This is a genomic window from Streptomyces sp. DT2A-34 (genome assembly GCF_030499515.1).
GTDB lineage: Bacteria > Actinomycetota > Actinomycetes > Streptomycetales > Streptomycetaceae > Streptomyces.
The window spans coordinates 3,034,846-3,150,188 of sequence record NZ_JASTWJ010000001.1 but is presented as its reverse complement, the minus strand read 5'-3'; the positions used below and the strand labels follow the sequence as shown (position 1 = coordinate 3,150,188).

88 protein-coding genes and 9 pseudogenes are annotated in these 115,343 nt (G+C 71.4%); 41 read left to right on the top strand and 56 right to left on the bottom strand.

The features are described from left to right. Positions 1-246 precede the first annotated feature (246 nt). The 4 genes from QQM39_RS13555 to QQM39_RS13540 all read left to right on the top strand — a co-directional run bounded on the left by QQM39_RS13555 (position 247) and on the right by QQM39_RS13540 (position 3,563). Positions 247-1,470 (top strand): NADP-dependent malic enzyme, encoded by a 1,224-nt coding sequence (locus QQM39_RS13555; protein WP_301996955.1) that lies wholly within the window; start codon positions 247-249, stop codon positions 1,468-1,470. Between the two features lie 249 nt (positions 1,471-1,719). Then, complete coding sequence (locus QQM39_RS13550) at positions 1,720-2,682, top strand: zinc-binding dehydrogenase (protein ID WP_301996954.1); 963 nt, start codon at positions 1,720-1,722, stop codon at positions 2,680-2,682. 108 nt (positions 2,683-2,790) lie between these two features. After that, a complete protein-coding gene (locus tag QQM39_RS13545; protein WP_003997975.1) occupies positions 2,791-3,000 on the top strand; it encodes an HTH domain-containing protein in 210 nt (69 codons plus the stop codon). Next, positions 3,000-3,563 carry a Clp protease N-terminal domain-containing protein gene (locus tag QQM39_RS13540; RefSeq protein ID WP_301996953.1) on the top strand — a complete coding sequence of 188 codons (564 nt, stop codon included), beginning with the start codon at positions 3,000-3,002 and terminating at the stop codon, positions 3,561-3,563. Before QQM39_RS13545 ends, QQM39_RS13540 begins: the two co-directional genes overlap by 1 nt. A 174-nt stretch (positions 3,564-3,737) precedes the next feature. Here QQM39_RS13540 and QQM39_RS13535 read toward each other — a convergent pair whose 3' ends face one another. Both QQM39_RS13535 and QQM39_RS13530 read right to left on the bottom strand, forming a co-directional pair. Further along, positions 3,738-4,787, bottom strand: a complete 1,050-nt coding sequence (locus tag QQM39_RS13535; RefSeq protein WP_301996952.1) for a PadR family transcriptional regulator — start codon at positions 4,785-4,787, stop codon at positions 3,738-3,740. Position 4,788: 1 nt separating this feature from the next. Further along, complete coding sequence (locus QQM39_RS13530) at positions 4,789-5,790, bottom strand: DUF4097 family beta strand repeat-containing protein (RefSeq protein WP_301996951.1); 1,002 nt, start codon at positions 5,788-5,790, stop codon at positions 4,789-4,791. A 171-nt stretch (positions 5,791-5,961) separates the two neighbouring features. Here QQM39_RS13530 and QQM39_RS13525 point away from each other — a divergent pair, with 171 nt between their 5' ends. Then, positions 5,962-6,807, top strand: coding sequence for a hypothetical protein (locus QQM39_RS13525; protein ID WP_301996950.1), 846 nt, complete (start codon positions 5,962-5,964; stop codon positions 6,805-6,807). A gap of 740 nt (positions 6,808-7,547) precedes the next feature. Here the strand turns inward: QQM39_RS13525 and QQM39_RS13520 are convergent. Further along, a complete protein-coding gene (locus tag QQM39_RS13520; RefSeq protein WP_003997970.1) occupies positions 7,548-7,730 on the bottom strand; it encodes a DUF6104 family protein in 183 nt (60 codons plus the stop codon). Positions 7,731-7,918: 188 nt separating this feature from the next. On the opposite strand from QQM39_RS13520, the gene QQM39_RS13515 reads away from it, so the two are divergent. The 5 genes from QQM39_RS13515 to QQM39_RS13495 all read left to right on the top strand — a co-directional run bounded on the left by QQM39_RS13515 (position 7,919) and on the right by QQM39_RS13495 (position 15,719). Then, positions 7,919-8,326, top strand: a complete 408-nt coding sequence (locus QQM39_RS13515; protein ID WP_301996949.1) for a CU044_2847 family protein — start codon at positions 7,919-7,921, stop codon at positions 8,324-8,326. A 2-nt stretch (positions 8,327-8,328) separates the two neighbouring features. Beyond that, positions 8,329-9,270, top strand: a complete 942-nt coding sequence (locus tag QQM39_RS13510; RefSeq protein ID WP_301996948.1) for a trypsin-like peptidase domain-containing protein — start codon at positions 8,329-8,331, stop codon at positions 9,268-9,270. Positions 9,271-9,344: 74 nt separating this feature from the next. Beyond that, positions 9,345-10,274 (top strand): hypothetical protein, encoded by a 930-nt coding sequence (locus tag QQM39_RS13505; protein ID WP_301996947.1) that lies wholly within the window; start codon positions 9,345-9,347, stop codon positions 10,272-10,274. A 28-nt stretch (positions 10,275-10,302) separates the two neighbouring features. Continuing rightward, the gene (locus tag QQM39_RS13500) at positions 10,303-11,334 is read left to right on the top strand and encodes a MoxR family ATPase (protein ID WP_301996946.1); all 1,032 of its coding nucleotides are present in this window, start codon (positions 10,303-10,305) and stop codon (positions 11,332-11,334) included. Continuing rightward, positions 11,334-15,719, top strand: a complete 4,386-nt coding sequence (locus QQM39_RS13495; protein ID WP_301996945.1) for an SAV_2336 N-terminal domain-related protein — start codon at positions 11,334-11,336, stop codon at positions 15,717-15,719. The genes QQM39_RS13500 and QQM39_RS13495 overlap by 1 nt, the downstream gene beginning before the upstream one ends. Before the next feature lie 82 nt (positions 15,720-15,801). On the opposite strand, the gene QQM39_RS13490 is transcribed toward QQM39_RS13495, so the two are convergent. The 4 genes from QQM39_RS13490 to QQM39_RS13475 all read right to left on the bottom strand — a co-directional run bounded on the left by QQM39_RS13490 (position 15,802) and on the right by QQM39_RS13475 (position 22,522). Continuing rightward, positions 15,802-19,590, bottom strand: coding sequence for a multifunctional oxoglutarate decarboxylase/oxoglutarate dehydrogenase thiamine pyrophosphate-binding subunit/dihydrolipoyllysine-residue succinyltransferase subunit (locus tag QQM39_RS13490; protein ID WP_301996944.1), 3,789 nt, complete (start codon positions 19,588-19,590; stop codon positions 15,802-15,804). Positions 19,591-19,871: 281 nt separating this feature from the next. Next, the gene (locus QQM39_RS13485) at positions 19,872-20,978 is read right to left on the bottom strand and encodes an ATP-binding protein (RefSeq protein ID WP_301996943.1); all 1,107 of its coding nucleotides are present in this window, start codon (positions 20,976-20,978) and stop codon (positions 19,872-19,874) included. Beyond that, entirely contained in the window at positions 20,975-21,712 is a 738-nt protein-coding gene (locus tag QQM39_RS13480) for a response regulator transcription factor (RefSeq protein WP_003997964.1), read from the bottom strand. The genes QQM39_RS13485 and QQM39_RS13480 overlap by 4 nt, the downstream gene beginning before the upstream one ends. 132 nt (positions 21,713-21,844) lie before the next feature. Next, positions 21,845-22,522, bottom strand: a complete 678-nt coding sequence (locus QQM39_RS13475; protein ID WP_301996942.1) for a spermidine synthase — start codon at positions 22,520-22,522, stop codon at positions 21,845-21,847. Positions 22,523-22,782: 260 nt separating this feature from the next. Between QQM39_RS13475 and QQM39_RS13470 the strand changes: the two are divergent. Continuing rightward, a pseudogene (locus QQM39_RS13470) lies at positions 22,783-23,463 on the top strand (rhomboid-like protein); the annotation flags it as partial. A gap of 78 nt (positions 23,464-23,541) precedes the next feature. On the opposite strand, the gene QQM39_RS13465 reads toward QQM39_RS13470, so the two are convergent. Continuing rightward, positions 23,542-24,294 carry a GNAT family N-acetyltransferase gene (locus QQM39_RS13465; RefSeq protein WP_302003575.1) on the bottom strand — a complete coding sequence of 251 codons (753 nt, stop codon included), beginning with the start codon at positions 24,292-24,294 and terminating at the stop codon, positions 23,542-23,544. A gap of 224 nt (positions 24,295-24,518) precedes the next feature. Between QQM39_RS13465 and lon the strand changes: the two genes are divergently transcribed. Beyond that, complete coding sequence (gene lon, locus QQM39_RS13460; protein WP_301996941.1) at positions 24,519-26,942, top strand: endopeptidase La; 2,424 nt, start codon at positions 24,519-24,521, stop codon at positions 26,940-26,942. 160 nt (positions 26,943-27,102) lie between these two features. Here lon and QQM39_RS13455 read toward each other — a convergent pair whose 3' ends face one another. Beyond that, on the bottom strand, positions 27,103-27,945 hold the full coding sequence (locus QQM39_RS13455) for a lysozyme (protein ID WP_301996940.1): 843 nt from the start codon (positions 27,943-27,945) through the stop codon (positions 27,103-27,105). 254 nt (positions 27,946-28,199) lie between these two features. On the opposite strand from QQM39_RS13455, the gene QQM39_RS13450 reads away from it, so the two are divergent. The 5 genes and pseudogenes from QQM39_RS13450 (at position 28,200) to QQM39_RS13440 (ending at position 33,019) form a co-directional block, all read left to right on the top strand. Continuing rightward, positions 28,200-28,712, top strand: a complete 513-nt coding sequence (locus tag QQM39_RS13450; protein ID WP_301996939.1) for a MarR family winged helix-turn-helix transcriptional regulator — start codon at positions 28,200-28,202, stop codon at positions 28,710-28,712. Between the two features lie 200 nt (positions 28,713-28,912). Further along, positions 28,913-29,161 (top strand): annotated as a pseudogene (locus QQM39_RS46175) (toll/interleukin-1 receptor domain-containing protein); the annotation flags it as partial. Between the two features lie 351 nt (positions 29,162-29,512). Then, positions 29,513-30,283: a CHAT domain-containing protein gene (locus QQM39_RS13445; protein ID WP_301996938.1), complete on the top strand. Its 771-nt coding sequence runs from the start codon at positions 29,513-29,515 to the stop codon at positions 30,281-30,283. Next, complete coding sequence (locus QQM39_RS46170) at positions 30,280-30,636, top strand: hypothetical protein (protein ID WP_367669689.1); 357 nt, start codon at positions 30,280-30,282, stop codon at positions 30,634-30,636. The genes QQM39_RS13445 and QQM39_RS46170 overlap by 4 nt, the downstream gene beginning before the upstream one ends. Next, positions 30,563-33,019, top strand: a complete 2,457-nt coding sequence (locus QQM39_RS13440) for a tetratricopeptide repeat protein (protein WP_301996937.1) — start codon at positions 30,563-30,565, stop codon at positions 33,017-33,019. Before QQM39_RS46170 ends, QQM39_RS13440 begins: the two co-directional genes overlap by 74 nt. Positions 33,020-33,024: 5 nt before the next feature. On the opposite strand, the gene QQM39_RS13435 is transcribed toward QQM39_RS13440, so the two are convergent. Further along, the gene (locus QQM39_RS13435) at positions 33,025-33,813 is read right to left on the bottom strand and encodes a protein phosphatase 2C domain-containing protein (protein ID WP_301996936.1); all 789 of its coding nucleotides are present in this window, start codon (positions 33,811-33,813) and stop codon (positions 33,025-33,027) included. Between the two features lie 366 nt (positions 33,814-34,179). On the opposite strand from QQM39_RS13435, the gene QQM39_RS13430 reads away from it, so the two are divergent. The 5 genes and pseudogenes from QQM39_RS13430 (at position 34,180) to QQM39_RS13410 (ending at position 39,918) form a co-directional block, all read left to right on the top strand. Next, complete coding sequence (locus QQM39_RS13430) at positions 34,180-37,080, top strand: nitrate- and nitrite sensing domain-containing protein (protein WP_301996935.1); 2,901 nt, start codon at positions 34,180-34,182, stop codon at positions 37,078-37,080. Continuing rightward, positions 37,077-37,580, top strand: coding sequence for a roadblock/LC7 domain-containing protein (locus QQM39_RS13425; protein WP_301996934.1), 504 nt, complete (start codon positions 37,077-37,079; stop codon positions 37,578-37,580). Before QQM39_RS13430 ends, QQM39_RS13425 begins: the two co-directional genes overlap by 4 nt. After that, entirely contained in the window at positions 37,577-38,005 is a 429-nt protein-coding gene (locus QQM39_RS13420; protein WP_301996932.1) for a DUF742 domain-containing protein, read from the top strand. The genes QQM39_RS13425 and QQM39_RS13420 overlap by 4 nt, the downstream gene beginning before the upstream one ends. Continuing rightward, positions 37,986-38,636 (top strand): ATP/GTP-binding protein, encoded by a 651-nt coding sequence (locus tag QQM39_RS13415; protein ID WP_301996931.1) that lies wholly within the window; start codon positions 37,986-37,988, stop codon positions 38,634-38,636. The genes QQM39_RS13420 and QQM39_RS13415 overlap by 20 nt, the downstream gene beginning before the upstream one ends. Positions 38,637-38,665: 29 nt before the next feature. Further along, a pseudogene (locus QQM39_RS13410) lies at positions 38,666-39,918 on the top strand (styrene monooxygenase/indole monooxygenase family protein). On the opposite strand, the gene QQM39_RS13405 reads toward QQM39_RS13410, so the two are convergent. From QQM39_RS13405 to QQM39_RS13390, 4 genes are all read right to left on the bottom strand, one after another. Next, a complete protein-coding gene (locus QQM39_RS13405) occupies positions 39,836-40,981 on the bottom strand; it encodes a C40 family peptidase (protein WP_301996930.1) in 1,146 nt (381 codons plus the stop codon). The pseudogene QQM39_RS13410 and the gene QQM39_RS13405 sit on opposite strands and share 83 nt — an antisense overlap. A gap of 102 nt (positions 40,982-41,083) precedes the next feature. Beyond that, positions 41,084-41,386: a hypothetical protein gene (locus QQM39_RS13400; RefSeq protein WP_301996929.1), complete on the bottom strand. Its 303-nt coding sequence runs from the start codon at positions 41,384-41,386 to the stop codon at positions 41,084-41,086. A gap of 38 nt (positions 41,387-41,424) precedes the next feature. Continuing rightward, entirely contained in the window at positions 41,425-42,069 is a 645-nt protein-coding gene (locus tag QQM39_RS13395; RefSeq protein ID WP_301996928.1) for a TetR/AcrR family transcriptional regulator, read from the bottom strand. A 245-nt stretch (positions 42,070-42,314) separates the two neighbouring features. Beyond that, complete coding sequence (locus tag QQM39_RS13390; RefSeq protein WP_301996927.1) at positions 42,315-43,253, bottom strand: diiron oxygenase; 939 nt, start codon at positions 43,251-43,253, stop codon at positions 42,315-42,317. Positions 43,254-43,378: 125 nt separating this feature from the next. On the opposite strand from QQM39_RS13390, the gene QQM39_RS13385 reads away from it, so the two are divergent. Next, on the top strand, positions 43,379-44,485 hold the full coding sequence (locus tag QQM39_RS13385) for a ferritin-like domain-containing protein (protein ID WP_301996926.1): 1,107 nt from the start codon (positions 43,379-43,381) through the stop codon (positions 44,483-44,485). Here QQM39_RS13385 and QQM39_RS13380 read toward each other — a convergent pair. After that, positions 44,482-45,000, bottom strand: coding sequence for a DUF3291 domain-containing protein (locus tag QQM39_RS13380; RefSeq protein ID WP_301996925.1), 519 nt, complete (start codon positions 44,998-45,000; stop codon positions 44,482-44,484). The two genes, QQM39_RS13385 and QQM39_RS13380, sit on opposite strands and share 4 nt — an antisense overlap. A gap of 168 nt (positions 45,001-45,168) precedes the next feature. Between QQM39_RS13380 and QQM39_RS13375 the strand changes: the two genes are divergently transcribed. Then, positions 45,169-47,136: a nitrate- and nitrite sensing domain-containing protein gene (locus QQM39_RS13375; RefSeq protein ID WP_301996924.1), complete on the top strand. Its 1,968-nt coding sequence runs from the start codon at positions 45,169-45,171 to the stop codon at positions 47,134-47,136. On the opposite strand, the gene QQM39_RS13370 is transcribed toward QQM39_RS13375, so the two are convergent. The 6 genes from QQM39_RS13370 to QQM39_RS13345 form a co-directional block, all read right to left on the bottom strand. Continuing rightward, entirely contained in the window at positions 47,113-48,588 is a 1,476-nt protein-coding gene (locus tag QQM39_RS13370; protein ID WP_301996923.1) for a penicillin-binding transpeptidase domain-containing protein, read from the bottom strand. The genes QQM39_RS13375 and QQM39_RS13370 overlap by 24 nt on opposite strands. Next, positions 48,585-50,012: an FtsW/RodA/SpoVE family cell cycle protein gene (locus QQM39_RS13365; RefSeq protein WP_301996922.1), complete on the bottom strand. Its 1,428-nt coding sequence runs from the start codon at positions 50,010-50,012 to the stop codon at positions 48,585-48,587. The genes QQM39_RS13370 and QQM39_RS13365 overlap by 4 nt, the downstream gene beginning before the upstream one ends. Before the next feature lie 43 nt (positions 50,013-50,055). After that, positions 50,056-50,559 (bottom strand): SH3 domain-containing protein, encoded by a 504-nt coding sequence (locus QQM39_RS13360; RefSeq protein ID WP_301996921.1) that lies wholly within the window; start codon positions 50,557-50,559, stop codon positions 50,056-50,058. A gap of 147 nt (positions 50,560-50,706) precedes the next feature. Continuing rightward, positions 50,707-51,942 (bottom strand): HAMP domain-containing sensor histidine kinase, encoded by a 1,236-nt coding sequence (locus QQM39_RS13355; RefSeq protein WP_301996920.1) that lies wholly within the window; start codon positions 51,940-51,942, stop codon positions 50,707-50,709. Next, positions 51,939-52,700 (bottom strand): hypothetical protein, encoded by a 762-nt coding sequence (locus QQM39_RS13350; RefSeq protein WP_301996919.1) that lies wholly within the window; start codon positions 52,698-52,700, stop codon positions 51,939-51,941. Before QQM39_RS13350 ends, QQM39_RS13355 begins: the two co-directional genes overlap by 4 nt. Positions 52,701-52,792: 92 nt before the next feature. Next, positions 52,793-53,299, bottom strand: a complete 507-nt coding sequence (locus tag QQM39_RS13345; RefSeq protein WP_301996918.1) for a dual specificity protein phosphatase family protein — start codon at positions 53,297-53,299, stop codon at positions 52,793-52,795. A 114-nt stretch (positions 53,300-53,413) separates the two neighbouring features. Here QQM39_RS13345 and QQM39_RS13340 point away from each other — a divergent pair, with 114 nt between their 5' ends. Next, the gene (locus QQM39_RS13340; RefSeq protein ID WP_301996917.1) at positions 53,414-54,223 is read left to right on the top strand and encodes a nuclease-related domain-containing protein; all 810 of its coding nucleotides are present in this window, start codon (positions 53,414-53,416) and stop codon (positions 54,221-54,223) included. A gap of 128 nt (positions 54,224-54,351) precedes the next feature. Here QQM39_RS13340 and ligD read toward each other — a convergent pair whose 3' ends face one another. After that, positions 54,352-55,239: a non-homologous end-joining DNA ligase gene (ligD, locus tag QQM39_RS13335; protein WP_301996916.1), complete on the bottom strand. Its 888-nt coding sequence runs from the start codon at positions 55,237-55,239 to the stop codon at positions 54,352-54,354. Positions 55,240-55,290: 51 nt separating this feature from the next. Between ligD and QQM39_RS13330 the strand changes: the two genes are divergently transcribed. Continuing rightward, on the top strand, positions 55,291-56,328 hold the full coding sequence (locus QQM39_RS13330) for a Ku protein (protein WP_301996915.1): 1,038 nt from the start codon (positions 55,291-55,293) through the stop codon (positions 56,326-56,328). 18 nt (positions 56,329-56,346) lie between these two features. Here the strand turns inward: QQM39_RS13330 and QQM39_RS13325 are convergent. From QQM39_RS13325 to QQM39_RS13280, 10 genes and pseudogenes are all read right to left on the bottom strand, one after another. Then, positions 56,347-57,594, bottom strand: a pseudogene (locus QQM39_RS13325) (beta-ketoacyl synthase); the annotation flags it as partial. Between the two features lie 104 nt (positions 57,595-57,698). Further along, a complete protein-coding gene (locus QQM39_RS13320; RefSeq protein WP_301996914.1) occupies positions 57,699-58,451 on the bottom strand; it encodes a thioesterase II family protein in 753 nt (250 codons plus the stop codon). Beyond that, the gene (locus QQM39_RS13315; RefSeq protein ID WP_301996913.1) at positions 58,448-60,517 is read right to left on the bottom strand and encodes a type I polyketide synthase; all 2,070 of its coding nucleotides are present in this window, start codon (positions 60,515-60,517) and stop codon (positions 58,448-58,450) included. The genes QQM39_RS13320 and QQM39_RS13315 overlap by 4 nt, the downstream gene beginning before the upstream one ends. Further along, the gene (locus QQM39_RS13310) at positions 60,514-63,873 is read right to left on the bottom strand and encodes an amino acid adenylation domain-containing protein (RefSeq protein WP_301996912.1); all 3,360 of its coding nucleotides are present in this window, start codon (positions 63,871-63,873) and stop codon (positions 60,514-60,516) included. Before QQM39_RS13310 ends, QQM39_RS13315 begins: the two co-directional genes overlap by 4 nt. Continuing rightward, positions 63,863-67,756 carry an amino acid adenylation domain-containing protein gene (locus QQM39_RS13305; protein ID WP_301996911.1) on the bottom strand — a complete coding sequence of 1,298 codons (3,894 nt, stop codon included), beginning with the start codon at positions 67,754-67,756 and terminating at the stop codon, positions 63,863-63,865. The genes QQM39_RS13310 and QQM39_RS13305 overlap by 11 nt, the downstream gene beginning before the upstream one ends. Continuing rightward, entirely contained in the window at positions 67,756-72,540 is a 4,785-nt protein-coding gene (locus QQM39_RS13300) for a non-ribosomal peptide synthetase (RefSeq protein WP_301996910.1), read from the bottom strand. The genes QQM39_RS13305 and QQM39_RS13300 overlap by 1 nt, the downstream gene beginning before the upstream one ends. Then, the gene (locus tag QQM39_RS13295) at positions 72,537-73,610 is read right to left on the bottom strand and encodes a MupA/Atu3671 family FMN-dependent luciferase-like monooxygenase (protein WP_301996909.1); all 1,074 of its coding nucleotides are present in this window, start codon (positions 73,608-73,610) and stop codon (positions 72,537-72,539) included. Before QQM39_RS13295 ends, QQM39_RS13300 begins: the two co-directional genes overlap by 4 nt. Continuing rightward, positions 73,601-77,128: an amino acid adenylation domain-containing protein gene (locus QQM39_RS13290; protein WP_302003574.1), complete on the bottom strand. Its 3,528-nt coding sequence runs from the start codon at positions 77,126-77,128 to the stop codon at positions 73,601-73,603. Before QQM39_RS13290 ends, QQM39_RS13295 begins: the two co-directional genes overlap by 10 nt. Before the next feature lie 28 nt (positions 77,129-77,156). After that, positions 77,157-77,363: an MbtH family protein gene (locus QQM39_RS13285; RefSeq protein ID WP_301996908.1), complete on the bottom strand. Its 207-nt coding sequence runs from the start codon at positions 77,361-77,363 to the stop codon at positions 77,157-77,159. A 2-nt stretch (positions 77,364-77,365) separates the two neighbouring features. After that, positions 77,366-78,931 (bottom strand): MFS transporter, encoded by a 1,566-nt coding sequence (locus QQM39_RS13280; protein WP_301996907.1) that lies wholly within the window; start codon positions 78,929-78,931, stop codon positions 77,366-77,368. A gap of 325 nt (positions 78,932-79,256) precedes the next feature. Here QQM39_RS13280 and QQM39_RS13275 point away from each other — a divergent pair, with 325 nt between their 5' ends. Then, on the top strand, positions 79,257-80,075 hold the full coding sequence (locus tag QQM39_RS13275; RefSeq protein ID WP_301996906.1) for an SAM-dependent methyltransferase: 819 nt from the start codon (positions 79,257-79,259) through the stop codon (positions 80,073-80,075). Between the two features lie 12 nt (positions 80,076-80,087). Here QQM39_RS13275 and QQM39_RS13270 read toward each other — a convergent pair whose 3' ends face one another. After that, positions 80,088-81,008, bottom strand: a complete 921-nt coding sequence (locus QQM39_RS13270) for a helix-turn-helix transcriptional regulator (RefSeq protein WP_301996905.1) — start codon at positions 81,006-81,008, stop codon at positions 80,088-80,090. 148 nt (positions 81,009-81,156) lie between these two features. Continuing rightward, positions 81,157-81,387, bottom strand: coding sequence for a DUF397 domain-containing protein (locus tag QQM39_RS13265; protein ID WP_301996904.1), 231 nt, complete (start codon positions 81,385-81,387; stop codon positions 81,157-81,159). A gap of 233 nt (positions 81,388-81,620) precedes the next feature. Between QQM39_RS13265 and QQM39_RS13260 the strand changes: the two genes are divergently transcribed. Continuing rightward, complete coding sequence (locus QQM39_RS13260; protein ID WP_301996903.1) at positions 81,621-82,148, top strand: ATP-binding protein; 528 nt, start codon at positions 81,621-81,623, stop codon at positions 82,146-82,148. A 169-nt stretch (positions 82,149-82,317) separates the two neighbouring features. After that, complete coding sequence (locus QQM39_RS13255) at positions 82,318-82,689, top strand: hypothetical protein (RefSeq protein ID WP_301996902.1); 372 nt, start codon at positions 82,318-82,320, stop codon at positions 82,687-82,689. 1,397 nt (positions 82,690-84,086) lie between these two features. Here QQM39_RS13255 and QQM39_RS13250 read toward each other — a convergent pair. Then, positions 84,087-84,387, bottom strand: a pseudogene (locus tag QQM39_RS13250) (transposase family protein); the annotation flags it as partial. Between the two features lie 276 nt (positions 84,388-84,663). Here QQM39_RS13250 and QQM39_RS13245 point away from each other — a divergent pair. Together QQM39_RS13245 and QQM39_RS13240 are read left to right on the top strand one after the other, a co-directional pair. After that, positions 84,664-87,387 carry an AAA family ATPase gene (locus QQM39_RS13245; RefSeq protein WP_301996901.1) on the top strand — a complete coding sequence of 908 codons (2,724 nt, stop codon included), beginning with the start codon at positions 84,664-84,666 and terminating at the stop codon, positions 87,385-87,387. Between the two features lie 60 nt (positions 87,388-87,447). Further along, a pseudogene (locus QQM39_RS13240) lies at positions 87,448-87,812 on the top strand (6-pyruvoyl tetrahydropterin synthase family protein). A gap of 777 nt (positions 87,813-88,589) precedes the next feature. On the opposite strand, the gene QQM39_RS46165 reads toward QQM39_RS13240, so the two are convergent. Both QQM39_RS46165 and QQM39_RS46160 read right to left on the bottom strand, forming a co-directional pair. Then, positions 88,590-89,366 (bottom strand): ATP-binding protein, encoded by a 777-nt coding sequence (locus tag QQM39_RS46165; protein ID WP_367668921.1) that lies wholly within the window; start codon positions 89,364-89,366, stop codon positions 88,590-88,592. A 22-nt stretch (positions 89,367-89,388) separates the two neighbouring features. Further along, positions 89,389-89,571 (bottom strand): hypothetical protein, encoded by a 183-nt coding sequence (locus tag QQM39_RS46160; protein ID WP_367668920.1) that lies wholly within the window; start codon positions 89,569-89,571, stop codon positions 89,389-89,391. Positions 89,572-89,922: 351 nt separating this feature from the next. On the opposite strand from QQM39_RS46160, the gene QQM39_RS13230 reads away from it, so the two are divergent. Both QQM39_RS13230 and QQM39_RS13225 read left to right on the top strand, forming a co-directional pair. Beyond that, positions 89,923-91,599, top strand: coding sequence for an SWIM zinc finger domain-containing protein (locus tag QQM39_RS13230; RefSeq protein ID WP_301996900.1), 1,677 nt, complete (start codon positions 89,923-89,925; stop codon positions 91,597-91,599). Positions 91,600-91,911: 312 nt separating this feature from the next. Further along, positions 91,912-92,253: pseudogene (locus QQM39_RS13225) on the top strand (site-specific integrase); the annotation flags it as partial. Between the two features lie 591 nt (positions 92,254-92,844). Here QQM39_RS13225 and QQM39_RS13220 read toward each other — a convergent pair. From QQM39_RS13220 to QQM39_RS13145, 16 genes and pseudogenes are all read right to left on the bottom strand, one after another. Further along, entirely contained in the window at positions 92,845-93,258 is a 414-nt protein-coding gene (locus QQM39_RS13220; RefSeq protein WP_301996899.1) for a hypothetical protein, read from the bottom strand. A 241-nt stretch (positions 93,259-93,499) separates the two neighbouring features. After that, positions 93,500-93,913 (bottom strand): PIN domain-containing protein, encoded by a 414-nt coding sequence (locus QQM39_RS13215; protein ID WP_301996898.1) that lies wholly within the window; start codon positions 93,911-93,913, stop codon positions 93,500-93,502. Continuing rightward, positions 93,910-94,173: a CopG family transcriptional regulator gene (locus tag QQM39_RS13210; RefSeq protein WP_301996897.1), complete on the bottom strand. Its 264-nt coding sequence runs from the start codon at positions 94,171-94,173 to the stop codon at positions 93,910-93,912. Before QQM39_RS13210 ends, QQM39_RS13215 begins: the two co-directional genes overlap by 4 nt. A 158-nt stretch (positions 94,174-94,331) precedes the next feature. Then, positions 94,332-95,855 (bottom strand): hypothetical protein, encoded by a 1,524-nt coding sequence (locus QQM39_RS13205; protein WP_301996896.1) that lies wholly within the window; start codon positions 95,853-95,855, stop codon positions 94,332-94,334. A gap of 273 nt (positions 95,856-96,128) precedes the next feature. After that, a complete protein-coding gene (locus QQM39_RS13200; RefSeq protein ID WP_301996895.1) occupies positions 96,129-96,956 on the bottom strand; it encodes a class I SAM-dependent methyltransferase in 828 nt (275 codons plus the stop codon). Positions 96,957-97,052: 96 nt separating this feature from the next. Continuing rightward, complete coding sequence (locus tag QQM39_RS13195) at positions 97,053-97,370, bottom strand: helix-turn-helix transcriptional regulator (RefSeq protein ID WP_301996894.1); 318 nt, start codon at positions 97,368-97,370, stop codon at positions 97,053-97,055. A 68-nt stretch (positions 97,371-97,438) separates the two neighbouring features. Then, positions 97,439-97,741 (bottom strand): hypothetical protein, encoded by a 303-nt coding sequence (locus QQM39_RS13190; RefSeq protein ID WP_301996893.1) that lies wholly within the window; start codon positions 97,739-97,741, stop codon positions 97,439-97,441. A 160-nt stretch (positions 97,742-97,901) separates the two neighbouring features. Further along, positions 97,902-98,105 (bottom strand): annotated as a pseudogene (locus QQM39_RS13185) (ArsR family transcriptional regulator); the annotation flags it as partial. Positions 98,106-98,478: 373 nt separating this feature from the next. Then, positions 98,479-98,994, bottom strand: a complete 516-nt coding sequence (locus tag QQM39_RS13180; protein ID WP_302003573.1) for a GNAT family N-acetyltransferase — start codon at positions 98,992-98,994, stop codon at positions 98,479-98,481. Positions 98,995-99,271: 277 nt separating this feature from the next. Beyond that, a complete protein-coding gene (locus tag QQM39_RS13175; protein WP_301996892.1) occupies positions 99,272-99,697 on the bottom strand; it encodes a metalloregulator ArsR/SmtB family transcription factor in 426 nt (141 codons plus the stop codon). After that, positions 99,684-100,082: a (2Fe-2S) ferredoxin domain-containing protein gene (locus QQM39_RS13170; RefSeq protein ID WP_302003572.1), complete on the bottom strand. Its 399-nt coding sequence runs from the start codon at positions 100,080-100,082 to the stop codon at positions 99,684-99,686. Before QQM39_RS13170 ends, QQM39_RS13175 begins: the two co-directional genes overlap by 14 nt. A 38-nt stretch (positions 100,083-100,120) precedes the next feature. After that, positions 100,121-101,161 carry a WD40 repeat domain-containing protein gene (locus tag QQM39_RS13165; protein WP_301996891.1) on the bottom strand — a complete coding sequence of 347 codons (1,041 nt, stop codon included), beginning with the start codon at positions 101,159-101,161 and terminating at the stop codon, positions 100,121-100,123. Next, the gene (locus tag QQM39_RS13160; protein WP_301996890.1) at positions 101,158-102,183 is read right to left on the bottom strand and encodes a GTP-binding protein; all 1,026 of its coding nucleotides are present in this window, start codon (positions 102,181-102,183) and stop codon (positions 101,158-101,160) included. The genes QQM39_RS13165 and QQM39_RS13160 overlap by 4 nt, the downstream gene beginning before the upstream one ends. A gap of 5 nt (positions 102,184-102,188) precedes the next feature. Then, the gene (locus QQM39_RS13155; protein WP_301996889.1) at positions 102,189-102,470 is read right to left on the bottom strand and encodes a hypothetical protein; all 282 of its coding nucleotides are present in this window, start codon (positions 102,468-102,470) and stop codon (positions 102,189-102,191) included. A gap of 14 nt (positions 102,471-102,484) precedes the next feature. Beyond that, the gene (locus QQM39_RS13150) at positions 102,485-102,883 is read right to left on the bottom strand and encodes a Fur family transcriptional regulator (RefSeq protein WP_301996888.1); all 399 of its coding nucleotides are present in this window, start codon (positions 102,881-102,883) and stop codon (positions 102,485-102,487) included. A gap of 273 nt (positions 102,884-103,156) precedes the next feature. Continuing rightward, entirely contained in the window at positions 103,157-104,302 is a 1,146-nt protein-coding gene (locus tag QQM39_RS13145; protein ID WP_301996887.1) for a cation-translocating P-type ATPase, read from the bottom strand. 18 nt (positions 104,303-104,320) lie between these two features. Between QQM39_RS13145 and QQM39_RS13140 the strand changes: the two are divergent. From QQM39_RS13140 to QQM39_RS13110, 7 genes and pseudogenes are all read left to right on the top strand, one after another. Continuing rightward, a pseudogene (locus tag QQM39_RS13140) lies at positions 104,321-104,473 on the top strand (metal ABC transporter permease); the annotation flags it as partial. A 306-nt stretch (positions 104,474-104,779) separates the two neighbouring features. Continuing rightward, complete coding sequence (locus QQM39_RS13135; protein ID WP_301996886.1) at positions 104,780-105,427, top strand: choice-of-anchor M domain-containing protein; 648 nt, start codon at positions 104,780-104,782, stop codon at positions 105,425-105,427. Further along, complete coding sequence (locus QQM39_RS13130) at positions 105,427-107,088, top strand: choice-of-anchor M domain-containing protein (protein ID WP_301996885.1); 1,662 nt, start codon at positions 105,427-105,429, stop codon at positions 107,086-107,088. The genes QQM39_RS13135 and QQM39_RS13130 overlap by 1 nt, the downstream gene beginning before the upstream one ends. A gap of 26 nt (positions 107,089-107,114) precedes the next feature. Further along, a complete protein-coding gene (locus QQM39_RS13125) occupies positions 107,115-108,710 on the top strand; it encodes an anchored repeat ABC transporter, substrate-binding protein (protein ID WP_301996884.1) in 1,596 nt (531 codons plus the stop codon). Positions 108,711-108,718: 8 nt separating this feature from the next. After that, positions 108,719-110,263, top strand: a complete 1,545-nt coding sequence (locus tag QQM39_RS13120) for a TIGR03773 family transporter-associated surface protein (protein ID WP_301996883.1) — start codon at positions 108,719-108,721, stop codon at positions 110,261-110,263. Next, complete coding sequence (locus tag QQM39_RS13115) at positions 110,256-111,005, top strand: anchored repeat-type ABC transporter ATP-binding subunit (protein ID WP_301996882.1); 750 nt, start codon at positions 110,256-110,258, stop codon at positions 111,003-111,005. The genes QQM39_RS13120 and QQM39_RS13115 overlap by 8 nt, the downstream gene beginning before the upstream one ends. After that, a complete protein-coding gene (locus QQM39_RS13110; RefSeq protein ID WP_301996881.1) occupies positions 111,002-111,883 on the top strand; it encodes an anchored repeat-type ABC transporter permease subunit in 882 nt (293 codons plus the stop codon). The genes QQM39_RS13115 and QQM39_RS13110 overlap by 4 nt, the downstream gene beginning before the upstream one ends. A gap of 49 nt (positions 111,884-111,932) precedes the next feature. Here the strand turns inward: QQM39_RS13110 and QQM39_RS13105 are convergent, their stop codons facing one another. Further along, positions 111,933-112,346 (bottom strand): hypothetical protein, encoded by a 414-nt coding sequence (locus QQM39_RS13105; protein ID WP_301996880.1) that lies wholly within the window; start codon positions 112,344-112,346, stop codon positions 111,933-111,935. After that, positions 112,343-113,149, bottom strand: a complete 807-nt coding sequence (locus QQM39_RS13100; RefSeq protein WP_301996879.1) for a class I SAM-dependent methyltransferase — start codon at positions 113,147-113,149, stop codon at positions 112,343-112,345. The genes QQM39_RS13105 and QQM39_RS13100 overlap by 4 nt, the downstream gene beginning before the upstream one ends. A 164-nt stretch (positions 113,150-113,313) precedes the next feature. Between QQM39_RS13100 and QQM39_RS13095 the strand changes: the two genes are divergently transcribed. Further along, the gene (locus tag QQM39_RS13095; RefSeq protein ID WP_301996878.1) at positions 113,314-113,706 is read left to right on the top strand and encodes an RHS repeat domain-containing protein; all 393 of its coding nucleotides are present in this window, start codon (positions 113,314-113,316) and stop codon (positions 113,704-113,706) included. Between the two features lie 411 nt (positions 113,707-114,117). Here QQM39_RS13095 and QQM39_RS13090 read toward each other — a convergent pair whose 3' ends face one another. After that, positions 114,118-114,405: a hypothetical protein gene (locus QQM39_RS13090; protein ID WP_301996876.1), complete on the bottom strand. Its 288-nt coding sequence runs from the start codon at positions 114,403-114,405 to the stop codon at positions 114,118-114,120. Positions 114,406-115,343: the final 938 nt, after the last annotated feature.

Genomic DNA, 115,343 nt, shown 5'->3' with positions numbered 1-115,343 from the left:
TCCGTGTCGTCGGTGAACGTGTTTCCCTTCACGTCATGTGACCTTGCACGTATTGGGCTCGTCGTCGATGCCGTCCGTCCGGTAAGAAGGTTCTTTACACCCCTCATCCGGGGCTCAGGGCGCGTGTGCGGCGCGCTCGTCGCGTATGACCCGTACGCATCAACAGATCGGGGCATGCGCGGTCCCGCCCACCCCTCACCAGGAGTGGCCACCCTCAACCAATGAAGATCTAAGGGGTAAGACAAAGTGGCAGCGGAGATCGTCAATCCTCGCAGCGACAGCAATACGGATCAGGACGGCGGGGCCGAGCCCCTCGATTCCTTCGATCCGGCGTTCGCGCTGCACCGCGGCGGCAAGATGGCTGTGCAGGCCACCGTGCCGGTCCGTGACAAGGACGACCTGTCCCTCGCATACACACCCGGCGTGGCGCGCGTGTGCACCGCGATCGCCGAGCAGCCGGAGCTCGTCCACGACTACACGTGGAAGTCGTCCGTCGTGGCCGTCGTCACCGACGGCACGGCCGTGCTCGGGCTCGGGGACATCGGCCCGGAGGCCTCCCTTCCGGTGATGGAAGGCAAGGCGATTCTGTTCAAGCAGTTCGGCGGCGTGGACGCGGTCCCGATCGCGCTCGACTGCACGGACGTGGACGAGATCGTCGAGACGGTGGTGCGCCTCGCCCCGTCGTTCGGCGGTGTCAATCTGGAGGACATCTCGGCACCGCGGTGCTTCGAGATCGAGCGAAAGCTCCAGGAGCGGGTCGACATCCCGGTCTTCCACGACGACCAGCACGGTACGGCGGTCGTGACGCTGGCGGCCCTGCGGAACGCCGCGCGGCTGAGCGGGCGGTCCATCGGGGACCTGCGGGCCGTCATCTCCGGCGCGGGCGCGGCCGGTGTCGCCATCGCCAAGATGCTGGTCGAGGCCGGCATCGGCGACGTGGCCGTCGCGGACCGCAAGGGCGTCGTCTCGGCCGACCGGGACGACCTGACGCCCGTCAAGCGGGAGCTCGCCGGGTTCACCAACAAGGCCGGCGTCACCGGGTCGCTGGAGGCGGCCCTGGAGGGTGCGGACGTCTTCATCGGCGTCTCCGGCGGTACGGTCGCGGAGGCTGCGGTCGCTTCCATGGCTGAGGGCGCCTTCGTCTTCGCCATGGCCAACCCGAACCCCGAGGTGCACCCCGAGGTCGCGCACAAGTACGCGGCGGTCGTGGCGACCGGGCGGTCCGACTTCCCGAACCAGATCAACAACGTCCTGGCGTTCCCGGGCATCTTCGCGGGCGCGCTGCAGGTGCGGGCCTCTCGGATCACCGAGGGGATGAAGATCGCGGCGGCGGAGGCCTTGGCGGGCGTGGTCGGGGACGACCTCGCCGCGGACTATGTCATCCCGTCGCCCTTCGACGAGCGGGTCGCTCCGGCGGTCACGGCGGCGGTCGCTGCCGCGGCGCGGGCCGAGGGTGTCGCCCGGCGCTGACGTGAGTGTCGGCTGATCGGCCCCGTCCGGTATGGGCGGGGCCGATTCTTTGCCTGCGGGTGGGCTGTTCGGGTGGTTCAGGGCCGGTTCGGTGGGATGTGCCGTGTGTTGCGGCGGCGGACCGTCCCGTGGACGGGGGCGCGGGTGGCGGCTGCCTGTCCAGTCCCACGCCGGGCGCCCTGGCAAGAGGGTGTGTGTCACAGGGCGCTGTGGTTCCGTCGGTCGGCGTGGGCACCTATCGTCAAGGTCATGTTCGCTGTCTACGCCGCCCGAATCGACCGCGACGAGCCGCTCTCGGGGCTGGAGTTGGGGGAGCGTCCGGCCCCCGAGGCCCGCCCCGGCTGGAGCACCGTCGACGTCAAGGCCGCCTCCCTCAACCATCACGACCTCTGGTCACTGCGGGGCGTGGGCCTCGCGGAGGACAAGTTGCCGATGATCCTCGGCTGTGACGCCGCCGGTGTCGACGAGGACGGCAACGAGGTCGTCCTGCACTCCGTGATCGGACAGAGCGGGCACGGGGTGGGGCCCAAGGAGCCCCGTTCCATTCTCACCGAGCGGTACCAGGGCACGTTCGCGGAGCAGGTCGCCGTGCCGACCTGGAACATCCTGCCCAAGCCCAAGGAGCTCTCCTTCGAGGAGGCCGCCTGTCTGCCGACCGCCTGGCTGACGGCCTATCGGATGCTGTTCACCAACGCGGGGGTGCGACCCGGGGACTCCGTGCTCGTACAGGGGGCCGGGGGCGGGGTCGCCACCGCTGCCATCGTGCTCGGGAAGGCCGCGGGGCTGCGCGTCTTCGCCACCAGTCGGGACGAGGCCAAGCGCAAGCGTGCCCTGGAGCTGGGGGCCGTGGAGGCCGTGGAGTCGGGGGCTCGGCTGCCGCAGCGGGTGGACGCCGTGATCGAGACGGTGGGTGCCGCCACCTGGTCGCACTCCGTGAAGTCGCTGAAGCCGGGCGGCACGCTGGTCATCTCCGGTGCCACCAGTGGTGACCGGCCCTCGCACGCGGAGCTCACGCGGATCTTCTTCCTGGAGCTGAAGGTGGTCGGGTCCACCATGGGGACCAAGGACGAGCTCGAGGATCTGCTCTCCTTCTGTGCCGCCACCGGTGTGCGGCCTGTCATCGACGAGGTGCTTCCCATGGACCGGGCCCGTGAGGGCTTCGCGCGGATGGAGTCCGGGGAGCAGTTCGGGAAGATCGTGCTCACCAACTGACGGTTCTCGCCACGGCGCTTGCGGCGGGTTCGGGGCTTTGCCCCGGGCCCGCCGTTCATTTGTCAACTGGGGTTGACGCGGGCCGGTATGTCAACTTACGTTGACATCATGACCGAAGCAACAGATCTCGCCGAGCGGGCGGGTGATCGCGATCCGCGGGTCGGACTGCGGGCCGTTGCCGCGTTGCGCCGGCTGCTGGAGCAGTTGGAGGCGGTGCAGGTGCGCAGCGCGCGCAATCAGGGGTGGTCGTGGCAGGAGATCGCCGCGGAACTCGGGGTCAGCAGGCAGGCCGTGCACAAGAAGTACGGGAGGCGTTGATGTTCGAGCGGTTCACGAAGGATGCCCGCGCGGTGGTGACGGGCGCGATCGAGCACGCCGAGACGGGTGGGGCGCAGACCGTCGATGCCGAGCACATGCTGCTTGCGGTGCTCGATCGGGAGGGGAGCCGGGCGTCGTTCGCGCTCGCCGCGCTCGGGGGCGGCCAGTGGCTGGAGTCCGTACGGCAGGCCTTGGGTGAGGCTCGGCGGCGGGGCGGGCTGTCGCAGGCCGAGGCCGAGGCGCTGGCCGGATTGGGGATCGATGTGGGGGAGATCGTCGCCCGGGTGGAGGAGGCGCACGGGGTCGGGGCGCTGGCCGGGGAGGTGCAGGGCAAGGGCTGGTGGTCGGGGCGACGGTCGTTCGGCCGGGGTGCCAAGGACGTGCTGGAGCGGGCGCTGCGTGTGGCCGTCGCCCGTCGGGATCGGCACATCGGCGATGAGCACATCCTGCTGGCTCTGACCAGCCGTCCTGGCGTGCCCGCCGAGGTCCTCGCCGATCACGGAGTGACGTATGAGTCCGTGACGAGGGTGCTGTACGGCGAGGGAGAGGCCAAGGCCGGCTGAGGAGCGGTACGCGAGGCGGGCGCCCGGCCTTCCGGGTTGGGTGCGCTGTCCGGAAGGCCGGGCGCGCCGCCTGTTGCGTCCGACACGACGACCGGTACGGCGGCCCCGGCCAAGAAGGCCTCGGCCCCCGGGCGGTGCGCTGAGTTGGTGGTCGCGCTGCCCGAGGGAGTGGGCTCAGTGCTTCGGCGTACGCAGTAGCGCTCCGATGTGTGCCGCCGCCGTCGACAAGTGGCGGCGGGCGTCGCGGAGTTGGTCCGCTGTCACGCCGTGGTCCCTCGCCGCGTCACGGATGTCGTCGCGGAAGCGGTCGAGCAGGCGGTCCAGGTCGCGGGCCGGGTCGGCGGTGGGGGGCTCATGGGCCCAGGTGGGTTCGTAGTCGGCGGGGAAGTCCTGAGGGGTGTCGGAGTAGTCGGGGTGCTGCTGCGCCGACTTGGGGGCGCCCGGGCGGCCGAAGCCGAAGTCCCGGCCGAACTCCTTCCCGAAGTCCTTGCCGAAGTCGCCGAACTCCTTGGCCAGTTCCGTCAGGCCCTCGCGTACGCCCGTCGGCCAGTCGCCGCGCGCGAAATGGTCCTGTACGTGCTCCTGGACCCGGCGGGCGATGCGCTGGACCTCCTCCTGGGCCTGGGCCCGGGCGCGGTCCTGTGCCTCCTTGGCCTGGCGTCGGGCACGCTGCGCCTCGTCGCGGGCGCGGCGGCTCTCGTCCTTGGCGCGCCGGGCCTGTTCCTTCCACTCCTGCTTGGCGCGGCGCATCTCCTCCTTGGCGGCGCGCCACGCCTCCTTGTCGGTGTAGTCCGAGAAGTCGCCGAAGGGGGTGTCCGCCTTGGCGCCGTTCCCCTGGCGGGCCTCGGACGCCGCCGCCCGCATCTCGCGCCGCAGGTCGCCCGCCGCGCCGCGGACGTCGGCCTGGATCTCGGCGGCGAGTTCGGCCACCGACTCCCTGATCTCCAGCTCCAGGTCGGCCAACTCGCCGCTGCGATCGGCCAGTTCGGCGCGGCCGGCGTCCGTGATGGCGTACACCTTGCGGCCGCCCTCGGTCGTGTGGGTGACCAGCCCCTCGGTCTCCAGCTTGGCCAGGCGGGGGTAGACGGTGCCGGCCGACGGTGCGTACAGCCCCTGGAAGCGCTCCTCAAGGAGGCGGATCACCTCGTAGCCGTGACGCGGGGCTTCGTCCAGCAGCTTCAGCAGATAGAGGCGGAGGCGGCCGTGGGCGAAGACGGGAGGCATGTCAGAGCACCTTCTTGTCGGTCGTGCCGTCGGCCGGGGCGGCGGTGGGGCCCTCGCCCTGGCCGGAGACGGAATTGTCCCCCGAGTCGTCCTGTGCGCTGTTCACCGGGTCGGTCGTCGAATCGGTGGCTGAGGTTGGTGAGGTGGGCGTGGCGGGCTCGGGCTCCTCCCAGGCCTCGGCCTCCCACGGCTCGTCCTCCTTGGGCGGGCGGCGCAGCAGGGCGATCGAGCCGGAGACCGTCGTCGCCCGGAGCTTGCCGGTGCCCTCGCCCAGTCGGCCGGTGATCTTGTGGGCGCCCCACTGGCCGTGGACCCGCAGGCCCTCGAAGGCGTTGGCGATCCTGCCGCTCGCGGTGTTGGCCTCGACGTCCGCGTCCGCCGGGGCCGGCAGGCGGATGGCGATCTCGCCCGAGACGCTGGTCAGCCGGACGTCGGTCGGGCCGTCCGGGTCGAGGTCGACGATCATGGAGCCGCTCACGGAGTCGGCCTTCACCGAGGAGCCGGAGCCCTCGACGACCGTGAGGTCACCGGAGACGGAGTTGAAGCGGAGGTCACCGGTGACGGCCTGGGCCTCCAGGTTCCCGCAGACCGTGTCGGCGCGGACCGGGCCGGACAGGGCGACGAGTGTCGTGTCGCCGGTGACGCCCTTGACGACCGACGGGCCGTGAATCCCGGAGACCACCGCCCCGGCGCCGACCACGCCCACCTCGACGCGCGTGTCGGCCGGGACCGCCAGGGAGACCACCGCGCTGCGGCGCCAGCCCTTGCGGTCGAGCCATTTGAGGAAGCCCTTCCAGGGGAGGTCCTCGTACGCCACCGTCAGCGTGCCGCCCTGCTGGGTCACCGCCAGGGGCGGGCCCTCGATCTCGGAGACCTCCAGGCGGGCGGAACCTTCGTCCGTCCCCACCACGTTCACCGTGCCGTTGACGATGCGCACGTGGAGCTCGCTCACCGGCTCGTCGAAGGTGAGCTTCCCGGGCTCTGTGACGGACCACTCGGACATGCTGCGGACCTCCTGGGCGACCGGACGCGGCCGCACGGGCCGGACCTGAACACGACACGCCATATCGCGTCTTCAGCAAAACACGATATATCGTGGGCGACGTAAGTCAAGGCACTCGTTCTGGTGATCACAAATAACGCAAGGGTGAACAAACTGGCCTAGCGTGTTGTCATGCCGACGGAAGAGTCCCGAGCCGCTCGCCAGGCCCGTCCCGCCCCGGGTGCCCTGCTGCTCTGCCGCGCGGAGCCGGAGTCCGTCGCCCCCGCCGCCCAGCTGCTGCGTGAGCGCATGCTGCTCGCGTCGGCCGGCGGGGAGTGGAGCGTGCTCGTCCCCGAGGGCAGGCCCTGGCTGGAGGGCGGCGAACCGGTCGACCGCGTCCTGACCGGCTGGGCCACCGCCCTCGCCGTCGGCGCCCCCTGGCCCGTCCTCGCCCTCTGGTGGGACGCCGACCGCACCGGATACACCCTCGCCTCCGGTTTCCGCCGCCCCGTCGGCTACGTCTGGCTCGCCAACGGCACCCCGGCCGGCGAGGGCGAGGCCATGCACACCTTCGCCGGCCGCCTCGGCCTCGATCCGGTGCTGGACGTGCAGGCCCTCGACGACCTCACGGGACCCGACCCCGCGGCCGACGCACGGGCACGCATGCGTGGCCTGCTCGCCGTCCTCACGCGCGCGGGCGTGTCCCTGCCCGCCGACCTCGCCCCCGGCGACAGCGCCGACCGCCTCCACGAGGCCGCCCGCGACCACCCGCACGTCCGCATCGAGGGCGCGGCGGGCTGGCGCCACGCCCTCCGCGCGGAACTCGACGCCGTCGAAGGCGGCCGCCTCGGCCCCCTGCTGCCCTGGACCGGCGGCCCCCAGTCCCACCGGCTCGCCCTGGCCCAGGTCGCGGCCGGTCTGCCCGTCACGGCCTGGGGGCTGCGGCGCCGCAGTGCGGGCTGGACCGTGGCGGGCGCGGTGCTGCTGGCCCACGGGGCGCTGGGGCTGGTGTACAACGCGGTGTGGCCGCTGGACTGAGGGTTCTGCGGCGGGGTCCGGCCGCCGACGGCCAGGGCCTTTGCTCCGGCCTGGGGCAGCCGTACGGCCTCTGCCTCGGCCGCCGACGGCCAGGGCCTTTGTTCCGGCCGGCGGCAGCTGTACTGCTTCTGCTCCGGCCGCCGACGGCCAGGGCCTTTGCTCCGGCCTGGGGCAGCCGTACGGCCTCTGCCTCGGCCGCCGACGGCCAGGGCCTTTGTTCCGGCCGGCGGCAGCTGTACTGCTTCTGCTCCGGCCGCCGACGGCCAGGGCCTTTGCTCCGGCCTGGGGCAGCCGTACGGCCTCTGCCTCGGCCGCCGACGGCCAGGGCCTTTGTTCCGGCCGGCGGCAGCTGTACTGCTTCTGCTCCGGCCGCCGACGGCCAGGGCCTCTGCTCCGGCCTGGGGCAGCCGTACGGCCTCTGCCTCGGCCGCCGACGGCCAGGGCCTTTGTTCCGGCCGGCGGCAGCTGTACTGCTTCTGCTCCGGCCGCCGACGGCCACGCCCTTTGCTCCGGCCTGCGGCAGCCGTACCGCCTCTGCCCCGCCGCTGGACCGACGGCCGCGCAGACTGCCGTACACCACGACCGACCGCCGCTCGGACGGCCGTACACCACGACCAACGGCCGCTCGGGCGGCCGTACAACGCGAAGGGCGCCCCGCATCAGGGCGCCCAGGGCAGGAGGTGTCCGCCAGGGGCGCCCTGGCGCGGGGCCCCCTCATGCCGAGAGGGTCGGCCGAACTCCTACACGTCGTCGTCCTCGTCGTCCAGCCGGGCCAGCCATGTCGCCAGCCGCTCCACCGGTACCTCGAAGTCCGGGTTCAGGTCGACGAACGTGCGCAGCTGCTCGGCCAGCCACTCGAAGGTGATCTCCTCCTCGCCGCGCCGCTTCTCCAGTTCTTCGATGCCTCGGTCGGTGAAGTACACGGATGCTCTCCTGGGGCTGGGCCTGGGGCCACGGGTCGTACGTCTCCAGGTTATGTGGCCCGGGACCCGGGTCGTACCACTGCGTTTCCGCACGCCACGCGCGCGTGGCGGGCACAATGTCCGCAGGCGTGAAGAAAGCGCCAACCGGTCAGGGGCACAGGGGAGTTGCCCCGGAGTGCGGGGGAGCCATGGAGCGGAGGATCCAGGAGATCGAGCTGCCCGGAGGGCAGACGGTGCTCGCCAGGGTCGGAATCCTCAGGGCCGACGACCTTCCCGGCGACGAGGAGGAGTTCGCCTACGACGACGTCGGCGCCCTCGATCAGCTCTCCGCCCGGGTGGAGCAGCTGAACGAGCTCGTCACGGGCGTCGGCGGTGCCGTCCTCGCGGCGGGCCGGGCCGCCGGGCCGGACGAGATCAGCGCCACGTTCGGCGTCGAACTCGCCGCCAAGCCCGGCAAGGCCGTGGCCCTCCTCGCGGACGGCGAGGCGAAGGCGGCGATCTCGGTGACGCTGACCTGGCACCTGGACGGACGCGGCACCCAGCGGACCGGGGACGGCACAGCGAGCGGAGAAGGCACCGGCGCCGGCGGAGCCTGACCGTGTCCGAACTGGAAGACCTGACACGCGGGGCCACCGTACGCCTGGGGCCGGCCGGTGATCCCGACGTGCTGTGGGGCAGCGGGTTCTTCGTCGCGCCCGGCTGGGTGCTCAGCTGCGCGCACGTGTTGCGCCTCGGCGAGGACGGCGAGCGGAAGGGGCCGTTACGGGTCTCGGGCGAGCACGGAGCGGTCCGCGCCCGGCCCGCCTACTGGCTGGGCTCCCGCGTCGACCCCGAGCAGGACCTCGTCCTGCTCCGGCTGCTGGACGACGTGCCGCACGCATGCGTGCGGCTCACCGACCGCTACGACCGGCCGCACGAGATCACCGCGTTCGGCTGGCGCGCACGGTCGGGCGGCCCCGAGACGTGGAGCGGCCGCTGCCTCGTGAGCGGCACCGACGGCGACTACGGCGTCACCCTGGGGCCGGAGAGCGAGATACCGCACGGCGCCTCCGGCGGCCCCGTCCTGGACCGGCTGCACGGGGTGGTCGCCGGAGTCGTCAAGGCCCGCCGCAGGGGCCGGGACGGCGGCCTCGCCGTCGCCGCCACCGCCCTGCGGGGCTTCGGCGAGGCGATCGCCCTGGACGGCGGGGACGAACTGGGCCCCGACCCGTACCACGCCCTCATCCGCGCCCACGACCAGTGGCACCACGACCGCCATCGGGACCACGCGACCCGCCGCACCTGCTGGGTCGCCGCGCAGGAGCGGCTGGCCGCGCCGCACGCGCGCGTGTGGCGGCCGTCGGACGGCGCCACCGCCTGCGCTCTGTTGGCGGATCTGCCGCTGCCCGAGGGGACGGACACCCTCCAACGGCTCATCAAGGTCGTCCTCGACATCGAGCCGCACTGGCGGGGGCGCCACCGCCGCGCGACTGGCGCGACGGCCACGGCTGGCTGTACGACCGCAGCGAGCGGGCCGACATCGCCTTCCTGCACTATCTGACCCTCGTCGCCCAGGGGTGCGCCCAGGACTGCCCGGCACCCGTCGCCGCCCTGGAGGACTGGCTGCGGGAACGGGTGGAGACGCTGCCGGACGGCGAGCGGGGGCTGCTCAAGGACAAGCTGTCGGGCGGCCGGACGCCGGCGCGCGCGGCGGCACCCCCGCCTCGGTCCCAGGGCGACGACGGGCGGAACCCGGTGGTGACCGTCGTACTGGAGCCCGACGCCTTCCACCCCGCCGACCGGTTCCACTGGCGGGTGTGGATCTGGCCCGGCGGATCCGGGACGACCAGTTCCCTGGCCGAGTCCGACGGCATGGAGGGCGTACCGCTGACCGCGCTGCAGAACGAGCTGAGAGCGCCCCTGGGCAAGGCGTTCCAGCTGCTCGACTCCCCCCACCGACGAGCCCGGCTCGAAGTCGCCCTGCCTGTCGAGCACTTCGACATGGACGTGGACTTCTGGCGGCCCCAGACCGCCGTCCGCAGCTACCGCCTGCACCCCGCCGAGCGTCCCTTCGGCGTGCACCGGCAGGTTGTGCTCCGGTACCTCGGCCACAGCCGCGGCCCGTCCGCGCAGGCCTGGCGGGAGCGCTGGCGGGCCCTCGACGAAGGCGGCCTGGAGGCCCTTCCGCTGAACCCGCCCGCGTACGCGCGCACCACCCTGGAGTCGGCCCCCGGCCCCGCCGTGCCCGTGCTGTGCCGGACCGCGGCCGAAAGCATCGAGGCCCTCCAGGAGGCGATCGACGCGGGCTACGGACTCGCCCTGTGGGCCCGCGGCGTCCAGCACACGTACGGCTGCGGGCAGCAATGTGTGGACCTGCGCGAACACACCGCCAAGCTGCTGCGCCGCACCGGCCGCGCCGTGGCGCTCCCCGAGGCGTTGCGCCGACTGCGCGAACGCATGGGCGAGTGCGACGAGGAAGCGGAGTGGGCCGAGCCGCTGGCCCTCCTCTACGACGATCCGCAGCGCCCCGTCCCACGCTGCGACGAGCCCCTGAACTCGCCCTGAACCGACGCGAACAGCCCGAGGAGGGCCCGTGACAACCCCCGACTGGTACGTCTTCACAGGCTCGGGCGAGCCCCACGCGGGCATCACCCGGCTGCCCGCCCCACCGCCCTGGCGTGACTTCGACGGCGGCCCGCCGCTGACCGACGTACCGCCCCTGGGCACCGAGTCCACCCGCCGCCTCGGCAGCCACGGCACCCGCGCCCCGGCCTGGCGCGCCGAGGAACTGGACCTGGTCAACGCCGCGTTGCACCTGCGCCGGCCGTTGCTCGTCACCGGCGACCCCGGCTCCGGCAAGTCCACCCTCGCGCACGCCCTCGCCCATGAACTCGGCCTCGGCCGCGTGCTCCACTGGCCCATCGTCAGCCGGACCACTCTGCGCGACGGTCTGTACAGCTACGACGCCATCGCCCGGCTCCAGGACATCCAGATGGCCAGGGAACTCGGCGAGCGGGCCGGCACGGACATCGGGGAGTACGTGCGCCTCGGGCCCCTGGGCACCGCCCTGCTTCCGTACGCGCGGCCGCGCGTGCTGCTCGTGGACGAGCTCGACAAGAGCGACATCGACCTGCCGAACGACCTGCTGAACGCGCTGGAGGAAGGCGAGTTCACCATCCCCGAGCTGCAGCGGATCGCCCGCGTGGAACCGACCGCCGAGGTGCTCACCGACGACGGCGGCCGAGCCGCGGTGACCGACGGCAAGGTACGCTGCCGCGCCTTCCCGGTGGTCGTGATGACGAGCAATCGCGAACGGGACTTCCCCGCCCCGCTGTTGCGTCGCTGCGTCCACCTCGATCTGCCCTCGCCGACGAACGACCGCGCGGGCGCCGACCGCCTGGCCGCCATGGTCAGCGCGCACTTCGGCGACGGGGACGCAGCGGAGTACGAGACGCTGATCCAGCACTTCCTGCAGAGCAGCCCCGGCTCCCTGCGCGCCGCCGACCAGCTTCTCAACGCCGTCTACCTGACCCAGCAGTCACTGCGCACCGCCCACCCGGACCGGCAGCGGCTGGCCGAACTGCTGATGCGCCCGCTCGACCACGGCGACCACGGAGCGCGCTGATGAGTGCCGGGGGCGCGATCGGCAGGCTGGCCGAACGGCTGCGCGCACTGGGCGCCGAGCCCTCCGCCCGCGAACTCGCGGAGGCCTTGTGGCTGGCCCGCCATGTGACCCCCGTCGAGCCGACGGCCCCGCCCGAGTCACCCCCGCGGCCCCACCCGGCCCCTGCGGACGACGAGCCCCCGCCCGCCCGGCGACCGACTCCGGAACAGCGGGATCCCGCCGGTTCCGAGTCCGACCGGGCCCGCCTGTATCCGGACCCCACGCCCTCCGGGCCGCGCGCCACGACGCCCCCGCTCGGCGACTCCTTCATCCGCGTGCGCGTCCCCGCGGCCACCGCCCTGCCCCGCTCCCTCCGGCTCCAGCGCGCCCTGCTGCCGCTCCAGCGCTACCACCCACCGGTCCGCGCCGTCGCCCACCGGCTGGACGAACAGGCCACCGCGGAACGCGCCGCGGAGACCGGCCTGCTGCTGCCCGTCCGCACGCCTGTCGTCCGCCGCCAGGCCCGGCTGCGGCTGCTGATGGACGCCTCGACGTCGACACCCGTCTGGGACAAGGCCCTCAGCGAGCTCAGCCAGATCTGCGCGGGCACCGGCGCCTTCCGCGAGGTGCTCGTCCACTACGTCCACGAAGGCCCCGACGGCGCCCTCCTCGTCGCCCCCTCGCGCCGCCGCGACCGTGCGCCGCGCCCCGCCGAGCAGCTGCGCGACCCGACCGGCCATCAGCTGACCCTCGTCCTCAGCGACTGCGCGGGGCCGCTCTGGCGCGACGGCCGCATGCAGCGACTCCTCCACGACTGGGCGCAGGCGGCGCCGGTCGCCGTCGTCCAGCCGTTGCCCCAGCGGATGTGGCAGCGCACCCACCTGCCCGCGCTCCCCGGAACCCTGCGCCGCCGTGAAGGCCTGGGCGCGCGCATGGACTTCACCCCCGCCCCCTCGCCGGCCGGCGCGCTGCCCGTGCCGGTGCTCGGCCTGACCGGCGCGGCGTTCGGCACCTGGGCGAGGCTGCTGTCCGGCAGCACGGGAGTGACCCTGTCGGCCGCCGCGGCCTGGGTCCGCGCGGACCACACCGCACCGGAGCGTGACCGGGCGGGGCGCCGTGAGCCGGCCGAGGAGCCGCTGACCGTCTTCCGCGCGACCGCTTCCCACCACGCCGTCGAGCTCGCCGTGCTCCTGTCCGCCGTACCGCTCACCATCCCGGTGATGCAGCTCGTCCAGCGTGCCATGCTGCCCGCGACCGGCCCGGCCGTGCTCGCGGAGGTGATCCTGAGCGGGCTGCTGCGCAGGGGCGGGCGTGACGACTGGTACGAGTTCCTGCCGGGGGCGCGCGAACAGCTCCTGAACCTGCTGCCCCTCGGCGACGCCCTGCTCGTGCTGAAGCACTGCGGCGACTACGTCGACCGGCACTTCGGCCGGCGGGCCCGCAACTTCCCCGCCCTGGCCCACGCCCTGCTCACCGGCGGCGAGCTGCCGAGGGGTGCCGAGGCGGGCGTACCGGGGGCGTTCGCCGAGGTGTCGCGGATGGTGGTGCGGCGGTACGGGGGTGAGGTGGCGGTGCCGGAGGAGCGGCAACGCAGGACGGCACCTCTGGAGGAGCCCGTGACTCCCGTGCGCTGCACCATCCTCTACGCGGGCTACGACCGGCCGTGGGCGGCCTGGGCCGGGCGGGTGCTGAATTCGTACGGCATGGAGGTCGTCGAGACGCGGTGGGATCCGGGGCCGTACCGGGACCTGGTCGACGCCCTGGCGACCGTGCGCGACCTGGGTGTGACGCGTCCGCCCGCCGGACGGGTGCTGGTGATGCTGAGCGAGGCGCTGCTCCAGCCCGGTGTCCGTCGACCTGACGAGTGGTGGGACGCGCTGTACCTGGTCGGGGAGGGAAGGCCCGGCCTCTTCGCCCTGGTCGCCCTCGGGATGCGGCTGACGGAGGAGAGCTGGCCCGGCTTCCCTCCGGCCTTGGACGCGGTCGGTGAGGCGGAGGCCGAGGAGCTGTTGCTCGAGGCGCTCGACCTCGACATCGGGGGCTCGGTCACACGTCGTCGGGCAGGGGCGACGCGATTCCCCCGAGCGATGAGGGCCGACGAGGCGCAGGTGCCCGCGCGAGACCCGTACTTCACCGGACGTGGCGACCAGCTCCACGCCCTGCCCGAGCGCTTGCGGCAGGCCCGGCGGGCCGGAGCCGTCCTCGTCCTGAGCGGCGAACCGGGCGTCGGCAAGACCGCGATGGCGGTCGAGTACGTGCATCGGTTCGGGGACGACTACGACGAGGTGCGGTGGACGGCGTCGGGCGACCACCCCGGATCCGTGCGGCGGCGCTCGAAGCCGGACAGCCTCCTGTGGGTCGTCGACGACTGGGACGGCCAGGACCTCGACGCACTGACCGAACTCACCGCGCACACCCAGGTGCTGGTCACGGCACGAGCGGTGCCCGACTCGCCCCGCTGCCGTGTCGTTCCCGTCGGTGCCCTGTCCCGCCAGGACTCGGTCGCCTACCTCATGCGGATGCTGCACGTGTCCCGGGGGGAGGCCGAGGCGCGGGCCCAGGCCTGTGCCGACCATCCGGCGGCCCTGGCACGGGCGGTGGACCGGACGCCGGTGCCGACCGCGTACGTGAGTCCCGTGCACCGGTTGGACGCACTGACCCACCGCTGTGTGGTGGGCCTCAGCGCCGACGGCACGGCCGAGACGCACACCGGCTGCGGTGTGCTGGTGGCGCCGGGATGGGTGCTGACCGCGGCGGACGTACTCGGCGAAGCGGACACGGTCGTGGTCACCCTGGACGACGGACGCAGGCTCCCCGGCCAGTTGGTCCATGACACGGCCGGGCCCGTCGAACCCCGACCGGCGCTCGTGCGGCTCCCCGAGGGGGTCGAGCACGAATGCGTGTGGCTCGCCGATCCGGGGCCGCGACCGAGCGAGGTACTGGTGCAGGGGCTGCGCGCCCTGCCGATGCGGCTGGCGCGCTGGACCGGCACGGGAGAAGTGGCCGAGGCGTTCGGTCCCGGGTTCCGGGTGCCCGGCATCGACCTGCCGCCGTCCGCTGTCGGCGGCCCCGTCATCGACCGGAATCTCGGGACGGCCGTCGGCCTGGCCTGGCTGGGCCCGCCCGGCCCCCCGCGGAGCATGGTCTTCGCGTCCATGGGGGCGTTGCGTGCCCGGTTCGAGGCATCCGAGCCGACGGCACGCCTGTGGCACGACATCATGCGCGCACACGACCGGTACCACCTCGGCCGCCTGGACCACGCCGGGAGCTGGCCCGCGGTCCAGGAGAGCCTCGCGCAGGAGACGGGGGACAGCCCCGCGGCCCTCACTCCGGCGCTGCGCACCCGCCTGTACGGAATCGTGGCGGCCCTCACCCCACCGTCCTGCCGCGATGAGGCGCGAGGCCCGTTGGAACTGGCAGGCGTAGAGGTGGACGAGGCGCCGCGCGACTGGGGGGACGGGCTGCGGCTGTTGGCCGCGTACGGCCAGGGACTGGAGGTCATCGCGCTGTGCGCCGCGCACATCTGGGCCCATCGCCTCGGGGCGGGCCATGGGGAGGACCACCGGGCGCTGGTCGAACTGCGGGGGTGGACGGAGGATGTGGCTTTCAGGTGTCTCGACGGGGAGGCACGGCGACAGGTGCTCGGCGTCCTGAACAAGGGGCGGTCACTTGCCCGTTCGGACATCTTCGTCGAGTTGGTCCAGGCCCCCGGCGGGCACGGCTGGCGGCTGTGCCGCCGGGCGGGGGAGGACCTGCGGACCGTTCAGGAGAGCTCCGGCGGATGGCCCTCGCCCCTGTCGGCGTACCGCCACAGCGAGTTCGAGGCGGCCGTCAGGTTCAGCGAGGCGCACGGTGAGCGGGCACACGTCGTCTTCGTCGTGCCGCCCGGTCCCCTGCTCGACGAGCCGTTCGAGGAATGGGAGACCGCACACCAGCGGTTGGGGCAGCGCTGCCGGGTCAGTGTGGCGCTGGAGCGGGAAAGCCTGTTCCACCAGGACGACGAGGCATCACGGCGATTCCGCTGGGCCGGCGTCAGCAACGGCCCGCTGCGGCCCCTGTCCCTCGTACACGAGTCCGGCCGGGACCCGCACGCCGAGCTGCTGTTCGCGCCCCTGGCGACCGTGCCGGTCCACTGCGGGTCGCTGAGCACCGGCAGGGGAACCGGTGCGTTGGAGGCGGCGCTGGGCGGCGGGTACGGACTGGTGCTGTGGCGGCGCGGCGACGACCACCGCGACTGCGCGGAGTTCCATGCCCGGGCCGCCGAGTTGGTGTCCACCGCCGGTACGGTGGCGGACCTCCTCGAACGGGTCCGCCTGCTGCGCGCCGACCAGGACGCCCCCGCTCACGCCTGGGCCCGGGGCCTCGCGGTCCTCTACGACCCGCCCCTCGGGCACTCGCTCTTCTGAGGACGGCTGGGACAAGGAACCGGCCCCGACACCTCGGACGAGGCGTCGGGGCCGGTTCCGTCGGTCACCCGGTGTCAGAGGCTCAGGCCTCGAACACCTCACGCACCAGCTGCTCCTGCTCGGCCTGGTGCCGCTTGGCGGAACCGACGGCCGGGGACGAGGAGTGCGGACGCGAGATGCGGCGCAGGCGCTCGCCGTGCGGGACGTCCGCGCCGACCGCCAGGTCCAGGTGGTCGATCAGGTTGAGCGCGATGAACGGCCACGCACCCTGGTTCGCCGGCTCCTCCTGGGCCCACAGGTACTTCTCGGCGTTCGGGTACTTGGCGATCTCGGCCTGGATCTCGGCACCCGGCAGCGGGTACAGGCGCTCGATGCGGAGGATCGCCGTGTCCGTGACGCCGCGCTTCTTCCGCTCGGCCTCGAGGTCGTAGTAGACCTTGCCGGCGCAGAAGACGACCTTCTTGACGGCGGCCGGGTCGACCGACGCGTCGCCGATGACCGGCTGGAACTGCCCGGTCGTGAACTCCTCCGCCTTCGCCGCGGCGGCCTTCAGACGCAGCATCGACTTCGGGGTGAAGACGACCAGCGGCTTGTGGTGCGGGTTGTGCACCTGCCACCGCAGGAGGTGGAAGTAGTTCGACGGGGACGTCGGCATCGCGACCGTCATGTTGTTCTGCGCGCAGAGCTGCAGGAACCGCTCCGGGCGGGCCGAGGAGTGGTCCGGGCCCTGGCCCTCGTAGCCGTGCGGCAGGAGCAGGACCACACCGGAGGTCTGCGCCCACTTCTGCTCGGCCGACGAGATGAACTCGTCCACGACCGTCTGGGCGCCGTTGACGAAGTCGCCGAACTGGGCCTCCCACATCACGAGCGCGTCGGGGCGGGCCAGCGAGTAGCCGTACTCGAAGCCCATCGCCGCGTACTCGGACAGCAGGGAGTTGTAGACGTTCAGCCGCGCCTGGTCCTCGGAGAGGTACTGCAGCGGCGTGTACTCCTCGCCCGTCTCACGGTCGATGATGACCGCGTGGCGCTGGCCGAACGTACCGCGCTGCGAGTCCTGGCCGGCCAGGCGGACCGGGACGCCCTCCAGCAGCAGGGAGCCGACCGCGAGGGTCTCGCCCATGCCCCAGTCGATGGTGCCGTCCTCGACCATCGACGCCCGGCGCTGCAGCTGCGGCAGCAGACGCGGGTGGACGGTGATGTGGTCGGGGATGTTGACCTGGGACTCGGCGATCCGCTTGACGACCTCCGAGGTCACCGCGGTGTTCACGGCGACCGGGAACTCGGCCTGCGGGTCCGAGGGCTCCGCGGCGGCCGGCTGCGAGGTGGCCTCGCGGACCTCCGTGAAGACCTTCTCCAGCTGGCCCTGGTAGTCCTGCAGCGCCTGCTCGGCCTCTTCCAGGGTGATGTCGCCGCGACCGATGAGGGACTCGGTGTAGAGCTTGCGCACCGAGCGCTTCTTGTCGATCAGGTCGTACATCAGCGGCTGGGTGAAGGCCGGGTTGTCCGACTCGTTGTGACCGCGGCGGCGGTAGCAGATGAGGTCGATCACCACGTCCTTGTTGAACGCCTGGCGGAACTCGAAGGCGAGCCGCGCGACGCGGACCACGGCCTCCGGGTCGTCGCCGTTCACGTGGAAGATCGGGGCCTCGATCATGCGGGCCACGTCGGTCGAGTACATGGAGGAGCGCGAGGACTCGGGCGCCGCCGTGAAACCGACCTGGTTGTTGATGACGATGTGGACCGTGCCGCCGGTGCGGTAGCCGCGCAGCTGCGACATGTTCAGGGTCTCCGCGACCACACCCTGGCCCGCGAAGGCCGCGTCGCCGTGCAGGGCGATCGGCAGGACCGTGAAGTCGGTGCCGCCCTTGTTGATGACGTCCTGCTTGGCGCGGACGACACCTTCGAGGACCGGGTCGACCGCCTCCAGGTGCGAGGGGTTGGCGGTCAGCGAGACCTTGATCTGCTCGCCGTCCAGACCGGTGAACACGCCCTCGGCGCCCAGGTGGTACTTGACGTCGCCGGAGCCGTGCATCGACTTCGGGTCGAGGTTGCCCTCGAACTCACGGAAGATCTGGGCGTACGACTTGCCGACGATGTTGGCGAGGACGTTCAGGCGGCCGCGGTGGGCCATGCCGATGACGACCTCGTCCAGGCGGGACTCGGCGGCCGAGTCGAGGACCGCGTCCAGCAGCGGGATGACCGACTCGCCGCCCTCCAGGGAGAAGCGCTTCTGGCCGACGTACTTCGTCTGCAGGAACGTCTCGAAGGCCTCCGCCGCGTTGAGCCGGCGCAGGATGCGCAGCTGCTCCTCGCGCTCCGGCTTGGAGTGCGAGCGCTCGATGCGGTCCTGGATCCACTTGCGCTGCTTCGGGTCCTGGATGTGCATGAACTCGACGCCGGTGGTGCGGCAGTACGAGTCGCGCAGCACGCCGAGGATGTCGCGCAGCTTCATCATCGACTTGCCGGCGAAGCCACCGACCGCGAACTCGCGCTCCAGGTCCCAGAGGGTGAGTCCGTGCTCGGTGATGTCCAGGTCGGGGTGCTTGCGCTGCTTGTACTCCAGCGGGTCGGTGTCGGCCATGACATGGCCGCGGACCCGGTAGGAGTGGATCAGCTCGAAGACGCGGGCGGCCTTGGTGACGTCGTCGTCGTGCGAGGCGTCGATGTCCTTGAGCCAGCGGACAGGCTCGTAGGGGATGCGCAGGGCTTCGAAGATCTCGTCGTAGAAGCCGTTCTCGCCGAGGAGGTAGTTCGCGACGACGCGCAGGAACTCGCCCGAGGCGGCGCCCTGGATGACCCGGTGGTCGTAGGTCGACGTGAGCGTCATGACCTTCGAGATGCCGAGCTTGTTCAGGGTGTCCTGGGAGGTGCCCTGGAACTCCGCGGGGTAGTCCATGGAGCCGACGCCCATGATGACCGACTGGCCGGGCATCAGACGCGGCACGGAGTGGACGGTGCCGAGGCCGCCGGGGTTGGTCAGGGAGACCGTCACGCCGGTGAAGTCGTCCATCGTCAGCTTGCCGTCGCGGGCGCGGCGGACGATGTCCTCGTAGGCCTGCCAGAACTCGAAGAAGTTCAGCGTCTCGGCCTTCTTGATGCCGGCGACGACGAGCTGGCGGTCGCCGTTGGGCTTCACCAGGTCGATGGCCAGGCCGAAGTTGACGTGCGGCGGCTTGACGAGGGTGGGCTTCCCGTCCTTCTCCGCGTAGTGCCAGTTCATCGACGGCATGGCCTTGATGGCCTGCACCATCGCGTAGCCGATCAGGTGCGTGAAGGAGATCTTCCCGCCCCGGGCGCGCTTGAGGTGGTTGTTGATGACGATGCGGTTGTCGAAGAGCAGCTTCACCGGCACCGCGCGCACGGACGTGGCCGTGGGCAGTTCCAGCGAGGCGTTCATGTTCTTCGCGACCGCGGCGGACGGGCCGCGCAGCGTCACGTACTCGGGACCGTCGGCGGCTGCGGCGGGCTCGGCCTTCTTCGGCTGAGCGGGCTTGGCGGCCGGGGCGGGCTTCGCCGCAGCCGGGGCCGGAGCCGGGGCGGCGGGCGCGGCGGCCGCGGGAGCCGGCGCGGGGACCGACGGAGCGGCAGGCGCGGCCGGAGCAGCCGGGGCGGCGGGAGCCGCTGGAGCGGTGGTGGTCTCTGCGGCCCCCGCGGCCGCAGTACCCGCCGGAGCCGGGGCGGCGGGCGCCCCCGGCTTGTAGTCGGCGAAGAAGTCCCACCAGGCTCGGTCTACCGAATTGGGGTCCTGGAGGTACTGCTGATAGATCTCGTCGACGAGCCACTCGTTCGCACCGAACGCGGCCGCGGGGTTCTTGCCCGCTTGGTCGGTGTCGGTCGAGATGCTCGAGTTACTGGGGGACTGTGGCGACACGGCGGCAACCGCCCTCTTCCGCTTCACAAGGTGATGGACAGCGGGAATAAAGGCTACGCCCCTATGGCCGGGAAGGTCAGGCTGAGCAAGGTCATCGTCGCGTAAGTCACATCGGAAAGCGTGTTTCGTGCCTGGAAATGGCGGGAAACAAGCGTGGTTCCGCTTCAGCTGGGAAGGCGCGACCGCGGCCCGGCACGCCGAGGGCGCGGGGCTCTGCCTGATCACACGTGTCCGTCAGCCGGGACGCACGTGGATCTTGGTGCTCCGCTTCGAACTTTACGTCAACTTGGCAAAGATGGCTGCCCTGGAAGTGTGACAAGAATCCGGCAGCCCCGCTCGGATTCGGCCACTCCGATCCGGCCGCCGTGCAGATCGACGGCCCAGCGTGCGATCGCCAGCCCCAGCCCCGTACCGCCGTCGCTGCCCGGCCCGTGCGGCCGGATCACGGCGCCCCGGTTGAACCGCTCGAAGACCCGGTGCCAGTCCGACCGCGGAATGCCCGGACCCTCGTCCAGGACCTCCAGCTCCAGCGACTCCGGATACGCCCCGCGCCGCGCCTTGACCGTCACGCGGCCGTGCGGCGGGCTGTGCTTGATCGCGTTGTCGATGAGGTTGGCGACGACCTGGTGGATGCGCTCGGGGTCGGCGTGCGCGGTCAGCTCCGGCGGGGAGACGTCGAGGTGCAGATGGACGTCCGTGCGGGTGTGACTGCCGGAGCCCGACGCCATGCCCCCGCGCGCGGAGGCGACCATGTTGGCCTCCTTCAGCACGCCGGACAGGTACGGCCAGACCTCGAAGCGCCGCAAGCGCAGCGGTACGACGCCGTTGTCCAGGCGGGAGAGGTCCAGCAGCGTCTCCACGAGCCGGCCCAGCCGCTCGGTCTGCTTCAGCGCCGTGCGCATCGTCTCGGGGTCGGCCTCGGCGATGCCGTCGACCACGTTCTCCAGGACGGCCCGCAGGCCCGCGATCGGGGTGCGCAGCTCGTGCGAGACGTTCGCCACCAGCTCCTTGCGCTGCTGGTCCTGGGCCGCCAGCTCGTCGGCCATGCGGTTGATCGTCTCGGCCAGGTCGCCCAGCTCGTCCCGGCGGTTCTCCCGCACCCGGCGCGTGTAGTCGCCGTGCGAGATGGACCGGGCCACCGCGTTCATCTCGTCCAGCGGCGCGGTGAGCGAATGCGCCACGAACTGCGTAATGAGCAGGGTGGCGATCATCGAGAAGACCGTGATGAAGCGCAGCTCCGTCTGGGTACGCACGGCGATCATCGACAGGCCGGTGGTGATCAGCACCGCGATGATGACCAGCGCGCCCAGCTTGGTCTTGATCGAGAACGGACGTACGCCGCCCCAGGGCTCCCCGGGGCCTCTCCGCGCGGCCGGCCCGTCGCTCATGGCGTCGGGGTCTCCAGGGCGTAGCCCACGCCGTGCACCGTACGGATCCGCTCGGCGCCGATCTTCCGGCGCAGCGCCTTGATGTGGCTGTCGACCGTGCGGGTGCCGGAGGCGTCCGCCCAGTCCCACACCTCGGCGAGCAGCTGCTCACGGGAGAGCACCGCGCGCGGGGTGTTCGCCAGGCACACCAGGAGGTCGAACTCGGTCGGGGTGAGGTGAACATCCTCACTGCGCACCCGCACCCGCCGCTGCGCGTGGTCGATCTCCAGCTCACCGAGGCGCAGGATGCCCGAGCGCGGCGTCGTGGCGGCCAGCGCGGCCCGCTCGACGCGGCGCAGCAGCACGTGCACGCGTGCCGCGAGCTCCCGCATCGAGAACGGCTTGGTCATGTAGTCGTCGGCGCCGACGCCGAGCCCGACCAGCATGTCGGTCTCGTCGTCACGCGCGGTCAGCATCAGCACCGGTACCGGCCGCTGGGCCTGCACCCGGCGGCACACCTCCAGGCCGTCGAAGCCCGGCAGCATGATGTCGAGGATCAGCAGATCGGGCTGCCAGGCCTCGGCCGTGTCGACGGCCGCCGGACCGTCGCCCGCGGTCTGCACGAGGAAACCCTCGGCGCGCAGACGGGCCGCGATGGCGTCCACGATGGTCGGATCGTCCTCGACCACGAGGACCCGGCGCTGAGCGCCGGGAGTCGCCGCCGTGCCGTTGTGGGAGGTGTGTGTCTGCTCCATCGCCCGCCCCAAAGTTGCTTTCCGGAATCCGTGGGGTGATCCCGCTATCTGGCTATGCCTGCGCATGCTTGCGATTGACGCTTGAATGATCCGCGTCAGGTGAGCAGAGTACGGGGAGTCACCGTGCCACGGCTATCCAGGTCGTACGGCGAGGTGTACGACGTCCGGAACGCCCCGGGCAACGGGGATCTCTTCGGTACGCACCTGTTGGAATCCGGCATTACACAAGGTTTCTTCGAATTCCGGAGAGGGCTGGGCGGACCAAACGGCCAGCACCCCACCCGGTCTCAACGCCCCTGCGCAGGCCGCCAGTCCAGTCGGTGAGTACAGACTGTCGTTGCCCTCGGTGACGGTCCAGCCGGGTCCGTTGTCGATGTCGAGACACAGGGCGTCATACGTGTCGTAAGTCTCATGTACGTGCGCCACCAGATCCGTTTGCAGAATCCGGGTGCGCGGGTCGGCGAGGGCGCGGGCGGAGAAGTCGGACAACGGCCCGTCGAGATGCCAGCCGATAATCGCCGGCTCGCGCTCGACGACGGTGATCCGTTTCGGGCGCGGATCGGCTGCGGCGTGTGCGAGCGAGAACCCGACGCCGAGCCCGCCGATCAGCACGTGCGGCTCCGGCCGGCCGCCCAGCGCGCCGAGCGCCGCGTCGACGAGCAGCCGCTCCGAGCGCCCGTCGGAGGTGTCCATCAGAAAGCAGCCGTTGGCGATGATCTGGAGCAGTTCGCCGTGCCGCCGCAACACGATCTCGCCGTACGGGCCTTCGCGACGGTCCAGGACTTCGGGGATGTCGTACGAAGTGGGCATCCGGCCATCCTGGCAGGTCGGTCCGGGACGGCCGAGGGAAATACGTCAGCGGGTGACGTCCGGCAGGGGGATCAGGGGAAGACGCGGGATCTTCTTGAGAGGTTGCTGAGAATCCGCTGTCATGTGGCGCTGGTCACAGACATGGGTGGGGGGCGGGCCGAGGGTGGGGAAAACGGAAGGAGCGCCTCACCGTGGAACGAACCGTGACTGGCCCTTCCGGCGACGCGGGTCTGCCCGAGGTGGCCGGGCTGCTGGACGGGATGCCGCGCCAGCGCGGACCACTGAGCGTCGCTCCCGCGCCGTCCTCGGCGCCGGAGATCGCCGATGCGACGCGGGCGACCGGCGTCACCGTGGCAGCCGCGACTGCTGAGGCCGCCGAGGCTGAGGGCGCCGCACCCCGGACCCGCGCCTTCCGCCCCTGGCGTCTGCTCCCCACCCCCACCGCAACGCCCTTCACTTGCGCCTACGCCGCCGTCCTGACCGCCACCTCGCTGATCGCCACCTACGCCGACCCCGCCCTCGTCCACGCCCTGCACCAGGGCTCCAGCACCGATGTGGCGCACCTCGTGCGGACGCCCGTGCTGGTGCTGATCGCCAGCGCGCTGTGGATCGCGGGCGGGATCATGGCGCCGTACACGCTCGGCTTCCTGCTCGGGCTCACCGCGCTGGAGCGGCGCATCGGCGGCGCTCGCACGGCCGTCGTCTTCCTGCTCGGGCACGTCCTGGCCACCCTCGCGACCGAGGTCCCGGTCGGGATCGCGGTGCTGGTCGGCCACCTTCCCGACAGCTCGCTGCACCGCCTCGACTACGGCATCAGCTTCGGCGTCGCCACGAGCGTCGGCGCGCTGGCCGGGCTGCTGCGGCCGTGGCTGCGGTGGCCGGTGCTGGTGCTGTTCGGCGGGATGCTGGTCCAGGACCTGCTCAATCTCACGGATCCGCTGACCAATTGGGGACATCTGATCTCCCTGGTCATCGGGATCGCGCTGTGGCCGGTGGTGCGCCGCTGGTACGCCCCTGGTTCAGCCGGCCACGGGCGACCACACGTACGGCGTGGTCGTCGTCACCGCCTCGAAGCCCAGCCGCCGCAGGATGGGCGCGCTGTCGTCGGAGGCGTCGACGTGCAGGTAGCCGACCCCGCGTGCGACGGCGAGGGCGGCGCGGGTGGCGACCAGCGCGCGGTAGATGCCCTGGCCGCGCCACTCGGCCAGCGTTGACCCGCCCCACAGGCTCGCGAACTCGGTCCCCGCGCGGAACACCAGCCACGCCGCGGAGACGACCTGGCCGTCCGCCTCGGCGACGTACACGGCGACCTCGTCCGGAGCGGACGCGACGCGGCCGATGAGATCGTCGGCGAGCCAGCTCCAGTCCTGGCCCCACACGACCGACTCCATCGCGGCGATACGGCGCATGTCCGCGTCCGCCGTGACCCCCCGCAGCGTCACGCCCTCCGGCAGGACGGGCTGCCGTACGGCCATGTCGGCGGCCCGTCCCACCAGGACCGTCTCCTCGTCCTCGGGCAGGAAGCCGGCCCCGCGCAGGCGGTCGGTGAGGTCGGCCGGGTCGTCGTGGGACCGCGTCTTCCACTCCACCGCCTCGCCGCGCGCCGCGAAGTAGTCGCGCTGCCGGGCGATGAGCCGGTCGAGCTCGGCGCCGCGTACGCCGAGCGAGCGCGGGCCGCTGACGAGGCCGCGGAATCCGCCGACGATCCGCAGCAGGGGACCGTCCTGTTCGTACGTCACGCCGACGGGCGGGGTCGGGGGTGCGCCGCGCATCTGGTCGTCGTAGGCGGCGAGAAGGGTCTCTGTGTCTGTCGCGGTGTCTGTCACGGGGAGACGGTGAGGGAAGGAACCGGCCCCCGGCAACCGTTTATTCGCGAAAGCCGAGGTCACAGTCGGTGCCGCGGATGATCGCTCACAGCGAACGAAGGCCTGGGAACATTCGGGCCTCCCCGTGCATTGAGTCGGCATAACTCAACTTGACTGCCGAAGGGGAGATCATGGCTTCGACGTCCACACCGCTCACCCTGCCTGTGCTGCCGCTCGACGATGAGGTCGTGCTGCCCGGAATGGTGGTCCCGCTGGACTTGAACGACACCGATGTGCGCGCCGCCGTGGAGGCCGCGCAGGCGGCCGCCCGCTCGCAATCCGGAAAGCCACGGGTGCTTCTGGTGCCGCGCATCGACGGTACGTACGCGGGCACCGGTGTGCTCGGCACCGTCGAGCAGGTAGGCCGGCTGGCCGACGGTGACCCGGGTGCCCTGATCCGCGGTCGCGGCCGCGTGCGGATCGGTGCTGGGACGACCGGACCGGGTGCGGCACTGTGGGTCGAGGGGACGCGGGTCGACGAGAGCGTGCCCGAGCCGCTGCCCGGACAGGTCACCGAACTGGTCAAGGAATACAAGGCGCTCGCCACCGCCTGGCTGCGCAAGCGCGGCGCCTGGCAGGTCGTCGACCGCGTCCAGGCCATCGACGACGTCTCGGCCCTGGCCGACAACTCCGGTTACTCCCCCTTCCTGTCCACCGAGCAGAAGGTGGAACTCCTGGAGACCGCCGACCCGGTCGCCCGCCTCAAGCTCGCCACCCGGCACCTGCGGGACCACCTCGCCGAGCAGGACGTCGCCGAGACCATCGCCAAGGACGTCCAGGAGGGCGTCGACAAGCAGCAGCGCGAGTTCCTGCTGCGCCGTCAGCTGGAGGCCGTCCGCAAGGAACTGCGCGAGCTGAACGGCGAGCAGGAGGGCGAGGAGTCCGACGACTACCGCGCCCGCGTGGAGGCCGCCGACCTGCCGGAGAAGGTCCGCGAGGCGGCCTTGAAGGAGGTCGACAAGCTGGAGCGGTCCAGCGACCAGTCCCCGGAGGGCTCCTGGATCCGCACCTGGCTGGACACCGTCCTCGAACTCCCGTGGAACGAGCGGACCGATGACAAGGCTTCCGCGTACGACATCCAGGGCGCGAAGCGTGTGCTGGACGCCGAGCACGCCGGTCTGGAGGACGTGAAGGAGCGGATCACCGAGTACCTGGCGGTGCGCAAGCGGCGGGCCGACCGCGGCCTCGGTGTCGTCGGCGGCCGGCGCGGCGGTGCCGTACTGGCCCTGGTCGGCCCGCCCGGCGTCGGCAAGACCTCGCTCGGCGAGTCCGTCGCCCACGCCATGGGCCGCAAGTTCGTCAGGGTCGCCCTGGGCGGCGTCCGCGACGAGGCCGAGATCCGCGGCCACCGCCGTACGTACGTCGGCGCGCTGCCCGGCCGGATCGTGCGCGCGATCAAGGAGGCCGGTTCGATGAACCCGGTGGTCCTCCTCGACGAGATCGACAAGGTGGGCTCGGACTTCCGCGGCGACCCCGCGGCCGCGCTCCTGGAGGTCCTGGACCCGGCCCAGAACCACACCTTCCGGGACCACTACCTGGAAGTGGAGCTGGACCTGTCGGACGTGGTCTTCCTCGCCACCGCCAACGTCCTGGAGGCCATCCCCGAGGCCCTGCTCGACCGTATGGAGCTGGTCCGCCTCGACGGCTACACCGAGGACGAGAAGATCGTCATCGCCCGCGACCACCTGCTCCCGCGCCAACTGGAGCGGGCGGGCCTGGAGAAGGACGAGGTGACACTCGACGAGAGCGCGCTGCGCAAGCTCGCCGGCGAGTACACGCGCGAGGCGGGCGTCCGCAACCTGGAGCGCTCGATCGCGCGGCTGCTCCGCAAGGTCGCGGCGCAGCACGAACTGGGTGAGCGGAAGCTGCCGTTCACGATCTCGGACGGTGACCTGCGCGGCCTGATCGGCCGGCCGCACCACGTGCCCGAGTCCGCCCAGGACCCGGCGGAGCGCCGTACGGCCGTGCCGGGCGTGGCCACGGGCCTCGCGGTGACCGGCGCGGGCGGCGACGTGCTGTTCGTCGAGGCGTCGCTGGCGGACGCGGAGACGGGCGCGGCGGGCCTGACGCTGACGGGCCAACTGGGTGACGTGATGAAGGAGAGCGCACAGATCGCCCTGTCCTTCCTCCGCTCGCACGGCGCCGAACTGGAGCTGCCCGTCGCCGACCTGAAGGACCAGGGCGTGCACATCCACTTCCCGGCGGGCGCGGTGCCCAAGGACGGCCCGAGCGCGGGCATCACGATGACGACGGCGCTGGCGTCGCTCCTGTCCGGCCGCCCGCTGCGCACGGACGTGGCGATGACGGGCGAGGTCTCACTCACGGGCCGCGTCCTGCCCATCGGCGGCGTGAAGCAGAAGCTGCTGGCGGCCCACCGGGCGGGCGTCAAGACCGTGATCATCCCCAAGCGCAACGAGCCCGACCTGGACGACGTCCCCGCCGAGGTGCTGGACAAGCTCGACGTCCACACGGTGACGGACGTCCGCCAGGTCCTGGAGCTGGCGCTGGCGCCGGCCGTCAGCGGCGTGGCGCCGGAGGTTCCGGTCGCGGCGTGACGGACGCGACCGGAAAAGGGAAGGCCCGGGTTTCTCGTGAGAGAGGCCGGGCCTTCGCCGTACGGCGTCCGGGCCTTCGCCGTACGGCGTCCGGTACGGCCCGTGGGGCGTCCGGTACGGCCGTGGGGGTGGCCGTCGGCCGGGGCTTGGCGGTGTCGGACTAGCCGTTGGCCAATGCCTTCACCCGGTCCAGCGCGCCGTTGAACCTGTTGTGGTCACCGACGGTCGGCCCGGAGGACGTGTACTGCCACATCGTGTAGTAGCGCCAGCCCGCCGGCAGTTCGCCCACCGCCGTCGCGTACCGGGCGATCCACAGCGGGTTGACGGAGGCGAAGCCGCTGTGGTTGCCGGTGCACTGTTTCCACCAACTGGTGGCCGTGTAGATGACGGGGCCGCGGCCGGTGCGGGCCCTGTACCGGTTCAGGAAGTCGCGGATCCAGGTGACCATCGCGCTCGGTGTCTTGCCGTAGCAGGCGTCTCCGTACGGATTCCACTCGATGTCGAGGACGCCGGGCAGGGTCTTGCCGTCGCGGGACCAACCGCCGCCGCGATCGACGAAATAGTCGGCCTGGGTTGCTCCATTGGTGGTGTCCGGGGTGGCGAAGTGGTACGCGCCGCGGATCATGCCGATGTCGTGGGAGCCGTCGTACTGCTGGGCGAAGTAGGGGTTCTTGTAGTACGTCCCCTCGGTGGCCTTCACATAGGCCCACTTCACCCCGCTGTCCCACAGCGTCGGCCAGTCGACGTCGCCCTGGTGGCTGGAGACGTCCACGCCTTCCGTCTGAGCGGCCAGGGTGCTGGCAGGGCCGTCGTGCACCCCGTCGTGGACTGCGACGCCCATGCCCATGTGGGCGGAGCCGCGCGGCGGGTCGTCGTCGGCGGATGCGGGAGGGGGCTGGACGGCGAGGAGGAGGACCAGGAGGAGGGAGAGGGCGGTGGCGAGCACGAGCCCTGCGAGGTGGGGATGGCGGGAGCGGAGCGGTTCGGATCTGAGCACGGGCACAGCGTGCCTCCGAAGGCCCGGTGACGCTCGGTGGGGAAATGGGCCGGGGGTGTGACTGCGGTCGGGTGACGGTGACGGGGGTGGCTGGGGGCTGGGTGGCTTCGGCTGGGGGCCGCGGTGGGTGAGGGCCTCGGCAGGCGGCAGGGGGGCCGGAGGCTGCCGTTGGTCTACGCCTGCGAAATACTGGCGGAGCTGCGGCAATGACGGCGGGTGGCGGAAATTTTCGGGACCGGGAAATCGAGGCAGGGGCTGACGTGCACCAAGACGGAAACGACGACGGGCGGAGAGTCGAATCTGGGGGTGCCGCCTCTGGGAGAATGCCCGGTGGTGGTATGGACCAGCCCGAATTCCTCGACCTGGAACGCGAGTTGACCGTCCTCTTCCGGCGCGCCAGGGCCAAGCAGGGCGAGATGGCCCGCGAGGTCCATCCCGACCTGGAGTCCGCGGCGTACGGGCTGCTGGTCCGACTGGACGAGTCCGGCCGCATGCGCGCCACGGAACTCGCCGCGTACATCGGCGTCGGCAAGGCCACCATGTCCCGCCAGCTGCGCGCCCTGGAGGACCTGGGCCTGGTCGCCCGCGAGCCGGACCCCGCCGACGGGCGGGCGTGGCTGGTGCACCTCACGGAGGAGGGGCGCGGCCGGGTCGCGAAGGTGCGGGAGGCCCGCCGGGCTCGGTATGTCGCGCAGCTGTCCCACTGGGATCGGGGTGAGGTGGCGGAGCTGGCTCGGTTGCTGAATCAGTTGAACCGAGGGATGGAGAAGTAAGGCGACGGTCGCGGGGAAATGGGCCGTTATCGCTGTCGCGGGCGGCGAGCCCTGGCATCCTTGCATTTCCTCAACCTCGGGGTAGCTGTCTGGGCGCCGGCTCCGGGGGTGCTGCGTACGGGGGTGCGGTGTGGACGGAGCCGGGGTCGGGGCCGGGTCTGCGGCCGGATCAGGGCCCGGATCAGGGGCCGAGCGATTCGATGTGTTCTTCTCCTACGCCTTCAGGGACGGTGATTGGCCCGTCGCCCTGGCGGAGAACCTTGAGCGGCTCGGGCGGGCAGCGGGTGGCCACGCGGTTGCAGGAGGGCTTGGCACAGGCGGAAGCTCTGGTGGCCGTGGTGACTCCGCTGTGGATCGCCTCCGAGTGGTGCGACGAGGAGTTCGCGGCGGCCATGACGGCTTCGACGGCCGGGCGGCAGCGGGTGATCCCGGTCCTCTGGGGCGATGTGGCGACCGTTCCGCCCTTCATCGCTCACGGCTGTTCGTCGACTTTCGTACGGTGGCGGCGCCGGACCAGTACGAGGCGAAGGCACGGCAACTCGCGCGCGCGGTACGGGGGTTGGCGGACTCGGAGCGGCCGGCGGCCACGGGTGTGGTGGTCCCGCCGCAGGGCCTGGAGTACCGGCCGGACGGGCCCATCCACGCGGAGTTACGGGTCGGGGTGGGGGCGGTGGTGTTCTCGACCGAGGGAGCCGAGGTGTCCGGCGCTCCGCCCGGCGCGGATGACGGGCTTGCGGCGGCCGAGCTGGACCGCCAGTTGGATGAGCGGGTTCGGGCGTTGCAGCGTGCGCGGGGATCACGTGACCCGGACCGCGCCCACGACGGACACGCCGGTGATCTCCGGTGGCGTGAACGGTGCCTTGGCCGCCGTCGGCCGGACCCTGGGCGAGCGGTTCGTGAACGGGGAGGTGGGGGCCGCGTTGCGGCGCGAGGCGGCGTTGGCTCGTGACTGCAATGCTCCGCTGCGGATCGGGTTGAGCGTCGACGCGGCCGAGTGGCGGGATCTGCCCTGGGAGAGCCTGGTGGTACCCGGTGCGCCGGGGCCGCTGGTGCTGTCCGAGCGCGTCGACCTGTACCGCAAGGTACGGCGGGAGACCCCGCCGGTGGCGATGCCGATCCCGGGGCCGCTGCGGATTCTTGCCGTGGTGGCGAGTCCGGAGGCGGGGGCGGGTGAACTTCTCGACTATGAGCGGGAGTTGGCGCGCATCCTGGACGCGGTCGGCTCCGCGCGCACCAAGCAGGGGGCGTATGTCCGGGTACTGAACTGGGGGAGCGTCGCCGAGATTCGCGCCGCTCTGGAGGAGGAGCGGTTCCACGTACTGCATCTGTCGTGCCATGCCGCCCCGGGGGTGCTGTTCCTGGAGAAGGACGACGGCGGGCTGGACAAGGTGGACGCGCGGCGGTTCATGGATGACGTGCTGCCGCCGGGACGTGGGGTGCCGTTGGTCGTCCTGTCCGGTTGTTCCACGGCACAGGCACCGCAGTCGGATGCCGATGACGCCGCCGCCGAGGCCCGTGCAGGCTGGCGCGGGAGCTTCTGGGCCGAGGGGTTCCGAGCGTGCTGGCGATGACGGAGGCGGTCACCGACCGGTACGCCACCGAGCTGGCCGCTCTCGTGTACGAGGATCTGGCCCGGGCGGAGCACCCCGTCCCGCTGGCCGCGCTTTCGCGGGCGCGGCGACGGCTGGAGGCCGCACGGCAGCAGCTCCCGGCCGGTGATCCGAGGGGCGCCTGGCCCGAGTGGTCCACTCCGTCCCTTTTCCTCGCTGGGCCGCCCCTGCCGCTCTTCGACGCCGGGCAAGGCGTCGAGCGGGTGGCACCGATGCCCGAAGAGGGTGCTGGAAGAGGGGATGGTGGTGCGCAAGGTCGGCGAGTTCGTGGGGCGTCGGGCGGAGCTACGGCAACTGCTGGGCGTATTGCGTGACTCCGGCCGGGGCGGCGTGCTGATCCACGGGATCGGCGGCGTCGGCAAGTCGACGCTCACCGCGGAGTTGCTGCACCATCTGGGGTCCGAAGCGGGGTTGGTGGTGCCCGTCCCGGCCGCTACGGCCCCGACGGTCGACTCGGTGCTGGAGACCCTGCGCAAACGTCTCGTCGTTCGCTGCGTGTCCGCCGGGCTTGCCGAGGACGACATGCTGCGCCGGGTGGCGGCCATGCTCGCCGATGCCACGCCGTCGTGGCGGGAACGGTGGGAACTGATCCAGCAGGTCGTCCTGCCACGGCTGCCGGTCCTGCTCGTGCTGGACAACGCCGAGGACCTCCTGGTCCAGTCCGACGGGGGTTGGCAGCCGGCCGATCCCGACCTGGCGGACTTCCTGGCCGCCTGGGCGGCTGCCGCGCCTCGCGCTCGACTGCTGGTCACCAGCCGGTATCCGTTCAGCCTGCCGAACCGGATGCACCGACGCCTGACGATGCATCACCTCGGCCCGCTGTCGCTTGCCGAAACCCGCAAGCTGATCTGGCGGCTGCCCGGCCTGGACGCCCTCGGCAAGGAGGACCTCGAACGCGCCTACGCCGATGTCGGCGGGCATCCGCGGGCACTGGAGTACCTGGACGCGCTGCTGCGCGGTGGCGAGGCACGGTTCCCCGACATCGCCGAGCGCATGGAGGAGGCGCTGGAGCGACGCGGCATCCGTAACCCGGAGCGATGGCTGGCCGGGATCGCCGGTGACCTGGACAAGGCGTTGGCCGAGACCGTCACGCTGGCGGTGGATGACGTGCTGCTCGACACGCTGCTGGGGCAGTTGGACGGTGTGCCGGGGGCGCGGTCGCTGCTGGACGGGCTTGCGGTGTATCGCGCGCCGGTCGACCGGACGGGGGCTGCCTGGCAACTGTCTGACCTGACCTCGGCACCGGGGGTTGAACCGGCGTTGGCGGACCGGCTCCGGACAGTGAGGCGACAGATCGTGGAAGCCCAGGCTGGGGGAGCCGTGGCGGAGGAAGGATGGGGTCTTCCTTCGGAGGTGATGGCCCAGTTCGGAGACGATCTCAAGGAGCTGTCCCGGCCTCCGGTCGAACTCGACGACGATGCCGAGGAAGCCTTGCGTCTACTGCTGGGACTGGGGCTGGTCTCCCCCGCGCCGACGTCGCAGGACGAGCCGGGCAGTCGGCCCAGCGGCTTGCTGGTACACCGCTGGACCGCTGACGCCCTGCGAAACCGGAGCGCCCCTGAGGTACTCACAGCAGCTCATCGCCGGGCTGCTGCCTACTGGCGGTGGCGCGCCCATGTATGGCCGCAGGACAAGGCCGCCGCCATCATCGACCTCATCGAAGCCCGCCATCACCATTACCAAGCCGGTGCCCTCGATCAGGCGAACGCTGTCACCGACCGTGTGTGCCGGCAATTGCACACTTGGGGTGCGTGGGACTGGGAAGAGCGGCTGCTCAAGGAGAGTCTCTCCTGGAATCCCGCCGGCTCCCGGGCCGCTGCCGGCTGTCTTCATAATCTGGGCACCATCGCGGACGCACGGGGGGACTATGGTGAAGCCGAAGAGTACTACCGTAATTCGCTCGCCATCAGTGAGGAACGCGGCGATCGAGCCGGTATTGCAGGCACATATCACCAACTCGGCCTCCTCGCAGTGAGGCGGGGGAATTACGGTGAAGCTGAAGAGTTCTGTCGAAAATCGCTCGCCATCGCAGAAGAACGCGGCGACCGGGATAGGATTGGTGCTGGCCACCATACTCTGGGCGCGATTGCGGAAATGCGGCGAGAGTACGACGTAGCCGAAGAATACTACCGCAAGTCACTGGCCATCAGTGAGGAAATCGGCGATCGAGTCGGTGTTGCCAACAGCTATCATCAACTCGGTAAGGTTGCGGAAAGTCGGGGTGATTATGACCTCGCCGAAGAGTGCCACCACAGTTCGCTAGCCATCCGTCAGGAAGGCCGCTACCGGGCTGGGATCGGTGCCAGTTACCACCATCTCGGCAAGATTGCGGAAGTGCGTGAGGATTATGGCGTGGCCGAGGACTACTACCTCAAGTCGCTGGCCATCAGTGAGGAAATCGGTGACCGAGCCAGCATTGCCGCCACCACCAGTCAACTTGGCATACTGCGAACAAAACTGAATCAGCCGGATCAAGGCATTACCCTCAATCTCCAGGCGCTCGCTCTACGTCTGGAGATGGGAGTCTCAGTCGGTACGGACATTTACTGGCTCAAAAGGCAGAGAATCCTCCTCGGTGACGACGCCTTCGAGGAAGAGCTCCGCGCCCACCTGCCCGAGAAGAACGCACAAGCGGTCATGTCGGTAACGCTTCCGTCGCCCGAGAGCGCCGATGAGGACGAGTCGCCCCCGGAATAGGTGGCTCACAACTCCGCAAACACCACCGTCGCATCGTCATGCGTCTTACTCCGCCCCAGCCGCACCCGCTCCTCCGCATCGCCCCGCTCCAACCCCCGCACCCGATCCACCAACTCCCGCGCCCCCTCCTTCCGCAGGAGCCGATAGCAGTCCCCCCAGTCCCCCTCCCGGAACTTCTCCACCCACCGGGTCGCCCCATCCGTCAGCGCGGCCACGGCCCGAACCTCCCCCCGCGCCAGCACCCCCGTCACCGCCCGCCCCGCCACCGACGGATCGGCGGCGGCCGTGAAGAAGCCGCCCTCCTTGTTGCGGATGTGGGCGTCGATCATGGCGTCCGCGGCCAGGGACGCGCGGGGGAGGCGGGACAGGCGGTCGTCCAGGTAGGGCGTGATCGCGCCGTCCGGGGACTCCACCAGCAGGGCCGAGTCCGACAGGATCAGGTACTCCACCGTCTCCGGCGACCACCGGGCCAGAACCACCGTTGCCTGTGGGGTGCGTGGGTGAGAAAGGTCACAGGTTTCGGCGTGGGCCTCAGCGGTACGTGCGATGGCGCGGGCCAAGGCGTCGACGAGGGGAACATCAGGGAGTGAAACGGTCAGTTCGGTCAGGGCTCCGCCGAGTCGTGCGGTGAACCAGGCGACGGAATGCAGGCAGCCCGTCTCACCCCTCGGTGGGGTCACTCCATCCAGAACCACCAGTGCGCCGCCCTGTCCCGAGGCGGGAAGAGCGACACTCGCGAAGTCCTCGTTGGGGCGGGCCGGGTCACCGGGCTCCGAAACAAGCTCTGTTCGCATTCGGCCAGTCTGCACGAGGCCTTCACAAGGTTCGCGAAGGGGCCGCATTGGCCGCCGAATGAGTGCGGCGGCGCAGGTCAGGCGCCTGATTTGGGGTGGAATGGTTTACTCCGGCCGGGCGTGGCGGCGAATACTGTCATCGCCCGCCGCAGACGTCCAACCGGCCCGCCGCGCAAGGCATCCGCACGCGCCTGAGAAACTTGCCCGCCAACTCCCCTCCGGGGTTCACTCCTTCGGGTGGCGGGTCAGGTGATGCGCGGCCGCTGCCCACCGGCACTGGGAGGGTCGGGAACCGCATCGAGTGTACGTAGAGTCGGCAGTAGTTGACGGAGCGTCACTCGGACCCATGGGTATCACGAGTCAGGAATGCGAGCACCGGTGCAGAAGATGCGGCCTCGTCGCTCAGGCAAGCAGACGTCCTCCGCAGGGGGCGCGCAGTCCACGCCCGGCACCACGAACGGCACAACGGCCGACGTCACACCCGTCGGCAAGGGGCGCCCGACCCATGTACGGAACCGGCTGATCGTCGCCGTGGCCGTCGTGGCCGCCGCCATCGCCGGCGCCGGCGTCCCCTCGGTCGTCGCCGCCTCCGGGCAACTGCACGACACTCAGAAGCTCGTGACCCTCGCCGAGCAGACCGAGGACGCGCTCACACTCGCCCACTCCCTCGCCGACGAGCGCGACGAAGTCACGTCGTACATCGCCGCCGGACGGCCCAAGTCGAAGGCGCCCAGCGAGCAGCGCAGCGTCCGCGTCGACCGCCAGGTCGAGGAGCTGCGCGCCGACACCGACACGCCCCCCGCGCTGCGCGGCGACCTCGACGGCATCGCGACCGTGCGCAGGGCGGCGCTCACCGGCAAGAGCACCGCGCTGGAAGCGCACGAGGCCTACTCGGTCACCATCACCGAACTCCACCGGCTCGCCGAGCAGCTGGCCGAGCAGATGCCGCCCCGCGCGGGCGCCGGCGCCTACGCCCTCGCCGAGCTGGACTCCGCCGTACAGCAGGCCGCCGCCGCCCGCGGGCTGCTGCTCGCCGCCCTCAGTGTGCCGACCACCACCGAGACCGTGATCGACCCGATCACCGGCATCGCGACCACCCAGAAGACCTCCTCGGACGCCGACGCCAAGCAGCGCGCCGCCCTCAGCGCCGCCGCCCAGCAGGCCCGGCTGCGCTCCGACGCCGCCCTCACCGACTTCCACGACACCGCCCCCAAGAGCGCGCGCACGTCGTACGACTCCACGGTCACCGGCCCCGAGATCACCACCGCCGAGCGGTATCTCACCGGCCTCACCGACCAGGCCACGCTCTCCGACCGGGACCTCGCCACCAACACCCAGCGTGCCGAGGCCGCCCTCTCCGCCCGCGTCGACGCCATGCGCGGTGTCGAGTCCGCCCTGTACGACCGCCGCACCAAGGCCCTCGAACAGCTCCGCGACGACGACGTCACCGCACTGGAGATCCGCATCGCGATCCTCGGCGCGCTGATGCTGCTCGCCGTGGGCGTCGCCACGGGCATGGCCCGCAGCCTCACCCGGCCGCTCGCCGTGCTGCGGCTCGGCTCCGCCCGGCTGGCCCAGGCCGAGGACCCGGCGGCCGAAGAGCCCGTCAAGTTCACCGGCCGCAAGGACGAGTTCGCCCAGGTCGTCAACTCCGTCAACGCCCTGCACGCGCACGCCGTCGCCCTCCACGAGCGCATCGCCACCCTGGAGTCCGACCGCAAGCACCTCGTCGGACAGCGCCAGAAGATGGCCGACGCCCGCGACGAGCTGCGCACCGAACTCGCCGATTCGGCCGCCCAGTTGGAGCGGCTGCGGGAGACCATCGGCTCCACCTTCGTCAACCTCGCCCTGCGCACCCTCGGGCTCGTCGAGCGCCAACTCGCCGTCATCGAGAGCCTGGAGGAGCGCGAGCAGGACCCCGACCGGCTCGCCACGCTCTTCAAGCTCGACCACTTCGCCACGGTCATGCGCCGGCACAGCGAGAACCTCCTCGTCCTCGCCGGCACCGAGCACGTCCAGCAGCACGCCGGACCGGTTCCGCTCGTCGACGTCGTCCGCGCGGCGGTCAGCGAGATCGAGCGGTACGAGCGGGTCCGCATCGCCGCGCTCCCGCCGCACGCGCATGTGGCGGGCTTCGTGGCCGACGACCTCTCCCACCTGCTGGCCGAGCTGATGGAGAACGCGTCGTCGTTCTCCCCGCCCGACCTGCCCGTCGAGGTCTCCGGCTGGCTGCTGGAGAACGGCGAGGTCATGCTCTCCGTCCACGACGAGGGCATCGGGATGACGAGCGATCGCCTGACGCGCCTGAACTCCCGCCTCGCCGACTTCGATCCCGAGGCCACCTACAACCAGGAGGGCGACGACGGCCTGGGCCTCGGCCTTTACGTCGTCGCCCGCCTCGCCCACCGCCACGGCGTCCGCGTCCAGCTCCGCGAGCAGAAGCAGGGCGGGGTCGCGGCGGTCGCGGTCCTGCCCAGGGGCCTGCTGGTGGCCGCCCCCGCGGCCGCGGTTCCCTCGGACTCACCGCACCACGCCGGCACCCGCACCTTCTCCCTGCCCGGCGCCGACGCCGAGGCCAACTCCAACGTCCTGCGCGGCCGCGCGAAGGGCGGGGACCCGCTGGTGGCGCTGGCGGAGAAGGCCGTACAGGAGACGGAGGCCGCGGACGAGGCCGTACGGGAGACGGCAGAACGGCAGCAGCCGGGCACGCCCGAGGCCGAGCAGGAGCGGGAGCACCCCGCCGAGACCACGATGGAGCTGCTGATCCCGGCACAGTCGACGGGAGAGCCGACTCCTGGCGGGTCGGCGGTCGGCGAAGGCGCGAGTGCGAAGTCCGCGGATGGCGATCCCGGAGCGACAGCTGATCCCGCGGCCGACGAACCCGCGGCCGCCGACGGCGAGGACGCCCCACAGGGGCCACCCGCACCCGACGACGATGCCCGCACGGTTGGTGCGGGTGGGAAAGAACCCGCCGAAGGCGAAGCCGAGGCGGAACACACCCGCGCCCCGGACGAGGACCTGCTCACCGACAAGGGCCTCCCCAAACGCACCCCGAAGATCACTGCCCCCGCCCAGGCCCCGCGCCAGCGGACCGCCGGCGTCGACGCCGAAGCCCTCCGCAGGAGGCTGGGTGGCTTCCGCAAGGGAGCGGAGGCCGGCTACCGCGACGTACAAACAGAGATCGCCGAACAGACCGGCCGGCACAGAACACCCAGCAGTGAATCCGAAGCAGCCACGGGGGGCACAGTCGAGGAGGCAAGCAGTTGACAGCGCCCAGTACCTTCGGACTGAGCAGTGAAGCCCGCAACCTGCACTGGTTGTTGACGAATCTGGTCGAGGAGGTGCCGGGCATCCAGTCAGTCGCGGTGGTCTCCTCCGACGGGTTGCTCCTGCTCTCCTCGGACCACGCCCGCAACGAGGAGGCGCGGGAGGTGAGGAGCGACAAGCCCACCGGCCCCCGCGGCTCCTCCGCCGACCTCGCCACCATCGTCTCCGGCATCGGCAGCCTCACCATCGGCGCCGCCAAGCTGATGCAGTTCGGCGGGGTGAAACACACGATGGTCGCGATGGACGAGGGCAGCCTGTTCGTGATGTCCATCAGCGACGGCTCGCTGCTCGGCGTGCACGGCTCCGCGGACTGCGACATGAGCGTGGTGGCCTACCACATGGCGCTCTTCGTCGGCCGTGCCGGCCACGTCCTCACTCCCGAACTCCGCAGCGAGCTACGGAAGTCCCTCGAGACCGCCTCGGCAGGGGGTACCCGATGAGCAACGCCCCGCAGAACAGGCCCCAGCTCCCCGTCCGCGGCGGCGACCGCAAGCCCGCCCGCGTGCGCCCGTACTCGCTCACCGGCGGCCGTACCCGCTTCGGCCACGTCCTCCTCGTCGAGACGTTCGTCAGCAGCACGGCCGCGCTGGAGGCTCCGGAGGAGCGCCGGGAACTGACGAATGGTTCCCTCACCACCCGGGTCATGCCGGAGATGCGGGCCATCGTCGAACTGTGCCGCCGTATGCGCACGGTGGCCGAGATCGCCGCGCTGCTGAAGATGCCGCTCGGCGTGGTCCGCGTGCTCCTCAGCGACCTCGCGGACCAGGGAAAGATCCGTGTGTACGGCACCGGAACCGGTCACGGCACCGGCCGTCCGGACCGCGCGCTGCTGGAAAGGGTGCTGAGTGGACTCCGTCGTCTCTGACGCCGCTCGCGGTGTCTCCCCCCGCCCCGACTCGTTCCTCGCCGATGAAGGGCCCGTGCAGCCCTGGCAGACGGACCGCACCCGAGCCCCCGTCGCCACGAAGATAGTCGTGGCCGGCGGCTTCGGCGTCGGCAAGACCACACTGGTCACCGCCGTCTCGGAGATCACGCCCCTGCAGACCGAGGCACTGATGACCGAGGCGAGCGAGGAGACCGACGACCTCACCTCGACGCCCGGCAAGCTGACCACCACCGTGGCCATGGACTACGGCCGCATCACGCTCGACGACGACCTGGTGCTCTACCTGTTCGGCACGCCGGGCCAGCAGCGGTTCTGGTTCATGTGGGACGACCTGGTGCGCGGCGCGATCGGCGCGGTCGTCATGGCCGACACCCGGCGCCTGAAGGACTGCTTCCCGGCGCTGGACTACTTCGAGAGCTGCGGACTGCCGTACGTCGTCGCCGTCAACCACTTCGACGGCAGCGTGCGCTTCGATCCGGAGGACGTGCGGGAGGCGTTGACGGTCCCCGCGCACATACCTGTAATGATCATGGATGCGCGGCGGCGGATCTCGGTGGTCGAGACTCTGCTGTCTCTCGTCGGCCACGCACTGGACGTCACCCCCGAGTAGTCCCCGATCCCTGTAGGAGACACCACCGGATGCGGAAGATACTCGTCGTCGGAGCCGGTCAGTCCGGACTCCAGATAGCCCTCGGACTCCAGTCGCACGGGTACGAGGTCACCCTGATGTCCAACCGGACCGCGGACGAGATCCGCTCCGGCCGGGTCATGTCCACCCAGTGCATGTTCCACACGGCACTGCAGCACGAGCGCGATCTCCAGCTGAACTTCTGGGAGTCCCAGGCCCCGAAGATCGAAGGACTCGGCGTCTCGGTGGCGGCCCCCGGCTCCTGGGGCGAGGGCCCCGCGGCACGGGCGATCAACTGGCTGGGGCACCTCGACGGGTTCGCGCAGTCGATCGACCAGCGGGTGAAGATGGCCGGCTGGATGGAGACGTTCGCCCAGCGCGGCGGCCAGCTGGTCATCCATGGCGCGGCGGTCGGCGACCTCGACTACTTCTCCCGTACGTACGACCTGGTGCTGGTGTCGGCCGCAAGGGCGAGATCGTCCAGATGTTCGAGCGGGACGCGGAGCGGTCCCCGTACAGCGAGCCGCAGCGGGCGCTCGCCGTGTCGTACGTCCACGGCCTGGGCCCGCGTCCGGAGCACCCGGACACCGAGGCCGTCCGCTGCAACCTCGTCCCCGGCGTCGGCGAGCTGTTCGTCATGCCGTGTCTGACCACCTCCGGGCGCGCGGACATCCTCTTCTGGGAGGGCATACCCGGCGGGCCGCTCGACGTCTTCGACGGCGTGAAGGACCCGGCGGAGCACCTCTCCCTGACCCTGGAACTCATGGAGCGGTACACCCCGTGGGAGCACGCGCGGGCGACCAAGGCCGAGCTCACGGACGCCGGCGGCGTGCTGAGCGGGCGGTACGCGCCGACCGTGCGCAACCCGATCGGGCGGCTGCCCGGTGGCGGGCTCGTGCTGGGTGTGGCGGACGTCGTCGTGGCCAACGACCCGATCACCGGGCAGGGCTCCAACTCCGCGTCCAAGTGCGCGGCCGCCTACCTCGCCTCGATCGTCGAACACGGCGACAAGGAGTTCGACGAGGCGTGGATGCGCGCCACCTTCGACCGGTACTGGGCCACCGCGCAGCACGTGACCAAGTGGACGAACGCGATGCTCGCGCCGCCGCCGGAGCACATCCTCAACCTCATCGGCGCGGCCGGGCAGCTGCCGCCGGTCGCCGACCGGTTCGCCAACGGGTTCAATGACCCGGCCGACTTCGAGAACTACTTCTATGAGCCGGAGAAGGCCGCGGCTTACCTCGCTGAGGTTTCTGGGTCCTGACCTGCGGGCGTACCTCCGGGCGTACGGCTCCCAGGACCGGGTTCGACGCGATCGGCGAGATCTTGATCTTCTCGCCGGTGCGCGGGGCCTGGACCACCTTGCCCTTGCCGAGGTACAGGGCCACGTGCGTGGCGTCCGGGAAGTAGACGACCAGGTCGCCCGGGCGCAGTTCGGTCAGCGGGACGCGGTCGAGCTGCGCCCACTGCTCCTGGCTCGTGCGGGGGATCGGGGTGCCGGCGTGGGCCCACGCCTCTGACGTCAGGCCCGAGCAGTCGTACGACTTCGGGCCCTCCGCGCCCCACTTGTACGGCTTTCCCAGCTGCTTCCTGGCGTAGCGGATGGCGCGGCGGGCCTCGGGGGACGGTTTGTGGTCGTCCTTGGCGAGGGCGCCGGACGCCATGAAGGCCCTCTGGGACTTGGCGACGCCCTGCTTCTCGAACTCGGCCAGGGCGGTGAGCTGGGCGGCGGTGAGGGAGGCGAGGAGCTCCTCCACCTTTTTCAGCCGCTTTCGTACGGCGTCCCGGTCCTTCTTCTGCCGCTCGGCCAGGGCGAGTCGGGCGTCCAGCGCCTTGCGGGCCTGCCGGGCCAGCTCGTCGGCCTTCTTCTCCGTGCCGGTCAGGCGGCCCACCGTCTCGGCGCGCTCGCGTGCCAGCCGGCCGATGACGTGGCCCTGGTCCAGGGCGTGCTGGGGGTCGCGGGCCAGGAGCAGGCGTACGTACGGGGAGATGTCGGTGGTGTTCTGGTACTGCTGGCGGGCCAGGCGGCCGGCCGCTCCTCGGCTGTCGCGCAGGGAGAGGCGGGCGCGGGCCAGGGCGGCGTCCAGGCGGGCCACCTCGGTGCGCTGCTTCTTCAGCTTCTCCTCGGTGGCGTTGTAGGTCTCCGTCGCCTGCTCGGCCTTGCGGTAGAGGCGCTGAAGGTCGGTCAGAAGCTCGGCTGTGGAGCGCGCCCGGGGTTCGGGGGCCGGGGCGGCCGCAGCGGGTGCCGGTGGGAGGAGCGTGGCGACCGTCGTGGCGGTCGCCGTCACCGCCGCCATGCATGCCAGACGCAGAAATCTTCCTGACACGTCATCACCTCCGGTGCGGAGAGGCTCTCTGCTCCGCATCGTGAGGATTAGACCGGGGTGGCGGGTTTGTATGGCGGATGTGCGCGGTTCGGCGTAATCCGGTCACCCGTCGGAGTTGTCCGGCTTGCCCTGCGGCGTGGCGTCCGGCTTGGACCACGGCCAGTTCAGGCGGCGGGACTGCTTCCCTTCCGGGTCGTACTCGTACTTCCAGCGTCGGGACAGGCCCGTGCGGGCGCCCGGGGTGCGGGGTACGCGGTGGTAGACGAGGACGGTCGGCGGGCCGCCGTGCGGGTCGGGGACGGGGATGCGGTACGTCTTGGGCGGGTGGCCTGTGATGCCCAGGAGCACCGGGAGTACACGGCCGTCCATGGGGCCGCCCTCGAAGGGGGTCTCTTCGCTCTTCACGGCACCAGTCTCAGCTATCCGTTCTCAGCTGTCCGTTCTCAGCTGTCCGTCGTCAGCTTCTGCGTCAGTGCCGCGGTCTGTGGGTCCCGGTCCGCCGTGACCGAGAGTACGGCGACGAACTGGTCGACCAGCCAGTCCCGTAGTTCCTCGACGGGGGGCTGCTTGTCCTCGTCGAGCCAGATGAGGGAGGCCGCCTCCACCGCGGTGATCCACATCCGTACGGTCATGCGCAGGCGGAGGCCGGGGTCGGTGACCTCCAGGTGGCTGAGGATGTGCTCGGCCGCGGCGCGGCGTACGCCGTCGACGATCGCCGTCGTACGAGACGTCTCCACGACGCTGCCGCCCTGGAGCAGCGCGCTGAATCCGGCGTCGTGCTCGTCCACGAAGGCGAGGTAGCGGTCCAGGGCGCGGGCGAGGCGGGGGAGGAGCGGGCCGTTCGGGGGTTCGTCGAAGCAGCGCTGGAGCTCTTCGGCGGCCGAGCGGAGGGCGGCCTCGTAGAGCTGTTGCTTGCCGCCGGGGAAGTAGCGGTACACCAGGGGCCGGGAGACGCCGGCCGCCTCTGCCACGTCGTCCAGGGAGACGTCCTCGGGGGCGCGGTGGGCGAAGAGGGTGAGCGCGGCGTTGAGGAGCTGGGTGCGGCGTTCCTCGACGCTCAGGCGGCGGTACGCGGGGGCGGCGGGCATGGGATGAAGCCTAGTCGCCGTGGGGGGTGCGGGGATTTGGCGGCTGGGGGTGCGTGGTGGCTGATCGCGCCCACGCGGCGGAGCCGCATATCGAATACAGCACCGCGCCCCTTAACGGCGCTGCAGCGCCGTCGGCCGGCAGCCCCCTGGCCTGCGGGCAGTCGTGCCGCTGGGGCGGCACGGGTGGGCGCAGGCGGGCACCCCGCAAGCGCGGGCGAGCGTCCCAACCCCGCGCCGGCCCCGACTCACGCCAGCAAACCGGACGACCTCCACAGCCGCCGCCCAACCCCCCGCAGCACCCCGATGTCGTCCAGGAAGTCCGTCAGCTTCTTCGCCCCCGTCTGCATGATCTCCCGCCGGTGCCCGCTCGCCTTCACCTGCGCCATCGCCTCCCTCTTGTCCAGGCCCACGTTCGTGTAGACCTCGGGATTCACGAACGCCACCGAGAACACCCGCGCGAACTCACCGGAGGTCACCCGCGTGAACTCCTGGGACCACTTCGGTGCCGTCACCATCTGGCGGCGCAGCTCCTCACGGGCGTAGCGGACGTGGCGGGCCTCCTCGACCACGTGGATGCGGGTGACGCCGCGTATCAGGGGCTGTATTCGTTCGTCGGGGAACGTCAGCCGCTGCATCCAGTCGAGGACCTCCTCGCCGAGGAGGGTCGCCGTGAAGGAGCCGGGGGTGGTGGAGATCGTCTTGAAGAGGCGGCCCAGGTTCTGGTGGGCGCGGCTGACGGGGTACCAGGGGGTGCCGCCGTGGGAGATCAGGCGGGCGAACATCTTCGAGTGGCGGCACTCGTCCTCGATCTCGGTGAGGGCGTAGCGCACGTGGGCGCTCGTTGCCGCCTTGTCGTAGATGTGGCGGACCAGGAGCTGCATGAGGATGATCTCGAACCAGATCCCCAGGGAGGCGAGCGCGGCGGCCTCGTGCCGGGAGAGGAGGAGGCGCTGCTCCTCGCTCATCCGCTTCCACAGGGGGGTGTCGTAGAGGGAGAGCAGCTCCGGCGGCCAGAACCACTTGCCCTCCTCGAAGGGCGCGTCCCAGTCCAGCTCCGTGTCGGGGTCGAAGGAGTGCTTGACGGAGGAGGCGAGGAGGCGTTCGGCCACCTGTTCGCGGTCCTTGAGCAGGCCGAGTGCGTCGCGCAGGCCGTCCAGCGCGTCGGCGTCCGTCAGGGTCGTCATCGGTCCCTCACCTCGTTACCGGGGGTACGTCGTCCGCGTCTTATGAGACTGCTTGTCAGCAAGCCCGTCAATCCCCCGCGCAGGACTTGTTGACCCGGCGTCTACTCCGTGTGAGCCTGCCGGACATGCCGACATTCGACGTGTACGCCACCGATCCGGGGGACCCTCTGTGGCAGGTGCCGGCGACCGGCGCGGCGCGCTTCAGCTGGGAGTACGACGACGGCCGCGAACGGCTGCTGGCCCTGTACCAGAAGGGCAAGGACAAGCAGTGGGACGGGCAGCTGAGGATCGACTGGGACCTGGAGGTCGATCCGTACGACGCGCTCGGTACGCCGGAAGAGGCGATGGCGCTGTACGGGACGCCGTACTGGGCGAAGATGAGCGAGCGGGAGAAGGGCGAGCTGCGCAAGCACTACGCCTCCTGGCAGTTCAGCCAGTTCCTGCACGGTGAGCAGGGCGCGATGATCTGTGCGGCGCGGATCGTGGAGTCGGTGCCCGACATGGACGCGAAGTTCTACTCGGCGACCCAGACGACGGACGAGGCGCGGCATGCCGAGATCTACGGTCGCTTTCTGCACGAGAAGATCGGGATGGTCTATCCGATCAACGACAACCTTCAGTCGTTGCTGGGTGACACGCTGCGTGACAGTCGATGGGACATGCCGTACCTCGGTATGCAGGTGTTGATCGAGGGGCTCGCGCTGGCCGCCTTCGGGATGATCCGGGACACCACCAACAAGCCGTTGCCCAAGCAGATCCTGGCGTATGTGATGCAGGACGAGGCGCGGCACGTGGCCTTCGGGCGTATGGCGCTGCGGGACTACTACAAGCAGCTGACCGATGCCGAGCTGCGGGAGCGCGAGGAGTTCGTCATCGAGGGCTGCTATCTGATGCGCGACCGGCTGCGGGGCGTGGAGGTCCTGGAGAATTTCGGGATTCCGAAGGCCGAGGCGGAGCAGCTCAGTGAGCGGTCCGAATTCCTGCAGCTGTTCCGCCGGCTGCTCTTCTCCCGCATCGTCCCCTGTGTGAAAGACATCGGGCTGTGGGGTGAGCGCCTCCAGCAGGCCTATGTGGACATGGGGGTGTTCGAGATGGGGGACTCGAATCTGGACCTGCTGATGGCTCAGGACGTGGAGATCGCCGAGAAGCTCGACGCCGAGCGGTTCGCGGTGGAGGAGCGGGAGCGGGTGGCGGAGGTGGAGGGGGCGATCAAGGCCGGGGACGAGGGCTAGACCGAGCAGCCCAGGTCGTCCGGCACCTCGCCCAGTACCGGCTCCGCCCCCTGCGGCGGGAACGACGTGCGCAGGGTGAAGGCGTACGGGGTCGGGCCGTTCGTGCGCAGGTGCAGGAGGCGGGACTCCGCCTCCGCGACCGTCGGGCGGTGGCCGGCGGGGACCCACCACAGGGCCGTCATCGCCTCCTGCACCCGTTCGAACCACTCCCGGCGGCGGGCCAGCATCTCGCGGTGGCGGCCCTGGTACATGTACGCGGTCAGGGCGTTCGTGTCCCGCCACATCGTCAGGTTGATGATCAGCCACTCGTCGCCGAAGACGCTCACGTCGGTCGCGTCGCCGGAGTCGCCCTTCAGCCGCCAGACGAAGCCGTCGGCGGCATCGGCGTCGGCGTTGACGGGCTCGAGGTTGTCGACGAAGTCCTTCAACTGCGGAGAATCCAGCGGGGCCTTGAGGCGGGCGATGTTGACCTGGGCCAGTTCGTAGGCGGCTTCCGGGGTGGCTGATGTCGTCATGGACCGAACGATAGGTCGGGGCGCAGCCGCAGGCCCAGGGGGCGTCTCAGTACGTGGGCACATGTCCCCCTTTCACAGGCGGGAGGGCACGTGCGTGAGTACCTGTGTACCGGCGTCTTACGGGCGGGAAACCGTGCCCTGACCGGCCCGCCCGTAGCCTCGCGGGGCATGACGGGGAATGTACTGACCACCCTCCGCTCCATCGTCCGCCGCCCGGCCGGCCTTCCCGGCTGGAACTCCATCCGCGGCCGGATGGCCATCGTGCTGGCCGTTCCGACCTGTCTGCTGCTCGCCCTGATCGGGCTCGGCGTCGCCGACCGTGCCGCCGACTGGTCCGCCGCCCGGGGGACCGAGGCGCATGTCGGGGTGCTGTTGCGGGCGCAGGAGCTCGTCCGGGAGGTGCAGCGCGAACGCGGGCTGACCAACGGGCTGTTGGCGGGTGAGGAGGGGTACCGCGACGACGTCGCCGCGCAGCGCGGCCGTACCGACGAGGCACGGGACGCCCTGCGTGCCGCGCTCGACGAGGAGAGCGGTGCGCTGCCCGACGCCGCGGTCTCCGCGCTGCGGGCCGCGGATGTTCCGCTCGCCGCCCTCACCGCCACTCGCGAGGACGTCGACGCCGGCACCGCCGACCGTGCCGCCACCCTGCGGACGTACACCAAGGCCGTCACCGCCCTCATCGACGCCGAGTCGGCCGGCGCCCCGGACGGCGACCGGCGTATCGCGCAGGGCGTGCAGGCGCTCCAGGCGCTCGGCCGGGCGACGGAGGCGGTCGCTCTCGAACGCGGCTCCCTCAACGGGGTGTTCGCGGCCGGGCGGTTCCGGGCCGGTGAGTACCTCGACTTCACGGAGGTCCGGGCCACCCGGGTGGCCGCCCTGGGGCAGTTCCGGCAACTGGCGGGGGACGGCGAGGAGTCCGCGCTCGACGGCGCCTTCGGTACGGCCGCCGCGCGCCGCGTCGCCGGGTACGAGGCGCGGGCCGAGCGGGGGGCCGACGGGTCCGCTCTCGCCGTTGCCCCCGGCCGCTGGTGGGCCGACATGACGACCCTCGTCGACGATCTGCACGACGTGCAGCGGGCGGTCGGGGACGACGTCCGTGCGCGGGCCGCCGAGGCCGGTTCCGCCGCCACGCGTCAGCTCGGCGGCTTCCTCGCGCTCGCGGCGCTGATCCTCGCCGTGGCCGTCGCGCTCGCCGTCTTCTCGGCCCGCTCCATCACCCGGCCGCTGGGCGCCCTCGCCGACGAGGCGGACGCCGTCGCCGGGAGCCGGCTGCCCGAGGCCGTCCGGCGGATCCAGGAGGCCGGCCCCGACGGCCCGGTCGCGCCGGAGCCCGGGCGGCCCGAACTGTCCGGTGGCGCACGGGAGATCAGCCGTCTGGCCGCCGCCCTGCGGGGAGTCGAGGACACCGCCGTCGGCCTCGCCGCCCAGCAGGCCGTGCTGCGCCGCACCAGCACCGAGTCCCTGGCCAGTCTCGGCCGCCGCAACCAGAGCCTGCTCAACCGGCAGCTCGGCCTGATCACCACCCTGGAGAGCCAGGAGCTCGACCCGGACGCCCTCACCGAGCTCTTCGAACTCGACCACCTGGCCACCCGGATGCGCCGCAACGCCGAGTCCCTGCTGGTACTCGCCGGTGAGGAGTCGCCGGCCCGGTCCTGGAAGGGCACGGTCGCCGTCGCCGACGTGGTGCGCTCGGCCGTGTCGGAGGTCGAGCAGTACCGCAGGGTGGCCGCGGTGGACATCCAGCAGTGCGGTGTCCGCGGCCACTGCGTCGCCGAACTGTCCCACCTCCTGGCGGAGTTGGTGGAGAACGCCCTGATGTTCAGCCCGCCCAAGCAGCCCGTGGAGGTCTACGGCTGGCGGGACGGCGCCGAGTACTGCCTGGCCGTGGTGGACCGGGGGATCGGGATGACCCCGGAGCGCATGGCCGCGTCCAACGCCGTGCTGTCGGGGAAGGGCGACTCCCTGCACACCGCCCCGACCCGGTTCCTCGGTCACCACGTCGTCGGCGCCCTCGCCGCCCGCCTCGGCGCCCATGTCGAGCTCCGCCCCACCCAGGGCACGGGGGTCACCGCGTACGTCGCCCTGCCGGCCGTTCTGATTCAGGAACCGACGTCAACTGCCGTCCTGCGAGGGTGACTTCAGCACCGCCTCCATCACCGCCCGCGCGATCGGCGCCGCGTCCCCGCCCCCGCTGATCTCGCCCCGGTCCGCGTCCGCGTCCTCCACGACCACCGCGACCGCGACCTTGGGCTCCAGGTCGCGGTCGCCCTGCGCCCAGGAGACGAACCAGGCGTACGGCGTGCCGGAGTTGCCGAGGCCGTGCTGGGCCGTGCCGGTCTTGCCGCCGACCGTCACGCCGGGGATCCAGGCGTTCGTGCCGGTGCCCTCGCGCACCGCGTCCGCCATCAGTTCCTTCAGGCGAACGCTCGTCGATGGGTGCATGGCCTGCCGGGTGGGGCGTGACCCGGCCGTCGACACCGTGCCGCCGCTCGCCCGGGTCGTGCGCTCCACGAGATACGGGGAGCGCACCTTGCCGCCGTTCGCCACGGCCGCCGCGACCATCGCCATCTGCAGCGGAGTGGCCCGCGTGTTGTACTGGCCGATCGACGACAGGGCGAGCTGAGCCCGGTCCACCTTCGGGTCGAAGGTGGACTCGGCGACCGAGAAGGGGATCCTCAGGTCCGCTTTGTTGAAACCGAAGGCCGCCGCCGTCGCGGCCATCCGCTTCGCCCCCACCCGCACACCCAGCTTGGCGAACACCGTGTTGCACGACCACTCGAAGGCTTTCCGCAGCGGAACGTCCTCGCAGCCCTCGGACTCGTTCGTCAGCGAGGTCCTGGTGCCCGGGAGACGGTAGGGATCCGGGGAGTCGGTCGGCTCGTCCAGGTCCTGGACCACGCCCGAGTCCAACGCGGCCGCCGCGGTCACCACCTTGAAGGTCGAGCCCGGCGGATACGTCTTGCGCACCGCCCGGTTGAGCATCGGCTTGTCCGCGTCACCGTTCAGCGACTTCCACGACCGGGTCACGGACGAGCCGTTCCCGGACAGTACGGACGGGTCGTACGAGGGGGCGGACACCAGGGCCAGGATCCGCCCGGTCGCCGGCTCGATCGCTGCCACCGCGCCCTTGCGGCCGGCCAGCCCTTCGTACGCCGCCTCCTGCGCGCCCCGGTGCAGGGTGGTGACGACGTCGCCGCCGGGGTTCCGGCCGCGGGCGAGGCCCTTCCCCAGCGGGAACGGCGAGAGCAGCGGGTCGGTGCCGGACAGGACGCCGTCCTCGGTGTGCTCCAGGAGCGAGGTGCCGTACACCTGGGAGGCGTAGCCGGTGACGGGGGCGTACATCGGGCCGTTGGCGTACGTCCGTTCGTAGCGGAGGTGCTCCCCGGTGTCGTGGGAGCCGGTGACCGGTTCGCGGCCGACCAGGATGTCACCGCGCGGCTGCCCGTAACGGGCGAAGGTGGCGCGGCGGTTGGCGACGTTGTCGTCGTAGCCGGAAGCCTCGAAGACCTGCAGGCGGGTGGCGTTCACGAGCAGCGCGATCAGCAGCAGGGCGCAGAAGAACGCGGCATGCCGGATGTGCCGGGTCATCGGGCGGCCTCCGCCCGGTCGTCGTACGCCGTCGTACGGTCTGCCTCCTCGACCTTGGGAACGCCGAGCCGGCTGCGCGACCGGTCGCTCACCCGGATCAGCAGCGCCACCATCGCCCAGTTGGTCACCACCGACGAGCCTCCCTGGGCCAGGAACGGCATCGCCATGCCCGTCAGCGGGATCAGGCCCGTCACCCCGCCCGCGATCACGAACACCTGGAGCGCCAGGATCGAGGCGAGCCCCACCGCGAGCAGCCGGCCGAAGGGGTCCCGCAGCGCGAGGCCGGCCCGGTAGCCGCGCTCCACCAGCAGGCCGTAGAGGAGGAAGATCGCCGACAGGCCCGCCAGGCCCAGCTCCTCCCCGGCCGTCGCCAGGATGAAGTCCGACTTGGCCGCGAAGCCGATCAGGATGGAGTGGCCGAGCCCCAGTCCCGTGCCGAACATGCCGCCCGCCGCGAAGGCGAACAGGGACTGGGCCAGCTGGTTGGGGCCCTGGCCCGCGTCGATCGACGCGAACGGGTGCTGCCAGTCCTCGACCCTGCTGTGCACATGCGGCTCCAGCTGGCCGACGGCCACCGCCCCGAGCGCCGCGAGGAGCAGGCCGAGCGCGATCCAGCCGGTGCGGCCGGTGGCGACGTAGAGGAGGACCACGAACAGGCCGAAGAACAGCAGTGAGGTGCCGAGGTCGCGTTCGAGGATCAGCACCCCCACGCTCAGCAGCCAGATGGCGACGATCGGGCCGAGGACGCGCCCGGTGGGCAGTTGCAGTCGGTCGATCCCGAGGACACGACGGCCCGTGTACGCCAGCGCACTGCGGTTGGCGGCCAGATACGCCGCGAAGAACACCGCCAGCAGCACCTTCGCGAACTCGCCGGGCTGGATGGAGAATCCGGCGATCCGGATCCAGATGCGGGCGCCGTTCACGGCGGGGAAGAAGATCGGCAGGGTGAGGAGGGCGAGGGCGGCCACGACACAGACGTAGGAGTAGCGCTGGAGTACGCGATGGTCGCGCAGCAGGAGCACGACCACGATGAACAGCGCCACGCCCAGCGTGGACCAGACGAGTTGGGCGGGTGCCGCGTGGTCGCCCGGTGTCTCCAGGTCGAGCCGGTAGATCAGGACCAGGCCGAGGCCGTTGAGCAGCACGCCGATCGGCAGCAGCAGGGGGTCGGCGCAGGGGGCGCGCAGGCGCACCGCCAGATGGGCGACCAGCGCGAGCACACCGAGCCCGGCGCCGTAACCGGCGGCACCGGGTGGGACGGTGCCGTTCTTGGCGAGGCCGACCGCGCAGTAGCCGTACACGGAGAGCAGGACGGCCACGACGATCAGGGACAGTTCGATGCCACGGCGCCGGGGGAGACGTACGGCGGGAGCGGGCGCGTCCGCTGCCACCAGGGTGGTTCCGGTGGTTCCGGCCTTGGTCATGCCCGGAACCTACCCAAATAGTCCGTCTTGTGTGCCTTACGGCTCAGCACCAGCGCGGCGCGGGCCCGATGTTGTCGATGTACCGCGCCGCACCCCAGGCCCAGGTGCCGTCCGCGAGCAGGTACCACAGGGGGTTGCCCTGGACCCGCTGGCCCGGCGTCTTGCAGAAGATCCTGACGATGTCGCCCTTGTGGACGACCCGGATCACCTGGCTGCGCCGGTTGGGCGCACTGCGCAGCAGCAGGGTGTTCGCGGTGACGACCCCCTTGGCGAACCGTCGCCCGCCCTCGTCTCCGTCGCCCCCGGCCCCGCCTCCGTCGCCCCCGGCCCCGCCCCAGTCCTGGGATCCGCCCCCGTCGCCCCCGGCCCCGCCGTCCCCTTCGCCTCCACCCCCGTCGCCCTGGGATCCGCCCCAGTCGTCGCCCTGGGACGCACCCGAGTCGCTCCCGGACCCCCACTCGTCATCGGCGGCAGCGGGCGTGGCGAAGGCCGCGACGGTAAGAGCGCCGACGGCTATGGATATGGCGAGGCGCGAGCGCAGGGCCATGGGAACCTCCAGGAAAGAGGGGCGAACCTGACTAACCGCCACATTAAGAGCGCATCGGTAACGCCGCGCGCCACGCTGGGCCATAGGAGGCCGTGGGAGGCCCTGGCGGGCCGCAGGAGCGGGCACCGCCCCGTTCCCGCTTGCTTCCTAGCGGAGCGTCAGCGTGGCCACGGCCCCGCCGTCCGCCGCGTTGGCGAACGTCAGCCGTGCGCCGAGTACCTCCGCCTGCCCGAGCGCGATGGTCAGCCCCAGCCCGTGCCCCTTGGCTCCGCCCTCCGTACGGAACCGCTGCGGCCCATGCGCGAGGAGGTACTCCGGGTAGCCGGCCCCGTGATCCCGCACGGTGACCACCGGCCCGTCCACGGTCAGGGACACCGGCCCCCGCCCGTGCTTGTGCGCGTTCGCCACCAGATTCCCCAGCACCCGCTCAAGGCGCCGCCGGTCGGTCTCCACCACGGCGTCCCGTACGACGACGACCTCCGTGTCGGTTCCGGACCCGCGCACCACCCGCTCCGCGAGCGCCGCGAGCGGCTCGGTGTCCGACTCCAGCCGCTCCCGCCCGGTGTCCAGCCGGGAGATCTCCAGCAGATCCTCGGTCAGCGTGCGCAACGCGGCCACCCGGTCCCGCACCAGCTCCGTCGGCCGCCCCGGCGGCAGCAGCTCGGCCGCCGCGTGCAGCCCGGTCAACGGCGTGCGCAGCTCGTGCGCCACGTCCGCCGTGAACCGCTGCTCGGACAGCAGCTTGCTCTGCAGCGACGACGCCATGGAGTCGAGGGCGGCGGCGACGGCGGCCACCTCGTCCTGCGGCCTGGTCGGATCCTTCGTACGGGGATCGTCGACCCGCGCGTCCAGGTCGCCGCCGCTGATCCGCCGGGCCACCTGGGCCGTGGTGTGCAGCCGCCGCGTCACCCGGGTCACCGCGAACGCGCCCACCAGCAGCGTCGCCCCGATCGCCAGCACCGACGACCACAGGATCGCCCGGTCCAGCCCCTCGATGGTGCGCGCCTGCTGCGAGTAGTCGACCTCGACCGCGAGGGCCCGCTCGCCGTCGACCGGCCCCGCCGCCCACATCGTGGGGCGGCCGTGGTGGTCGGCGACCATCGTGCCGCGCTCCCCGGCCCACGCCAACTCCCGCAGGGACTCCGGCAGCTCCGGCGGATCCAGGCTGACGCGGTGCCCGAGCGGGTCCCCGGCCTCGAACGCCGCCGTCGCGTCCTCCAGCCGGGACAGCGCGAGGTCGCGGGCCTGGCCCACGGTCTGGTTCGTCACCGAGACGTGCACGAGGATGCCGAGCAGCGCCGCGAGCGCGCAGCACATCACCGTGATGAAGGCGGCGGCCTTCACGGCGAGCGTGCCGGCCCACTGGGGGAGCGCGAGTCTCATGGGGTGCTCGCCGAGGGGGAGGCGGACCGGGAGGGCGAGGCGGAATGCGAGGGCGAGGGCGACGGGTGGGGCGTCTTCTTGTGGTGGCCGGTGCGCAGCATCTCGTCGTGCGTGAGCAGCATCGCCTTCTGGTCCGCGGCCCAGGTCCACTGCAGCCGGTACTCGTAGCCGGCGACCTCGGACGGCGAGCGCAGGATCACCGACCGTCCGGCCAGCTCGACGCCGCTGAGGGCGTCGTCCCACCCCATCACCTGCACGAGCCTGCGCTTCTCGACGGTGTAGACGCGCACCGCGGTCGTCTTGCCGGGCATCAGCCGGAAGCCCAGCGTCAGCTCGGGGTGCCCGTCGCCGGTCAGATCCCGGTAGTACGGCTGGAGCACCGGGCATCTGCCGCGCCCGGCGCCCTTGGCGCACTCGGCCATCAAGCGGCCGGTCTGCCGGTACGTCGCGTCCTCGCCGGAGTAGTCGTCCGGACTCCCGGCGATCTCCTTGCGTACGACCGCCACCGGGTCCACGTCGCGGATGTCGCCCCCGGGGACGGTGACGCCCTTGACGGTCTCCCTGTTCACCTCGCCGATCTCATAGGCGGGGCTGGACGCCGGTGTCAGCTCCGGCCAGAGCTTGTCCGGGCTGACCGCGGTCTCGGTCGGGCCCGCGCCCTGGAGCCCCCCGGCGTCACCGCAGGCCGTCGCCGCCGTCAGCAGCAGTGCGGCGAGGGCACTGAGCGCGACGGCGCGCGTGGGGCGGCTGCGGGGCACGGTTCTCCTGGGGCTGGGACGGTCGTAGGCCCGTACACCCTATTCGTACGGAAGTCCTTTTTGCGCACCCGGTGGGCGGACGGGCGAAACGGTTACTCGGCGAGTTCCTCGAGGAGCCGGGCGGTCGACAGGCCGGCCCGGAGGTAGTCGACGAACAGGTCGTTGTGCAGGGCCCACGGAGAGCGGCGGGAGCGTATCAGCCGGATCGCCTGCTCGGCGGAGTGGCTCCGGCGGATCAGGGCGTGCGCGATGACGAGCCCCGAGCGGTTGTACCCGTGGTAACAGCGAACGAGGACCCTGCGGCCCTCGTCCAGCGCCTCGCACGCCGCCTCCGCCAGCCGTATCACCCCGGCCAGCTGGGTCCCGTCCAGCGGCCCGTCGGGAATCGGCCACACATGGTGCTCGACCCCGGGATCGGGCCCGTGCCCCGGCAGGCGCAGCAGAGTCTGTACGAGATCGAACTCGTCCTGTACGACGGCGAACTCCAGTTGTCCCGACGAACCCCGGAACTCGTGCCCGCCCATCCACAGGCCGGTCACGATCTCGCTCCACGGGCTGTCCGGAGCCGGTACGTCGGGTTGCTTCCTGCGGGTACGCAACGGCGCCTCCCCAACCACCCCTCCCGGGGGGTCTGCCCAACTCCTGGCAAAGGTAACCGGGTTCTTGCCCCCGCGGCACCCCGCCTGTTCCCATGGTCAGTGGGGTGATGGTGCATGAGCGGACTGCGCGTCATACCGACCTGGCGGCACGGCCGGGAGCGGCTCTACGTCTGCCTCACGGACGGGCGGAACCTCGCCTGGTACGACCGTGAGGCCGCCAGGATCAACCTGCTCAGCGACGACCGCCGGGAGGAGGTGCTGGAGGCGCTCGGCCCCTTCGTCACCGGACCGGTGACCGTGGGCCCGCCGCCGGTCCCCACACCCGCCGAGCTGGCCCGGCTGTCCCTGCACCCGGACGACGACCTCGCGCCCAACCGCCCCGGCGAGGCGCTCATCGTCTCCCTCGACCGGGATCCGGCCCGCTCCCACCGGCTGCGCCGCCCCGAGCCGCGGCTGCGGGCGCTGACCGCGGAGCAGACGGTCGGCGAGGCGCTGGACCGGCTGGACGGTGCGGGCTGGCACGCGCTGCACTCCATTCCGCTTCCCGGCGGCGACCGCATCCACCATCTGGTGATCGGGCCGGGTGGGCTGTTCGTGCTGCACAGCCTGTACGCCCGTAAGCAGAAGGTGACCGTCGCCGATCCGATGGTCTCCCTCGGGCGCCGCGAACCGTATCCCCTGCTGCGCCGCGTCCGCGCCGACGCCGACCGCGCCTCGTACGCCCTGACCGCGGAGGTCCGCCCGGTCCTCGTGCTGGTCGGGCCGGCCGACGTGGCGATACCCGGGCCGTTGCGGGAGGTCCGGGTGCTCAGGGACGCGGAGGTGGAGGGGCTGGCTCGGCTGGGTGGGTTGTTGAAGCCGGCGGATGTGGAGGCGCTGCATGCGATGGCGAGGGACCGGCGCGTGTGGGGTGCCCCCGGCTGAACCGTGGGGGTCGGCTGAGTGCACGTCGGCCGAGTGCGCGGGTCGGCTGGGGTGGCCGTCCCTGGGGGCTGCCGCCCCCGGACCCCCGCTTCGGCCCTGACGGGCCTCGTCCTCAAGCGCCGGACGGGCTAAATATCCGGCAGCGCGCCCGCCCGGTCCGTGTCCAGGAGCGGTGCCAGCAGGTCGCCGTAGTCCTGGACCCGTGGGGCCAGGTCCGGGGCGAGGAAGGTCAGGGAGCGGGGGGAGCGGCAGTCCTGTACCTCCTCCCAGGTGACCGGCGCGGACACGGTGGGGGCGCGGCGGGCGCGCAGGGTGTAGGGCGTGGCCGTGGTCTTGCGGGCGGCGTTCTGGCTCCAGTCGACGAAGACCTTGCCGGGCCGCAGGCTCTTCGTCATCCGGTGGATCACGAGCCGGGGCATGGCCTTCTCGGCCTCCACGGCGAGTTCCTTGGCGTACTCGGTGGCCTGCTCGGAGGAGGCCGGCCGGATGGCGGCGGCGAGGTGGAGGCCCTTCGAGCCGGAGGTCTTGGCGTAGGCCTCGATGCCGTCGGCGGCCAGCCGTTCCCGCAGCCAGAGGGCGACCTCGCAGCACTCGACCACGGTGGCGGGCGAGCCGGGGTCGAGGTCGAAGACCAGCCGGTCGGCCTCGCCGGGCGCGTCGATCAGCCACTGGGGGGTGTGGAACTCCGTGACGAGGTTGGCCGCCCACATCAGCGAGGGCAGATCCTGCACCAGCACCATCCGCGCCGGCCCCTCCGCACGGGGCACCTCGGCGGTGGTGACCCACTCGGGCGTACCCGGCGGCACGTTCTTGGTGAAGAACACCTGTCCGTCCGGCCCGTCCGGGTAGCGCAGGAAGGACACCGGCCGGTCGCGCAGATGCGGCAGCAGTACGTCGGCGATGGTCGCGTAGTAGTGCAGCACCTCGCCCTTGGCGAACCCGGCCGCCGGATACAGCACCTTCTCCAGGTTGCTGAGCGCGAGCCGCCGTCCCTCCACCTCTGTGATCGGCGTCATACGATGAGAATCACATGAAACCGGTCGGAATCGCCTCGAAAGGTGCTGAACGTGCGATCCATCTGGAACGGCGCCATCTCCTTCGGCCTGGTCAGCATCCCGATCAAGGTGGTGAACGCGACCGAGAGCCACTCGATCTCCTTCCGCCAGATCCACACCGAGGACGGCGGCCGGATCCGCTACCGCAAGTTCTGCGAACTGGAGGACCGCGAGGTCACCCAGGGCGAGATCGGCAAGGGATACGAGGACGCGGACGGCTCGATCATCCCCATCTCCGACGAGGACCTGGCCGAGCTGCCGATCCCGACCGCGAAGACGATCGAGATCGTGGCCTTCGTCCCGGAGGACCGGATCGACCCGCTCCAGATGGACGCGGCGTACTACCTCGCCGCGAGCGGCGCCCCGGCCGCCAAGCCGTACACCCTGCTGCGCGAGGCGCTCAAGCGCAGCAACAAGGTCGCCATCGCCAAGTTCGCGCTGCGCGGCCGGGAACGGCTGGGCATGCTCCGGGTCGTCGGTGACGCCATCGCCATGCACGGCCTGCTCTGGCCCGACGAGGTCCGCGCCCCGGAGGGCGTCGCCCCCGACACCGGTGTCACCGTCCGTGACAAGGAACTCGACCTCGCGGACGCCCTGATGGACACGCTCGGCGAGGTCGACCTCGACGATCTGCACGACGAGTACCGCGAGGCCGTCGAGGAGGTCATCGCCGCGAAGGCGGCCGGCGAGGCCCCGCCCTCCGCGCCCGAACCCGCCACCGGCGGCAAGGTCCTCGACCTCATGGCGGCGCTGGAGAGCAGCGTGCGTGCGGCGAAGGAGTCGCGCGGCGAGGAGCCGGCGGAGGTCAGACGTCTGCCGGAGCGCAAGTCGGCCAGGGCGGCCCCGAAGCAGGCGGCGGGCAAGAAGTCGACGGCGACGAAGAAGACGGCGGCGAAGAAGACGGCGGCGGCCAAGAAGTCCACGTCGAAGACGGCCCAGGGGACGAAGAAGACGGCGGCGAAGAGCACGGCGAAGAGCACGGCGAAGCAGAGCACGGCCAAGACCGCGAAGAGCGCCAAGAAGACGGCGGCCCGCAAGCGCAGCGCGTGAGTGGGGGTGACCGGAGCCTCACCGCGACCGGCGCAGCACCAGCACCGCGTTGTGCCCTCCGAACCCGAACGAGTTGCTGAGCGCCAGGTCCCCGTCCTCCGGCAACGCCCGCGGCGCTCCCGTCACCACATCCAGGTCGATCGCGTCGTCCACCTCCCGGCACCCCACCGTCGGCGGCACCACCCCGTGATGCAGCGTCAGTACGGCGGCGACGGCCTCGACCCCGCCCGCGGCCCCCTGCAGATGCCCGAGGTGCCCCTTGAGCGCGGTGACCGGTACGGACCGTCGCCCCAGCACCGCCCGCAGCGCACCCGCCTCCGCGAGGTCGCCCTCGACCGTGGCCGTGGCATGGGCGTTCACGTGGACGACGTCCCCGACGCGGCCTCCGGCGTCCCGCAGGGCCCGTCGCAGGGCGAGCGCGATGCCGTTGCCGGACGGGTCGGGGGCGGCCATGTGGTGGGCGTCGGCGGAGAGTCCCCAGCCCGCGGCCTCGCAGTAGATCCGCGCTCCCCGGGCCCGCGCGTGCTCCTCGGCCTCCAGTACGAGGACCCCGGCGCCCTCGCCGTTGACGAACCCGCCCCGGTCCTTGGCGAAGGGCCGCGACGGCGAGCCGTCGGCGGGGTCCCCGTCGGCCAGGGCCCGCATCGCCGCGAAGGACGCCATGATCGCCGGCGTGACGACGGCCTCGGCGCCGCCCGCCAGAGCGACGTCGATCCGCCCGTACCGTATGCGGTCGATCGCCTGCCCTATGGCCTCGGTCCCCGACGCGCACGCGCTCGTCACGGTGCGGGCCTCGCCGGTGATGTGCAGATCGAGCGAGACCTGGGAGGCGGCCTGCGAGGGCACGGTCATGGGAGTGGTGAGCGGCGAGACGGCCCGGGGCCCCTTCTCCCGCAGCTGCCGGTCCCCGCCCACGAGCACGGACGCGTCGCCGAGGATGGCCCCGAGACTCACCCCCACCCGCTCCGGATCGATCCCGCTCTCCCGGGTACCGCCCGCCACGAACCCGGCGTCGGACCACGCCTCCCGGGCGGCCAGCACCCCGAACTGGGCGGCCCGGTTCATCCGCCGGGCAACGGGCCGGGGCAGCAGCTCACCGGGATCCACGGGTACGACCCCGGCGACCCGCACGGGCAACCCGTCGAACTCGGGATCCGCCAACTCCCGTATTCCGTGGCGCCTGTCGAGCAGTCCCTGCCACAACGCGCCGGCCCCGACGCCCAGTGGCGTGACCGCCCCGAGCCCGGTCACGACGACTCTGCGCGGTGCGGACGCGGTGGACTCGCTCATCCGGGCATGCCCCCTCTGGTTGTTGAAGGGGAAACATGCCCAGATTCCTCAGGTCCTGCACGTCCGTTCGACGCGCCGTCTCAGGTCAGCTGCGAGGCGACGAACGCGAGCAACTCCTCTTTCCGCTGCTGGAGATAGAAGTGGCCGCCCTCGAAGACCCGGAGGTCCAGCCCCCTCGTCGTGACGTCCGACCAGGACTTGAGGTCCTCGACCGTGCACACGGGGTCGCGGTCGCCACCGCACACCGTGACCGGCACTTCCAGCCGGTGCAGGTGAGCCGGACGGTACTTGGCGAGGAGCCCGAAGTCCGCGCGCAGCGCCGGCATGATCACGGGCCGCAGTTCGGGGTGGTCGTAGAGGCCGGCGCCCTCGGGGTCCAGCAGACGGACGCGGTCCAGGACCTCGGTGTCGGTCGGGACCGGGCCGGGTGCCTCCTCCTGCGGGACGCGGGGCCTGTGCCGGCCCGACACGACCAGGTGGGTGAGGGTGCGTCCGGGGTCGTCCTCCAGACGGCGGGCCACCTCGTACGCCACCGACGAACCCATGCTGTGGCCGAAGAGGGCCAACGGCAGGTCACCGGTCAGTTCGTGCCGCAGGGCCGTCGTGATCGTGTCCGCCAGCTCCTCCATCGTGCTCGCACACGGGTCGTACAGGCGGTCCTGGCGGCCGGGGTACTGCACCGCCACGACCTCGATCTCCGGTGGGGCGAGCGCGGCCCAGTCATGGAAGGCCACCGCCGCTCCGCCCGCATGCGGGAAGCACAGCAGGCGGATCCTCGCGCCGGGCGCGCTCATGCCCCGGAACCACAGGGTCCTGATGTCCGGGATGTTCACGACTCCGCCTCGAATTCGGCGAGGAGGGCGTCGAGGGCGCCGTCCTCGCCACCGTTCCGCTTCATCTCGCAGATGCTGATCGTCATGTCCTTCAGTGTGATCGGTTCGAGGAACAGCTGGATCGGCACGTCGATGCCCAGCTCGTCGCGGAGCCTGCCGGCGAGGTGAACGGCCGTCAGTGAGTCGCCGCCCGCCTCGAAGTACGTCTGCGCGAGATCGGCGGCACTGTTCAGATCCAGCGCCTCGATCACCAGCTCGGTCACTTTGTCCCCGAGTTCGTCCTGCGGGGCGGGTGCCGTGGCGCCGGGCGCCGCCTCCACCCGCGGCTCCTGCGCCGCGGGCCCGATCAGCGTCAGCGCGCCGTAGCTCTCGCCCGCGAACGGGTACGTCGGGATCCGCGCGCGCCGTACGTCGCCGTCCAGGGCCGGCCACGTGACCTGCTCACCCTTCAGCCAGGCCTCGCCGAGAGGGTCGGTCGTCGTGTCCCGGCGGCCCTCGGCCAATGCCGTGAGCCTGTCGGCCGCCTCCCCTCGTGTGCCGGCCACGACATAGGCGCGTACGGGCATCGGGACCCGGCCCGTGCGCAGGGTGTGCGCGACGGCGGCCAAGGAGGGGGCGTCCGGCGTGCGCAGCGCCGAGGCCAACCGCTCCGCCGCGGCGGCCAGTTGCGGCTCGGTCCGGGCCGACAGCGGCAGGACCAGCGGTCGTACGGCGTCGTCCGCCGGAGCCGGTCGCGCCGGTGCCTCCTGCACCACCACATGCACGTTCGTGCCGCCGATGCCCACCGACGTCACGCCCGCCAGCCGGGGCAGGCCCGCACGGCTCGGCCACTCCTCGGTCTCGGTCACCAGCCGCAGCGGTGACCCCCGCAGGGCGGCGACCGGGCTCGTGACGTCCACCGTCGGGGCCAGCGTCGCGTGCTCCAGCATCAGGATCGTCTTGATCAGCGCCGCCGCCCCGGCCGCCGCGTCCGCGTGCCCGATGTTCGACTTCACCGAGCCGAGGCCGATGCCCGCCCCGCCCGCGAAGGCCGCGCTCGCCGCCTCCAGCTCGATCCGGTCCCCGAGTTCGGTCCCCGTCCCGTGTGCCTCCACGTACTGCGCCGCCGACGGCTCCAGGCCCGCCGCCGCCCACGCCTCCGTGATCGCGGCCGACTGCCGGTCCACCCCCGGAGCGGTGAAACCGACCTTGCCGGAACCGTCGTTGGTGACCGCCGTACCCCGGATCACCGCGCGCACCGGGTCACCGTCGGCCAGCGCGTCCTGAAGCCGGCGCAGCACCAGCACGCCCACGCCGCTGCCGGGCACCGTGCCGGCCGCCTTCTCGTCGAAGGGGCGGCAACGGCCGTCGGGGGAGAAGATCCCGCCCTGATAGTGGACGTAGCCCTGCTTGCGCACGCTGCCGATGGCCACGCCGCCCGCGAGGGCCATGTCGCACTCGCCGAGGAGGAGCGCCTGGACGGCCAGGTGGACCGCCGTCAGCGACGTCGAGCAGGCCGTCTGGACCGTCATGCTGGGGCCCTCCAGGCCCAGCCGGTAGGAGATCCAGGGCGCCAGGAACTCGCGGTCGGTGAGGATACGGACCTGCAGGGCCCCGATCGACGCCGCGAGCGCCGGGTCGGTGCCCGCCGCCAGCGCGTGTTCCGTGGGGCTGCCGCCCACGTACACGCCGGTGCGAGGCGGGCCCGCCGCGGCAGCGGCAGATGGTGCAGTCAGCGGGGCGCGTCCCGCGTCCTCCAGGGCGGACCACGCCGTCTCCAGCAGCACGCGGTGCTGCGGGTCCAGCGCCGCCGCCTCCGTGCGGTTGAAGCCGAAGAGGTCCGCCTCGAAGCGGTCGGCGTCGGGGAGGCGGCCCTGGGCGCGGACGTACGCGGGACTGCTCAGCTCCGCCGCGTCCGCTCCGTCGGCCAGCAGCTCCTTCTCGGTGAAGGTGGAGAGGGTGCAGACACCGTCGCGCAGGTTGGCCCAGTACGTGTCGAGGTCGGGGGCGCCGGGGAAGCGTCCGCTCATCCCCACGACGGCCACCGCGGACTCAAGGTCGTGCGGTGCGGCTTCCTCGGTCGTCATCGCGTCGTGCCTTTCCTGGAACGGAGTTTCTGCATGGCTGCCTGGCGTTGCCGGCGATCGCCGCCGCGCCGGGCCGCCTCCTCGTGGCGTGCGGGCTCCTCGGCCGAGCGGTCGAGATGGGCCGCCACGGCGGCGACCGTCGGGTGCCGGAAGAGGTCGATCAGGGTGAGGTCCCGGTACTCCGGGTGTTCCTGGAGCGCCGCCAGCACGGCCAGCAGCCGTACCGAATTGCCGCCCAGGTCGAAGAAGTTGTCGTGGACGCCGACCCGGTCCAGGGTCAGCACCCGCTGCCAGACCCGGGCCACGCGTCGCTCGGCCTCGGTGCTCGGGGCGGCGTACGACTCCGTCAACTCGGGGCGCGACGAGGGGGGTTCGGGCAGCCGGGCCCGGTCGATCTTTCCGGAGCGGTTCAGGGGCAGGTCCGGCAGGCGTACGAAGACCTCCGGGACCATGTAGCCGGGGAGCCGTCGGGTGAGGAGGGCGCGCAGGGCCTTGTCCGAGGGGCCCGTGTCCGTGTCCGGGCCCGTCTCGGCGCCCTTCCCGACCACATACGCCACGAGCCGCTGCTCGGCCCCCTCCCCGCGTACCGCCGCCGCGGCGACCGTGACGTCGGGATGGCCCGCCAACAGCGCCTCGATCTCGCCCAGTTCGATGCGGTAGCCGCGTAGCTTCACCTGGGAGTCGCCGCGGCCGAGATAGTGCAGCACGCCGTGCGCGTCGATGCGGCACAGGTCCCCGGTGCGGTACATCCGGCTGCCGGGCGGCCCGTACGGGTCGGCGACGAAGCGCTCGGCGGTCATGCCGGGCCGGCCGAAGTAGCCGCGGGCCAGAGAGGCGCCGGCGACGTAGAGCTCGCCCGTCACGCCGACCGGGACGGGGCGCAGGCGCCGGTCCAGGACGTAGGCGCGGGTGCCGGGGACGGCGTTGCCGATCACCACCGGTTCGCCCGGGCGCAGATCGGCGGTGGTGGAGTACACCGTGGCCTCGCTGGGGCCGTACGCGTTGACGATCCGGCGGCCCTCCTCGGCGAGCCGCTCGACCAGTTCGGCCGGGCAGGCCTCGCCGCCGACCGCGAGCGTGCGCAGCTCGGGCAGGGCGCCCGGGGCGCGGGGCAGGGTCATCGCGGCGGACGGCGGCAGGAACACGTAGGTGATGCGGGAGTCCCGCAACCGCGCCTGGAGCGCCTCGCCCAGCCGCTCGTCCTCCCGCGCGATGTGCAGCTCCGCGCCCGCGACCCAGGGGAAGAACAGGTCGGACACGGCCACGTCGAAGCCGAACGACACGAACTGCAGGACGCGGTCCGTCTCGGTCACCGGGAACACGGGGCGGACGTTCACGGCGAGGTTGAGCAGGGCGCGGTGCTCGACGGCGACGCCCTTGGGGACGCCGGTGGAGCCGGAGGTGTAGAGGACGTAGGCGAGGTCGTGGGGGGCGCATGCCACGGGGGCGGGCGGAGGCACCTCGTCCGTGGTCTCGTCCACGCGTAGTTCCGGGACGTCCGTCGTCGTCAGGCCTGTCGTCCCTTCTGCCGTCAGGAGCAGGGACGTGCCCGAGTTGTTCACCATGTAGGCCAGGCGGGCGGCCGGATGCGCCGGGTCCAGGGGTACGTAGGCGCCGCCCGCACGCAGCACCGCGAGGGCGGCGACGCCCATGTCGGCGCCGCGGGGTAGGAGCAGGCCGACCCGGTCTCCGCGTCGGACGCCGCGTGCCTGTAGGTGGGCTGCGAGGGTGTCGGCGCGCTTCAGTAGTTCGCGGTATGTGAGGCGCAGGTCGCCGCAGACCAGGGCGGTGGCTTCCGGTTGTTCGGCGGCTCGGTCCGCCACGAGATCGGGTACCAAGTGCGCCGCAGGGGGTGCCACACTGTGTCGTCGGGCGTCTGCGGGTTTGTTGTGGCTGGTCGCGCCCCGCGGCGGAGCCGCATATTGATACAGCCCCGCGCCCCTGGGGGGCGCTGCCGTGCCCTGGGTCACGAGCCACTCGTGTTCGTCCGGCGGGAGCATGTCGATGGCCGACACCGGGGCCTCCGGGCTGTCCAGCAGCCCCTCCAGCAGTGTCTCGAAGCACCGCACCCACCGCCGTACCGTCTCCGACTCGAACAGGGCGCTGCGGTGGATCAGGTACGCGGCGAGATCCTCGCCCCACCGCTCCACCTGGAGATGGAAGTCGAACTTCGCGGTGTCCAGCGGTACATGGACCCGCTCGACCTCGGCGCCGGCCAGCCGCAGCGTCAGCTCGGTGTCGTCGTCGTAGCCGAACATCACCTGGACGACCGGGTCGTGGCTGATCTCGCGGGCCGGGGCGACCGCGTTCACGACCGCCTCGAAGGGGGCGTCCTGGTACGGCTGGGAGTCCAGCAGCGCGGTGCGCAGACGGGCGATGAGGTCGTGGTACGAGGGGTCGCCGGACAGGTCGACGCGCAGGGCCAGGGTGTTGGTCAGCATGCCGACCATGTCCTGGAGTTCGGGGCGGTCCCGGCCGGAGACGGGGAAGCCGATCACCAGGTCCTCGGAGCCCGACAGCCGGCTCACGAACGCGGCGTACGCGGCGAACACCGCCATGAACGGCGTACCGCCGCGTGCTCCGGCCGTCTCGGCGAGCCGTTCACGGAGCCGGGCCGACAGCGTGAAGCGTTCGGTGCCGCCCGCCGCCGAACGGACCGCCCCACGCGGCCGGTCCAGCGGCAGCGCGACCGTCCCGGGAGCCCCGCGCAGCAGCCCGGCCCAGTGCGCGACCGAGTCGGCGTACTCGCCCGCCGCCTGCCGCTCCCGCTGCCAGGCCGCGAAGTCCGGGAACTGCAGCGGGAGTTCGGGCAGCGTGTGGCGCAGGCCCTTGGTCTCGTTCTCGTACCCGGCCGACAGCTCGCGCAGCAGCACGCCCAGCGACCAGCCGTCGCAGACCAGGTGGTGGGCGACGAGCAGGATGCGGTGGCTGCCGTCGTCCACGGCGTACAGCGTGCAGCGCAGCAGCGGGCCGGACGTCACGTCGAAGGGGCGGGCGGCCTCCGCGCGCATCCGCGCGTCCACCTCGGACGAGGGTACGTCGCGCTCCACGCGCGGCTCGGCCCTCCCCGTGGCGGACACGATCTGCAGCGGCACCCCGTCGGGGCCGGTGCGGAACACCGTGCGCAGCGACTCGTGCCGGGCGACGAGCGCGTCCACGGCCCGGCCGAAGGCGGTCACGTCGAACGGCCCGCGCACGGCGAACGCGGCCGGCACGTGGTAGGTCGGGCTGCCCGGGTCCATGTGGTCCAGGACGAGCAGCCGGGCCTGCGCGTCCGAGGTCGGGAACTCGTACTCCTCGCCATCGCCGGGAGCCTCCTCGTGCTCCCCGACGGTCCCTGTGTCGTCAGCGTCCATCTGTCTGTGCTCCGTCCCCCGTGCGATCCCTTGCCAGTACGTCCTCCACGGCCGCGGCGATCTCGCCGACCGGCCCCGGGGTGAGCACATCGCTGTGCTCGCAGTCCAGTTCGTGTACGTCCACCCCGGCCGAGCAGGCCTGCCACGCGGCGTTCTTCCGCGCGGTCGTCGCCTCCGAGGCGCGGGTGGCCGAGAAGAGGGTCACCCGGCCGTCGTACGGCGACGGCTGCCAGGCGCGGGCCATCTCGATGTACCGCTCCATGGCGGCGACCAGGGTGTCGAGGCGCTGTTCGGCGAGGTCGGCGAAGAGCGCGCTGTGCGCGTGGACGCGTGCGACGACCTTGGCCCGCTCCAGCGGCCCGGCGCCGGCCGCGACCCCGGGCAGCGCGTTGCGCAGCAGGTTGCCCAGTGCCACCTGCTCCACGACCGCCGGGTCCAGCGGCACCCGCGCGACCTCGGGCGGCTTCGGCATCGAGTCCAGCACGGCGACGAGCGCGACCTCCTCGCCGGCCGCGCGCAACCGCACCGCCAGCTCATGGGCGAACGGCCCGCCGAAGGAGCGGCCCAGCAGCAGATACGGCCCGTGCGGTCGCACCGCCCGGATGCGCGGCAGATATCTCTCGGCCAACTCGCCGAGCGTGTCCGGCAGTTGCTCGCCGTGCAGCACCGGTGTCTGCAGGGCGTACACCGGTCTGCCGGGGGCGAGGTGCGGCAGCAGCGCCGCGTATCCCCAGCCGAGCCCCAGCCCCGGGTGGAGGCAGAACAGCGGGGGCAGATCGCCCTCGCGGCGCAGGGCGAGCAGCGGGGCGTACGCGTCCTCGTCGCCCTTGCCGTGGTCGTGGTCCACCTGTCCGGTGGCCAGGCGCGCGGCGAGCGCGGCCGGCGTCGGCGCCTCGAACAGCGTGGCCGGCGACACCTGGGTCCCGAGCTCGGCGTGGATCGCCGCGGTCAGCCGCAGGGCGAGCAGCGAGTGGCCGCCGTACGCGAAGAAGTCGGCGTGGGGGCCGACCGCCTCGACCCCGAGCACCTGGGCGAACAGCGCGCACAGCAGCTGCTCGCGTCCCGGCCGCGCGATCCGTCCGTGGCTCGGCCGGACCCGCTGCGGCCCGGGTTCGGGCAGTGCGGCCCGGTCGACCTTGCCGTGCGCGGTCAGCGGTACGGCGTCGAGGGCGGCCCACGCCGACGGCATCAGATGCGCCGGCAGCGTGCGCGCCGCATGCTCCCGTACGAGACCCAGGTCGCCGCCCACGACATACGCGACGAGCCTCTTGCCGCCGTCCGGCCCCGGGCGCGCGGCCACCACGGCCCGCTCCACGCCCGGGCAGGCGGCCAGGGCGGCCTCCACCTCGCCGGGCTCGATCCGAAAGCCCCGTACCTTGACCTGGTCGTCGCTCCGGCCGATGAACCGCAGCTCGCCGCCCGGGAGCTGCCGCACCAGATCGCCCGTGCGGTACATCCGGGCGCCGGGCGGCCCGTAGGGGTCGGCGACGAAGCGCTCGGCGGTCTGGCCCGGACGGTTCAGGTATCCGCGGGCGAGCCCGGAGCCGGCGACGTACAACTCGCCTGCCGTTCCGGCCGGTACGGGGCGCAGGAGGTGGTCGAGGACGTAGGCGCGGGTGTTGTCCAGGGGGCGTCCGACGGGCACGGACGCGCCGACGTCACGGGTGACCCGGTGGGCCGTGGCGAACACGGTCGTCTCGGTGGGCCCGTAGCCGTTGACGACCCGAGTGCCGGGGCAGTGCTCGCGCACCCGCCGGACCGCCTCGGGCGCGAGGACGTCCCCGCCCGCCCACACCTCCCGCACGGTGCCGAGCGCCTCGGGCGCGATCTCCGCGACCGCGCGCAGGAGTTCGGCTGTGAGCCACAGGGCGGTGACGCGCGTTTCGGGCAGCAGCCGCTTCAGCAGGTCGGGGGCGGCGGGGCCGGGCGGGGCGAGCACGACCGTGCCGCCGTTCAGCAGCGGCACCCAGGTCTCGTAGGTCGCGGCGTCGAAGGTGTGCGGGCTGTGGAGCAGCACCCGCTCGTGCGCGCCGCCCGCGAAGAGGGTGTCGGCGGCGAGTTCGACGACGGCCCGGTGCGGGGTGAGGATGCCCTTGGGTTCGCCGGTCGAGCCGGAGGTGTACATCACGTAGGCGGCGGATTCCGGGCGCACGGCCACCGTCGGCGGCGCGCCGGTGTCGGCGCCCTCCGGGCCCAACGACCGTATTCCTTCCGGTAGTTGCACATGGGCCGTCGTGATGGCCACCCGTGCACCAGCCTGCCCCATCAGCGCCGCCGCCCGCCCCGCCGGAGCCGCCGGATCCAGCGGCAGACAGCACGCACCCACCTTCAGCACCGCCAGCTGTGCGACGACCAGTGACACGGACCGGGCCAGCGGCAGCGCCACCGTGTCGCCGGGCCGCACCCCCGCCTCCCACAGCCGCCCCGCCAGCCGGTCGGACGCCGCGTCGAGACCGCCGTACGTCAGCACCTCACCGTCCGCCTCGACGGCCGGCGCGTCGGGGGTACGGGCCGCCTGCTCGGCGAAGCGCCCGGGGATGCTCAGCGGTCCCGCTACCGGACGTACCGGCCCCTCGGCCAGGGTGAGCAGCTGTCGCCGCTCCTCCTGCGGGAGGACGTCGAGCCGGTCGGCCGGTGTGGCGTGCGCGTACGTCAGCGCCTCGAAGGCGCGTGCCAGGCGGGCGCCGACCGTGGCCGCGGAGATGCCCCGGCGGCAGCTGATCCGCAGCAGCATCCGCTCCCCGGCGACGACGGCGACCGTCACCGGGTAGTGGGTCGCGTCCCGCGTCTCGACGAGTTCGACGCCCGCGGTGGGCCCCTGGGCGCGCGGGAAGTTCTCGAACGCCAGGACCGTGTCGAAGAGTTCGCCCGCTCCGGCCGCCCGCTGCACCTGCGACAGCCGTACATGGTGATACGGCGCCAGCCGCGGCTGCTCGCTCTGGACGCGGGCCAGCAGCTCGTCGACGCCCTCACCGCGGCGCAGCCGGATCCGCACCGGCAGCGTGTTGATGAACAGGCCCACCATCCGCTCGACCCCGGGCAGATCGTGCGGCCGCCCGGAGACGACCGCGCCGAACACCAGGTCCTCGGCACCGGTCAACCGGGCCAGCGCCAGGGCCCAGGCGGTCTGCGCCACGGTGTTGACGGTGACGCCCGCGTCCGCGGCACGCCGGGTGATCGCCGCCGTCAGCTCGGGCGTCAGCTCCACGTCGACCGTGTCCTCGGCCCCGTCCGGCCCGTCCGGCCCCTCCGGCACGGTTGAGGGGAGCAGCGCGGGCCGCGACAGCCCGTCCAGCGCCTCGCGCCAGGCGGTCTGGGCCCGTGCCTGGTCCTGGCCGTTCAGCCAGACCAGGTACTGCTTGAAGGGCACGGCGGGCGGCAGCGCGGCGGTACCTGTCGTCAGCGCCTCCAGATCCCGCGCGAGCAACGGCAGCGACCAGCCGTCCAGCAGGATGTGATGGAGCGTCAGAAGCAGCGCGGCGCCCGCGTCGTGCCGGACCAGCGTGGCCCGTACCAGCGGGCGCCGGGCCAGGTCGAAGCGGCGGCCCCGGTCCTCGGCCATGAGGCGCGCGAACTCCGCCTCCGTCTCGTCCGGCGTGCGGCCCGTGCAGTCGGTCTCCGTCCACGGCACCTTCACCGAGCGCGGGATCACCTGCACCGGCCGGTCGACATGCGCGTGCCGAAACCGCGCCCGCAGATTCGGGTGCCGCTCCAGCAGCGCCGTCACCCCGGCCCGCACGGCCTCGGCCGTGATGCCGGGGGCGATCCGGAAACGGGCCTGCACCAGATACGGGTCGGGGCGGTCCGGGTCGCGCAGGGCGTGGAAGAGCAGGCCCTCCTGGGCGGGGGAGAGCGGCAGTACGTCGGCGATGCGGTCGCCCATCAGTCGTTCCCCTCTTCGCCCTCGTCGTCCTCGTCGTCCCAGTCCTCGAACTCCAGGTCGTCCTCCAGCAGGGCGAGCTGATCCGACGACAGGTCGACCAGGGGGAAGTCGGAGCTGGTGTGGCCGCCGGCGCCGTCCCTGCGGGCGTGCTCGACCAGCACCTCGATCGCCTCGCACCACAGCCGGGCCAGCTCCCTCACCTCGTCCTCGCCGAGCACCCCGCGCGCGTACGAGAACCCGGCGCTCAGACCCAGCCGCCCGCCGTCCCGCTCCAGGACCAGCGCGTCCACCTCCACCGCATGGCCGAGCGGCAGCGCCTCCGCGGCCATGCCGAGCAGCTCCCCGTCGGCCGTGTCGCCGCCGGAGAACCGGCCCAGGTAGTTGAAGCGCAGGTCCGGGACGGGCAGCGCGGCCAGCTTCGGGGCCGTGTCCGGGTTGAGGTGGCGCAGCAGGCCCCAGCCGAGCCCGCCCGACGGGACCGCCCGCAGCTGCTCCTTGACCCGCTTGAGCGCCGCACCGGCCGCGTCCCGCGCGGGCTGCCAGAACTCCGGACCGAGCGCGCCGCCCGCGTCCAGCCGGACCGGGTACTGGGTGGTGAACCAGCCGACGGTGCGGGAGATGTCGGCGGGCTCGGAGAGCGCCTCGCGGCCGTGGCCCTCCAGGTGGACCAGCAGGCCGGTGACCGTCGCAGGGGCCTCGCCCCGCCGCCGTACCGCCGCCGCGGCCAGCGCCGTCAGCAGCACGGCGTCCGGGCCGCAGTGGAAGGCCGCGGTCACCTCGGACAGGACCGCCTCGGTGACCTCGGGGGTCAGCTCGACGGTGAGCACGGCACGGCTCGCCCCGACACCCCGCCCGCCCGCGATCCGCGCGTCCGGGCCGCTCAGCATCCGCTCCCACCAGGCGGCCTCCGTATCGGCCGCCCCGGGCCTGACCGCCTCCCGCGCCAGCAGCCGCGCCCAGCGCGCGAAGGACGTGCCCGGGCTCTGCGGCAGCCGCTCCCCGGCCAGCCCGGCCGCCAGGTCGGGACCCAGCAGCCGCCAGGACACCCCGTCCACCGCCAGATGGTGCACCGTCAGCAACAGCAGCCCCGGCCCGCCGGAGGCCGGGTCGAGCCAGGTGGCCCGCAGCATCTCCCCCTTCTCCGGGTCGAGCCGCACCGACGCCGCCCACTCCTCGGCCGCCGCCCGCGGATCGGCGCCGACGGGCACCTCGACGCGCTCCACCGACCCACCGGGGACGCCCTCGGGGATCTCCAGCTCCCCGTCCACCAGGCGCATCCGCAGCACACCGTGCCGCTCGACCAGCCCGCGCACCGCCGCCTCGACACGCTCCGGGCCGGCGTCCCGCGGTACCGGGAACACCATCGACTGCGTGAACGCGGCCGGGTCCCCGGCCTGTTCGCGCCACCACCGCATGACGGGCGTGAGCGGGAACCGCCCCGTGCCGGTGTCCTCGCCGACGCCGGGGTCCGCCGCCTCCCGTGCCGTCAGCGCGAGCACGGCAGGCGTACGGGCCGTGAAGACGTCACGCGGCACGATGCCGAGCCCCGCCCCCGAGGCCCGCCCCGCCAGCTGGATCGCCATGATGCTGTCGCCGCCCAGCCGGAAGAAGTCGTCGTCGGCGCCGACCCGTTCGACGCCGAGCACCTCCTCGAACAGGGCGCACAGGGTGACTTCGCGGGCACCCTGCGGGGCCCGTCCCGAGCCGTTCGGCCGGCTGCCCGGGGCGGGCAGAGCGGCCCGGTCCAGCTTGCCGTTGGCCGCCAGCGGCAGCTCGTCCAGCACCACCACGTCGGACGGCACCATGGCGGCGGGCAACCGCCCGGCGGCGTACGCGAGCAGCGCGTCCGGTGCCGGGACGCCCTCGTCGCCGCCCACGACGTAGGCGACGAGCCGTGGCCTGCCCGGCCGGTCCTCCCGTACGACGACGACCGCCTGCCCGACCGAGGGATGCCCGGTGAGGACGGCCGCGATCTCGCCCGGCTCGATGCGCAGGCCGCGGATCTTCACCTGGTCGTCGGAGCGGCCCAGATACTCCAGCTGCCCGTCGTCCCGGCGGCGGGCCAGGTCCCCGGTGCGGTACATGCGCTCGCCGGGCGGCCCGTACGGGTCGGCGACGAACCGCTCGGCGGTCGCCGCCGCCCGCCCCAGATAGCCGTACGCCACTCCCGGCCCCGCCAGATAGAGCTCGCCGCACACCCCGGGCGGCACGGGACGCAGCCGCCCGTCGAGGACGTACGCGCGCGTGCCCGGGAACGGGGCGCCGATGGGCGGCACCGTGCCGTCGCCGGTCAGCGGGCCGGAGACGGTGGCGCCGACCGTGAACTCGGTGGGCCCGTAGGCGTTGTGGAACCGGCGCCCGCCGACGGCCCAGCGGGCCACCAGATCCGGCGGGCACGCCTCCGCCCCCACGGCCAGCGACCGCAGCTCCGGGTACTCCCCGGCCGGCACCGTCGCCAGCACCGAGGGCGGCAGCAGCGCACAGCTGATCCGCCGCCCGGTCAGCACATCCGCGAGGTCCTGCCCGACGAGCGGGCCCCCCGGGGGTACGACCAGGGTGCCGCCGGACCCGAACGCCAGACACATCTTGCCCAGGGAGATGTCGAAGGCGGGCGAGCCGAGTTGCAGCACCCTGCTGTCCGGGGTCAGCGCCATGGTGTCCACGAGGCCCTGCGCGAGGGCGGCCAGGCCTGTGTGGGGTACGACGACGCCCTTGGGGCGCCCGGTGGAGCCGGAGGTATGGATGACGTAGGCGGGGGTTGCCGGGTTCGACTCAGCAGGGAGCGCTGGGGGCGCCCCATAGGGGCGCGGGGCTGTACTTGAATATGCGGCTCCGCCGCGCGGGCGCGACCAGCCACGATGGTGCGGCGGACGATCGACGGCATCAAGCGGCACGTCCAGCGTCCTGCTCAGTACCAGTGTGGGGACGCCCGTGTCCGGCAGCACCCCGGGCTCGCCGACCACGAGCAGCACCGGCGCCGCGTCGGCCAGCGCCAGCGAGATCCGCTCCGCCGGATAGTCGGGGTCGATCGGCAGATATGCCGCACCCGTGCGCTGTACCGCCAGCAACGCCACCGTCATGGCAGCCGTGCGGCCCAGCGCGAGGGCCACGACATCGCCGGGCCCCGCACCGTGCCGCGCGAGACGCGTGGCCAGCCGGTCGACCCGGTCGGTCAATTCGGCGTAGGTCAGCGCCAGCGACGCGGCCTCCAGCGCGGGCGCGTCGGGGTTGCGGGCCGCCTGCCTGGCGACCAGGTCGGGCAGGGTCAGCGGCTCGGGGGCGGGCCCGCCGGAGCTGAGCTCCGCCACTCGGCGCCGGTCGGACTCCGGCGTGAGCCCCACCTCGGCGAGCGGCACCTCAGGGTCGGCGGTGAAGCGCCGCAGCAGCTCCAGATACGCATCCGTCCAGTGCCGCACGGCATCCGCGCCGAAGAGGGCCGTACGGATCTCGAAACTGCCCTCCATCGTGCCGTCGTCGCAGTCACGGACGATGCCGACGAGGTCGTGCTCGCCACCGGTGTGGATGCGCTCGGGCTCGCTGAACTCCCGCAGCGCGGCCACGCTGCGCTGCTGGGTGAGGTGCATGAAGACCCACTGGAACAGCGGGGAGCGGCCTGCGCTGCGGTCCGGCGCGACCGCCGAGACGATCCGGCCCACGGGCACGTCGGAGTTGGCCATCAGCTCGGGGAAGTCCGCGGCGAACCGGGCCAGGACGTCGGCGAAGGAGTCCTCGGCCCGGATCCGCCAGCGGGTCGGGATGGCGTTCATGACGTACCCGATGACCCGCTCCAGCCCCTTGGCGGCCCGGTTGGCCGTCGGCGTGCCGAGCACCATGTCGTCGGCGCCGGTCAGGCGGTGGGCCAGCACCGCGAAGGCCGCCATCAGGACGACGTAGACGGAGGCGCCGCGCTCGCGGGCCAGCGCCCGTACGGCCCGGGCGGTCGGGGCGTCGACCCGGAAGGGGACCTGGGAGATGCCGTCCCCGGTCCCCGTACGGGTGCCGGGCACGGTGAGCGGCGCGGGCGGCTCCGCCAGATAACGGCGCCAGAAGTCCAGCCGTGCCTCGAAGACCCCGGCCTCCTCCAACTCGCCCTGCCAGGAGGCGAAGTCGGCGTACTGGACGAGCGGCCGGGTCAGGGCCGACGCGGTGCCGGCGCCGGTCGCGTGATGGGCCTCGGCGAACTCGGCCTGCAGGACGTCGAAGGACCACCAGTCGGCGATGACGTGGTGCAGGCCCAGCATCAGCGTGGTCCGCTTCTCGTCGACCGTGACCAGACGGGCCCGCATCAGCGGCCCCCCGCCCAGGTCGAAGGAGCGGCGCCGGAACGTCTCGAAGGCCTCGGCGATGGTGGTGCCGGTGCCGCGCAGGTCCTCCCGCTCCAGGACGAAGCGGTCCTCGGGCGGGAAGGTGAGGTGCAGCGCGCCCGGCTCACCGCCGATGCGTGCCCGCAGGATGTCGTGATGGGCCCGGACCTGCGTCAGCGCCGTCTCCAGGCGGCCCGGGTCGACGGGCTGGTCGAAGTGGTAGGCGCTGCACAGGTTCAGCGCGGGCGTGCCGGGATACAGCGACTCGTACACCCACAGGTCCTGCTGCGCGGCACTGAGCCGCACCGGCCCGTCCCCGTCCCGTCGCGGTACGACCGCCGGGATCAGGCCCGACTGCCCGGACTCCACGAGCCGGCGCATCAGCCGGACGCGCTGTTCCCCGCTGAGCGCCCCGAACCGCTCGGCCATCGAGGCACCGCTCGCCCTGGCCGACCCCGTCACCCCCGTCACGCCCGTCATGCCACTTCCTCCTGCAGCTCGGCCAGCCGGTGCAGCCCGGCCAGCACCTCGTCGCGGCCGAGTCCGAAGTCCACGAAGCAGGCGACCTCGTCACAGCCCAGCTCGCGCAGATCGGCGAGCATCTTCCGGCAGGTCTCGGCGGAGCCGAGCAGGCTGCCCCAGGTCAGATAGCGGTGGAAGGCGAACTCGGCGAGCAGCGCGGTCTGTTCCTCGGTGAGCTGTGCCGTCGCCCGGTCGGCGGTGCGGTTGGCCGTGGTCTGCCGTACGTACGAGCGCAGATACCGCGTCAGCGGTACGCCGCTCAGGCGCCGCGCCTCCTCGTCGTCCGCGCCGACGAACGTGTGCGCCATCAGCGTCACCCGGCCGTGCGCGTCGGTGCCGCCCTGGTCGGGGGCGGCGGCGCAGGCCGCCCGATAGCGGGCGATCTTCTCGGCCAGCTCCTCCCGGCTCTGCCCGACCGTCGCCCCGAGCACCCCGGTGCGCAGGCTGCCGGCGGCCTCCCAGGTCGCGGGGTTGCCGGAGCTGGTGAGCCACAGAGGGAGGGTGTCCTGCACGGGGCGGGGCTGCGGCAGGACGGAGACGGAGGTGCCGGTGCCGTCGGTGAACTCGGCCGCCTCGCCCGCCCACAGCCGCCGCAGCAGCGGGATGTCCCGCAGGGTCTGCTCGCGGCGGCCCTCGTAGTGGTCCGGGGCCAGCACGAAGTCGGCGGAGTGCCAGCCCGTCGCCGCGGACAGCCCGATCCGGCCGTGCGAGAGGTTGTCCACGACGGCCCAGTCCTCGGCGATCCGCAGCGGATGGTGCAGCGGCAGGATCACGCTGCCCGCCCGGATGTTGATCCGCTCGGTGGCCACCGCGAGCGCCGCGCTGAGCACCGGCGGGCTCGGGAAGACCTGCCCGACCTGCTGGAAGTGCCGCTCGGGCGTCCAGATCGCGTGGAAGCCGAGCCGGTCCGCGGTACGGGCGACGGTGAGGATGTCGTCGTAGGCCTCGCTGTGCCGCGGCGCGGTGCCCCCGCCCGGGGTGTCGGCGGCGGGCGTGTCGGCGCCGAAGAACATCACGCTCAGGTCCATGGCACCTCCTTCTGACTGGTGTCGGTACGGCCGTCGCGGCCGGGCTGCCGCGGAACGCGCGGCCGACGCGGGATGGGCGCCGCAGCCGCGGGAGCCCGGGCCGGTGCCCGCTCCAGTTCGGCGGCGAGGGCGGCGACCGTGGGGGAGGTGAACAGCTGGGCGGCCGTCACCGTGCGCCCGGCGCCGGTGAGACGGGCCGCGACCCGGACCGCGCGCAGGGAGTTGCCGCCCAGCCGGAAGAAGTCGTCGTGCGGCCCGATGCGCTCGACGCCGAGGACGTCGGACCAGACGGCGGCGATCTCCCGGTGCAGCGCGGAGTCCGCCGGGGCGGCGGCGGCGCGAGCGGGGGTGGGGATCGCGTCCCGGGCCGCGTCCGCCCGCCGGGGAGGCGCGGGCAGCGGGAGCCGGGACAGCGGTACGTCCGGCTCGGCGGCCGCCGCCCGCAGCGCCTCGACGACCGCGTCCGCCAGCCATTGGACGAACTCCGGCTCCAGACACGAGGTCCGGTACTCGAAGACCAGCGTCATGCCGTCCGGCGCGCCCGCCGGCCCGTGGTCGTCGGTGACGTCGACCAGCAGCTCGAACCGCGCGGTGCCGGTGCGCAGCGGCTCCACACCGGCTTCGGCGCCGGGCAGCTCCACCTCGGCCCGGGCGTTGTTCTGCAACGCCAGCACCACCTCGGTGAACGGCTGCCGCCCCGGTGGCCGTACCGGATTGAGCGCGTCCACGACCTCCTCGAACGGCATGTCCTGGTGGGCGAAGGCGTTCAGCGCCGTCTCCCGGGTGCGCGCGAGCAGTTGCCGGGCGGTGGGGTCACCGGAGGCGTCTGTCCGCACCACCAGCATGTTGACGAAGAACCCGACGACGTCGTCGACCGTGCCGTCGTGCCCACGCCCGGCGATCGGCGACCCGACCGCGAGATCCTCACCCGCCCCGGCCCGCACCAGCGCGGCGGCGAGGGCGGCGTGCAGCGCCATGAACAGCGTGGCGCCCTGGACCCGCGCCGCCTCGACGATCCGCGCGTGCGCGCCCGCGTCCAGCCGCCGTACGACGGTGGCGGCGTCCCGACCCGGCACGGCGGGCCGCCCGGGACGACGGGGGAGCAGCGGTCCGCCGGCCGGCAGGTCGGCCAAGGCCTCGCGCCAGAAGGCGAGTTGGGCAGCGGCCAGGGACCCCGGATCGTCCGCCGAGCCCAGCCGCTCCCGCTGCCGGCGGGCGAAGTCGGCGTAGGGCACGGGCAGCGGGGCGAGCTCCGGCTCGGCACCGGCGCCGCGGGCGGCGTAGGCGCGGGACAGATCCCGGAAGAGCGGGGACAAAGACCAGCCGTCACCCGCGATGTGGTGCAGGACGAGCAGCAGGGCGTGTTCACCCGGCCGGTCCTGGACGCTGAACAGCACGGCATGCAGGGGGAGTTCGGCGGCGAGGTCGAACCGGTGCCGGGCGGCCGCGCTGACGGCCTGCGCCAACTCGCCCGAGCCGACCGTGACGTGCCGCAGCCGAGGCAGTGCCTCGGCGCCGCTCAGCACCCGCTGCCTCGGCTCGCCGTCGCGCTCCTCGAAGACGGTACGCAGCGCCGTCTGCCGTGCGGCCACGTCCCCGAGAGCGGCCCGAAGGGCCTCCGCGTCGACCTCACCGCGCAGCCGCACCAGCACGGGCAGGGTGTAGGCGGCACCCGCGTCGACCCGGTCCAGGAACCACAGCCGGCGCTGGGCGTACGACAGGGGCAGCACGTCCCCGTCCCGCACAGGCGCGGGAAGCTCGGCCCTCTCATCCCGCGCGGCCTTCTCCACGTACGGCACCAGCGCCGCCGGCGTCCGGCACTCGAACAGCGTCCGTACGCCGACCGGCGCGCCCAGCGTCAGCCGGATCCGGCCCAGCAGCCGCGCCACCATCAGCGAGTTGCCGCCGAGCGCGAAGAAGTCGTCCTCGGGACCGACCGACGCCACCCCCAGCACCTCGGAGAACAGCCCGCACAGCGCCTCCTCGACCGGCCCCGATGGCTGCCGTGCGGCTGCCGAGGCGAGGGAGCCGACGACCGGGCCGGGCTCGGGCAGGGCGGCGCGGTCCAGCTTGCCGTTGGCGGTGAGGGGCAGCGCGTCCAGCAGGACGAAGGCGGCCGGGACCAGGTAGTCGGCCAGCACGCGCGCGGCGTGCTCGCGCAACCGCTGTTCCGACAGCCCCCGGCGATGTCCGTCGCGCGGGACGACGTACGCGATCAGCCGCTGGTCACCCGAGACGTCGGGACGCGCGACGACAGCGGCCCGGACGACATCCGGGTGGCCGGCCAGGACCGTCTCCACCTCCCCGGGCTCCACCCGGAACCCGCGGATCTTCACCTGGGCGTCGGCCCGCCCCAGATACTCCAGCACCCCGTCCGCCCGCCGCCGCACCAGGTCACCGGTGCGGTACATCCGCTCACCGGCGGCCCCGTACAGGTCGGCCGCAAAACGCTCCGCGGTCAGCTCGGGCCGACCGCAGTAGCCGAGGGCGACCCCCGCCCCGGCGGCGTACAGCTCACCGGTCTCGCCGTCCGCGACGGGCCGCAGCCGCTCGTCGAGCACCCGGAGCCGTTTGCCGGCCAGCGGGCGGCCGATCGGCACCGGCCGTCCGTCCCGTACGTCCTCGGCGGTGACCGGATGGACGGTCAGGAAGACCATGCCCTCGACCGGTCCGTAGCCGTTGCTCAGCCTCAGCTCGGGGTACCGCTCCAGGGCGCGGGCCGCGTGCGCGGGCGACAACGGCTCGCCCCCGACGATCAGTTCGCTCACTTGGGCGAGGGCCCGCGGGTACTCGTCGACGATCACATGGAACAGGGAGGCGGAGAGGTAGAGCGAGGTGACGGCGTGCCGGTCGACCAGGCCGGCCATCACCACCGGGTCGGGGCGCTGCCCCGGGTGCAGAACACACAGGCCGCCGCCGAGCAGCGGCCCCCACAGCTCCAGCGCGAACGCGTCCCAGGACACGGGGGAGCACTGCAACCACACCGCGCCGGCTCCGAACGAGGCGAAGTCCTGCCCGGTCAGCGTCCCGGTGATCGCGGCATGGGAGGCGACGATGCCCTTCGGACGGCCGGTGGAGCCGGAGGTGAACATCACGCAGGCCGGGTCCTGCGGCCGTACGGTCACCGCGCCACGTTCGAGCGGCGGCGCCTCTTCCGCGTCCTCCACAGCGACCGACTCGGCCGCGATGCCGGTCGGTCGGGCCCCGCGCCGTGACACGACCACGGCGACGCCCGCGTCGGCCGCCATCCCCCGCAGCCGTTCCGCCGGAAAGTCCGGGTCGAGCATCACATATCCGGCACCGGCCTTGAGCGTGCCGAGCAGGGCGACCACCATCTCGGCGGACCGCTCCAGGTATACGCCCACCAGGGCCCCCGGCCGCACGCCGTGCCGCCGCAGCAGTCCGGCCAACCGGTCGGCCCACGCGTCGAGTTCGCCGTAGCTCAGCCGCTGCTCGCCGTGGACCAGCGCGGTCGCCGCCGGTGTCCGCCGAGCCTGTTCCCCGAAGAGTTCATGCACCCCGTGCAAAGCCCCCGTTGCCCCCTTCTCAGCCATCGGCTGCCGTGCGGGCGGGACATATGTCGCTCCAGCTGTCCTCGACGTAGGCGAGGCAGTCCGCACGGCTGCTCGCGGCCAGCGCCACGTCCCACCCGCCCGGCACGGTGATCCCGTCGGGCCAGAGCGAGAACTGGCCCTCGGCGTTGGTGAGCACGAGGTAGGTGCCGTTCTCGTCCTCGAACGGATTGGTGGTCATGGTCAGCCCTCCACGAGTGCTTTGTTCTCGGGGTTGTCGGGGTTTTCGGGATCCTCGGGGTCTTCGGGGGTGTCGCGGCGCTTGTCCGGATCCTCGGGATCACCGGGGCGCCCGGCGTCGCCGCGGCTCACGGCCTCGTCGGTGCTCGCGCCGCCCTCGCCACCCGCGCCGTCCCCGTCCTCCGCGCCGTCCCCGCCGGACTCGGCATCGATGTCCGGCAGCAGCGAGTCGATCTCCCGCACCGTGCGCCGGGTCATGCTCAGCACTCCGACGGCGATGCCGCACAGGCCGGCGATGAGCAGCATGGCGGCCATGCCGCTGCCCGGACCGTCGCCCACGAGCGGCCCGAGCACCACGAAGATCCCGCTGCCGTCCGCGGCCCGCGGTTCGAAGACATGGTCGGCGAGCGGCCCGGAGACCGCGGTGGCCAGCGGGACGGAGATCTGCGACAGGAACATCACGGCGCCGAAGACCCGGCCGTGCCACTCCTGGGGAACCTTGGTCTGCACGATCGCCTGCATCACGCCGTTGATCATCGGCATGAGCGCCGCGCCCACCAGAATGGCCGCGCACCAGCCGACCACACCGCCCGCGAGGGCCATGGCCACCTGGGCGGACAGGCACATGCCGATGATCCCGAGCAGCATGCCCCGGGCCCGGTTCCTCGGCCCGCTCCAGGCCGCCATCAGCAGCCCGCCCGCGATCCCACCGACCCCGATCGCGGTGTTGACGCTCGCCAGCGCCGCGGTCTCGCCGCCGGACCGGGCCAGCACCATGGGCTGTACGGCGGCGAAGCCGAAGACCATGACCAGGTTGACCACGCAGAAGGCCAGCATCAGATCGCGCAGGCTCGGATGCCGGAAGAGGAACCGCATCCCCTCGACGGCCTCCGCGACGAGCTTCTTGCGCGGCCCGCCCCCCGGCTTCCTCGCGGTGCCGCCGTCCCCCCGCATCCGTACGACCCGGATGGCGGCCAGCGCGGCAGCGAAGCTCACCAGGTCGGCGACGAGGATGAAACCCAGCCCGGAGAACACCACCAGGAGCCCCCCCAGCGCCGGACCGCCGACGTCCGCCGTGCTCTTGGCGCTCGCCAGCAGACTGTTGGCCCGCTGGAGCTGCCCCTTGTCCACCAGCAACGGCACGGAGGCGCCCAGCGCCGGGAACTGGAAGGCGGCGGCGGCGCCGAGCAGCATGACGGCCGCGTAGACCTCCCAGGTGTCCAGCCCGCCGGCGAAGTGCAGGACGCCGAGCAGCGCCACGACCAGCAGTCCGCCACCGTCCGCGAGCTGCAGCGCCGTACGCCGGTTGATCCGGTCGACGAAGGCTCCGGCGAGCGGGCTGAGCAGCACCTGGGGGAGCATCGCGCAGAGCGACAGCGTGGTCAGCGCCGTGGCCCGGCCGGTGGCCGACCATGTCTCGAAGACGAAGGCGAACCGCAGAACGGAATTGCCGACCAGGGATATCGCCTGCCCGCTCCAGACGAGCATGAAGGGACCCATGCCGGCGAACCGGCCTGTCCTTCCCCCGTCCTGCGCGGTGTCGTCAAGCGAGCGCGCCGAATCGGCCACGTGCGTACCCCCGTCGAATGTGGCTTCCGACGGAGAACCTTAGTTCGAAGTGGCCCGCCGCACAGCCGGATCATGAAAGGAGGCCGAGAAGCCCTCACGGACGCCGCCCCATGACCGTGAGGGCCGTGCTCTGACAGGCGCCGGACGCTGCCACGTCGTAGACACCTACGAACGTTTGACGACACAACGAGATGCCGGGACGGGCGACAAGGGTGGCATTCCCGCGGTGGTTGACAGACGGACTGGCCTGAGCAACTGCCGCCTCCCTAGGATGTGTTGTCGGGCGAGGTGATCTCCTCGACCGGCCCTGCCACTGGGGGAAACGATGGAGCCTGGAAAGCCGCTGTCCACGTCGATCGATGCCACGATTCCGACAGCCGCGCGCATGTACGACTACTACCTCGGCGGCAAGGACAATTACGCGTCCGACCGAGCCGCCTGCGAAGAGCTGGACAAGGTCGTCCCCAGCACCCGCGCCCTCGCGCTGAACAACCGGCGCTTCCTGCAGCGGGTGGTCGGGACGCTGGCCCAGGACTACGGCATCCGGCAGTTCCTCGACCACGGCTCCGGCCTGCCCACCCAGAACAACGTCCACCAGGTCGCGCAGGCCATCGACCCGTCCTCGCGCGTGGTGTACGTCGACAACGACCCGATGGTCCTGGTCCACGGCCGCGCCCTGCTGGAGCAGAACGAGAACACCGCCGTCATCCACGCCGACATGCGCGACACCGACGGCATCTTCTCCCACCCGGACACCGAGCGCCTGATCGACTTCTCGCAGCCGGTGGCCGTGCTGTTCAACTCGGTGTTCCACTGCATCCCGGACAGCGACACCGACAGCCCGCTCGCCGTGGCCCGCCGCGTGGCCGCACGACTCGTGCCCGGCAGCTACCTGGTGATGTGCCAGCTGGTCAGCGAGGACGCCGAGGTCCGCGAGTTCGTCACCAACTTCATGGACCAGGCGACCCAGGGCCACTGGGGCCGGGTGCGCCAGGAGAAGGACGTGGCGGAGCTGTTCGAGGGCCTGGAGATCCTGGAGCCGGGCCTGGTGGAGGTCTCCACCTGGCGCCCCGACACCGAGGTCGTACCGCGCCAGCTCACCCAGGAGTGGATCGAGTTCGGCGGCGTGGGCCGACTGCCGTAGCGAAGTGCCGCCCTAAGGGGCAGGGGCGTACCGGGCCTTCGTCTGACGCAGCCGCTCCAGCGACTCGCGTGGGTTGAGGGCCTCGTCGCCCAGCCGGTCCAGGACGATCCGGTACTCCTCCGTCTCGTCCTGGTCTTCCAGGAAGGCGGCGCTCTTGATGTGCTCCAGATAGACGATGTCGGGCAGATCGATGCCGCCGAAGCGCAGATAGGTGACGGGAATGGCGGGCGCGGAGGCGTTCGTCACGTCCAAGGGCACGATCTGCAGGGTCACATGGGGGAGCCGGGCCATCTCCTCCAGATACTCGAGCTGCTCGCGCATCACCTCGCGGCTGCCCAGCATCCGCAGCAGCACCGACTCGTCCACGATCGCCCACAGCTGAGGCGCGTCCGGCCGCTGCAGCAGCTCCCGTCGCCGCATCCGCAGCTCCACGCGCCGCTGCACCTCACGGCCCGGCGCCGACGGCAGCCCGCGCTCCACCACGGCCTGGGTGTAGGCCTCGGTCTGCAACAGGCCCGGCACGTACTGGAGCTCGAAGGTACGGATGGCGGTCGCCGCCTCCTGCAACCCGACCAGCCGGTCGAACCACTCCGGCATCAGCCGCTTGTCATAGCGCTGCCACCACCCGGGCTCACCGGCCCGCCGCAGCAACTGCAGCAGCACCGAGGACTCGTACTCCTTGGCCTGGTACAGCTCCAGCAGCGTACGGACATCGGCCTCCGTGGGCGGCCGACGGCCCTTGCCCGCCTCGATGCGCGACAGCTTCGCCGGACTGAACCCGGCGGCGCGTGCCGCCTGGTCCTGGGAGAGCCCGAAGTCCTCGCGGATACCCGCCAGTTGGACGCCGACCAGCATTTTCAGCAGGGTCGGCGCGGGCTCGGACCGGTTCAGATACGGTTCGAGGCGGGAGATGCGAGGCGACTCGGCGGACATCCTGACTCCCCGTAGACCGGCATGGGACAGACCGCATTATCGCATCCCGCCGCCTCGTGCCGCTTGAACCGGCGTAAGTGAGGGGCACAACTTCCGCTTCACAGCGGTCCCCTGGCCTTCCGCGGACGCCCCTTCGCGGCGGTCCGGGTCAGACCAGGTGGTCGAACTCTCCTTCCTTCGCGCCCGCCAGGAAGGCGGCGATCTCGGCCGGGGTGTAGACGAGGGCCGGCCCGTCGGGGTCGCGGGAGTTGCGCATCGCGACGCTGCCGTCGCCCAGGGGGGCCACCTCGACGCAGTTGCCCTCGGCATTGCTGTGCCGGCTCTTGGTCCAGCGGACGCCCAACGAGCTTGCCTGCACGCCGTTCGGTGCTGTTGGCACTGCACTCTCCTTGCTCACGTTCGGCCACGTGTACGCCCCGCCGCCCCGGCGGGCCCGGGGGCATCACGTGCTCTGCGTCGACACCGCTCGCGCAATTTCCCGTGAAATTGCACGGAGGCGCCTTCGGCGTGGATAATAGTCCGTGGCGTCAACTGCAGCGCGTACCCCCCGCCTTGACCGTGTATCAGGGAGACGTTGTGTCCTTACCTGCGTACGAAGGGCTTCGAGTGCCCGTGAGCGCTGCGCCGCCTGTGGAGAGGGCCCTGGCCCCGGCAGCGCACCCCGGCACCCCGGCCCGCAGCCATCTCGCCAGGCCCGAGCCCCCGCGCACCCCGCCCCGCTCGGCGGCCCTGCGCCTCGTCGGCGCCGAACAGGGTTGCTGCCAGGCCCGCGACTTCGTCCGTCGCACCCTCGGTGACTGGGCCCTCGACCACTGCAGCGCCGACGCCCTCATGGTGGTCACCGAACTGGCCGCCAACGCCGTACTGCACGCCGCCCCGCACTCCGCGGCCCACCCCTCGGCCGCCGGCGAGCCCGAGATCTGGCTGAAGCTCAGTCTCCGCCGCCCCGCCCACCTGGTCTGCGCGGTCACCGACCCGAGCGACAAGCCGCCCGTGTACCCGCGCACCAGCGACCCCCTCGACGAACACGGGCGTGGGCTGCGCATCATCGACGCCCTGGCCGAACACTGGGGTTGGACCCGACGGCAGCCCCTCGGCAAGACGGTCTGGGCGATGCTCCCCACCGGCCGCCAGGCCTGATCAACCCATAAGTGCCCGTATAAGCCTGCATATTCAGCAGGCCGCCATATTCGGGATGCCTCGGACAGTGGTGTAACGCGGTCGCGTTTGCATGACGCAGAACCAGGCAGAAGTGGAAACCCTCGACGGCCGAATTCTCGGCTCCACGGGGTGACCCATCCGCCCAGCAATGCGTCAGATCGGATTTCTCGTGAACACTGACCCGGTTTCCGGACACCAGGCGTACGACCGCCCCGCAGGCCCCGACCGCTCCCTGCGCAACCAAGCCGCCGCACGCAGGGCGGCCTTGGCGATCTGCACGATCGTCGACGTCTCGGCCGGTCTGCTCGGCCTGTGGATCGTGCTGTACCTGCTCGACGCGAACCAAGGGAACGCGTTCGTGGAGTTCGTGCAGGGCGCGGCGGACTGGCTCGGCGGATGGGCGCAGGACATTTTCACGATGGACACAGAGAGCCTGCGAGTCATCCTTAATTACGGTCTCCCCGCCGCCCTTTACTTGCTCCTCGGGCACGGAATTGCCGCCCGACTCAACAGGGCCTGACGGCATTACCCAGCGGAAGGACCGGAATTATGGCACGCGCTACCTCCGAGAACGATCACCCGCCGATCTATGAAGAATTGGTGCAGGAACGCGGAGACGCCGTGGCGGAGGCCCAGAGAGCAGCCGCACACACACAGACCCAGGCAGCGGAACTACTGACCGGCACAGAACCGACCCGCTGGGACCAGCCGACGGGCCACCACCGGGACCCTCACTTCGGGTGATCCGCGGGGGCGGCGCCGACAGCGTCATGGGCGGCGATGAGCCGTCCGACGGCTGCCGGTGCCCGGGACGAAGCCCCGGTGGTAGGCGACGGCGTCGATCCCGGCCGGGGGCCGACGCGCGTACTCGTGGACGAGGCGGATGACGGCCGGCTTGCTCGTCGAGGAGAAGGTGCACGTCCGGCGACCGCCGCAGGATGTGCCCCGCGGCGACGCGGCTGATCCCGCGACTCGCGCCTGTCATCACGAGGGTGTGCTGCACAGGCATAGGGGGACTCCCCAACAAGTGAGCCGACAACACCCGCCGGCCGCCTGAGCGCCCCCACGTTCGCCGGATGCGCAGGCGCCGGCCAGCGCTGTTCCCGTCACCGGACCGGCCGTACCCAGGCTCATCCGGCGCGTTACGGCGAGAACGAACACATGGCACGCACGGCCCGCTCCGACTTCGCCCCACTGCTGCGCGCTGGCGTGACCGTCTGTCCCCGGCGACGCTGAATTCCCGTGACGGACGGCCGTCGTGCCCCGGCACTGCCACGACTACGGCACCGCACACACCTCGATGCTCCCCGTCCGTTCCGAGCAGGGAAACGACAAAGAGCGGGACCCAGTGACATTGGGTCCCGCTCTCTCATCCAGGCATCCGCCCTGGTCGTCCGGTTGAGTCGGCAGGCCGATGTCGCTTGGCCGCAGGTTCGAGTCCTGGGCGGGAGCCACACAACATGGCTGGTCGTGCGCGGGGCGCTGACCTGCGGATTTGCTCGACGGTAGCGGTTGAGGGACGGGTTCGGCTGGTGCCGCTTTCGCCGGGGACGCGCCCGGCGGTCGCTGAACTCCCGCGCGTGATGAAGAGGGCCTGCGACCTTGGGTGATGCCTTCCACCGGCTCCGTTGTCAGCGAGAAGACCGAGTCACCGACGACGTGTTGCGCTCGGGGCGTTGCGGTGTTCGCCGGGGTGCGCGGTGGAGCCTTGGGGCTCCACCGAGGCGGTCACATGCGTTCGGGCTTCCGCCGCCTTCATCATCCAGGACCGGCAGGCCCATCGGGCCAGTCCGCCCACCGTGTTTCCCACGCCTGCGTGAGCGCTCCGGCGAAGCGCAGTCGACGCCGGAGTTCTGCTGAGGGCTGTCCCGTAAGTGATCTCAAGGCCGGTTCAGCCGCCCATCGCTGCTGGGGCGGTCACCTATCCGGCGAGGGCGAGTTGTGCAGGCGGGCAATGCCAAGCATCGCGTGGTGGACGCCTTCGCCTCTGGGGCGGCAGTCGCGGAGGATCTTCCAGGTCTTCATGCGGGCGACGGCGTGCTCGACGCGGGCCCGGACCTTGCGGTGGGAAGCGTTGTGCTCCTCCTTCCAGGCTTGGAGCTCGGCCTGGCCGTGCCCGCGGCGGTGAGGGATGACCAGCCCCCGTGTCCCGGTAGCCGCCGTCCGCGATCACCATCGTGTCGCCGACGGCGGCTTTCGCGCCGGACAGCTCCCACGCCGACTGCTTGGCGACCTCGCCCGGGCCCGGCGACCTGGAGCCCTTCCCGCACGGCTGGAGCCCGTGCGGCCCCTACCGCAGGTGAGCCGGCGCCAGGCTCGCGTCTTGTGAACTGGGGGTGCGGCGATGTGGAGATATGGGACAGCGGCTGTCCGTTGGAGCGTATGGTTTCGGCCAGTTGTGGATCACTCATCTGGCACGCCGAACAAGAGGCCGTAGGGTGCAGGCAGTTGGTGTCGAGGCGCAGGTGGCGGGTGAGATGAACGGGGGCGCGGGGTGACTGTGTTCGTCGACCGGGAGGAGAGCCTGGCCAGGCTCGAGAGCGCGGCGACTGCTCTGGCGGAAGGGCGCTCGAGTGTGCTGTTCGTCGAGGGCGACTCGGGGATGGGTAAATCGTCCCTGTTGAGCGAGTTCGCCCGCCGCCTGGGCACCTCCCCCGATTCCCAGGAGCAGCCCTGCCGGGTGGTACTCGTGCGGGCCGCGCCCGGCATCGGTTCGCGGCGGCCGTACGGACCCGTCCTGGACGCTCTGCACGCACTGGACCGTCCCGCACAGGGCCGCAGGCGGCTGGCCGGCTTCCGGCGCACGGCGGCCCGCGGCGCGCTGGCGGCCGCCCCCGACCTGCTGTCCGCCGCGGTGCCGGGGCTCGGTGCGGTGGTCGCGGCCGGGCGGGTGTTCGCCGAGGCCACCGTAGCCACCGGGTCCATCCCGGGCGACAGTCTCCTGCCCGTGGAAAGCACCGTGACCCGGCAGCTGATCGACGTCCTGCTGCAGCAGGCGCGCGCGGGTCGGCCCTTGCTTCTGATGGTGGACGACATCCAGCTGTGCGATGTGTCGACCCTGGAGTTCCTGCACCTGTTGCTGCCCAGGATCGAGGGTGAACCGCTCGGTCTGGTTCTCGGGCTCGGCCTGTATGCCGCAGCCGAGGGTAACGGCAGGGCGGTGGAGCAGCTGCTGGACGCCTGGCAGCGGGATCACGCGGAACTCGTGTCCCGCCACGTGCTGCCGCCGCTGCCTGCCTGGGCTGTCAGGAAACTGGTCGATGCCAGGCTTCGGAGTCACCCTGCTCCCGAGGACTTCGCCGTCCGGTTGACCGGGGCGACGGGCGGCCATCCGATCTTCGTCGAGCAGTGCCTGAGGCTGTGGCGACCCGAAGACGGCGTCCGGGTGCCGCTGCCAGGGAGCCTTCCCGCCGCCGTGCTGGACCGTTTCCGGCAGCTGGACCCGGCTGCGCGCGAACTCCTTGTCACCGGTGCCACGATGGGCGAGTTTTTCTTCTCACACACACTCGCCGAGGTGTCCGGCTCGCCACGGATCCAGGTCCAGGACCTGCTGCACCGTATAGAGCGCGAACACGGCCTGATCCGCTGCCGGCACCGGGACGAGTTCCCCGACTGGGCAGCGGGTCTGGGGACCGACTGGTACGACTTCGAGCACCGGGTCCTGCAAAGGGGGATCCGCGGCGAACAGTCGGAAGGCGCCCGCCAGCAACGGCATGCGGACATCGCCGAAGCACTCCCACGCCTGCCGGGAGTCGACGTGGGCGCCGCTCCGCTCGAGTTGCGCGCGCTGATCGCCGATCACTTCCTGCAGGCCGGGCCCGCGTATGCCGCACAGACCGCCGCCGCCCACTACGGCCTGGCCCGTTCCGTGGCGGTGGAGGATCTCTCCTTCGCCCAGGCCGAACAGCACTGCCGGACGGCGATCGAGTCCGCCCGGCTGATGCCCGCCGGCCGTCCGGAGCGCGATCGCCGTCTGGTGGAGGCGATCGAGCTGTTGCTCAGCATCACTGAGGTGCGTTGGAAGGGAGGCGAGGGCGAGCAGGAGAGCATGGGAATCGACGCCTTGGCCGCCGAGGCGGAGCAGGCGGCACACCGCCTCGGGGACCAGCTGCTCATCGCCCGCACCACCCTGCTGCGTGGCAAGACACTGCTGGCCGTCCACGGCGTCCAACCCTCCCTCGCCAAGCTCGAAGAGGCGGTCGAACGCGCCCGGGAGTGTGGCGAGGCAGGCCGTCAGGCGCTCTTCGTGGCGATGGTCGAATACGGACGCCAGCTGCCCAAGCGCGATCTGCACGCAGGTCTGCAGGTGCTGCTGGACGCCGAGCGGCTGTACGCCTCAGACCCGCGCCTCGGCGAGGCGGGGAACCCCGTGCTGCAGCACGCCCGCAATCTCAACGAGATGCAGATCGGGGTCAACCTCTTCGACGCGGGCCGGCTCGGCGAAGCCCGGCAGAGACTGCTGCGCTGCACCGAGCGGCTGAGAGGTGAGACCCTCCGCGCCGAGCTGCCCATAGCGCTGAATTATCTCGCCCAGCTCCACCTGTCCACCGGCTCGTGGGAGGAAGCGGGCACGGTGCTGCGTGAGGCCCTGGACTTCGAGGAGGAGCGCGGTGGCGACAGTGGCTGGCACGCATACAACAACGCCCTCCTCGCCACGCTGCTCACTCATGATCCCGCTCGCCACGGCGAAGCGGTCGAGCGCGCGCGGAACGCCTGGCTGGAGACCCAGCGCACCTGGCTGGTCAACCTGGTGCCGATCGTGCGCAACCTGTACGCGGAGGTCCTCCTCGCGACCGACCACGACACGAGGCTCGCTCGGCAGCTGTGTGAGGACACCCTCGTCGACACCCGTGACAGTGGCATGGTGCGCAGCGAGATCGCCGGATATGTGCTGCGCAGCCGGATCCATCTGCAGGACGACGAGATGGATCTGGCCGCCCGCGACGGCCGCCAGGCGCTCGCCCTGCTCGCCGAGCACGGCGACATGCCTGCCCTGCGCACGGAAGAGGTCCTGTATCACGCGGCCCGGGCTCTGCGGGCCGAGGACAGCAGGAACGAGGCTCGCAACTTGCTGGACAGAGCCCGTGCCGAGGTATTGCGCAAGGCGGACAGCATGGATGACCCGGTCCTGCGGACGCGTTTCCTGACCGACGTGCCCCTGAACCGGGCTCTGCTTCACGACAGCGGCGTCGACGAGGGAGAGGCCGGGGCAGGCTGACCGACTACAGTGCGAGACCGGCAGGGGTCCCAACGGGGGAGCGGAGGAGACGGGATCGGCATGTTCACCATAAGCAAGGAGTTCCACTTCTCCGCGAGCCACGTGCTCGACACGCTGCCCTCCTGGCACCCGTGCGCGCGTCTGCACGGCCACAACTACGTGGTCGTGCTCGAACTCTCGGCGGAGGACCACGCCCTTGCCCCGCCCGGCTTCGTCCGCGACTACCGGGACCTGGACGCCTTCAAGAAATGGGTCGACGCGACGCTCGACCACCGGCACCTCAATGAAGCGATGGGGGGGGGTATCCCCCGACGGCCGAGAACCTCGCCAAGTGGATCTACGACACCTGGCGCGATGACCTGCCTGAACTCAGCGCCGTGAAGGTCTCGGAGACGCCCAAGACCTGGGCCGTCTACCGGCTCTAGAGGTCGACGCGCGGGAAGCAGTGACTGGGCGCCGTCCCGCTCAGCTTTGCCAACCCGCCGTTCGGTAAATCTCGGCAGACACGTGGTGTGTGTGCACACCGGCAGCGACCGGAGACCTACGGCCGCGAACTGTCCGACTGCTGCTGCCGCGGGTCGGGCCCGGGAGAGGGTGGGCAGGCAGGCCCGGGCGGGGGCCAGGTTGTGTGCAGCGCGATGTCCTCCCCATGAGGCGGGCCGGATCAGGTCATGTCAGGCCGCGAATGGGTCCGTCGCCGTACAGCGCCCGGATGTCGACCAGGAGGACATCACGGCGGCGCCCGGCGGCGTCGATGACATCGGGATGGAAGCCGTGCAGGGAGAACAGGGTAAGGATCGCGTCCTCGGGCCGATGTCCCTGGTCGGCGAGGAGAGCGCGGATGTGTTCGAGGCGCTCCAGGTCCTTCAGCCCGCAGGGTTGGACGGTGGCCTTGGCCTCGCCGATCAGGATGATGGACGCCCGAGGGCTTTGCGGGCGCTCACCGGGGGCCAGGGCGAGCAGGTCGACCTCGTGCTTGGTCAGTGCGGCCGGATCTGCGATCTCCGCCGTGCCCACCGCGCCGAGCGACAGCCCCGTCTCGTCGATGGCGAAGGAGCGGGCCCATTCGCGCGCGGTCTCCTCGAAGTGCGGGCCGAGGATCTTCGAGTGGTACGTCGGCCGGGACGACTGCCACACCTGAGCCCCGCGCCGCCGTTCCACCAGGTCCGCCATGGGCAGCGTGATCAGCTGGTTGAAGCGGATCACCGGGTCCGCGACGCTGATGACCGGGTGCCGGGCCTTGAGCAGGTCCTGTTCCTTGCGGAGGTAGCCGGTGGATTCGAGCACCTCCAGCGGGGCGACCATGGCGGAGCGGGAGCGCTCCAGCATGGAGCCGACCTTCGCTGGGGTCGAGGCGCCCCGGGCGACGGCGGACAGGATGTCGTAGTACAGCGTGCGGTGGGTGATCCGAGGGTCCTCGCGCAGCAGGATTCCGCCTCCACCCGCGAGTACGGGGCCCGCCCCGGGTCCAGCAGGGTGCGCTCCACCCAGGGGCCGAGCTCCGTCTCGCTCTGCGGCGCGGGCCCGGCGGCCAGCGGCCGGTAGCCGGGGGCGCCGCCCAGCACGGCGTCGACCTGCAGTGCCACCGCTGGATCCTCGATCCCCCAGTGGGTGCGGGCGGTGCGGTAGTCGAAGGCCGGCAGGCGCAGGTCCAGCACGGCTCGGCCGCGCAGTGGCTTGGTGCCGGACAGCAGCTCGGACATCACGCTCATCGCCGAGCCGCACAGTACGATCCGGCCGCCGGGTGCCTTGCCGGACTGCGACTGGTCGTACAGCAGTTGCAGGAACCCGGGGATCTCCGGGGAGTGCTGCATCAGATACGGCAGCTCGTCGATGACGATCAGTGGCGCCCCTGAGGCCCGGTTCACTACCTCCAGCGCAGCGGTGAGCACGTCCCGCCAGTCGTCCAGCCGCATCGCGCCGGGCCGTACTCCCGCGTGTGCGGCGATCGCCTCGGTGAATCGGTGCAGCGCGGGCACCCTCCCTCCTCCTGGACGGCGGTCAGATACAGCCCCCCACCGCTTCAGTGAGCGCCTCCAGCAGGAACGACTGCCCGTTCCGCCGCCGCCCCGAGACGGCGGCCAGCCGCAGCTCGGTGGCTGGGTCGTCGAGGAAGTCGCTCAGCAGTGCCCACTCGTGATCACGGTCCAGCAGCCGCTCCGGCTTGCTGAGCTGTCCGGGCATGCCCTCTCCAAAACCGTTCAGGTCAACCTGAACGAAATCGGTAGAGCCAGACCTCACCTGCGTGGGGGCTGTGAGCGTAATTCTGCGGGTGGGTCACACGCGGATTTCTTCTCGCCGAGAGTGTCGCGGCTCCTGGCAGGCTCCGGCCCGGAGCCGCCGCCCCAGGACTGCACCGCCATCCGCCTGCACGAGTCCGGCGAGGTGCAGCGGCAGCGGCAGTCTCACCGGCTGACCACCCCTGGCATTGGGCGAGTTGAGGGGCAAACCCACCGAAGCCGTCGGTTTGCAGGCCTCGGCCCCCTAGGCTGGCGCATCATCGACTGCACCATCACAGCGGGGCGGAAAAGAATCATGCGCGGCCTCACTGAGGCGAACCTCAAGACGCTGGCCGGTGCCCGTTCCTTCGAACGCGCCCGCGGGTATCTCGACGCGGTGTCCGGGGTCGACGTCGGCGATGGTTGGGTCACCGCAAGCGTCCACGGCACGGAACGGTACGAGGTGGAGCTGACCCTGGACGGGCCCGGCGGACTGTCCGGCGAGTGCGACTGCCCGTACGGCCTGGAGGGCAACTTCTGCAAGCACCTGGTCGCCCTCGGCCTGACCGTGCTTGCCCAGCGGGAGAGCCTGCCGCGCCAGCGGAAAGCGGCCCAGGAGCGCGCGCAGGACCTCGACGGGTGGCTGTCCGCCCTGTCCAGGGACGAGTTGCTCGCCCTGCTGCGGGAACAGATCGACGACGACCGGCGGTTGCGGCGACACCTGGAACTGCGCGCCGCGAGCGCCCGCGGCGACCTCGCCGCGGTCCGGTCCCGTCTCCGCGATCTGCTCGACATCGGCCCCTTCGCTCAGTACGGCTACGTCGAGTACGCCGATGCCCGCGCATACGCCGACCAAGCGGGGCAGGCGGTGTCCGCGATCGGCGCGCTGACCGGCTCGGGCCGGGCCGCCGACGCGATCACCCTGGCGCGGGAGGCGATGCGGCTGCTGGCCGAGGCGGTGGAGAGCGTCGACGACTCCGACGGCCGGCTCGGGCAGATCGGCGCAGGCCTCGCCGACGCCCACCTCGACGCGTGCCGCGCGGCACGCCCCGACCCCGAGGAGCTCGCGCGCTGGCTGGTCGGCCATGCGCTCGGCGACATCGACGACGGCCTGACCGACCTCGATCCGCTCGATTACGACGATGTCCTCGGCGAAGAAGGCATGACCGTCCTGCGAAAGCTGGCCGCCGAGGCGTGGCGGCGCAACCGCCGCGGCTGGGCGGAGAAGCACCTGATGGAACGCCTGGCCAAGGCCGGAGGAAACGTCGACGCGGTGATCGCCGTGCACGCGGCCGACCTCGCACCGAACGGCCACACGCATCTGGTCATCGCCCGCGAGCTGGATGCCGCCCGGCGTTCCGACGATGCCCTGGACTGGGCAGAACGCGGTATCCGGGACGCCCGGGACCTCTCCACGGTGGACACCGCCCTGGTCGACTATCTCTGCGACCGCTATGCGCAGGCGGGCCGGATCGCCGACGCTGTCGTCGTGCGCCGTGACCACTTCGGTGCCCGCCGCTCTCTGCTCGCCTACCAGCAACTCCGCGCCGCCGCGCGGGCCGCGGACAGCTGGCCGGCCGAGCGTGAGGGAGCCCTCGCCCTGCTGCGCGCCGCCGCGGAGCGGCCGCAACAGAGCTGGTACGGCGGTCCCGTCCTGGTCGACGCATTGCTCGACGACAAGGACGTCGACGCCGCCTGGCAGGCCGCCACCGCCACCGGCGCCCATGACCGGCAGTGGCTCACGCTTGCCGATCAGGCGCGGGCCACCCGTCCCGCCGACGCGCTCAGCGTCTACCTGCGCCTGGCCGAGCCGTTGACCAAGGAGACCGGCAACACCGTCTACGAGCAGCTCGTCGGCCTACTACTCGGCATCCGCGACTGCCACCGCCGCCTGGGTACCGAGGACGAGTTCGCCCGGTACGTCACCGCCCTGCGCACCGCCCAGAAACGCAAGCGGAATCTGATGCGCCTGATGGACGAACATGGCCTGTGAGCCGGACGGTGTCTCGCACCCCTCCCGCCAGATCGGCCACCGCCGTATGACGAAACCCCTGTGGTCGTAGACCATCCTGTCGGTGTCAAACACAGTCCCGGAGCGCCGCGACTCTTCCACCCCGTGAGCGGGCAGGACCACGGTGCAGGGTATGAAGAGTGAGTCGGAGAGAACCGCCCAAGGTCGTCATCGAGTACGTCATTGTGGATGGGCCCGAAGGTGAGCAACTGGCGATGAGGCAGGGTGAAGCCATCCGCGAGGTCCTCGAATGGCTTCACACGCACCACGGCTCTGTGGAGCGCAACAAGGAACACGGCAGACGACGGGCGGCTGTTCTTCACCGAACAGGGCCGGGTTATCAGCTACACCACCTACCACCGGGTGTGGCACGAGACCCGCGACCTTGCCCTGCCGCCCGCACTCACCCGCACCCCGCTCGCGAAGCGCCCGTACGACCTGCGGCACTCGGCGCTGTCCACCTGGCTGTGCGCGGGCGCGGACCCTGCCGAGGTCGCCCAGCGGGCCGGCAACAGCGTCGAGGTCCTGTTGAGCCGGTACGCCAAGTGCCTGTACGACCGGCAGTCCATCAACAACCAGCGCATCGAAGGGCTCCTGAGCGCCTACGACCAGCCGCCCGAACCGGACGTGGCGTGAGGAGTTCGGCATCTGGTTGCGGGAACTGGATCAGGTGATCTCGGCAGTGGGGAGATGGGGCATGGCGGTTGTGGGACGGCGAGGCGCGCGTGGCGGACTGGCTGCGGGCGCAGATCGAGGACGTGGACCTCCCGCGCCGGCAGGTGCGAGTGCGGGAGCCAATGAGAGCGGACACGCCGGAGTGGGTCCCGGTGAGTGAGCTGACGGCATCGCTGCTGGGCCGGTTGATCGGTGATCTGACGAGCGGGCCGCTGTTCTGCGATGGCCCGGGGCGGGTCACGCGTGGAGGAGCCTTCTCCATGGCGCGCGGTCGCGCGGGGACCGGCCTGCACGCGTTCCGGTCCGGTGGTTTGAGCGCCCGATACCCTCCAACAGCCGCGGAGTCCGCGTCGTAGCTCCGTGACTGCGTTGACGATGAACGTGTGCGCTGGCCGCGCCGATCGGGAGCTCCGCCTCCCGGGCAGCAGGTGTGTGCGGCCCCGCTGGCGGACGTTCGCCCTGGCCGTGCCCCGACCTGTGGGCGAATCAACTGCCGGGCGACTGAGCCAGTTGGTGCTCACGCTGTCCCTGTGGGAAGACGCGAGGCGGATCTCATGAGCGGGTGCCATTTGGAGCGTCCAGGGCGTTTCGCGCCTGCTCGGCGAAGGCTGAGAGTTTCTCTTTGAGTTCCGAGGCAGCCGTCGTCACCCGTCGCGAGCGTTCACCGAGCGCTGGGTCGTCGTAGGCGCGCTTGGCGTGGATCAAGGAATACGACCGGGCGTTGTGTGTGGCTGTGGCCGCACGTTCCACGATGGCCTCGGCCAGGTCTGCGATGCCGCGCGGTCCTTCGATCATGACGATGGGGCCGGTGGTGCGCACTGCCGGCAGGAGGGCGGATACCTCCTGCCAAGCGGCATCGAGTTCCTCCGGGGAGTGATCTCCCCGGACTGCCGCGTAGGTCGTCGACGAAAGGCGTCCCAGCGCTTCTTGGTGGGCAGTGATGGCTTCAAGGAACGTGCTGTACACGTCGCGTCGCCCCTGGCGTCGCCATTGGGTGTGCTGACTGCGTCCCTGAGACCTTCCCGCCAGGGGCGGCTGCTCCCATGGTCCCGCCTGCTCCGAGGAGTCCTCCCACGGCTGCGCCCAGCAGGGCAGCCACTCCAGCGTCCATCGCCACACCTTCGCATTGTCGAGTCGATCGACATCGTTCCCTGGTCATGGTGTGGCAGGTGGCGGATCCGGACGATTGCCCCGAGGGGGCGCCGAGTCAGACCTTGATCACGGTGACCCGTCTGCCGCACAGCGCGGTCAGGTCCTCGGGGTCCGAGGTGAGGATCGTGACGGGGCCGGGGGTGGCGAGGGCGGTGGCGCTGAGCATGGCGTCGATGGCGTACTTGTGGCCGTGCAGGCCGGCGTCGGCAAGGAGCGCGGCGGCGTGACGCGCGATCGGCTCGGTGACCGGTTCTACGACCAGGCGGGACAGCGTCCACTCCAGGGCCGGGCGGTTGATCCGAGGGTGGACCACTTCGACCAGGGTGGCCGCGGAGGTGATCACGCGCAGGTCGTCGGCGCGGGCCAGGGCGAGCCATCCGGTGACGGTGCGGTCGCGCAGCACTGCCTTTGCCAGCCCCTCACTGTCCAGGACGAGCGTGCCGCCGGGGACGGCGGGGGAGCGGGTCACGCTGCGTCGGCCCCGCCCTGTGTCTGCTCCCGGCGAGCCTGGTGGAGCTGGTCGCGCAGGGTCTGGATCTCCTCGTCCGTGACGGGCCCGTGTTCGGCTTCGGCGACGGCGATGAGCTCGTTGAGGTTGTCGCGCTCGATCTGGCGGGCGACGGCGGCGGCGACATAGGCGGACAGGCCGGAGGGGCCGCTGCGGGCCTTGGCGGCTTCGGCGATGTCGCGCGGCATGGTGATCGAGTACTTGCCGGTAGGCTCACTCATGCTACTCATCCTACCCCTGATCCTCCCGGTGAGCGTCGCACTGGGACTCGAGCCGGCCGCGAGGGCCGGTCTGCCTGTGACGCTTTCCGGCGCGAGCCACCAATGAACCGGAGCCGCAGCAGGGTCGCGCCTCACTGCGAGAACCCGCGTCCCAGGCGCTACAGCGCGTCCGAGGCGGGAGGCAGCCGGGCTGTCGCCCAGGGATAGGCCGCCCATCCCTGATCGAGGACCGGGTTGCGGTCGCTCTCGTGTCCATTGAGGCATTCGTTGAGCGCCCACGTGGAGCGTTGGGGGTCGGCCGCACGCTCCAGGAGCAGCGAGCTGGGCGTGGTGTCCGTCAAGGTCACCAGGCGTTCGATCTCCTGGGCCCCGACGACCGCGGTCGGGATATCGGCGGCGGGCAGGTCCACGTGGGGCAGGTTGGCGTTGGCGATGGGGAACGGCTCAAGGGTGACGATCAGAGCTTGACGCGGACGGTCGGCCGGAATGCCGGCGAATGCCGGATTGGGCTGGTCGATCTGGGCCGAGGTGGCGTTGACCTGGCGGTAGGCGCGGGCCAGTTTGTTGTCGGTCTCCGCTACTCCGCCTTCCAGGCCGAGCCGGGCGTTCTCGGTCGGCATCATGGACTTGACCTCCGCGAGCAGTACCAGGTCGTCGAAGATGACGATCCAGTCGACGCTGTGCAGCTGGTTGCGCTTGACCCGGTACGTGATCTCTCCGACGACGTCGGTATTCGGTATCAGGTGGAGCTGGCGGCCGACGTACTCCTCGAAGAGATAGCCGGTTTCCTCCAGGAAGGCGGTGCCGAAGTGCTCAAGCCCTGTGTGGTAGATACCGGCCGGTGTCGCCTTGCGCCAGACCAGCTGGGGTGAGGGGCACAGCAGGCCGGGCCCGAAGCCGGTGACCGCCGGCCGGCCGAGCAGCGGGTTGTACGTGAAGCGACGGAGCTGGGCTGCTTTGCTGCCGGCCGCCTTCGCCAGGTTCTCCACGGTCTGCTTCTCGGTTGCTTTGATGGAAGCCACGTCGGTGGCGAAGTGCCGTTCGATGACACGCAGGACCGTCTCCCGGCTGACCACGCGGTTGAACTTCTCCCCGTCCGGGCTGTCGAAGATCGCGGGATCGAAACGCCCGGCGTTGAACAGCGCGCATCCCCAGAGCAGTTGCGCGGTGCCGACGTAGTCGGGCAGCGGGCAGCCGAACAACTCGGTGTCCCGGCCCGGGACCATGCAGCGGGGCTGTCGGCGTGCGGGGAACGGGGTGTGCAGGTAGAGCGCCGCGGTACGGGCGAGACTGACGAACTCCGGGGCCTGCCATGCCATCTGCTCGCCGCCCAGACGCATCATGAAGTCCCGGAGGCGGACCGGGGGCGGCTCGTCCGTACCGTGCAGGGTCGGTTCCTTCAGGCTGGAGTACTCCGCGAGGATCTCCAACAGATCGCGCTCGGAGGCTTCGGAGCGCTGGTGCTCGGTGCCGTAGGCCAGGCAGACGCGGGCCGCGTCTGCCAGAGCCCAGGGCGTGTACTTCAGAGAGGGGCTTTCCAGCCAGGACTGAGGCCGTTCGGGCGAGCCGTAGCGGGCCGCGGCTGCGGCGATCAGCGGCAGCAGCGAGCTGGGACGGTGGCGCCGGATGCGCTGGCGGTACTCGGCCTCCGTCACCAGCCGGTCGTACAGGTACGCAGCCATCTCGCCATGATCCTCGTCCTGGCCATCTTGTTCGACAGATTTCTCCCGAGTAGGTCCTGCACGTGGCCATGCCGATGCCTGGGTGATCTACGTCGTCGACGGTCTGTCCGCTGAGGTGCCGGCACTCGCCGTCGCAGCCACGCGGGAACGGAATGGTGAGGCGCCGAAGCGGGGAGTTGTCCCTGGGGTGGTATGGCTGGACGGTGGTCCCGGATCTGCTGTTCAGCGGTGCTGGTCCGCGGTGACGATGCGTGTTGGCGCGGAGGCGTGGTGTCAGGGCAGCCGGACGAGGTTCAGCCGGTAGTCCTCGACCCGGGGCAGCCGCTGGGCGGCGAGGCTGCTGAGCATGTCCTGGACAGGGGCCGGGAGTCCGTCGTACATCGGGGCGGGGAGGCTGCTGAACGTGTGGGAGGCCAGTACTTCAACCCCCGGGCGCCACTCGGTGAGCTGTGCCGGATCGGCGCAGGCCCACTGCATCCGGGCGCTGACCTTGCCCAGTGCGTCGTGCTGGTCCTGGGTGTCGAAGTGGCCGGGGCCGGAGGTGTCGAGGGCCAGCAGTGAACCGGGGAAGCGGTCGGCGAGCAGGCCGATGACCTCGCGCACGTCCGTCTCCTGGAGGTAGGGCAGGACGGCTTCGGCGGCGAAAAGGTATGGGCCGCCGGAGTGCGCGGCGACGGTGTCCGCCCACGCCTCGTCCGTCACCGACGCGGCGATCATCGTGCGGCGTGGCATATCGGTGAGGAAAGTGCGGCGCAGCTCGATCACGTCGGGCAGGTCGAGGTCGAACCAGCGGGCCTGGCCGTTGTCGGTGCGTTCGTAGCGGGTGTTGAGGCCGGTGCCGATCTCCACCACGGTTCCGGTGGGATGCTCGGCGAGGAAGTCGGCCACCCAGCGGTCGAACAGGCTGGTGCGCAGGACCGTGCCGAGCAGCATCGGGAGGTCGTCGAAGCGGGCGAAGTCGTAGTCGATCGCTGCGACGAGTTCCTCGGCGATGGGGTCGCGCAGGACCGCTTCCTTCTTGCGGTTTTCCACCGCCCGGCCGTACAGCGGGATGAGCAGGGTTTCCTGGATCGTGCCCAGGCGTACGTCGCGCTCGGTCATGACTGCCTCCACAGTCCTCTGCGGGTGCGACGACGCTATATGAAAATGGGATTCATTATTAGGGGTCCGGCGCCGTCCTGCCGCGGCGGCGCCGGACTACTCCTGTGCGTGCCGGATGGCGTCCAGCACGATGTGGGCGATGTGTTCGTCGGTGAGGTGGTACCGGATCTCGCGGGCCTGGCGGCGGGTCGTCACGATGCGGGAGTTGCGCAGGACCCGCAGGTGCTGCGAGACCAGCGGCTGGCTCACCTCGAGGGTGGCGACCAGTTCGTGGACGTACTTTCCGCCCTCGGACAGCTCGCGCACGATACCGAGGCGGACCGGGGAGGCCAGTGCCTTCAGCAGGTCACTGGCGGCTTCCAGGGCGCGTAGAGGTTCGTCCGCCGGGGCTGTCGGGGAGGGAGGTGTCACCATCACATGCATACATTAGCAAGTGACAATGATTTCCGGTCCGGGTTTGTGTCGCCGGACGCGGATCCGGGTCAGTGGTCGTCCCAGTGGCCGTCGTGTGCGGCGTGACGGTGGCCGTCGTGCACGTAGTCCACGTGGTCCTCGTGCGGCACGGCCACATGCCCGCAGCCCTCGCCGTGCTGGTGGTCGTGGCTCTCGTGGGCGGTGTGGCCGGTGGGCGCGCACTCGTCGACGTGACCTTCGTGGGCCTTGTGGAGGTGGCCGTCGTGCGCGTAGTCGGTGTGGTCGCCGTGCGGGACGGCGACGTGGCCGCAGCCCTCGCCGTGGGTGTGCGTGTGGTCGTCGTGCGTGCGGTGCTCGGTGGCCGTGGCCATGTGGTGCTCCTAGCGGTGCTCTCTGGTCGCCTGCGGCTGGTGCTCCGCAGGCCGTGCGTGGTCACATTAACATATGGCAATTCGCGCATGTGTTGCTCGAAGTCAGGCCGCTGCGGGCGCAGTTGGCTCCCGTGGGCCGGTCCGACTGTCATTTCGACCGTCAACCGGGGTCCTGCATGCCGAGTCGCAGGTGTTCGATGTGGTGGACTGCCTGGTCGAGGAGCTGGGCCACGTGGTTGTCGTAGAGGCGGTAGACGATGCGGCGGCCGTCGCGCCGCCCGATGGCCAGGCCCAGGGTGCGCAGCAGCCGGAGCTGGTGGGAGGCCGCGGGCTGCTCAATCCCCACGTCGGTGGTGAGTTCGGTGACGCCGAACAGTGTTCAGTGCCGCCGCCCGGTCCTTCGCATCGGAGATCGCCCTCACAGTGTCTCCGGCGATCAGCCAGGTCGGGGGGTCGAGCGCTACCCACCAGAAAAACACCACCGCGATGACTATGCCCGCTGCCAACATGGTTTGTCTGACTCAGATCCGCCCCCCCACGCATATGCCCTCTTTACCCGCATGGGGGAGGAGCTGACACCTGAACGTCCGAGTCCCAGCTCTGCAGGCCCGCGTTGAGCTGGGGCAGGAGGCCCGCAGGGGCGGCGGCGGGGTCGTCGTCGCGACCCTGCGCCAGCCCAGCCGGTCGACGTGCGGACGACGGCCGTGGTGGGCGCAGGCATGAGGCGAGGATGCCGGTCAGTCGCCCGGCGTGAAGTGGTACGGCATGGGAATCTCGAAGTGCACCGTGGCGACGCCTGGTCCGTGCTCGCCTGTGGTGCGGGCGTCGAACACCTCCTTGGACAAGCTGCGCCAGAAGGCTTCCGCACCCTCGACGTTGACGTTGGTGTGGAGGTAGATCCGCTCGTAGCCCGGTGTGTTCGCGATGAAGGAGCAGGCCGTGTCGACCAGGGTGCGGGCGAGCCCCTGGCGCCGGTGTTCGGGCCGTACGTACACGCGGACCAGCTGGGCGGTGGTCCCCGACGGGTAGTGCTCGGCCAGCCAGCGCGGGTGCGGTGGGTGGGCAGGGCCCGCAGAGCGCACTCCGGTCGTGGCGACCACCTCGCCCTCATGGACCGCTACGAGGAGCAGGTGCCGGTGGTTGTCGAGGTACGTGCCCTTGAGGTCCATCACGTCCCGGTGCCATTGGGGCACGTACCCGTATCCGAACTCCTTGTAGAGGGTGTCGAGCATGACGCGGCGCGCGTCGTCCATGTCGGCCGGTGTCGCGGGGCGCACGGTATATCCGCGGTGTGCGGTCTCGCTCACGGGGTTTCTCCTGTCTGGCATGTGCGTGGCTGGCATGCGCGTCTGTTGGGTGTGTGCCGTCTGTGCAGCGGTTCCGTGGCGCTGCCCCGGGTCGACTCTATCCAATTTAATGAAAACGGTTTTCAGCTGTGCGGGTGCCTGGTCCCATGTGGCGCACGTCAGTTGCCGCGCTGGAGCGATGCTGAGCGTCGCAGGCGCCAACCGGAGCACTCCGGGGGGCGGTTCAGTGGGGGTCGCGCAGGTTGAGGCGGAGGTGTTCGATGTGGTGGACGGCCTGGTCGAGGAGTTGGGCGACGTGGTTGTCGTAGAGGCGGTAGACGATGCGGCGGCCGTCGCGTTCTCCGGTGACCAGGCCGAGGGCGCGCAGGAGCCGGAGTTGGTGGGAGACGGCGGACTGTTCCATGCCGACGGCGGCGGCGAGGGCGCCGACGGGGTACGGGGCGTGGCGCAGGGTGGTGAGGATGCGCAGCCGGGAGGGGGTGGCCAGGGCCTGAAGGGTGGCGGCGACAGACGCTACCGTCGTCTCGTCGAGCGGAGCGCAGACGGCGCGAACAGCCGTGCCCGAAGGGCTGCGGGGGAGGGCGGCCGCGAGGATGTCGCGACCACCACTCCCTCCTCCGTTGCCGCCACCGGAGTCAGCGGCGTGCACGGGCCCTCGCCTCGCGTGGCGGGCGGACGAACTGCAGCTCCAGCGTGGTCGGGGGTTCCGCGACGCCAGGTCCGCCGTCGGCGGCCCACCGCAGGACGTCGTCGGTGCAGTCGTCGTCCATGGCGAAGCCGATCCAGGTCGCCCGGCCTCCGGCTCTTCGGCCGGCGGTGGAGGGCTGGACGACGATGACATTGGCCTGGTCGCAGGGGCCCAGACAGTCCGTCGTACGGACGACGAAGCGGCCGCCGGACGCGGCGGCACCGGCGCGCAGCCGGTCCAGTTGCCAAGCGTGGTCGGTGCCGGGGTGCTTGCGGGGGTTGCCGCAGCAGCAGCCGCGGCACACGACCAGCGTGCAGGGCCGTGCCCGTGCGACGCCGACGGTCACCGTAGGGCCGGCGGCGCCGCACGGGGCGGCGGGGCGCTTCACAGCTCCGTCCGGGAGGGCAGGCCGTAGGCCCGTACGCGGCCGTCGCGGTAGGCGGTGACCAGCAGGTGCGGTCCGGCCCAGGCCAGCGCGGCGACTGCGGAGTCGGCGTCGTCCAGTGTGCGCACCGGCCGCAGCCGGTTGGCGGGTTGTCCGGCGGTGGCGTACCAGAGCGCGATCGTGCCGTCGTGGCCGCCGCTGGCCAGATGCCCGGCCGGGCCCGGCCGCCAGGCCAGCGCGGTGATCGTCTCGTGGCAGCGCAGTTGGCGCGGTGCCGTCCCCGCCGGACCTTTGCCGGAGAAGTCCCAGACCGTCAGGTCGGGGGCGCCGTCGGCGGCGAGCCAGAAGCCGGTGTCGTCGAAGGCGAGGCGGGAGACCTTCTCCGGGTAGCCGGACATGGTCAGTTCGCTGCCGTCGCGGGTGCGCCAGATGTGGATCGAGGCGTCCTGGTTGCCGCTGCAGATCCACTTCTCGGTCGGGGCGACGGCGAGTGCGAGGTGCGAGCCGATGTAGGGGTAGGTGACGACGGGCTGGGCGGTGTGCCGCTCGTGGCCGCGTACGGCTCCGTAGGCGGCCACGGCCAGCCGGCGCCCCCGGCGCAGCCAGGCGAGGTCGGTGACGGTGGATGCGGCGGGCTCTGTACGCCACAACTCCTCGCCGTCGCCGTCGGCGTCGAGTACGAGCGCCTTGCGTCCGGAGGCGATGGCCACCCGCTCGTCGTTGGCCCAGGCGGCGGAGGAGGACCAGGCGCCGGATTCGCGGACGACGGTGCGGCCGTCCGTGCGCCGCCACAGCGCGTACCCCATGGGGCCGGTGACCGCCAAGTGCCGGGCGGTGGGGGAGAGGTAATTCTTCAGGGCGCCACCGGGCAGGTCGAGTGCCCCCATCTCGGCACCCATCGCGGCATCGAGGATGCGTACCGTGCCCTCGGCTCCGGCGACGGCCACCAGGTCGCCGCGCGCGCTGAGCGCGACGGGTGCGTCCTCGATGGTGATCTCCCAGGCGACGGTGAGCGCCTGGTCGGGTGCGGTGATGCTCACGCGGCCGCTCCCGCCGTGGCCAGGCAGTCGGCGAAGCCGCGCTCCAGCTCGTCGCGGTCGAGGTTGCGGCCGATGAAGACCAGCCGGTTGCGGCGCGGCTCATCGTTCCGCCACTGGGCGCCCTCCTCGCCCATCAGCAGCATGTGGACGCCCTGGAAGACGTACTGCCTGCCCGAACCGGCAATGGCGAGGATGCCCTTGGAGCGGAAGATGTCGACGCCCTTGGTGCGCAGCAGGTTGCCCAGCCACGCGTTCAGGCGGGCGTCGTCGACCTCGCCGTCCAGTTCGATGCCGACGGAGGTGACGGTGGCGTCGTGCTGGTGCTCGGTCTCGGTGAGGAAGGACGGGTCGTCTTTGAGGACCCGGTCGAGGTCGAAGGCGCCGACGTCGAGGATCTGCTTCAGGTCGACCTCGGCGTTGCGGGCGCGCAGGATCTGCACGGGCGCGTTGATGGCCTTCACGCGGGCCTCGACCTCGGCGAGGGTCGCCTCGTCCGCCAGGTCGGTCTTGTTGAGGATGACGCGGTCGGCGAAGGCGATCTGCTCGACGGCCTCGTTCTCCACGCCCTCGGGCTTGACCTCGTCAAGGTGTTGTAGGACGTGGGCGGCGTCGACGAGGGTGATGATGGCGTCCAGGCGCAGCTGGGCGGCGATCTCGTCGTCCATGAAGAAGGTCTGTGCCACGGGCGCGGGGTCGGCCAGGCCGGTGGTCTCGATGAGGATGTGGTCGAACTTCTCCCGGCGGCGCATCAGGGCTCCGAGGATGCGGATGAGGTCTCCTCGGACGGTGCAGCAGATGCAGCCGTTGTTCATCTCGAAGATCTCTTCTTCGGCGTCGAGGACGAGGGCGTCGTCGATGCCGATCTCGCCGAACTCGTTCTCGATGACGGCGATCCGCATCCCGTGGTGTTCGGTGAGGATCCGGTTGAGAAGGGTCGTCTTGCCCGAGCCGAGGAAGCCGGTGAGGACGGTGACGGGCACGCGTTCGTCGCGCGGGGCGTCCGTCGTGGTTGCTTCGGTCATCAGGGTCAGGCTCCTTCGGGTGCGGTGGTGAGCAGGGCGGCCTTGAGGTCGTCCTCGGTGATCTCGTCGGTGGGCTGGTGCAGGGTCCAGCGGCGGGCAGGCCCGTTCATCGGCAGGGCGGCGACGACCGTCTCCAAGGGCGGGCAACCCGGTTCGGTGCAGGCGAGCTGGCGGATCATGACGGCGGTGTCGTCGTCGAGGTCCAGCAGGGTGCGCACGGTCTCCTTCAGCTCGCGCAGGTGCGGGCTGGGTGCGGCGGGGTTTCCTGGCCCGAATCCCAGGGGCATGACGGCAGTTCTCCTCACTCGGTGGCGGGTTGGCAGCCGGCGCAGACGTCGGTGAGTTCGACGGTGTGCTCCACCGCGGCGAATCCGGAGTCGGAGGCGATTTGTCCGGCCCACTCCTCGACGACCTCGCAGTCCACCGGTCGGCTGCTGCCGCAGGCACGGCAGATCAGGTAGTGGCGGTGTTCATCGGTGGGCCGCCATCGGTAAAGCCGTTCACCGGCGTTGGCTTGGATGACGTCGACGGCGTCCGCGGCCTCCAGGTCACGCAGTCCTCGGTAGACGGTGGTCAGACCGATCCGTGTGCCGTCGGCGGTCATGCGCGCGTACAGGTCCTGCGCCGAGACGAAGTCGTGACAGTTCGCGAGAGCTTCCAGAAGGGCCGAGCGCTGCCGGGTTGGCCGCTGTTGGGTCATCGCTCACACCAACGTTCACCCCCTAGTGGCGTGCCGAATCCGAGCTAATGAAAATGAAATCCATAACCACATGAACGATAGCTCATGTATGACTGAGTGCGCGAGTCGCGGTGGGGCGTCTCGCCGATCAGGGGAGGTTCTCTTGAGTGAGGGCCGCGCGGTGTGGCTGGCTGTGCCGCGCCCGTTGGGCCTGCCTCCGGGCAGGAAACGTGGCCCTCGTCGTCCTGTTCCTCTTCTTGCGTATCGAGGATCGCCGGCTGACGGTATGTCGGGTCAGCGCACGCGTCGCTCCTCCAGCGGTGCCGCACGCAACCGTGCGGCGGTGTCGCTCGGCAGGTGGGGGGTGTGTCCCACGAGTCGGGCGGAGTTGGCGACGACGGCGATGCTGCTGGTGTTGTGCAGCAGGGCGGCCAGGACGGGGTTGATGGAGCCGCCGGCGCTCACGATGAGGCCGGCGAGGTTGACGCCGATGGACAGGGTGTAGTTCTGCCGTACGACGCGCAGGGTGTGCCGGCTCAGCTCCACGACGGCGGCGACATTACGCAGGTCGTTTCCGGCGAGGGCGATGTCGGCGGTCTCGAGTGCGACGTGGGAGGAGTGGGCGCCCATGACGATGCCGACGTCCGCGAGGGCGAGTGCGGGGGCGTCGTTGGTGCCGTCGCCGACCATCGCGACGCTGTGTCCCTCGGTCTGGAGGTCGCGGATCAGTTGGAGTTTGGCCTCGGGCAGTGCGTGGGCGTGGACCTCGGTGATGCCGAGGGTGTCGGCCACGGCCTGGGCGGTCTCGGGGGCGTCGCCGGTCAGCAGCACGATCCGGGTCACCCCGAGGTCGGTCAGCTGGCGGACGACGGTGTCGGCTCCGCCGCGTACGGCGTCGGACAGGCCGAGCATGCCGATGAGTTTGTCGTCGTGGGCGAGGCAGATGACGGTCTCGCCGGCGGCGCGCAGCCGGGTCGTCCATTCCTGGGCCACTTCGGAGAGTTCCAGGCCGTGGCGGCGCAGTAGGGCGGGGCTGCCCACGAGCAGGCGGCTGCCGTCGAGTTCGGCGCGTACGCCCATGCCGAGGACGACCTCGCAGGCTTGGTGGATGGGGATGTGCAGGTGCTGTTCCTCGGTGCGCCGGACGATGGCTTCGGCGAGCGGGTGGCGTGCGTGCAGTTCGCCGGAGGCCGCAAGGCTCAGTACCTCGTCGGCGGTGACCGTCTCGTCGAGCGTGACCACGCTGGTGACCAGGGGGCGGCCGAGGGTGAGGGTGCCGGTCTTGTCGAAGACGACGGCGGTGACGCGGCCGATGCCTTCGAGGTGGGTGCCGCCCTTGATGAGGGTGCCGCGGCGGGCGCCGTTGCCGATGGCGGCGCTGATCGCGGTGGGGGTGGCCAGGCCCGCGGCGCAGGGGCAGGCGATCAGCAGCATGGTCATCGCGCGTCGGGCGTCCCGGAGGGCGGGATCCTGCTGGCCCTGGGAAGCAGCATCCCCATCAGCCCCTACGTCACCACGATCTCGTTCACGATCTACATCGTCTGCCGACTGGTGGGCACCTACCGGACCCGGCAGTGGGGAGCCGGACGAACCGTTCCCGAGTCCGGCTGACCGACGCTTGCGCCATCCCTCCCGGCGTCTGATCCCCCGCTTCAACAGCGAAGTTGTCGCTGAACGCGCACGGCGGCCCGCGCTGTAGGCGGTGACGCCACTCGTGCCGCCGGTGCACACGGTGTTCGGCGCGCGTGCGCCCTCGGTCCCGCATCCGGTCGGGGTCCGCCCCCAGCTCCCCTGCGTCACGCTCGGCCGTTCACGCCCCCCAGACATCACCGCAATCTCATTGCCAACCCTTTATGAAAACGATTATCGTCTTTACTGTGCCCGAGTGGGCATGAACATGACCCATGGGGGGTCCTTTTGCGTACCCACAGACGCCTGCTGACCGTCACCGGCATCGCCGCCGCCGCGCTCGCCACGGCCGGTCTCAACACCTCCGCCTTCGCCGCCACCACCCTGAGCAGCGGCCACGTCGACGTCCTCGACGCCGAGTGGGACGGTACCGACCTGCACCTTCACGTCCACGACGAGGAGACCGGCACCGAGTACGAGCCGGCCGATGTCACCCTGTCGGTGCCGGCAGCCGCGAAGGTGACCAACCCGGGCTGCGGCTTCCTCGGCTCCGGCGGCCAGGTCTGGCTGCTGCCGGACACCGAGGCCGAGGCCGACGCAGCCGGGGTGCTGTTCCCCGGCATCTCCACCGAGCACCTCAGCACCGGCGTCTTCGCCAACAACAACGTCACGTACACCCTGGTCAGCGCCACTCGCAACGGCGCGGTCACCGAGGACTTCAGCATCTACACCGGCAGCTGCGCCCGCTGGTTCGACAGCAACACCGCCACCACCAGCTTCAAGTCCCGGACCTTTGGCGTCGCCACCCACAACCACGCCAACTGGGCCTTCGAGGAGGCCGGAACCTACGAACTGAAGTTCAAGGTCTCCGGCACGGTGAACGGTGCTCTCGAGGAGTCCGCCACCGAGACGTACACCGTCGTCGTCAGCTCGTGATGGGGGCCCTGACGCGCGGCGGACGCGCCTTCACCGCCGCGGCCCTGGCCGCGGCAACCGCGGTGCTCGTGGGCGCGGCAGGGCTGGTCGCCGACGGCAGCGGGAACGCCCGCGCCGCCGGCGGTGCCGTCGTGCTGGACGAGGGCGAGCTCGATCTCACGCCCCGACTGGCCGACGGAAAGCTGGAGTTGCAGATCGACGACCGCAGTGGCGACACGGCGGTCGTGCGCGAGCCGTCCCAGGTCGTGCTGCACGCCCCGGCGTCCTCCCTGCAGTACACCCCGGACCCGGTGGCCACGGCGCTCGGCACGACCAACATGGACTCCTGGCAGCTGGGCGGCTGGGAGGCGGAAAACATCTTCGCGCCCGAGCCGGGCTGGAACGGCTCAGAGGCGGGGGGCGACACAGAGGTCACGCTGTCCGGGTACGAAGGTCCCGGGGACTTCGGTCTGGCCATGTACACCCGCGAGATGGACGCCGCGGACGCTCCTGCGATCCCGTACCTCGGCAGTGTCGCTTCCGTTCAGCGCACCTTCGCGCTGCCGCGCGACGAGGAACGGCTGCTGCCCATCTGGCAGTTCACCGCAGAGGGCGTCTACCGGCTCACCTTCACCGTGACTAGCGGCGGCTCCTCCGACATCGAGACCCTCGCCGTGGTCGTCGGCGACGACGTCGACCCGGCCGACGTCCTGCCCGGTGACGGCTCCACGCCCACGGCTTCCCCGACGGATTCGCCGACCGGCTCGGCGACCGCGAGCCCGTTGCCCACCGCCCCGGTGGCGCATGTCATCGCCGAGGGCCACGTCGACCTGGCGGCCCGTCCGACAGCCGGCGGCCTGGAGTTCCAGATCAAGGAGGGCACCGAGCTCAACCACAAGTGGTATGAGCCGGGCGAGGTCGTCATGCATGTACGGCCTGCCGCCAAGCGGAAGATCCCGCAGGGGTACGAATTCCTCGGCACCCCGGGCGAGGCGGTGTGGTGGCTGCCGCTGCAGCAGAACGCCGGCATCGTGTGGCCGGGCTGGAACACCACGGAGTACGCCAAGGCCGACCTCGACGGCCGCGTCTCCTTCCGGCTGGACTCCGTGCAGGGCCCCGGCAACATCGCGATGTTCCACAACGACGCGCTGGGCATCCCGGTCGTCTCGCTCAACAGCGGTGACGGTCTGCCCGACACCCACACCCTCGGTGCGGGCACGCACAGCCACTTCGACTGGGTATTCGGCGCCGAGGGCGTCTACCGCACCACCTTCACCGTCAGCGCCACTCTCGCCGACGGCACGAAGGTCAGCGACACGGAGACCATCGCCTGGGTGGTCGGTGACGACACGGATCCGTCGACCGTGACGCCGGGTGAGGGGGACGAGCCGACGGCGACGCCCACAGCCACCCCGTCGGAATCGGCATCGCAGACACCGACCGCTACCGCGTCCCCGCCGGCGTCCGACTCGCCGAGCGCCTCGGCTTCGGCAACGGACCCGGGCTCCAGCTCCTCCGGTACCGGCGGAAGTTCGTCGACCGGCGGCAGCGGAACCTCGACGACCGGCGGCCTGGCCTCCACCGGTGCGCAGATCACCGTGATCGCGGGCATCGCCGTTATCGCCCTGCTCGTGGGTGGCAGCGCTGTGTTCTTCGTACGACATCGCCGTACCGCCCCGTGAAAGCTCCGCGTACGACGGACCGGCGCATGGCAGCCACCCGGTCCGTCGTACGCGGCATTGTCGTGTTCGAGAGAAGGAGGAGCCCCATGTGGGGCCACCCCAGACGCACCACCGCTACCGCCGCCGCGCTGATCGCGGCGAGCGCGTTACTGTCAGGGTGCAGCGGGCTTCAAGCCGCTTCGTCGGATGCCGAGTTGAGGGTGTCGACGACCACCGGGATCATCGCCGACCTCGTCGAGCAGGTCGGCGGCGACCGCGTCGAGGTCACCTCGATCGTGCCGCACCACGGCGACCCGCACTCCTACGAGCCCAGCCCCGGCGACGCGGCCAAGGTCGCCAGGGCCGACGTCGTGTTCAGCAACGGACTGCTGCTCGAAGAGCCCGGGATCATGAAGATGGTCCACACCAACGCCCGTAAGTCCGCCCCGAAGATCGAGATCGCCGAGAAGCTCGAGCAGCACGGCGGCACGGTCATCAAGCTGGAGGAGGACCTCGGGCTCGACGTGCTGTGGCTCGGCTGGGCCGTCGAAGGCGAGGTCGCCGGAGACGGCTCCCAAGTCCGGACGGCCGCCACGAAGCTGGAAGGGCCCGGCGAGCTGCGCGTGTATCTCACCGACACGCTCGGCAAGCCCAAGGTGTACATCGACTCCGCCGACGGCCTCGACGACGCCGACTCCTTCACCCTGCCGCCCGAGGCGCACACGCACGTCAACTGGGCGTTCAGCGAGCCCGGAACGTACCGGCTGACCGTCGAGGGGCAGACCGAGACCCTCGACGGGAAGACCAAGGACATCGGCAGCGGCACTTTCACCTTCACCGTCGGCGACGACGCCGAAGCGCCCGAGGGAGCCAGAGTGCTCGACGGCGGGCACGCCGATGTCGCGCTCAACGCCGAGACCGGGAAGGTCTACGTCCGCGCTGACGACGACAAGAGCGGCGAGCCTGAGCGTCTCCCGGCCGGCGACGTGGTGCTGAACGTTCCCGACCGGGCCAAGGAGGCCGTGCCGAAGGAGGAGCCGTACGCCTTCCTCGGCGAGCCGGGCGACGAACTGTGGGTACTGCCGCAGGCCGTGATCGGCAAGCACGTGCACGGCGACATGGACCCGCACGCCTGGGCGGACGTCGCCAACGCGGCGGCGTACGTCCGGCGGATCGAGGCCGAGCTGATCAAGGCCGACCCGGACGGGAGAGCGACGTATGAGAAGAACGCCGCCTCATATCTGAAGACGCTCGGCGCCCTTGATGAGGAGGTCGCCAAGAAGCTCGCCACCGTGCCGGAGCAGAACCGCAAGCTGATCACCACCCACGACGCCTTCGGCTACCTCGCCAAGGCGTACGGCATGGAGATCGCGGGCTTCGTCGTGCCCGTGCCCAACCAGGAGCCGAGCGCGGCCGAGGTCGAGGAACTCGGCGACACCATCCGGGAGAAGAAGGTCCCGTCGGTGTTCCTGGAGCCGAACCTCGCGGCGCGCGCCGACGTGCTGCGCCGGGTCGCCGAGGACGAGGGCGTCGGGATCTGCACGATCTACGGCGACTCGTTCGACGACAACGTCGACGACTACGTATCGATGATGCGGCACAACGCGACCGAGCTCGCCAAGTGCCTGGGGAGGGACGCCTGATGAGGGGCATGCGTAGAGTGCAGCGGGTAGCTGTGGCGGTGGTGCTCGCGGCCACCGTGGCGGGGGGCGGCGTCGCCGTCGCGGACGACGGGACGGCATCTGGGCGCGGACTCGGCCGGATCGCTTATGCGGACGGACTGCTGACCCTGGATCCGGCCGACCGAGCCCATGTGATCGACGTAGGCAGTGCGGACGCGGCAGACGCGTCGGCACCCGGGTGGGACACCACCGGCGTGCCCGAGGGCGCGGTAGCCGGGGACACCGTTCGGTGGTCGCTGACCGGGCTCGACGGGCCGGGTGACCTGAAGGTGTACTCGGACGAGGATGAACAGGCAGGCGGCAGAGCCGAGGACGCGCTGCTGTTCGACAGTGCGGACGACCTGCCCGACGAGCACGAGCTGCCAGTTGGCCAGCAGGGTGGCACGCGCTGGGAGTTCAGCGAGGACGGCACGTACCGGGTCATCTTCACCGCGGAGGCCACGGCCGCGGACGGGCGGGAACTGTCCGTGGGGACCGTGTACACGGTCGTGGTCGGGGACACCGCGGATGGGGAGGACACGGCCACCGAAGAGCCGGTCGCCGACGAGATCTCCGCCGGGGAAGTCACCGAGAATGTGCAGACCCCGCCGACCCCGGCGGCGGCCGGGAAGGCTGTGACGGAGGCGGCTGAGGCCGAGCGGCGCACCGCCCTGGCCGCCACCACGGCTGCCGGCGGCGTCGTGTCCGACAAGAAGGTCCTCGACGAGGGCCACGTCGACTTCGCCGCCCGCGTCGTCGACAACAAGCTGCAGATCCACATCAAGGACGGAACCGTCTCGGGAAGGACCACCTGGCGCGAGCCCTCCTCCGTGGTCCTGCACGTCAAGCCCGCGGCCAAGAACACCCTCCCGGCGGGCGACGAGTTCGCGTTCCTCGGCAAGGGCGGCGACCCCGTGTGGCTGCTCGACCAGGTGCAGCAGGACGGGCTGCTGTGGCCCGGCTGGTCGACGGACAACATCAAGGCCGGGGCGACCAAGGGAGGCGTGGAGTTCTCACTCACCAAGGTCGACGGTCCGGGAACCTACGCGCTCTACACATACGACGCCATGTCGGGCGCGAGCGTCCTGTTCAACAGCAAGGACGGGGTACCGGACTCCTTCGACGTGCCCGCCAACACGCACGCACATGGCGGGTGGGCGTTCACCAAGGAAGGGACGTACCGTTTGACGTTCAAGATGAGCGGCACGCTTGCGAGCGGTACGAAGGTCTCCGACACCGAGACGGTGACGTTCGCGGTCGGCGACACCGATCCCGGCACGGTGACGCCGGGCGACGGCTCGGGCAAGGGAGCGGCCGGCACCTCCGGGACGTCCGGTTCCTCTTCCTCGGACACGGCGGGCACCGCCTCCGACACCGGTTCCACGGGCGGCTCTTCGACGGACGATACCAACGGCTCGATGGCTTCTACCGGCGCCGGTCAGGCCGTACTCCTGGGCTCGGCCGCCGCCGTCCTCACTGCCGTGGGAGCCGTGTCCTTCCTCGCCGCACGCCGCAGGAGGACCGCACGTGGCTGACAGATCGGACCCGCTGCTGCGGGTCACGGGCGCGACCGTCGTCCTCGGCGGGCGGATCGCCCTGGAGAAGGCCGACCTGGCCGTCGACGCGGGAGAGCTGGTCGGGCTCATCGGACCCAACGGCGCTGGCAAGACAACCCTGCTGCGGGCTGTGCTCGGGCTGGTTCCCATGGCTGGGGGAGAGGTGGCCGTGGAGGGGCGGACCGGACGTAGAGCCGGTCAGCGGATCGGGTACGTGCCTCAACGCCACGAGTTCGCCTGGGACTTCCCGATCGACATCGCGGGCGCGGTGCTCACCGGCCGTACCCGGCTGATGGGCTGGCTGCGCCGTCCGGGGGCGGCGGACCGGGCGGCGGTGGAGGAGGCGTTGGAGCTGACGGGGCTCGCCGAGCTGCGGCGGCGCCCGATCGGTGAGCTGTCCGGTGGCCAGCGGCAGCGGGTCCTGGTGGCCCGCGCCCTGGCGGCCGGCCCGCGCATCCTGCTCCTGGACGAGCCGTTCACCGGAGTCGACGTCCCCACCCAGGAGTTGTTGAACGAGTTGTTCGGCCGGCTGGCCGCGGAAGGCAGGGCGCTGCTGATGACCACCCATGACCTGGCTGCGGCCGCCCGCACCTGCGGCCGGGTGGCGCTGATCAACCGCACGGTCGTCGCCGAGGGAGGGCCCGGCCTCCTCGCCGACTCCGACCAGATGCTGCGGGCGTTCGGCCTCGACCGCGCGATCGGCACGGTGACCGCGTCATGAGTGACCTGATCGCCTTCTTCACCGATCCCTGGCAACTCCCGTTCATGCAGAGGGCGTTCGCCGTGGCAGCGATCATCGGCCTGGTGTGCGGCGTCGTCGGCGTGTACGTCGTGCTGCGCGGCATGGCGTTCATCGGCGACGCGGTCGCCCACTCGGCCTTCCCCGGCGTCGCACTCGCCTACGCCTTCGAGGGCAATCTCCTGCTCGGTGGTGCCGCGGCCGGCATCACCACGGCGGTGCTGATCGCCTTCGTCTCCCAGAACCGGCGGCTGAAAGAGGACACCGTCATCGGCGTCTTCTTCGCCTTCGCCTTCGGACTGGGCATCGTCCTGGTATCCACCCGGGACAGCTGGACGACGGACCTGTCGTCCTTCCTGTTCGGGCAAGTGCTGGCGGTGAGCGCGTCGGACGTGTGGACGGTGGCCGCCGTCGGCGCCGTACTGGTCCTCGTCGTGCTGGCGATCGGCAAGGAACTGGTCGCCGTCAGCCTCGACCGCGAAACGGCACGCGCGGCGGGCCTGCCGGTGTTCCGCCTCGACCTGGCGCTCTACGTCGTCGTCACCACGACGATCGTGATGTCCCTGGAAGCGGTCGGCAACATCCTCGTCCTCGCCCTGCTCATCACGCCCGCCGCCACCGCCCGCATGCTGACGGAGCGGCTGTGGGCGATGACGCTGCTGGCCTCGTTGATCGGCTGTGCCGGGAGCGTGGCGGGTCTGTACGTCTCGTACACCTACGACCTGGCCGCCGGCGGCTCGGTGGTCGTCGTCCTCACCGGCCTGTTCGCACTCACCTGGTGCCTGGCTCCCCGCCACGGGCTCCTCGCGAAGTTCGTCCGACGTCCGGACGGGGCCGCCCCCTTGCCCGCCGGTCGGTGAGACCCCGAAGGCCGGTCCGCGCACCACGTGGGCGGTGTACGCCGGCCCGTCACGGCTCCGGGGCGCGCGAGGGACGTACGGCCAGCAGGCGACGCGGAGGGCGGTGCCCTTGGTGCAGGCCCTCCGCCAGCCAGACGGCCAGTGCCTCAGCCTGCTCCGGATCCATGAGGGGGCCGAAGGCGACGGCGGGTCCGAGCGGCGTACGGTCACGGCTGCACGGCTGGACGACCACGCGGTGGCCCGTGCGTGGCACCTGGTTGCCCTCGTGGTGCGGGCAATGCAGGTGTCGGCCCAGGCAGCCGGTGGCGACGAGCAGCCCGAACGGCACCCGCTGGGTGGCGCCGCGCAGCGCTTCGAGAACGCGGCCATCCGCTGTGCCGCAGCCGTCCTGGGCCCGGCAGACCGCGGCCGTGAAACCCTCGGCGGCCTGCCGTGCGGCGGTGTGATGCGGCCTCCGGGTCATGCCACGGCCGTCCCGGTCAGGATCCGGACGTCCAAATCCGTTACCGACGCCGCCTCCAACGCGGCGGTGAAGTGGCCGCGGACGCGTTCCACCGCGTCGGGCGTGAGCCCGTTCAGCAGGGCGCGGGTGCCGCTGCCCACCGCCAGGTCCCAGGCGGTCGCGGGGGTCAGCGGCACGGCGAGATCCCGGCGCACGACTCGGGGACCCCTCAGCCCGAGGTCCGCCAGCCAGGTGGCGAGCGCGTCGGCGGTGTCGATCCGGGCCAGTTGGTCTGGCTGCGACGACCCCGGCCATTCCCGCTCGGCCTCTACCGCGCCCTTGAACGCCTGCCCCCAACCGCCGAGCGCCTCCTTCTCCCATACGGTCACCGCGAGCCGCCCACCTGGCCGCAGCAGACCCGCAAGCTTGGCGGTATCGCGGTCCATGTCGGGGAAGAAGAACACGCCCAGCGCGCACTGCACCAGGTCATAGCCGCCCTCGGGTGCCGCCCACGCCGTCACGTCGTGCTGGTGGAACCGTAGGTTCGCCAGACCATCCTGCCGCGCGCGCCGTTCGCCGAGAGCCACGAGGGCCCCGGAGAGGTCCACCGCATCGACCAGTCCGCCAGGGCCGACCGCACGGGCCGCCGGCAGCGCCGATGCTCCGGCCCCGCAGCAGCTGTCGAGGACCCGCTCGCCGACGGAAGGAGCCGACATGTCCACCGTGGCCTGCCCGACACGGTCCCACAGCAGCGGCGACCAGCTGTGGAACTCCTCGGCACCTGCGCTGAACACCTCTCCAATCGCTGCCTGTTGTGCGGTCATCGGAACTCCCAAAATATCTGAAACGGTTTTCGTTGTCGTTAACGTACTTGCGGGGCGCTCCCTTTGAACACCCTTGGGTGGTGGGTGGTGGGTGGGAAGAGGCCGACGTTCTCAGCCGGTCGACGCGGCGCGGCGCCGTAGGGGCGGCCTGAGCAGGCCGCTGAGTGGGGACAGGGCTGTGGGCCACCGGCCCCGGAGCCGACAAGGCCACGCCCGAGACCGTCACCACCTACGCCTACGACGCCTCCGGCAGGCTGCGCCAGGTCTGGGACCCGCGGATCTCCCCGGCTCTGAAGATCGCCTACGCCTACGACTCCGACGGCCGCGTGGCAACCCTCACCGAGCCGGGCGAGCCGCCCTGGACCCTCTCGGCGCCGCCTCGGCGTACGGCTCCCACGACAACAGGGCCGGCTCGGTTCACCCACCACGGGACAACTCCGGTGACTCAAGGGAGGGGATATGGCCCGATCGAGGGAGCGGCCGATCTCGGCCAGTGGTGCGCCCTCCCGTCCAACCTCGGCCGTCGTGCACCAAGTCCGAAACAGCCGGACGAGTAGAGCCTGGGCCGAAACGGTGACGACCCACCAGGCCGTTTGCGGTTCGGTGTGCTGTCGGTCACATTTAGGCAGGTCACACGCGGTTCTCCAGGCGGGAACGCTGCTGACCTTCGCGTCGGCGCCAAGGTTCGGAATCTGGCCCTGAGTGTGGCAACCGAACGCCTCGTGAAATGGCTTTGACCTGCAGTAACGCGCCAAAAAAGGGGGATGGCCGCGTTGTTCGGGACGCTACCGGACCGGAAAGAGCAACGGTCAAAAGACCGTGTGCGTTTTGGCGTGAACGCAAAAACTCCCGACCTGTATTTCTGCAGGTCAGGAGCTTGTTCCGGAGTGCCCCCGGCAGGATTCGAACCTGCGCACACGGCTCCGGAGGCCCCTTCGGTCCCAGACGTGTGCGCAGGTCACGGGCGTCTAATTGATCGGTGAGACGTGACTTGTCCACGGATAGTCCACGGACCGGTGCCGACGTGAGAGCGCCGATTCCACGATCCGCAAGGCAACCAGCACCGTCACGATGATGACCAACCAGGTTGCTTGGCGAAGCATGCCGGTGATGCTGTCCCCGGTGATCACACAACCGAGGATCCCGACGAAAATGATCAATTGGCCGTTGCCGCCGATGGCCGCTTGTGCGAGAGTTCCTAAGGTGCTGCTCCTGGAATCTGACAGGGCAGCACCTCGGACCTGATGCAGCGTCACGCTTGCTCCTTGGGCTCGACAGGGGTGCCTGATCTTCTTTTGCGGGGAGGTGCAGGCACCCTTTCCGTTGCTTGGAGCACGACGTCACAGCACCCTCCGGACGGTCGATGGTGACATATTCTCAGTTTGAGAAACTGCAGGTCAGAGTACTATTGATTTTGGGTTGTCGCGGCAACGCCGAATTCCAGATTCCAAATAGCAAAAACCCTGGACAGGCCTTGTTTGTGTATCTACACGAACTGACGGCCGACCCGGCGGCATGGCCTTGAAGGTGAAATGGGTCACACTCGCGCGGGGCTGTCGTTGGGACGGTCTTCCTGGTGATTCGGGCTCTATGGGCGGAACTGCGGCGATCGCCGCCCAGCTCCGTCGAACTGCCCGCGTGGCTGGCACCTCCGGGCCTGTGGGGTGTGGGAGCCCGCTGGCTTAGGGTTCCGCTACGCCCCCTCTTTGGGCCCGCAGTTGAGTGGCGGCGGAATCCAGGGCTTGGCGCTCCGGAATGCCAGAACGGAACTCTCGACGTGCGCCCCCACTCTTCCAGCTAACCCGGAAGTATAGATTTTGCCCATATGCGGCCTGAGGAATCTGAACCTGAAGGGTTTTTCCTTTCCTTAGGCGCCTGCGCTTGAGTGAGACGTAGGCGCCGTCAGTAAGCGGCTCCTGGCCTCGACTAAAGTCGCGTACCACATCTACAACAAGATCGCGAGCAGCGCGAGGGCCTGTGGCGAGCACTTCAAATTTGTGAGGCTGGCCATCGTAACCGGGCCGATACGTCATGCCGAAAATTCCAGCACTCCTGAATTTGTCCCACCGCTCGCGCACGGTCAGGCGTACAGCGTCCGGCCTGCCCAGACTCACCATGTTTCTTGAACGCGCCATTTTGCTCCCAGGGAGTCGCACGAACGCCTGAAGCGTGTGCGGGACTCCAGGGTGAGCGT

Excerpts from the sequence above, each read along its gene's own strand:
- QQM39_RS13145 (WP_301996887.1), bottom strand. The coding sequence starts at position 104,302 with ATGACCATGCTGCTGATCGCCTGCCCCTGCGCCGCGGGCCTGGCCACC.
- QQM39_RS13525 (WP_301996950.1), top strand. The coding sequence starts at position 5,962 with ATGCCGACGGAAGAGTCCCGAGCCGCTCGCCAGGCCCGTCCCGCCCCG.
- QQM39_RS13375 (WP_301996924.1), top strand. The coding sequence starts at position 45,169 with ATGACGGGGAATGTACTGACCACCCTCCGCTCCATCGTCCGCCGCCCG.
- QQM39_RS13360 (WP_301996921.1), bottom strand. The coding sequence starts at position 50,559 with ATGGCCCTGCGCTCGCGCCTCGCCATATCCATAGCCGTCGGCGCTCTT.
- QQM39_RS13550 (WP_301996954.1), top strand. The coding sequence starts at position 1,720 with ATGTTCGCTGTCTACGCCGCCCGAATCGACCGCGACGAGCCGCTCTCG.
- ligD (WP_301996916.1), bottom strand. The coding sequence starts at position 55,239 with ATGACGCCGATCACAGAGGTGGAGGGACGGCGGCTCGCGCTCAGCAAC.
- QQM39_RS13110 (WP_301996881.1), top strand. The coding sequence starts at position 111,002 with ATGAGTGACCTGATCGCCTTCTTCACCGATCCCTGGCAACTCCCGTTC.
- QQM39_RS13315 (WP_301996913.1), bottom strand. The coding sequence starts at position 60,517 with ATGACGACCGAGGAAGCCGCACCGCACGACCTTGAGTCCGCGGTGGCC.
- QQM39_RS13545 (WP_003997975.1), top strand. The coding sequence starts at position 2,791 with ATGACCGAAGCAACAGATCTCGCCGAGCGGGCGGGTGATCGCGATCCG.
- QQM39_RS13480 (WP_003997964.1), bottom strand. The coding sequence starts at position 21,712 with ATGGAGCAGACACACACCTCCCACAACGGCACGGCGGCGACTCCCGGC.
- QQM39_RS13100 (WP_301996879.1), bottom strand. The coding sequence starts at position 113,149 with ATGACCGCACAACAGGCAGCGATTGGAGAGGTGTTCAGCGCAGGTGCC.
- QQM39_RS13130 (WP_301996885.1), top strand. The coding sequence starts at position 105,427 with ATGGGGGCCCTGACGCGCGGCGGACGCGCCTTCACCGCCGCGGCCCTG.
- QQM39_RS13305 (WP_301996911.1), bottom strand. The coding sequence starts at position 67,756 with ATGGGCGACCGCATCGCCGACGTACTGCCGCTCTCCCCCGCCCAGGAG.
- QQM39_RS13200 (WP_301996895.1), bottom strand. The coding sequence starts at position 96,956 with ATGACCGAGCGCGACGTACGCCTGGGCACGATCCAGGAAACCCTGCTC.
- QQM39_RS13300 (WP_301996910.1), bottom strand. The coding sequence starts at position 72,540 with ATGACGGGCGTGACGGGGGTGACGGGGTCGGCCAGGGCGAGCGGTGCC.
- QQM39_RS13540 (WP_301996953.1), top strand. The coding sequence starts at position 3,000 with ATGTTCGAGCGGTTCACGAAGGATGCCCGCGCGGTGGTGACGGGCGCG.
- QQM39_RS13475 (WP_301996942.1), bottom strand. The coding sequence starts at position 22,522 with ATGCCCACTTCGTACGACATCCCCGAAGTCCTGGACCGTCGCGAAGGC.
- QQM39_RS46170 (WP_367669689.1), top strand. The coding sequence starts at position 30,280 with ATGACGGAGGCGGTCACCGACCGGTACGCCACCGAGCTGGCCGCTCTC.
- QQM39_RS13205 (WP_301996896.1), bottom strand. The coding sequence starts at position 95,855 with ATGGCTGCGTACCTGTACGACCGGCTGGTGACGGAGGCCGAGTACCGC.
- lon (WP_301996941.1), top strand. The coding sequence starts at position 24,519 with ATGGCTTCGACGTCCACACCGCTCACCCTGCCTGTGCTGCCGCTCGAC.
- QQM39_RS13395 (WP_301996928.1), bottom strand. The coding sequence starts at position 42,069 with ATGCCCGCCGCCCCCGCGTACCGCCGCCTGAGCGTCGAGGAACGCCGC.
- QQM39_RS13150 (WP_301996888.1), bottom strand. The coding sequence starts at position 102,883 with ATGACCCAACAGCGGCCAACCCGGCAGCGCTCGGCCCTTCTGGAAGCT.
- QQM39_RS13365 (WP_301996922.1), bottom strand. The coding sequence starts at position 50,012 with ATGACCAAGGCCGGAACCACCGGAACCACCCTGGTGGCAGCGGACGCG.
- QQM39_RS13310 (WP_301996912.1), bottom strand. The coding sequence starts at position 63,873 with ATGGACGCTGACGACACAGGGACCGTCGGGGAGCACGAGGAGGCTCCC.
- QQM39_RS13230 (WP_301996900.1), top strand. The coding sequence starts at position 89,923 with ATGCGCGGCCTCACTGAGGCGAACCTCAAGACGCTGGCCGGTGCCCGT.
- QQM39_RS13295 (WP_301996909.1), bottom strand. The coding sequence starts at position 73,610 with ATGGACCTGAGCGTGATGTTCTTCGGCGCCGACACGCCCGCCGCCGAC.
- QQM39_RS13120 (WP_301996883.1), top strand. The coding sequence starts at position 108,719 with ATGCGTAGAGTGCAGCGGGTAGCTGTGGCGGTGGTGCTCGCGGCCACC.
- QQM39_RS13190 (WP_301996893.1), bottom strand. The coding sequence starts at position 97,741 with ATGGCCACGGCCACCGAGCACCGCACGCACGACGACCACACGCACACC.
- QQM39_RS13270 (WP_301996905.1), bottom strand. The coding sequence starts at position 81,008 with ATGTCCGCCGAGTCGCCTCGCATCTCCCGCCTCGAACCGTATCTGAAC.
- QQM39_RS13370 (WP_301996923.1), bottom strand. The coding sequence starts at position 48,588 with ATGACCCGGCACATCCGGCATGCCGCGTTCTTCTGCGCCCTGCTGCTG.
- QQM39_RS13195 (WP_301996894.1), bottom strand. The coding sequence starts at position 97,370 with ATGGTGACACCTCCCTCCCCGACAGCCCCGGCGGACGAACCTCTACGC.
- QQM39_RS13155 (WP_301996889.1), bottom strand. The coding sequence starts at position 102,470 with ATGCCCCTGGGATTCGGGCCAGGAAACCCCGCCGCACCCAGCCCGCAC.
- QQM39_RS13440 (WP_301996937.1), top strand. The coding sequence starts at position 30,563 with ATGGTGGTGCGCAAGGTCGGCGAGTTCGTGGGGCGTCGGGCGGAGCTA.
- QQM39_RS13380 (WP_301996925.1), bottom strand. The coding sequence starts at position 45,000 with ATGACGACATCAGCCACCCCGGAAGCCGCCTACGAACTGGCCCAGGTC.
- QQM39_RS13105 (WP_301996880.1), bottom strand. The coding sequence starts at position 112,346 with ATGACCCGGAGGCCGCATCACACCGCCGCACGGCAGGCCGCCGAGGGT.
- QQM39_RS13285 (WP_301996908.1), bottom strand. The coding sequence starts at position 77,363 with ATGACCACCAATCCGTTCGAGGACGAGAACGGCACCTACCTCGTGCTC.
- QQM39_RS13495 (WP_301996945.1), top strand. The coding sequence starts at position 11,334 with ATGAGTGCCGGGGGCGCGATCGGCAGGCTGGCCGAACGGCTGCGCGCA.
- QQM39_RS13340 (WP_301996917.1), top strand. The coding sequence starts at position 53,414 with ATGAGCGGACTGCGCGTCATACCGACCTGGCGGCACGGCCGGGAGCGG.
- QQM39_RS13420 (WP_301996932.1), top strand. The coding sequence starts at position 37,577 with ATGAGCAACGCCCCGCAGAACAGGCCCCAGCTCCCCGTCCGCGGCGGC.
- QQM39_RS13530 (WP_301996951.1), bottom strand. The coding sequence starts at position 5,790 with ATGTCCGAGTGGTCCGTCACAGAGCCCGGGAAGCTCACCTTCGACGAG.
- QQM39_RS13535 (WP_301996952.1), bottom strand. The coding sequence starts at position 4,787 with ATGCCTCCCGTCTTCGCCCACGGCCGCCTCCGCCTCTATCTGCTGAAG.
- QQM39_RS13485 (WP_301996943.1), bottom strand. The coding sequence starts at position 20,978 with ATGAGCGACGGGCCGGCCGCGCGGAGAGGCCCCGGGGAGCCCTGGGGC.
- QQM39_RS13465 (WP_302003575.1), bottom strand. The coding sequence starts at position 24,294 with ATGCGCGGCGCACCCCCGACCCCGCCCGTCGGCGTGACGTACGAACAG.
- QQM39_RS13390 (WP_301996927.1), bottom strand. The coding sequence starts at position 43,253 with ATGACGACCCTGACGGACGCCGACGCGCTGGACGGCCTGCGCGACGCA.
- QQM39_RS13435 (WP_301996936.1), bottom strand. The coding sequence starts at position 33,813 with ATGCGAACAGAGCTTGTTTCGGAGCCCGGTGACCCGGCCCGCCCCAAC.
- QQM39_RS13430 (WP_301996935.1), top strand. The coding sequence starts at position 34,180 with ATGCGAGCACCGGTGCAGAAGATGCGGCCTCGTCGCTCAGGCAAGCAG.
- QQM39_RS13125 (WP_301996884.1), top strand. The coding sequence starts at position 107,115 with ATGGCAGCCACCCGGTCCGTCGTACGCGGCATTGTCGTGTTCGAGAGA.
- QQM39_RS13160 (WP_301996890.1), bottom strand. The coding sequence starts at position 102,183 with ATGACCGAAGCAACCACGACGGACGCCCCGCGCGACGAACGCGTGCCC.
- QQM39_RS13385 (WP_301996926.1), top strand. The coding sequence starts at position 43,379 with ATGCCGACATTCGACGTGTACGCCACCGATCCGGGGGACCCTCTGTGG.
- QQM39_RS13515 (WP_301996949.1), top strand. The coding sequence starts at position 7,919 with ATGGAGCGGAGGATCCAGGAGATCGAGCTGCCCGGAGGGCAGACGGTG.
- QQM39_RS13210 (WP_301996897.1), bottom strand. The coding sequence starts at position 94,173 with ATGAGTGAGCCTACCGGCAAGTACTCGATCACCATGCCGCGCGACATC.
- QQM39_RS46160 (WP_367668920.1), bottom strand. The coding sequence starts at position 89,571 with ATGCCCGGACAGCTCAGCAAGCCGGAGCGGCTGCTGGACCGTGATCAC.
- QQM39_RS13275 (WP_301996906.1), top strand. The coding sequence starts at position 79,257 with ATGGAGCCTGGAAAGCCGCTGTCCACGTCGATCGATGCCACGATTCCG.
- QQM39_RS13355 (WP_301996920.1), bottom strand. The coding sequence starts at position 51,942 with ATGAGACTCGCGCTCCCCCAGTGGGCCGGCACGCTCGCCGTGAAGGCC.
- QQM39_RS13255 (WP_301996902.1), top strand. The coding sequence starts at position 82,318 with ATGCGTCAGATCGGATTTCTCGTGAACACTGACCCGGTTTCCGGACAC.
- QQM39_RS13180 (WP_302003573.1), bottom strand. The coding sequence starts at position 98,994 with ATGGACGACGCGCGCCGCGTCATGCTCGACACCCTCTACAAGGAGTTC.